Source organism: Pseudomonas sp. P42 (genome assembly GCF_017973755.1).
GTDB classification, from domain to species: domain Bacteria; phylum Pseudomonadota; class Gammaproteobacteria; order Pseudomonadales; family Pseudomonadaceae; genus Aquipseudomonas; species Aquipseudomonas iridis.
On sequence record NZ_JACOPU010000007.1, the window covers coordinates 288,358 to 403,700 of the forward strand.

Annotated in this window: 92 protein-coding genes, 3 tRNA genes, 1 other RNA gene and 3 pseudogenes (2 of these 99 only partly in view); 40 read left to right on the forward strand and 59 right to left on the reverse strand. The window is 58.5% G+C overall.

Annotated features, from left to right (window positions below; translation table 11 throughout):
* The 4 genes from garD to kdgD form a co-directional block, all read right to left on the reverse strand.
* Positions 1-581, reverse strand: partial view of a galactarate dehydratase gene (gene garD / locus H8B20_RS23445; protein ID WP_210624762.1) — the 5' portion only. Its footprint begins 973 nt before the window's first position; only the first 581 of its 1,554 coding nucleotides appear in the window; its start codon is at positions 579-581; its stop codon lies off the left edge, out of view.
* Positions 582-592: 11 nt separating this feature from the next.
* Positions 593-2,044, reverse strand: coding sequence for an MFS transporter (locus H8B20_RS23450; protein ID WP_210624824.1), 1,452 nt, complete (start codon positions 2,042-2,044; stop codon positions 593-595).
* A gap of 71 nt (positions 2,045-2,115) precedes the next feature.
* Entirely contained in the window at positions 2,116-3,561 is a 1,446-nt protein-coding gene (locus tag H8B20_RS23455; RefSeq protein WP_115147466.1) for an aldehyde dehydrogenase family protein, read from the reverse strand.
* Between the two features lie 60 nt (positions 3,562-3,621).
* On the reverse strand, positions 3,622-4,533 hold the full coding sequence (kdgD, locus tag H8B20_RS23460; RefSeq protein ID WP_042557640.1) for a 5-dehydro-4-deoxyglucarate dehydratase: 912 nt from the start codon (positions 4,531-4,533) through the stop codon (positions 3,622-3,624).
* Positions 4,534-4,802: 269 nt separating this feature from the next.
* Between kdgD and H8B20_RS23465 the strand changes: the two genes are divergently transcribed.
* On the forward strand, positions 4,803-5,177 hold the full coding sequence (locus H8B20_RS23465; RefSeq protein WP_210624763.1) for a hypothetical protein: 375 nt from the start codon (positions 4,803-4,805) through the stop codon (positions 5,175-5,177).
* A gap of 4 nt (positions 5,178-5,181) precedes the next feature.
* Here the strand turns inward: H8B20_RS23465 and H8B20_RS23470 are convergent, their stop codons facing one another.
* The 4 genes from H8B20_RS23470 to H8B20_RS23485 form a co-directional block, all read right to left on the reverse strand.
* Complete coding sequence (locus tag H8B20_RS23470; RefSeq protein WP_210624764.1) at positions 5,182-5,931, reverse strand: FadR/GntR family transcriptional regulator; 750 nt, start codon at positions 5,929-5,931, stop codon at positions 5,182-5,184.
* A 183-nt stretch (positions 5,932-6,114) separates the two neighbouring features.
* Positions 6,115-7,842: an ABC transporter ATP-binding protein/permease gene (locus H8B20_RS23475; protein WP_210624765.1), complete on the reverse strand. Its 1,728-nt coding sequence runs from the start codon at positions 7,840-7,842 to the stop codon at positions 6,115-6,117.
* Positions 7,843-7,938: 96 nt separating this feature from the next.
* Complete coding sequence (locus H8B20_RS23480) at positions 7,939-8,499, reverse strand: response regulator transcription factor (protein WP_042557635.1); 561 nt, start codon at positions 8,497-8,499, stop codon at positions 7,939-7,941.
* Positions 8,492-9,754, reverse strand: a complete 1,263-nt coding sequence (locus tag H8B20_RS23485; protein ID WP_042557634.1) for an ATP-binding protein — start codon at positions 9,752-9,754, stop codon at positions 8,492-8,494. The genes H8B20_RS23480 and H8B20_RS23485 overlap by 8 nt, the downstream gene beginning before the upstream one ends.
* Positions 9,755-10,068: 314 nt before the next feature.
* Between H8B20_RS23485 and H8B20_RS23490 the strand changes: the two genes are divergently transcribed.
* Complete coding sequence (locus H8B20_RS23490) at positions 10,069-10,785, forward strand: SIMPL domain-containing protein (protein WP_150604435.1); 717 nt, start codon at positions 10,069-10,071, stop codon at positions 10,783-10,785.
* A gap of 188 nt (positions 10,786-10,973) precedes the next feature.
* On the opposite strand, the gene H8B20_RS23495 is transcribed toward H8B20_RS23490, so the two are convergent.
* Entirely contained in the window at positions 10,974-11,336 is a 363-nt protein-coding gene (locus tag H8B20_RS23495) for a DUF6124 family protein (protein ID WP_210624766.1), read from the reverse strand.
* Positions 11,337-12,236: 900 nt separating this feature from the next.
* On the opposite strand from H8B20_RS23495, the gene H8B20_RS23500 reads away from it, so the two are divergent.
* From H8B20_RS23500 to H8B20_RS23540, 9 genes are all read left to right on the forward strand, one after another.
* Entirely contained in the window at positions 12,237-13,838 is a 1,602-nt protein-coding gene (locus H8B20_RS23500; RefSeq protein ID WP_210624767.1) for an ABC transporter substrate-binding protein, read from the forward strand.
* A 259-nt stretch (positions 13,839-14,097) separates the two neighbouring features.
* On the forward strand, positions 14,098-15,723 hold the full coding sequence (locus H8B20_RS23505) for an ABC transporter substrate-binding protein (protein WP_115147472.1): 1,626 nt from the start codon (positions 14,098-14,100) through the stop codon (positions 15,721-15,723).
* A 301-nt stretch (positions 15,724-16,024) separates the two neighbouring features.
* Positions 16,025-17,623 carry an ABC transporter substrate-binding protein gene (locus H8B20_RS23510; RefSeq protein ID WP_150595068.1) on the forward strand — a complete coding sequence of 533 codons (1,599 nt, stop codon included), beginning with the start codon at positions 16,025-16,027 and terminating at the stop codon, positions 17,621-17,623.
* A gap of 176 nt (positions 17,624-17,799) precedes the next feature.
* Positions 17,800-19,176 carry an OprD family porin gene (locus tag H8B20_RS23515; RefSeq protein WP_210624768.1) on the forward strand — a complete coding sequence of 459 codons (1,377 nt, stop codon included), beginning with the start codon at positions 17,800-17,802 and terminating at the stop codon, positions 19,174-19,176.
* A gap of 78 nt (positions 19,177-19,254) precedes the next feature.
* On the forward strand, positions 19,255-20,850 hold the full coding sequence (locus H8B20_RS23520; protein ID WP_210624769.1) for an ABC transporter substrate-binding protein: 1,596 nt from the start codon (positions 19,255-19,257) through the stop codon (positions 20,848-20,850).
* Positions 20,851-20,923: 73 nt separating this feature from the next.
* The gene (locus H8B20_RS23525) at positions 20,924-21,934 is read left to right on the forward strand and encodes an ABC transporter permease subunit (RefSeq protein ID WP_042557626.1); all 1,011 of its coding nucleotides are present in this window, start codon (positions 20,924-20,926) and stop codon (positions 21,932-21,934) included.
* Between the two features lie 10 nt (positions 21,935-21,944).
* Positions 21,945-22,868: an ABC transporter permease subunit gene (locus H8B20_RS23530; protein WP_210624770.1), complete on the forward strand. Its 924-nt coding sequence runs from the start codon at positions 21,945-21,947 to the stop codon at positions 22,866-22,868.
* Between the two features lie 10 nt (positions 22,869-22,878).
* On the forward strand, positions 22,879-23,847 hold the full coding sequence (locus tag H8B20_RS23535; RefSeq protein WP_042557624.1) for an ABC transporter ATP-binding protein: 969 nt from the start codon (positions 22,879-22,881) through the stop codon (positions 23,845-23,847).
* Positions 23,847-24,827, forward strand: a complete 981-nt coding sequence (locus tag H8B20_RS23540; protein WP_042557623.1) for a peptide ABC transporter ATP-binding protein — start codon at positions 23,847-23,849, stop codon at positions 24,825-24,827. The genes H8B20_RS23535 and H8B20_RS23540 overlap by 1 nt, the downstream gene beginning before the upstream one ends.
* A 214-nt stretch (positions 24,828-25,041) precedes the next feature.
* On the opposite strand, the gene H8B20_RS23545 is transcribed toward H8B20_RS23540, so the two are convergent.
* From H8B20_RS23545 to H8B20_RS23555, 3 genes are all read right to left on the reverse strand, one after another.
* Positions 25,042-25,302: a hypothetical protein gene (locus H8B20_RS23545; protein ID WP_150596507.1), complete on the reverse strand. Its 261-nt coding sequence runs from the start codon at positions 25,300-25,302 to the stop codon at positions 25,042-25,044.
* A gap of 179 nt (positions 25,303-25,481) precedes the next feature.
* A complete protein-coding gene (locus H8B20_RS23550; RefSeq protein ID WP_210624771.1) occupies positions 25,482-26,675 on the reverse strand; it encodes an MFS transporter in 1,194 nt (397 codons plus the stop codon).
* Positions 26,676-27,335: 660 nt separating this feature from the next.
* Positions 27,336-28,919, reverse strand: a complete 1,584-nt coding sequence (locus H8B20_RS23555) for a peptide chain release factor 3 (protein ID WP_042557621.1) — start codon at positions 28,917-28,919, stop codon at positions 27,336-27,338.
* Positions 28,920-29,276: 357 nt separating this feature from the next.
* Between H8B20_RS23555 and H8B20_RS23560 the strand changes: the two genes are divergently transcribed.
* The 5 genes from H8B20_RS23560 to H8B20_RS23580 all read left to right on the forward strand — a co-directional run bounded on the left by H8B20_RS23560 (position 29,277) and on the right by H8B20_RS23580 (position 34,506).
* Entirely contained in the window at positions 29,277-29,966 is a 690-nt protein-coding gene (locus tag H8B20_RS23560; protein WP_178120922.1) for an ABC transporter permease, read from the forward strand.
* Positions 29,967-29,987: 21 nt separating this feature from the next.
* Positions 29,988-30,881, forward strand: a complete 894-nt coding sequence (locus H8B20_RS23565) for a glycine betaine ABC transporter substrate-binding protein (RefSeq protein ID WP_210624772.1) — start codon at positions 29,988-29,990, stop codon at positions 30,879-30,881.
* Between the two features lie 13 nt (positions 30,882-30,894).
* A complete protein-coding gene (locus H8B20_RS23570) occupies positions 30,895-31,548 on the forward strand; it encodes an ABC transporter permease (protein WP_210624773.1) in 654 nt (217 codons plus the stop codon).
* Complete coding sequence (locus tag H8B20_RS23575) at positions 31,545-32,702, forward strand: osmoprotectant ABC transporter ATP-binding protein OsmV (protein ID WP_210624774.1); 1,158 nt, start codon at positions 31,545-31,547, stop codon at positions 32,700-32,702. Before H8B20_RS23570 ends, H8B20_RS23575 begins: the two co-directional genes overlap by 4 nt.
* Positions 32,703-33,342: 640 nt before the next feature.
* Positions 33,343-34,506 carry a type III PLP-dependent enzyme gene (locus H8B20_RS23580; RefSeq protein ID WP_042557616.1) on the forward strand — a complete coding sequence of 388 codons (1,164 nt, stop codon included), beginning with the start codon at positions 33,343-33,345 and terminating at the stop codon, positions 34,504-34,506.
* Positions 34,507-34,546: 40 nt separating this feature from the next.
* Here the strand turns inward: H8B20_RS23580 and H8B20_RS23585 are convergent, their stop codons facing one another.
* From H8B20_RS23585 to H8B20_RS23600, 4 genes are all read right to left on the reverse strand, one after another.
* Positions 34,547-35,425, reverse strand: coding sequence for a hypothetical protein (locus H8B20_RS23585; protein WP_210624775.1), 879 nt, complete (start codon positions 35,423-35,425; stop codon positions 34,547-34,549).
* 45 nt (positions 35,426-35,470) lie between these two features.
* Positions 35,471-37,687, reverse strand: coding sequence for an alpha-xenorhabdolysin family binary toxin subunit A (locus tag H8B20_RS23590; RefSeq protein WP_210624776.1), 2,217 nt, complete (start codon positions 37,685-37,687; stop codon positions 35,471-35,473).
* A 229-nt stretch (positions 37,688-37,916) separates the two neighbouring features.
* Positions 37,917-38,672 carry a tetratricopeptide repeat protein gene (locus H8B20_RS23595; RefSeq protein WP_210624777.1) on the reverse strand — a complete coding sequence of 252 codons (756 nt, stop codon included), beginning with the start codon at positions 38,670-38,672 and terminating at the stop codon, positions 37,917-37,919.
* Positions 38,669-39,349, reverse strand: coding sequence for a Fe2+-dependent dioxygenase (locus tag H8B20_RS23600; RefSeq protein ID WP_210624778.1), 681 nt, complete (start codon positions 39,347-39,349; stop codon positions 38,669-38,671). Before H8B20_RS23600 ends, H8B20_RS23595 begins: the two co-directional genes overlap by 4 nt.
* Positions 39,350-39,556: 207 nt before the next feature.
* Between H8B20_RS23600 and H8B20_RS23605 the strand changes: the two genes are divergently transcribed.
* Together H8B20_RS23605 and H8B20_RS23610 are read left to right on the forward strand one after the other, a co-directional pair.
* Positions 39,557-41,866: a TonB-dependent receptor gene (locus H8B20_RS23605; protein WP_210624779.1), complete on the forward strand. Its 2,310-nt coding sequence runs from the start codon at positions 39,557-39,559 to the stop codon at positions 41,864-41,866.
* A 128-nt stretch (positions 41,867-41,994) separates the two neighbouring features.
* The gene (locus H8B20_RS23610; RefSeq protein ID WP_210624825.1) at positions 41,995-44,523 is read left to right on the forward strand and encodes a PepSY domain-containing protein; all 2,529 of its coding nucleotides are present in this window, start codon (positions 41,995-41,997) and stop codon (positions 44,521-44,523) included.
* Between the two features lie 108 nt (positions 44,524-44,631).
* Here the strand turns inward: H8B20_RS23610 and H8B20_RS23615 are convergent, their stop codons facing one another.
* From H8B20_RS23615 to ptsP, 4 genes are all read right to left on the reverse strand, one after another.
* On the reverse strand, positions 44,632-46,173 hold the full coding sequence (locus H8B20_RS23615; protein WP_210624780.1) for an alkaline phosphatase D family protein: 1,542 nt from the start codon (positions 46,171-46,173) through the stop codon (positions 44,632-44,634).
* Positions 46,174-46,344: 171 nt separating this feature from the next.
* Positions 46,345-48,078, reverse strand: coding sequence for a PTS fructose-like transporter subunit IIB (locus H8B20_RS23620; protein ID WP_210624781.1), 1,734 nt, complete (start codon positions 48,076-48,078; stop codon positions 46,345-46,347).
* An 11-nt stretch (positions 48,079-48,089) separates the two neighbouring features.
* Positions 48,090-49,031, reverse strand: a complete 942-nt coding sequence (pfkB, locus tag H8B20_RS23625) for a 1-phosphofructokinase (protein ID WP_210624782.1) — start codon at positions 49,029-49,031, stop codon at positions 48,090-48,092.
* A complete protein-coding gene (ptsP, locus tag H8B20_RS23630; protein WP_210624783.1) occupies positions 49,031-51,892 on the reverse strand; it encodes a phosphoenolpyruvate--protein phosphotransferase in 2,862 nt (953 codons plus the stop codon). Before ptsP ends, pfkB begins: the two co-directional genes overlap by 1 nt.
* 307 nt (positions 51,893-52,199) lie before the next feature.
* On the opposite strand from ptsP, the gene cra reads away from it, so the two are divergent.
* Positions 52,200-53,195, forward strand: coding sequence for a catabolite repressor/activator (cra, locus tag H8B20_RS23635; protein ID WP_042557606.1), 996 nt, complete (start codon positions 52,200-52,202; stop codon positions 53,193-53,195).
* A 3-nt stretch (positions 53,196-53,198) separates the two neighbouring features.
* Positions 53,199-53,975, forward strand: a complete 777-nt coding sequence (locus tag H8B20_RS23640; protein WP_210624784.1) for a TatD family hydrolase — start codon at positions 53,199-53,201, stop codon at positions 53,973-53,975.
* 120 nt (positions 53,976-54,095) lie between these two features.
* On the opposite strand, the gene H8B20_RS23645 is transcribed toward H8B20_RS23640, so the two are convergent.
* The 4 genes from H8B20_RS23645 to H8B20_RS23660 all read right to left on the reverse strand — a co-directional run bounded on the left by H8B20_RS23645 (position 54,096) and on the right by H8B20_RS23660 (position 59,960).
* A complete protein-coding gene (locus tag H8B20_RS23645) occupies positions 54,096-56,126 on the reverse strand; it encodes a methyl-accepting chemotaxis protein (protein WP_210624785.1) in 2,031 nt (676 codons plus the stop codon).
* 186 nt (positions 56,127-56,312) lie between these two features.
* Entirely contained in the window at positions 56,313-57,152 is an 840-nt protein-coding gene (gene ampE, locus H8B20_RS23650) for a regulatory signaling modulator protein AmpE (RefSeq protein ID WP_210624786.1), read from the reverse strand.
* On the reverse strand, positions 57,149-57,709 hold the full coding sequence (ampD, locus tag H8B20_RS23655) for a 1,6-anhydro-N-acetylmuramyl-L-alanine amidase AmpD (RefSeq protein ID WP_042557602.1): 561 nt from the start codon (positions 57,707-57,709) through the stop codon (positions 57,149-57,151). The genes ampE and ampD overlap by 4 nt, the downstream gene beginning before the upstream one ends.
* Positions 57,710-57,773: 64 nt before the next feature.
* Positions 57,774-59,960, reverse strand: a complete 2,187-nt coding sequence (locus H8B20_RS23660; RefSeq protein ID WP_210624787.1) for a DUF1631 domain-containing protein — start codon at positions 59,958-59,960, stop codon at positions 57,774-57,776.
* Positions 59,961-60,353: 393 nt separating this feature from the next.
* Here H8B20_RS23660 and nadC point away from each other — a divergent pair, with 393 nt between their 5' ends.
* Positions 60,354-61,202 (forward strand): carboxylating nicotinate-nucleotide diphosphorylase, encoded by an 849-nt coding sequence (nadC, locus tag H8B20_RS23665; RefSeq protein WP_042557600.1) that lies wholly within the window; start codon positions 60,354-60,356, stop codon positions 61,200-61,202.
* Positions 61,203-61,291: 89 nt separating this feature from the next.
* On the opposite strand, the gene H8B20_RS23670 is transcribed toward nadC, so the two are convergent.
* Complete coding sequence (locus H8B20_RS23670) at positions 61,292-61,591, reverse strand: DUF6388 family protein (protein ID WP_042561953.1); 300 nt, start codon at positions 61,589-61,591, stop codon at positions 61,292-61,294.
* 274 nt (positions 61,592-61,865) lie between these two features.
* On the opposite strand from H8B20_RS23670, the gene H8B20_RS23675 reads away from it, so the two are divergent.
* Positions 61,866-62,360, forward strand: coding sequence for a hypothetical protein (locus H8B20_RS23675; protein ID WP_210624788.1), 495 nt, complete (start codon positions 61,866-61,868; stop codon positions 62,358-62,360).
* Between the two features lie 9 nt (positions 62,361-62,369).
* On the opposite strand, the gene H8B20_RS23680 is transcribed toward H8B20_RS23675, so the two are convergent.
* From H8B20_RS23680 to rlmE, 16 genes are all read right to left on the reverse strand, one after another.
* Positions 62,370-62,442: transfer RNA gene (locus H8B20_RS23680), tRNA-Thr, on the reverse strand.
* A gap of 157 nt (positions 62,443-62,599) precedes the next feature.
* Positions 62,600-64,705 (reverse strand): polyribonucleotide nucleotidyltransferase, encoded by a 2,106-nt coding sequence (gene pnp, locus H8B20_RS23685; protein ID WP_047299699.1) that lies wholly within the window; start codon positions 64,703-64,705, stop codon positions 62,600-62,602.
* A 193-nt stretch (positions 64,706-64,898) separates the two neighbouring features.
* Positions 64,899-65,168 carry a 30S ribosomal protein S15 gene (gene rpsO / locus H8B20_RS23690; protein ID WP_003177875.1) on the reverse strand — a complete coding sequence of 90 codons (270 nt, stop codon included), beginning with the start codon at positions 65,166-65,168 and terminating at the stop codon, positions 64,899-64,901.
* A gap of 142 nt (positions 65,169-65,310) precedes the next feature.
* Positions 65,311-66,228 carry a tRNA pseudouridine(55) synthase TruB gene (gene truB, locus H8B20_RS23695; protein WP_210624789.1) on the reverse strand — a complete coding sequence of 306 codons (918 nt, stop codon included), beginning with the start codon at positions 66,226-66,228 and terminating at the stop codon, positions 65,311-65,313.
* Between the two features lie 4 nt (positions 66,229-66,232).
* Entirely contained in the window at positions 66,233-66,634 is a 402-nt protein-coding gene (rbfA, locus tag H8B20_RS23700; RefSeq protein WP_042557596.1) for a 30S ribosome-binding factor RbfA, read from the reverse strand.
* A 159-nt stretch (positions 66,635-66,793) separates the two neighbouring features.
* Positions 66,794-69,325: a translation initiation factor IF-2 gene (infB, locus tag H8B20_RS23705; protein ID WP_042557595.1), complete on the reverse strand. Its 2,532-nt coding sequence runs from the start codon at positions 69,323-69,325 to the stop codon at positions 66,794-66,796.
* Between the two features lie 27 nt (positions 69,326-69,352).
* Positions 69,353-70,834, reverse strand: a complete 1,482-nt coding sequence (gene nusA / locus H8B20_RS23710) for a transcription termination factor NusA (protein ID WP_042557594.1) — start codon at positions 70,832-70,834, stop codon at positions 69,353-69,355.
* A 47-nt stretch (positions 70,835-70,881) separates the two neighbouring features.
* Complete coding sequence (gene rimP, locus H8B20_RS23715; RefSeq protein WP_042557593.1) at positions 70,882-71,340, reverse strand: ribosome maturation factor RimP; 459 nt, start codon at positions 71,338-71,340, stop codon at positions 70,882-70,884.
* A gap of 138 nt (positions 71,341-71,478) precedes the next feature.
* A tRNA-Met gene (locus tag H8B20_RS23720) sits at positions 71,479-71,555 on the reverse strand.
* A gap of 96 nt (positions 71,556-71,651) precedes the next feature.
* Positions 71,652-71,737 (reverse strand) — tRNA-Leu (locus H8B20_RS23725).
* Between the two features lie 21 nt (positions 71,738-71,758).
* Positions 71,759-72,145, reverse strand: a complete 387-nt coding sequence (gene secG, locus H8B20_RS23730) for a preprotein translocase subunit SecG (protein WP_042557592.1) — start codon at positions 72,143-72,145, stop codon at positions 71,759-71,761.
* Positions 72,146-72,149: 4 nt separating this feature from the next.
* Positions 72,150-72,905 (reverse strand): triose-phosphate isomerase, encoded by a 756-nt coding sequence (gene tpiA / locus H8B20_RS23735; protein WP_210624790.1) that lies wholly within the window; start codon positions 72,903-72,905, stop codon positions 72,150-72,152.
* A gap of 65 nt (positions 72,906-72,970) precedes the next feature.
* The gene (gene glmM / locus H8B20_RS23740; RefSeq protein ID WP_042557590.1) at positions 72,971-74,308 is read right to left on the reverse strand and encodes a phosphoglucosamine mutase; all 1,338 of its coding nucleotides are present in this window, start codon (positions 74,306-74,308) and stop codon (positions 72,971-72,973) included.
* Positions 74,309-74,324: 16 nt separating this feature from the next.
* Positions 74,325-75,176 (reverse strand): dihydropteroate synthase, encoded by an 852-nt coding sequence (gene folP, locus H8B20_RS23745; RefSeq protein ID WP_210624791.1) that lies wholly within the window; start codon positions 75,174-75,176, stop codon positions 74,325-74,327.
* A gap of 8 nt (positions 75,177-75,184) precedes the next feature.
* Entirely contained in the window at positions 75,185-77,092 is a 1,908-nt protein-coding gene (gene ftsH / locus H8B20_RS23750) for an ATP-dependent zinc metalloprotease FtsH (protein ID WP_042557588.1), read from the reverse strand.
* A 203-nt stretch (positions 77,093-77,295) separates the two neighbouring features.
* Positions 77,296-77,925: a 23S rRNA (uridine(2552)-2'-O)-methyltransferase RlmE gene (gene rlmE / locus H8B20_RS23755; protein WP_042557587.1), complete on the reverse strand. Its 630-nt coding sequence runs from the start codon at positions 77,923-77,925 to the stop codon at positions 77,296-77,298.
* 101 nt (positions 77,926-78,026) lie between these two features.
* Here rlmE and H8B20_RS23760 point away from each other — a divergent pair, with 101 nt between their 5' ends.
* Entirely contained in the window at positions 78,027-78,335 is a 309-nt protein-coding gene (locus H8B20_RS23760; RefSeq protein WP_042557586.1) for a YhbY family RNA-binding protein, read from the forward strand.
* Positions 78,336-78,344: 9 nt separating this feature from the next.
* Here the strand turns inward: H8B20_RS23760 and H8B20_RS23765 are convergent, their stop codons facing one another.
* From H8B20_RS23765 to grpE, 8 genes are all read right to left on the reverse strand, one after another.
* Positions 78,345-78,749: a hypothetical protein gene (locus H8B20_RS23765; protein ID WP_042561952.1), complete on the reverse strand. Its 405-nt coding sequence runs from the start codon at positions 78,747-78,749 to the stop codon at positions 78,345-78,347.
* Positions 78,750-78,777: 28 nt separating this feature from the next.
* Positions 78,778-79,254: a transcription elongation factor GreA gene (gene greA / locus H8B20_RS23770; RefSeq protein ID WP_042561951.1), complete on the reverse strand. Its 477-nt coding sequence runs from the start codon at positions 79,252-79,254 to the stop codon at positions 78,778-78,780.
* A 2-nt stretch (positions 79,255-79,256) separates the two neighbouring features.
* The gene (gene carB / locus H8B20_RS23775; RefSeq protein ID WP_042557585.1) at positions 79,257-82,478 is read right to left on the reverse strand and encodes a carbamoyl-phosphate synthase large subunit; all 3,222 of its coding nucleotides are present in this window, start codon (positions 82,476-82,478) and stop codon (positions 79,257-79,259) included.
* Between the two features lie 126 nt (positions 82,479-82,604).
* Positions 82,605-83,741: a glutamine-hydrolyzing carbamoyl-phosphate synthase small subunit gene (gene carA, locus H8B20_RS23780; protein ID WP_210624792.1), complete on the reverse strand. Its 1,137-nt coding sequence runs from the start codon at positions 83,739-83,741 to the stop codon at positions 82,605-82,607.
* 257 nt (positions 83,742-83,998) lie between these two features.
* On the reverse strand, positions 83,999-84,805 hold the full coding sequence (gene dapB, locus H8B20_RS23785; protein ID WP_210624793.1) for a 4-hydroxy-tetrahydrodipicolinate reductase: 807 nt from the start codon (positions 84,803-84,805) through the stop codon (positions 83,999-84,001).
* Between the two features lie 9 nt (positions 84,806-84,814).
* On the reverse strand, positions 84,815-85,939 hold the full coding sequence (dnaJ, locus tag H8B20_RS23790; RefSeq protein ID WP_210624794.1) for a molecular chaperone DnaJ: 1,125 nt from the start codon (positions 85,937-85,939) through the stop codon (positions 84,815-84,817).
* A 296-nt stretch (positions 85,940-86,235) separates the two neighbouring features.
* The gene (gene dnaK / locus H8B20_RS23795) at positions 86,236-88,152 is read right to left on the reverse strand and encodes a molecular chaperone DnaK (RefSeq protein ID WP_210624795.1); all 1,917 of its coding nucleotides are present in this window, start codon (positions 88,150-88,152) and stop codon (positions 86,236-86,238) included.
* A 102-nt stretch (positions 88,153-88,254) separates the two neighbouring features.
* Positions 88,255-88,821 carry a nucleotide exchange factor GrpE gene (grpE, locus tag H8B20_RS23800; RefSeq protein WP_042557580.1) on the reverse strand — a complete coding sequence of 189 codons (567 nt, stop codon included), beginning with the start codon at positions 88,819-88,821 and terminating at the stop codon, positions 88,255-88,257.
* A 241-nt stretch (positions 88,822-89,062) separates the two neighbouring features.
* On the opposite strand from grpE, the gene recN reads away from it, so the two are divergent.
* The gene (recN, locus tag H8B20_RS23805; protein ID WP_042557579.1) at positions 89,063-90,736 is read left to right on the forward strand and encodes a DNA repair protein RecN; all 1,674 of its coding nucleotides are present in this window, start codon (positions 89,063-89,065) and stop codon (positions 90,734-90,736) included.
* Positions 90,737-90,811: 75 nt separating this feature from the next.
* Here recN and fur read toward each other — a convergent pair whose 3' ends face one another.
* Positions 90,812-91,216: a ferric iron uptake transcriptional regulator gene (fur, locus tag H8B20_RS23810; RefSeq protein ID WP_016771770.1), complete on the reverse strand. Its 405-nt coding sequence runs from the start codon at positions 91,214-91,216 to the stop codon at positions 90,812-90,814.
* A 97-nt stretch (positions 91,217-91,313) separates the two neighbouring features.
* On the opposite strand from fur, the gene H8B20_RS23815 reads away from it, so the two are divergent.
* Complete coding sequence (locus H8B20_RS23815; protein WP_042557578.1) at positions 91,314-91,841, forward strand: outer membrane protein assembly factor BamE; 528 nt, start codon at positions 91,314-91,316, stop codon at positions 91,839-91,841.
* A 60-nt stretch (positions 91,842-91,901) separates the two neighbouring features.
* Here H8B20_RS23815 and H8B20_RS23820 read toward each other — a convergent pair whose 3' ends face one another.
* The 3 genes from H8B20_RS23820 to H8B20_RS23830 are packed head-to-tail and all read right to left on the reverse strand — an operon-like array spanning position 91,902 to position 94,054.
* Positions 91,902-92,216, reverse strand: coding sequence for an RnfH family protein (locus tag H8B20_RS23820; RefSeq protein ID WP_210624796.1), 315 nt, complete (start codon positions 92,214-92,216; stop codon positions 91,902-91,904).
* On the reverse strand, positions 92,209-92,643 hold the full coding sequence (locus H8B20_RS23825) for a type II toxin-antitoxin system RatA family toxin (RefSeq protein ID WP_016986510.1): 435 nt from the start codon (positions 92,641-92,643) through the stop codon (positions 92,209-92,211). The genes H8B20_RS23820 and H8B20_RS23825 overlap by 8 nt, the downstream gene beginning before the upstream one ends.
* A gap of 7 nt (positions 92,644-92,650) precedes the next feature.
* Positions 92,651-94,054, reverse strand: coding sequence for a sodium-dependent transporter (locus H8B20_RS23830; RefSeq protein ID WP_042557576.1), 1,404 nt, complete (start codon positions 94,052-94,054; stop codon positions 92,651-92,653).
* A 119-nt stretch (positions 94,055-94,173) separates the two neighbouring features.
* On the opposite strand from H8B20_RS23830, the gene smpB reads away from it, so the two are divergent.
* Positions 94,174-94,656: an SsrA-binding protein SmpB gene (gene smpB, locus H8B20_RS23835; protein WP_007900551.1), complete on the forward strand. Its 483-nt coding sequence runs from the start codon at positions 94,174-94,176 to the stop codon at positions 94,654-94,656.
* Between the two features lie 82 nt (positions 94,657-94,738).
* On the opposite strand, the gene H8B20_RS23840 is transcribed toward smpB, so the two are convergent.
* Positions 94,739-95,506: an FCD domain-containing protein gene (locus tag H8B20_RS23840; protein WP_042557575.1), complete on the reverse strand. Its 768-nt coding sequence runs from the start codon at positions 95,504-95,506 to the stop codon at positions 94,739-94,741.
* Positions 95,507-95,767: 261 nt separating this feature from the next.
* Here H8B20_RS23840 and H8B20_RS23845 point away from each other — a divergent pair, with 261 nt between their 5' ends.
* The 11 genes from H8B20_RS23845 to rimJ all read left to right on the forward strand — a co-directional run bounded on the left by H8B20_RS23845 (position 95,768) and on the right by rimJ (position 107,333).
* Positions 95,768-97,462 carry a lactate permease LctP family transporter gene (locus H8B20_RS23845; RefSeq protein ID WP_210624797.1) on the forward strand — a complete coding sequence of 565 codons (1,695 nt, stop codon included), beginning with the start codon at positions 95,768-95,770 and terminating at the stop codon, positions 97,460-97,462.
* A gap of 161 nt (positions 97,463-97,623) precedes the next feature.
* The gene (locus H8B20_RS23850; protein ID WP_210624798.1) at positions 97,624-98,448 is read left to right on the forward strand and encodes a (Fe-S)-binding protein; all 825 of its coding nucleotides are present in this window, start codon (positions 97,624-97,626) and stop codon (positions 98,446-98,448) included.
* Positions 98,445-99,899 (forward strand): LutB/LldF family L-lactate oxidation iron-sulfur protein, encoded by a 1,455-nt coding sequence (locus tag H8B20_RS23855; protein WP_210624799.1) that lies wholly within the window; start codon positions 98,445-98,447, stop codon positions 99,897-99,899. The genes H8B20_RS23850 and H8B20_RS23855 overlap by 4 nt, the downstream gene beginning before the upstream one ends.
* A complete protein-coding gene (locus H8B20_RS23860; RefSeq protein WP_210624800.1) occupies positions 99,899-100,570 on the forward strand; it encodes a LutC/YkgG family protein in 672 nt (223 codons plus the stop codon). Before H8B20_RS23855 ends, H8B20_RS23860 begins: the two co-directional genes overlap by 1 nt.
* Complete coding sequence (locus tag H8B20_RS23865; RefSeq protein WP_210624801.1) at positions 100,567-103,377, forward strand: FAD-binding and (Fe-S)-binding domain-containing protein; 2,811 nt, start codon at positions 100,567-100,569, stop codon at positions 103,375-103,377. The genes H8B20_RS23860 and H8B20_RS23865 overlap by 4 nt, the downstream gene beginning before the upstream one ends.
* 129 nt (positions 103,378-103,506) lie before the next feature.
* Positions 103,507-103,788 (forward strand): hypothetical protein, encoded by a 282-nt coding sequence (locus H8B20_RS23870; protein WP_047299691.1) that lies wholly within the window; start codon positions 103,507-103,509, stop codon positions 103,786-103,788.
* A gap of 197 nt (positions 103,789-103,985) precedes the next feature.
* A complete protein-coding gene (locus H8B20_RS23875) occupies positions 103,986-104,261 on the forward strand; it encodes a hypothetical protein (protein ID WP_210624802.1) in 276 nt (91 codons plus the stop codon).
* Between the two features lie 96 nt (positions 104,262-104,357).
* Positions 104,358-104,750, forward strand: a transfer-messenger RNA (tmRNA) gene (gene ssrA, locus H8B20_RS23880).
* A 134-nt stretch (positions 104,751-104,884) separates the two neighbouring features.
* On the forward strand, positions 104,885-105,811 hold the full coding sequence (locus H8B20_RS23885; protein WP_210624803.1) for a hypothetical protein: 927 nt from the start codon (positions 104,885-104,887) through the stop codon (positions 105,809-105,811).
* A gap of 256 nt (positions 105,812-106,067) precedes the next feature.
* Positions 106,068-106,439: a DUF6124 family protein gene (locus H8B20_RS23890; RefSeq protein ID WP_200611413.1), complete on the forward strand. Its 372-nt coding sequence runs from the start codon at positions 106,068-106,070 to the stop codon at positions 106,437-106,439.
* A 306-nt stretch (positions 106,440-106,745) separates the two neighbouring features.
* The gene (rimJ, locus tag H8B20_RS23895) at positions 106,746-107,333 is read left to right on the forward strand and encodes a ribosomal protein S5-alanine N-acetyltransferase (protein ID WP_210624804.1); all 588 of its coding nucleotides are present in this window, start codon (positions 106,746-106,748) and stop codon (positions 107,331-107,333) included.
* A 113-nt stretch (positions 107,334-107,446) separates the two neighbouring features.
* Here the strand turns inward: rimJ and H8B20_RS23900 are convergent, their stop codons facing one another.
* Together H8B20_RS23900 and pmrG are read right to left on the reverse strand one after the other, a co-directional pair.
* The gene (locus H8B20_RS23900; RefSeq protein ID WP_210624805.1) at positions 107,447-108,280 is read right to left on the reverse strand and encodes a phosphatase PAP2 family protein; all 834 of its coding nucleotides are present in this window, start codon (positions 108,278-108,280) and stop codon (positions 107,447-107,449) included.
* Positions 108,277-108,948 (reverse strand): lipopolysaccharide core heptose(II)-phosphate phosphatase PmrG, encoded by a 672-nt coding sequence (gene pmrG, locus H8B20_RS23905; protein ID WP_210624806.1) that lies wholly within the window; start codon positions 108,946-108,948, stop codon positions 108,277-108,279. Before pmrG ends, H8B20_RS23900 begins: the two co-directional genes overlap by 4 nt.
* A 285-nt stretch (positions 108,949-109,233) precedes the next feature.
* On the opposite strand from pmrG, the pseudogene H8B20_RS28405 reads away from it, so the two are divergent.
* The 3 pseudogenes from H8B20_RS28405 to H8B20_RS28415 form a co-directional block, all read left to right on the forward strand.
* Positions 109,234-109,998, forward strand: a pseudogene (locus H8B20_RS28405) (methyl-accepting chemotaxis protein); the annotation flags it as partial.
* A 105-nt stretch (positions 109,999-110,103) separates the two neighbouring features.
* Positions 110,104-110,262: pseudogene (locus H8B20_RS28410) on the forward strand (HAMP domain-containing protein); the annotation flags it as partial.
* A gap of 261 nt (positions 110,263-110,523) precedes the next feature.
* Positions 110,524-111,120, forward strand: a pseudogene (locus tag H8B20_RS28415) (methyl-accepting chemotaxis protein); the annotation flags it as partial.
* 259 nt (positions 111,121-111,379) lie between these two features.
* On the opposite strand, the gene H8B20_RS23915 reads toward H8B20_RS28415, so the two are convergent.
* The 3 genes from H8B20_RS23915 to H8B20_RS23925 form a co-directional block, all read right to left on the reverse strand.
* Positions 111,380-112,753: a DUF1329 domain-containing protein gene (locus H8B20_RS23915; protein ID WP_210624808.1), complete on the reverse strand. Its 1,374-nt coding sequence runs from the start codon at positions 112,751-112,753 to the stop codon at positions 111,380-111,382.
* Positions 112,754-112,902: 149 nt separating this feature from the next.
* A complete protein-coding gene (locus H8B20_RS23920) occupies positions 112,903-114,861 on the reverse strand; it encodes a DUF1302 domain-containing protein (RefSeq protein ID WP_210624809.1) in 1,959 nt (652 codons plus the stop codon).
* A gap of 49 nt (positions 114,862-114,910) precedes the next feature.
* Positions 114,911-115,343, reverse strand: partial view of a phospholipase C/P1 nuclease family protein gene (locus H8B20_RS23925; RefSeq protein WP_210624810.1) — the 3' end only. 857 nt of this gene lie beyond the right edge of the window; only the last 433 of its 1,290 coding nucleotides appear in the window; its start codon lies off the right edge, out of view; the stop codon is at positions 114,911-114,913.

The window sequence follows — 115,343 nt, forward strand, 5'->3', positions numbered from 1 at the left end:
TTGCGCACGGTGCGGATCGGGATGTAGGCGTCGGTGGCAGTGATCGCCACACCACAGCCGTAACTGTGGGTCAGCGCCACCACGTCATCGACGTGCGGATACTTCGGCAGCAGCTCGTCCTTGATGCGCTTTACCACGTGATTGAGCACGCCGGTCACGCACTGCACGGTGGTAGTAATCCCGAGAATGTTGCGCGTGCCGACGGTGCCGTCGGCATTGCGGTAACCCTCGAACGTGAAACCTTCCAGCGGCGCCTGCGCCTGCGGCACCTCGGTGGACAGCGGCAGGCTGTCGAGCGGTGGCGCGGTCGGCATGCGCAGTTGATCTTCCTTGACCCAACTGCCGCGCGGAATCGGCTGCAACGCGTAGCCAATGATCTGGCCATAGCGAATCACCTGGCCACCCTCGGCAATGTCCTCAAGGGTGACCTTGTGGCTCTGCGGCACGAAATCCACAGTCACCAGACCGTCCGGAAACTCGGTGCCGGCCGGTACGCCTTGGTCGTTGACCACAATCACTACGTTGTCCCGCTCGTGCAGGCGGATGTAGCGCGGCGAGTCGGAATGTTCAATCAACTGCATGACATCGCTCCTCAGGAATGCGCTTGAGACAATTTGCCGCTGGCTTCAGCACCGCCAGTGGTTGGCGGCTCTTTGAGCACCACACGTTTGATCGGGCCGACGATCACCAGATAGCTGAACACCGCCACCAGTGCGTTGGCACCCACGAACACCAGCGCCCATTTGAACGAACCGGTGGAGCTGATGATGTAGCCAATCACGATCGGCGTGGTGATCGAAGCGATGTTGCCGAAAGTGTTGAACAGGCCACCGCTCAGACCGGCGATCTGTTTTGGCGACGTGTCGGAAACCACTGCCCAACCCAGTGCGCCAACGCCTTTGCCGAAAAATGCCAGCGCCATGAAGCCCACGACCATCCACTCAACATCAACATAGTTGCAGGCGACGATGCTGCTGGAAACCAGCAGGCCAGCGATGATCGGTGCCTTGCGGGCGAAGGTCAGCGAGTGACCCTTGCGCAGCAGGTAATCGGAAATCACCCCGCCGAGTACACCACCGATAAAGCCGCAGATCGCCGGCAACGAAGCGATGAAACCCGCCTTGAGGATGGTCATGCCGCGTTCCTGCACGAGATAAACCGGGAACCAGGTCAGGAAGAAGTAGGTGATGCCGTTGATGCAGTACTGGCCCAAATACACGCCGAGCATCATGCGGTTGGTCAGCAACTGGCGGATGTAGTCCCATTTCGGGCCATCGGATTTTTTGCCGCGCTGGTCCATGTCGACCATGCCGCCGTTATCAGCGATGTGCTTGAACTCCGCATCGTTGATGCTCGGGTGTTCCCGCGGGCTGTGGATAACCTTCAGCCAGATCAGCGAGAAGACGATGCCGAGGATACCCATGACGATGAACACGTGTTCCCAGCCGAAGCTGTAGACGATCCAGCCCATCAGCGGTGCGAACAACACAGTGGCGAAATATTGCGCCGAGTTGAAGATCGCCGAAGCGGTGCCGCGTTCAGCGGTCGGGAACCAGGCCGCGACGATGCGTGCGTTGCCGGGGAAGGACGGCGCCTCGGCCAGGCCCACCAGAAAGCGCAGCATGAACAGCGCAACAATCGCCGTGGACATGCCGAACTCACCGACAAAGCCTTGCAGCACGGTGAACAGCGACCAGGTGAAAATGCTCAGGGCATAGACTTTTTTCGAGCCGAAGCGATCGAGCAGCCAGCCGCCGGGAATCTGCCCGGCCACGTAGGCCCAACCGAATGCGGAGAAGATATAGCCGAGGGTGACCGCGTCGATGCCGAGGTCTTTTTGCAGGCTGGAACCGGCGATCGCAATGGTCGCGCGGTCGGCATAGTTGATCGTGGTCACCAGAAACAGCATGAGCAGGATCAAATAGCGGACGTGGGTCGGCTTTTGAGTCGGTTGCATGTAGATGTACTCCCACTGATTATTTTTATGCGCGGGTGAATCTTCTTTGGTCTGGCTTTTGTGGGAGCTGCCTTGCCAGCGATGCAGGCGACGTGGTGTATCAGTCACTCCGCGATGATGCTATCGCTGGCAAGCCAGCTCCCACAGGTATTGCTGGATCAGGAGCCGATGTAGCTGGTTTTCACGACCGTGTAGAACTCCTGCGCATAGCGACCTTGCTCACGTGATCCATAGGACGAACCCTTACGGCCACCGAACGGAACGTGGTAATCCACGCCGGCAGTCGGCAGGTTGACCATCACCATCCCGGCCTGGGAATGACGTTTGAAGTGGTTGGCGTACTTCAGCGACGTGGTAGCGATACCGGCCGACAGGCCGAACTCGGTGTCGTTGGCCATGGCCAGCGCAGCCTCGTAATCGGCGACGCGGACGATGTTGGCCACCGGGCCGAAAATCTCTTCGCGGCTGATGCGCATCGATGCTTCGCTGTCGGCAAACAGCGTTGGCGCGAGGAAGTAACCCTCGGTGTCGCAGGTCACCAGACCGCCGCCGCTGACCAGACGCGCACCTTCGGACTGGCCGATGTCGATGTATTTCATGTCCTGTTCAAGCTGTGCCTGCGAAACCACCGGACCGATATCGGTGCCGGATTTCAGCGCGTGGCCGACCTTGATCGACTTCATGCGTTCGGCCATGGCTTCGACGAACTTGTCGTGAATCCCGGCGGTGACGATCAAACGACTCGACGCCGTGCAACGTTGGCCGGTGGAGTAGAACGCACTCTGCACCGACAACTCGACCGCTTGCTTGAGGTCGGCGTCGTCGAGAATGATCTGCGGGTTCTTGCCGCCCATTTCCAGCTGGACCTTGGCCTGGCGCGATACGCAGTTGACCGCGATCTGACGGCCAACACCGACAGAACCCGTGAAGCTGATGCCATCGACTTTCGGACTGTTGACCAATGCTTCGCCGACCACACGGCCGCTGCCCATCACCAGGTTGAACACGCCGGCCGGGAAGCCCGCGCGGGAGATGATTTCGGCCAGCGCCCAAGCGCAGCCCGGTACCAGATCGGCAGGTTTCAAAACCACGCAGTTGCCGTAGGCCAGGGCCGGAGCGATCTTCCACGATGGAATGGCGATCGGGAAATTCCACGGGGTGATCAGACCGACCACACCCAGTGCTTCGCGGGTGACTTCGACGTTGACGCCCGGGCGCACCGACGGCACGTAATCGCCGGACAGACGCAGGCATTCCCCCGCGAAGAACTTGAAGATGTTACCGGCGCGGGTCACTTCGCCGATGGCTTCGGGCAGGGTCTTGCCCTCCTCCCGGGCCAGCAACGTACCGAGTTCTTCGCGACGGGCGAGGATTTCCGAGCCGACCTTATCCAGCGAATCGTGACGAGCCTGAATACCCGAAGTCGACCAGGCCGGGAACGCTGCGCGCGCAGCGTCGATGGCAGCGTTGACCTGAGCCAGATCAGCCTTGGCGTAGTCGCCGATGGTGTCGCTCAGCTCGGACGGGTTGATGTTGGCCGAGTAATCGGAACCGGCGACCCATTCACCGTTGATGTAGTTGTCGTAGCGTTTTGAATCAGTCACTGAAATCGCTCCTCACGCAAAAGGCCGCTGATTGCTCAGCGGCCTTGGTTTTTTCGGGTGTTATTGCGCACCTTGCTTGTCGATCAGCGCGGCGAGCATTTCGTACTCTTCGCCAGTCAGATCGGTCAGCGGCGCCCGCACCGGGCCCGCGTCATAGCCGGCGATTTTTGCGCCTGCCTTGACGATGCTCACGGCATAACCGGCCTTGCGGTTACGGATGTCGAGGTATGGCAGGAAGAAGTCATCGATGATCTTGCCGACAGTGGCGTGATCTTCGCGGGCAATGGCGTGGTAGAAATCCATCGCGGTTTTCGGAATGAAGTTGAACACCGCCGAGGAGTAAACCGGCACGCCCAGCGCCTTGTAGGCGGCGGCGTAGACTTCGGCGGTCGGCAAGCCCCCCAGGTAGCTGAAGCGATCACCGAGGCGGCGACGAATCGACACCATCAACTCGATATCACCCAGGCCATCCTTGTAACCGATCAGGTTCGGGCAACGCTCGGCCAGACGCTCCAGCAGCGGCGCGGTGAGGCGGCAAACGTTACGGTTGTAAACCACCACGCCGATCTTCACCGATTTGCACACGGCTTCAACGTGAGCGGCGACACCGTCCTGGCTGGCTTCGGTCAGGTAATGCGGCAGCAGCAACAGACCTTTGGCGCCCAGACGCTCGGCTTCCTGTGCGTATTCGATGGCTTGACGAGTCGAACCGCCCACGCCCGCCAGAATCGGCACGCTGGTTTCGCAGGTGTCGACGGCAGTCTTGATGATTTCCGAGTATTCGCTGGCGGCCAGGGAGAAGAACTCACCGGTGCCACCGGCGGCGAACAGGGCCGAAGCGCCATACGGGGCCAGCCATTCCAGACGTTTGATATAGCCCGCGCGGTTGAAATCGCCCTGCGCGTTGAAATCGGTCACCGGGAAAGACAGCAGGCCGGCAGAGAGGATGGACTTCAGTTCTTGTGGATTCATTATTCGAACACCCTGGTAGCAACGTTTTTTGTGATTGGATCGTTCAGCTATTCGCCGAGGTTGTAGGTCATCGTACAACTTAAAAAATAACCGTCAACTGCATTTCATCGTTGTGAGGGCTTTTTTGTCGGACAAGATTGTTTTCGAAGACGCGCCGCAGCTTTGCAATAAATGGAAATAGACGGTTTAAAACGAGACAGGCGGGATTCTCGTACCGTGCAAACCCGCCGTGAATGGATCACGGCACACCTCGCATGGAGAGCGCCACGATGGATTTTGCCCCACCCGAACTCCCGCAATTTCTGCCTCATTCGCCTGAAACGGCAACCGTGAACCTGTCGGCATTAAGCGACGAACTGATCGTGCAAGTGCCCGATTCCAGCGATTTCGCGGCGAATTGGAGCGTCTACGCGATTCTGGGCGATGACCCCGAGGAGCCCGAATGGGCGAGCGAAGAAGTCAACACTGGCACCTGGGAAGACGCCGAGGACGAGATGGAAAAACTGACGGGTATCGAACTGCACATTCCGAAAGAGGTACTACTGTCGTACCTGCATTCGGAAGTCGAACTGCGCTACAAATTTCAGGACGAGTCCAGCTTGGAGCCCTATTCAGAGCCGTTGCTGCTACGGATCGAAGCGTGAGCGACTAACCCCGCTGCGCTTGCGCCTCTTCATGGGCCTGGCGCAGTCTTTCGCGGCTGTTGGTCAGGTGCAGACGCATGGCCGCACGCGCTGCATCGGAATCCTGGCGGGCAATGGCTTCGTAGATTTCTTCGTGCTCACGACTCAAGCGACTCATGTAATGCTGCTGATCATCATGGGCCAGACGCGCGGAATTCAGCCGCGTGCGCGGAATGATACTGGTGCCCAGGTGGGTCATGATGTCGGTGAAATAGCGGTTGCCTGTGGACAGGGCGATTTCCAGATGGAAAGCGAAGTCCGAGGCGACGGCGTCACTGGCGTGGGAAACGCTGTCGTTCAGCGCATCGAGCGCAGCGCGCATCGTCGCCAATTGCTCGGGGCTGCGACGTTGCGCGGCAAGCCCGGCGGATTCCACCTCAAGGCTGATGCGTAATTCAAGAATGGCCAACACGTCACGCAGGGTGACGACGGTGGCCGGATCGATCCGGAAACCACTCGGGCTCGGTGTGTCGAGCACAAAAGTGCCGATGCCATGGCGGGTTTCTACCTGGCCTGCGGCCTGCAACCGGGAAATCGCCTCGCGCACCACGGTGCGGCTGACGCCATGGGCTTCCATGATCGCCGACTCGGTAGGCAATTTATCGCCACGCTTGAGCAGGCCGTCACGGATTTGCTCGCTGAGCACCGTCACCAATTCCTGAGCCAGGCTGCGGCGCTTGCGTGGGAAGCGCGGGGTGTCGATCAGGTTTTCCATGGTTGCATGTTGTCTCGAAAGTTCGGCTTGTGGGCATCATAGCTCAACCGGGTTGTACGATCACCGGCCGGATCACATCGGCCCTGCAGGAGCTGCCGCAGGCTGCGATCTTTTGACTTTGATTTTATAAACAAGATCAAAAGATCGCAGCCTGCGGCAACTCCTACAGGGGATTTGTGTGGATCAGGCGGTCACTGTTTGCTCAACCAAGTGGCCGCTGTCGATTCGCACATGCCGTGGGTGGAACCGCTTGAGGCTGCTGCGGTGACCGACACTGACAATGCTCAAACCCGGCAACTGATCGATCAGTGCCTGGTACAGCGTGGCTTCGTCTTCCTCGTCCATCGCCGAAGTCGCTTCATCCATGTACAGCCAGTGCGGTGCATAAAGCATCGCGCGGGCGAAGGCCAGGCGTTGCTGTTCACCGGGCGAAAGCATCCGCTGCCAGTGGTTGGCTTCATCCAGACGGGCGACCAGATGCGGCAAGCGGCAGGTTTCCAGCACTTGCGCGTAACGTTCTGCTGAATAGGTGTCACCCGCCTGTGGATAACTCAAGGCCTCGCGCAGGGTGCCGATCGGCAGGTACGGTTTTTGTGGCAGGAACAGATAACGCGCCGCCGGCAGCCGAATGCTGCCGTGCCCCGCTGGCCACAAGTGCCCCATCGCCCGCAACAACGTCGACTTGCCGCTGCCGGAACGGCCGCTGAGCATCACGCGATCACCCGGTTCGACGGTCATGTCGGCGTTGGTCAGCAAGTGACGACCGTCGGCCAGATCGAGCCCCAGGTTGTGGACTTTCAATTCACTGCCCTGATTCTGCACATCAATAGCTGGCGCACGTTGTTCATTGTCGGTCATGGCTTGACGGAAACTCAGCAGACGATCACAGGTGGCGCGCCAGGAAGCGAGGCTCTGGTACGCACTGATGAACCAGCTGAAGCTCTCCTGAACGTTGCCGAATGCCGAGCTGATCTGCATCAGCTCACCGAGTTCGATCTTGCCGGCGAGATACCGCGGCGAGGCCACGATGAACGGGAAGATGATGGCCGCCTGGCTGTAACCGGCGGTGAAGAAGGTCAGGCGCTTGGACACTTTCATGATGTCCCAGAAGTTGTGCCAGACATTCCCGAAGCGAGCGCTCAACCGACGATTTTCGTTCGGTTCGCCGTTGTACAACGCAATGCTTTCGGCGTTCTCGCGAATCCGCACCATGGAAAAGCGCAGGTCGGCTTCAAAGCGTTGTTGTTGGTTGTTCAGGCCGATCAAACGACGACCGATCAAATGCGTCAACCAGCTACCGACCACGGCGTAAACCAGCACGCACCAGAACATATAGCCGGGAATGGTGATGCCAAAGACTTCGATGCTGCCCGACACGCCCCACAGAATGATCGAGAACGACACCAGGCTGACAATATTGCGCAGCAGCCCGATACCCAGTTCAAGGGTGTTGGAGGTGAAGTTATTGAGGTCTTCGGAAATTCGCTGGTCCGGGTTATCGGTATAACCGCCCTGCTCCAGCTGGTAGTAGTTCTTGTCGGCGAGCCAACGCGAGAAATGCTTTTCAGTGAGCCAGGCCCGCCAGCGAATCGTCAGCATCTGGGTCAAGTAAAGCCGGTACACCGCTCCGACAATCGCGACCGCCGCTATCGCACAGAAATACAGAATCAGCTGCCAGAACGCCGCCTCGTCCTTCTTTTGCAACGCGTTGTAAAAGTCCTTGTACCAGGTGTTAAACCACACCGAGATGCCCACGCTGAGCAGCGAGAGCACTATCACCGCAATCAGCAGCGTCCAGGCCTGGACCTTCTCTTCACTGCGCCAATAAGGCGTGATGATCGCCCAAACTTTGCGAAAAAACTGCCCGTGCACAGCATCGTTGACCGCGGAGTATTCAGCGTTCTGATTCATGGATAAGGCTCAATATAGATAAGAACAGACACGCACCGATCATAGATGATCGGCGCGTTTTATCGCGAGGGCTGGCGATGGTCGTTCAGCGCTGGTTCAGCGACGAACCGGGCGCTTCTGCAGTTTGCGCTGCAGGGTGCGGCGGTGCATGCCTAATGCGCGGGCAGTGGCGGAAATGTTGCCTTCGTGCTCGGTGAGCACGCGCTGGATGTGTTCCCACTGCAGGCGGTCGACCGACATCGGGTTTTCCGGCACCAGGCTGTCGAGGTCGGCGTGCTCGGAGAGCAGCGCGGCCAGGACATCGTCGGCATCGGCCGGTTTGCACAGGTAGTTGCAGGCGCCGCGCTTGATCGCCTCGACAGCGGTGGCAATGCTCGAATAACCGGTAAGGATCACCACGCGCATTTCCGGGTCCAGTTCCAGCAGCTTGGGCAACAGCACCAGACCGGAATCGCCGTCCATTTTCAGGTCGAGCGCGGCGTAGTCAGGGATATCGGCCTGCGCGATGGTAATACCTTCTTCGGCAGAACCTGCAGTGCTGACGCGAAAGCCGCGGCGGGCCATGGCACGGGCCATCACTCGGGTGAAGGTCGCGTCATCGTCGACCAGCAGCAAATGCGGCAGTTCTTCGCCTTCGACTTGGATTTCGTCACTCATGTTGGTCTCCTCGGGCGCCGTGGGGCAGGCGCAGCTCGGTGAGCGTGCCGCCTTCCTCATGACTATAGAGTTTCACTGAGCCGCCGGCGCGTGTCACGCTGGCCTTGCTCAAAAACAGGCCCAGGCCGAAACCTTTGCCCTTCGTGGTAAAAAATGGTTTGCCGATCTGCTCGGCGATGGCCAATGGCACACCGGCGCCGTGATCGCGAATGCTGATGGTCAGGTTTTCCGTGTCCCAGTCCAGCGTCACTTTGAGGTTTTCCGGGCAGGCATCGGCGGCGTTGTTGAGCAGATTCAACAGGGCCTGGGTCAGATCCGGCGGCGGCGCCATGCGCGGCACTGTGCCCTGACCGAGACAGTGGAAGCGATAACTGGCTTCCGGACGCATCAGGTGCCAGCGGTTCAGCGCTTCGTCGAGCCAGACGGTGACGTCCTGCATCTCCACCGCCAGACGACGGTTCGCTTCGGCGGCGCGCACCAGTTGCTGCAAGGTCTCCTTGCACAACTTGACCTGATCCTGCAGCACTTTCAGGTCGTCCTGCAGCAGCGGATCGGGATGATCCTGCTGCATCTCCTTGAGCAACACGCTCATGGTCGCCAGCGGCGTGCCCAGTTCATGGGCGGCACCGGCAGCTTGCGTGGCGACGGCGAGCAATTGCTGATCGCGCAGGCCTTCTTCGCGGCGAATCGCACGCAGCTCTTCCTGACGACGCAACTCTTCAGCCATGCGCGCAGCGAAGAAAGTGATCACCGCCGCCGCGAGGGCGAAGCTGAGCCACATGCCGTAGATCTGCAGGTTTTCGCGGGCGACAGGCAGGGTTTCCAGCGGATAGAACCGCGTCAGCATCACGGTGTACAAGGCCAGCGCGATGCCGGACAGGATCACCGAATAGCGCCATGGCAGCGTCACCGCAGCAATGGTCAGCGGCACCAGATAATAGGAAACGAACGGGTTCGTGGAACCGCCGGAGAAATACAGCAGCGCGCTGTGGATAACCAGATCACAGGCAAGTTGCAGGGCGTATTCCAGCTCGGTCACCGGCCATGAAGTACGCAAGCGCACCGCGGTGAACGCGCACAGCAATATCGAGCAGCCGAGGGTCATCGCCAGTTGCACCCACGGCAACGGCAACAGCTCCAGCCAATAGGCCAGACCTACGGAACCGGCCTGCGCGGCGAGCACCAGCGTGCGGATGAAAGTCAGCCGCCAGAGGTTCTGGCGAGTGGCGGAAGTCAATTGTACGGGGGCGAGCATGAGCTCTCCTGATGAGCGCTCCAGGCGGATCGCACGGAGTATAACCAAGCCGCGGCCTCCAGAGGCGAAAGTGCGGCAAACGACCACATGGCGAAAACATTTTCGGCGGCTATAAGGCCGCCTTCGCGAGCAGGCTCGCTCCCACAGGGGAACGCATGTCAAAGGTGGGAGCGAGCCTGCTCGCGAAGGGCTGCGCAGCAGCCCCATGGCATCTGTATAGAAGTTGTAACTGGGCGAACCGGATCATAAAAGCTAGAGTCTGATGGTTTCACGCAGGCCCGAACCAACACCTGCGCCCTCATCAAGGAGCTTTCATGCATACATTTCGCCGCAGCGCCGCCCTCCTCGCCCTGACCGTCGGCAGCGTCGCCAGCCTTCCAGCCCTGGCCGCCGATGAGTTGCACTACAACCAGATTTCCCTGCGCGCCGAAGTCAGCCAGGAAGTTGCCCGCGACCTGATGATCGTGACCCTCTACACCGAAGAGCAAAACACCGACCCGGCCAAACTCGCCGCCGACGTCAGCACCACCATGAACAAGGCGCTGGCCCAGGCCAAGCAAGTCAAAGACATCACCCTGCGCCAGGGCAGCCGCAACAGCTACCCGATCTACGACACCAAGGGCCAGAAAATTACCGGCTGGCGTGAACGCGCCGAACTGCGCCTGGAAAGCGCCGACTTCGCCGCCCTGTCCAAACTCACCGGCGAACTGCTGGGCGACCTGAAAATGGGGGGCATGGACTTCGCCATCGCCAACCCGACCCGCAAGTCCAGCGAAGACGCGCTGCTCAAAGAGGCCGTCACCGCCTTCAAGGCCCGTGCGCAACTGGCCACCGACGCCCTCGGCGGCAAAGGCTACAAAATCGTCAACCTGAACCTCAACGCCAACGGTTACCCACAACCTTACATGCGCGCGCCGATGATGATGAAAGCGGCCGGCATGGATTCGGCACCGGTGACGCCTGAGGTTGAAGCAGGTACTAGCCAGGTGAGCATGACCGCTGATGGCTCGATTGAAGTGCTGATGCAGTGATGTGATGTGGGCTGAATGAAAAACCGGCGATCAGACAATGATCGCCGGTTTCTTTGTGCCTGAATTTTGTGGTGAATGCTCCGCCGCCATCGCTGGCAAGCCAGCTCCCACAAGGTCATGCGTCGATTTCAAAATCAGCACAAAAACCTGTGGGAGCTGGCTTGCCAGCGATGAACGATAACGCGGTCTCAAGCCTGCGGATCAACCCGATCCAGCGCCCGGCTCACCGCCAGTTCGGCCAGCATGATGATCTGCTGAATACCGAGCACCGTATTGCGCTGCGTGCCACCCAACTCGTTGGCAAAGTTGCTGGCTGCGGCGCTGGCAGAGGCCAGTGATTCACAGGCATGGGCGAGCAGGCTTTCGGTATCGACGTTGGGACAGACCATGAACATCGTGCTGGGTTGGCGCGGTTTTCTGGTTTCGGGGATGAGATAGAAATCGAGGGCGCGTTTGATGGCTTCGCGGTTTCGGGCGAGGTCATCGGCGCGGAGAGCTTCTTCGAGTGGGGTTGGTTTTTCTTCGGGTGGATCGGGTACAGGCTTAGTCATGCGTTTCACCTATGAAATTGAGCCATCTCCTGCCGTTTCTCACACGGCGAAGAGGTGGCAGCTTTGTGCGGGGTGAGAAAACCGGTCATAGGCACCCGGCCAGACATAAGTCTGCCCGCACAGAGCCGCCATAACGCATTTGCATGCAGCGGATTGGCTGGCGGCAATTATGCGGGCATGAACACTGAATGACTATGAATTGCCGGGTTCTCACACCCGATCGCTGAACCTTCAGCGACAACCCAAGCCTAGAGAGCGCACGTCCGACGGACAACCTGAAAACCTTGTGGGAAGGTTCTGGTGATTTCACACACATCTAAACACAGCAAAGTAATCGGGTGACTGCGTGGGCCGCCATCGCTGGCAATCCAGCTCCCACAGAAAGCAAAAGCCAGATCAAAAGATCGCAGCCTGCGGCAGCTCCTACAGAGGAGACAAGTACACCCCGCACGCGGCGCATGCCGCCCCACTCAACACAATGAGCGTTAGCTCGAGTAAAGCTCTTGATCTTGATCTCAGAGCCCGTCGGCAGGCTGAGCGGAGGGATTGATCCGGGGTGGGAGCGCAGCGACCGTTTGGCGAAGCCAAACACAGCGAGAGGAGGTGCAGCGAAGCAAACCGGAGACGCTGCGCCCGGATCGATCCCGGAGCGAAGGAACCCGAGCCACGGCGAGGGCCGAACGTCAGGGCAAAGCCTTTTTGGTTACTTTTTCGGCGTCTGGAAAAAGTGACCCGCCGTAAGGGCGGAACCAAAAGCAGCCATAACCGCAGCAACGGATATACACACAACCCGCCAGATATACCGAGATAGACACTCCCCCAAGAAAAACGATATTTCCGAAACCCCACAATTCCCCGCTAATCTCAACCCAAAACCACCTCCATACCCCCGGGGACTCCATGCCAAGATCCACCCTCAAACCGCTCTTGATCTCCCTGGCCCTGGCCACAACCGCCCCCCTGGCAAACGCAGCCACAACATTGGTCTACTGCTCCGAAGCCAGCCCCGCAGGCTTCGACCCCAGCCAATACACCAGCGGCACCGACTTCGACGCCTCCGCCGAAACCGTCTTCAATCGCCTCACCCAATTCCAGCGCGGCGGCACCGACATCGAACCGGGCCTGGCAACAAAATGGGACGTCTCCAACGACGGACTCCAATACACCTTCCACCTGCGCCGAGGCGTGAAGTTCCACACCACGCAATACTTCACCCCAACCCGCGACTTCAACGCCGACGACGTCCTGTTCACCTTCCAGCGTCTGCTCGACCCGCAAAACGCTTTCCGCAAGGCCTACCCCGCCGAATCCCCCTACTTCACCGACATGGGCCTGAACACCACGATCAAATCGGTCGAAAAACTCGACGAGCAAACCGTGCGCTTCAACCTCAACAACGTCGACGCCGCGTTCGTGCAAAACCTCGCCATGAGTTTCGCCTCGGTGCAATCGGCCGAATACGCAGCGCAATTGTTGAAGGAAGGCAAAGCCGCCGACCTCAACCAGAAACCGATCGGCACCGGCCCGTTCGTGTTCAAGCGCTATCAAAAGGATTCACAGATTCGCTACATCGCCAACAAGGCCTACTGGAAACCCGAGGACGTGAAGATCGACAACCTGATCTTCTCGATCACCCCCGACGCCGCCGTGCGCCTGCAAAAACTCAAGGCCGGCGAATGCCAGGTCAGCGGCTACCCACGCCCGGCCGACATTGAAGTGATGGAAAAAGACCCGAACCTGCGCGTGCTGAAACAGGCCGGTTTCAACCTCGGTTTCCTCGCCTATAACACCACCCACCCGCCGCTGGACCAGCTCAAGGTGCGCCAGGCCCTGGACATGGCCATCGATAAACCGGCGATCATCAAAGCCGTTTATCAAAGCGCCGGCCAGTTGGCCCAGAACGCCTTGCCACCCGCGCAATGGTCATTCGACCCGACCATAAAAGACGCGCCGCACGACCCGGTGAAAGCCAGGGCGCTACTGAAAGAAGCAGGGGTTGCACCGGGTACAACCATCAACCTCTGGGCAATGACCGTGCAGCGCGCCTCGAACCCGAATGCGCGAATGTCGGCGCAGATGATTCAGCAGGATTGGGACAAGATCGGCATCAAGGCCAACATCGTCAGCTATGAGTGGGGCGAATACATCAAACGCGCCAAAAATGGCGAACATGACGCGATGATTTATGGCTGGACCGGTGACAACGGCGACCCTGACAACTGGCTCGGCGTGCTGTACAGCTGCGCGGCAGTCAAGGGCAGCAACTACGCCAAATGGTGCGACCCGGCCTACGACAAACTGGTACAGCAGGCCAAGGTGTCCACCGACAAAACACAACGGGTACAACTGTATCAACAGGCGCAACTGATCCTTAAACAGCAGGTGCCGATTACCCCGATTGCCAACTCCACGGTGTTCCAGCCGCTGCGCAAGGAAGTCACCGACTTCCGTATCAGCCCGTTCGGTCTAACCCCTTTCTATGGCGTGGGTATAAATAAGTAACACCAAGCCCCAAGGCGGCGCGCACAACGTGACCAGCGCACCGTTTTGGGGCTTGATTTGCACCTTAAAAACCACCCGCAAACGGTCAAATGCGTCAGAAGTTACACAGATGCGACATTAAGGTACGTTCGTGCCACCGTTTGAGGCCGCCGACCGCTCTGGATCTTGCATTGGGTATGGCGCCTGCATAAGTATCCGCAGGCACGACTCACGAGGTCGTACCTCAAATCAAAAAATGACAACAAATCATGAGGCCAACATGCTTAAACACGCGGTCATTCCGTTTTTAGTCGGCGCAGGCTTGTTAGCCTCCGCACCTTTCGCATCCGCTGCGACTAACCTGGTGTTCTGCTCCGAAGGGAGCCCGGCCGGTTTTGATCCAGGCCAGTACACCACCGGAACAGACTTCGACGCCTCTGCCGAAACCATGTTCAACCGCCTGACTCAGTTCGAGCGCGGCGGCACCGCCGTGATTCCTGGTCTGGCGACCAAGTGGGACATTTCCGATGATGGCCTGACTTACACCTTCCACCTGCGTGAAGGCGTCAAGTTCCACACCACCCCGTACTTCAAGCCGACCCGTGAGTTCAACGCCGACGACGTGCTGTTCACCTTTAATCGCATGATTAACAAGGATGACCCGTTCCGTAAGGCGTACCCGACCGAATTCCCGTACTTCACCGACATGGGGATGGACACCAACATCACCAAGATCGATAAAGTCGACGACCACACCGTCAAGTTCACCCTCAAGGAAGTTGATGCCGCGTTCATCCAGAACATGGCCATGAGCTTCGCCTCGGTGCAGTCCGCCGAGTACGCAGCCCAGCTGCTAAAGGATGGCAAGCCTGCCGACATCAACCAGAAACCGGTCGGCACCGGCCCGTTCGTGTTCAAGAGCTACCAGAAAGACTCCAACATCCGCTTCACCGGGAACAAGGACTACTGGAAGCCTGATGACGTGAAGATCGACAACCTGATCTTCGCCATCACCACCGACCCGTCGGTACGTATTCAGAAGCTGAAAAAGAACGAGTGCCAGGTCACCCTGTTCCCACGTCCAGCCGACCTGAAAGCGCTGAAAGAAGACAAGTCGCTGAAGATGCCTGACCAGGCCGGTTTCAACCTGGGCTACATCGCTTACAACGTGATGGACAAGGTCAAAGGCAGCGACGAGAAAAACCCTCTGGCTGACCTGCGCGTTCGTCAGGCCCTGGACATGGCCGTCAACAAGCCGCAGATCATCGATTCGGTTTATCAGGGCGCGGGCCAACTGGCCGTCAACGCCATGCCGCCGACCCAGTGGTCTTACGACACCACCATCAAGGACGCCAAGTACGATCCTGAGAAAGCCAAGCAGCTGCTCAAGGAAGCCGGCGTCAAGGAAGGTACCGAAATCGTCCTGTGGGCGATGCCGGTTCAGCGTCCTTACAACCCGAACGCAAAGCTGATGGCTGAAATGCTCCAGTCCGACTGGGCCAAGATCGGCTTGAAAGTGAAGATCACCAGCTACGAATGGGGCGAGTACATCAAGCGTTCCAAAGGTGGTGAGAACCAGGCCATGATCATTGGCTGGAGCGGTGACAATGGTGATCCGGACAACTGGCTGAACGTGTTGTTTGGTTGCGACTCGCTTAGCGGCAACAACTTCTCCAAGTGGTGCGACAAGAAATTTGATGGCCTCGTCAAAGAAGCCAAGCGCACTACAGACCAGGGCAAGCGCACCGAACTGTACAAACAGGCGCAACACGTCCTCAAAGATGCAGTCCCAATGACACCTATCGCTCACTCGACGGTGTATCAACCCATGCGCGCCAACGTGCAGGACTTCAAGATCAGCCCATTCGGCTTGAACTCCTTCTACGGCGTCAGCGTCAGCAAGTAAAAAAAGCAGCGGCGACGATTTCAGCGTCGCCGCTGCTTTTTCTGCCGATTAGTTAGGAATTTGCCTACATCTGTTTCCACCCTGCTTTACCAGGGAGATACAGAATGTGTTGCCATTTCCTACGAGTCTTTAGGACTCAACGCATTTACTGCCAGATCCACGGTCCCTACCGTCGGGTTCTGACCAGTGCCTGTGTGGGCTAACGGTTTTGCTGTTCGTACTGGTTTGAGCTTGATGCAGCCACAACGTCCCTGGACGGGACCGCGGCGCATCGAAACAACACTAATAAAGAGGGAGCGTCATGCGCCATACCTTGGTTTTTTCCGCACTGCTGGGCGCCGGCCTGTTGGCCGCCACGTCCGCCAGCCACGCCGCCAGCGATAGTCTGGTGTTTTGCTCCGAAGGCAGCCCGGCAGGTTTTGATACTGCGCAATACACGACGGCCACCGATAACGACGCTGCAGAGCCGCTGTACAACCGCTTGGTCGAGTTCGAAAAAGGCGCGACCAATGTCGTACCGGGCCTTGCTACCCAGTGGGATATTTCCGAGGACGGTCTCAAGTACACCTTTCACCTGCGTGAAGGCGTGAAATTTCATACAACGCCTTACTTCAAGCCAACCCGCGATTTCAATGCCGACGATGTGCTGTTTACGTTTAATCGCATGCTTGATGCACAGCAGCCATTCCGTAAGGCTTATCCGACCGAGTTCCCGTATTTCAACGGGATGAGCCTGAACAAGAACATTGCCAAGGTCGAGAAGACCGGGCCGCTGACCGTGGAGTTCACGCTCAACAGCGTCGACGCCGCGTTCATCCAGAACATCGCCATGAGTTTCGCCGCCATCCTGTCCGCCGAATACGCCGACAAGCTGATGGCCGAAGGCAAGCCGAGCGACATCAACCAGAAGCCGATCGGCACCGGGCCGTTCGTGTTCAAGAGCTATCAGAAAGATTCGAACATCCGCTACACCGGCAACCCGCAGTACTGGGACCCGAGCCGGGTAAAACTGAAAAACCTGATCTTCGCGATCAACACCGACGCCTCGGTGCGCGTGCAAAAACTCAAGGCCGGCGAATGCCAGATCACCCTGCATCCGCGCCCGGCCGATGTTGAAGCGCTTAAGGCCGACCCGAAGCTGCAACTGATCTCCAAGCCAGGTTTCAACCTCGGCTACATCGCCTATAACGTGCGCCACAAACCGTTCGACCAGCTCGAAGTGCGTCAGGCGCTGGACATGGCGGTGAATAAACAAGGGATTCTCAACGCTGTTTATCAAGGCGCCGGCCAACTGGCCGTCAACGCCATGCCACCGACGCAATGGTCCTACGACGACACCATCAAGGACGCCGCCTTCAACCCGGAAAAAGCCAAAGAACTGCTCAAGGCTGCGGGCGTGAAGGAAGGCACCGAGATCACGCTGTGGGCAATGCCGGTTCAACGTCCGTACAACCCGAACGCCAAGCTGATGGCCGAAATGCTTCAGGCCGACTGGGCCAAGATCGGTCTGAAAGTGAAAATCGTCAGCTATGAATGGGGCGAGTACATCAAGCGCACCAAGAATGGTGAGCATGACATCAGCCTGATCGGCTGGACCGGCGACAACGGTGACCCGGACAACTGGCTCGGCACGCTGTACAGCTGCGACGCCATTGGCGGCAACAACTACTCCATGTGGTGCGATCCGGCTTACGACAAGCTGATCAAGGAAGCCAAGGTCGTCACCGATCGCGACCAGCGCACCGTGCTCTATAAACAGGCTCAGCAGTTGCTTAAACAGCAAGTGCCGATCACGCCTGTCGCCCACTCGACGGTCAACCAGCCGTTAAGCACACGGGTTGAAGGGTTCAAGGTGAGCCCTTTCGGCCGCAACGTGTTCTCGGGTGTCAGTATCGATTAACCCAACCGATTAGCCGCAACGCTGAGGGGGACTGTCTACCCCCCTCACGCAAGCGCTTTGCCTAAATTCGCCAATAGGGCCTTTTGCAAACGTTTGCGATGTGTGAACGAGTTCTAAACCAATAACCGGCCAACCCAAAAAAGCCGGCATAAAAAGAAAGTAAAGGAGCTTCACCCATGAAACTGAGCAGCACCGCGATACTGGCCCTGGCCATCAGCAGCATCACCGCCGGAGCCCATGCTGAAAGCGTTAGTCAGGACTTCATCCCGACGCAACTGGCCAGCACCAGCGCCCAATCCGAAGCCAAAGGCTTCATCGATGGCCAAAGCCTGTCGGGTTCGACCCGTAACTGGTACGCCAACGAAGAGAAAAAGCGCGGCGGCACCTTCAACTACGAGCGTCATGGCGATACCCTGACCGGCTCGCGCCGGATCAACTGGGTTCAGGGCACCATCCTGAACTACACCTCGGGCTTCACCCAAGGCACCGTGGGTTTCAGCACCGAAGTGGCGGCATACAACGCCATCGCACTGGATCGCAGCCGTGAGGACATCAAGGGCGGTTCCAACCGTACCCTCGCCCACTCCAACGGCGACGCTGTAGATCAGTGGAGCAAACTCGGCCTGGCCAACGTCAAGGCGCGTATCTCCAACACCACCCTGACCGCCGGCCGCATGAACTTCAGCAGCCCGATCGTCGACGTCATCGGCAACCGTCCGCTGCCTTCGAGCTTTGAAGGTGTGGCGATCCACAGTGAAGAATTCGACAACCTGTCGTTCGACCTCGCCACGTTCGACCGCGTGTCGCCACGTACCGAGCAGAGCCTGTCGAAATTCCGTACCGAATACAGCAACACCGGTGTTGAAACCGACCACGTCAACACTGCCGGCGTGAACTATCAGCCGCTCAAGAGCCTGAAAACCAGCCTCTACGCAACCCAGGCTGAAGACTTCTGGAACCAGTACTACTTCGGCGCCACTCACGAACTGGGCGACAGCTCGGTACTGAGCCTGACCACCGGCCTGAACTACTACAAGACCGTCGACGAAGGCAAAAGGTTGATGGGCGAGATCGACAACGACACCTACTCGCTGTCGTTCGGTCTGACTCACCAGGCGCACAGCCTGACGTTCTCGTATCAGGAAGTGAACGGTAACGAGTACTTCGACTACCTGCACGAAACCAACGGCATCTACCTGGCCAACTCCCTGCTGTCGGACTTCAACGGACCGAACGAGAAGTCCTTCCAGATCGCCTACGGCATCAACATGGCCGAGTACGGCATTCCTGGCCTGAAGTTCAACGCCTATAGCGCTCGCGGCTGGGGCATCGACGGTACTCACTACGTCGGTACCGCTTACGACGTGCGCAACATGGACGGCGAACACCACTACGAATACGGCGTCGGCTCCTCGTACGCCGTGCAAAGCGGCCCGCTCAAGGCCACCACTATTCGCGCGACCTACACCACCCACCGCGCCAGTGAAAACCAGGCTGACGGCAGCATCAACGAGTTCCGTCTCGTGACCACGATTCCATTCAACATCCTGTAAAAAACGCCAACCGACGGCTGACTCATGATGAGTCGGCCGCTCGGTTTTTTGTCTTCAACCGATTGCAGAGGGTTATCGATGAGAATGCTTCCCCTACGTGCGGCCGTCGCTGCCGCGTTGTTGAGCGCCGCCATCGGCGTCTCGGCCAAACCCTTGGTGGTCTGCACCGAAGCCAGTCCGGAAGGCTTCGACATGGTCCAGTACACAACTGCAGTCACTGCCGATGCGGTGGCCGAAACGATCTTCAACCGTCTGGTCGACTTCAAGCCTGGCACCACCGAACTGGTACCGGCACTGGCCGACTCCTGGGAAATCAGCGATGACGGTCTGACGTACACGTTCCACCTGCGCAAAGGCGTCAAGTTCCACACCACCGAATACTTCAAGCCGACCCGTGACATGAATGCCGACGATGTGCTTTGGAGCTTCCAGCGTCAGCTGGACCCGAATCACCCTTGGCACAAACTGTCGAGCGTGGGCTTCCCGTACTTTGAAAGCATGGGCTTCAAGGAACTGCTCAAGAACGTGGAAAAGGTCGACGACTACACCGTCAAGTTCACCCTGACCCGCCGCGAAGCACCTTTCCTGGCCGACGTGGCCATGCCGTTCACCGCGATCTACTCCGCCGAGTACGCCGATCAGTTGCTCAAGGCCAACAAGACCGGCGACCTCAACAACAAGCCTGTCGGCACCGGCCCGTTCATCTTCCAGCGCTACGCCAAGGATGCGCAGGTTCGCTTCAAGGCCAACCCGGAATACTTCCGTGGCAAGCCGCCCGCCGACGCGTTGATCCTGGCAATCGCCACCGACAACAACGTGCGCCTGCAAAAGCTCAAGGCCAACGAGTGCCAGATCGCGCTGTATCCCAAACCGGATGACATCCCGAGCATCAAGAAAGACAGCAACCTGAAGGTTGATGAACTGAACGCGATGACCGTTTCGTACATCGCCATGAACACCCAGCACAAATACATGAGCGACGTGCGCGTGCGTAAGGCGATCGACATCGCCTTCGACAAAACCGCTTACGTCAATGCGCTGTTCGGCAAGGGCAACGCGACCGTCGCGGTCAACCCGTACCCGGACACCCTGCTCGGCTACAACACCGAGCTGAAAAACCCGCCACGTGACCTCGACAAGGCGCGCGCCCTGCTCAAGGAAGCCGGGGTTCCGGAAGGCACCGTGTTTACCCTGTTTACCCGCAACGGCGGCGGCCCGACCAACCCGAACCCGATGCTTGGCGCGCAGATGATGCAGGCTGACCTGGCGAAAGTCGGGATCAAGGTCGACATCCGCGTCATGGAATGGGGCGAAATGCTTAAACGCGCCAAGGCCGGCGAGCACGACATGGTCTCGGCCGGCTGGGCGGGCGACAACGGCGACCCGGATAACTTCCTGACGCCTATGCTCAGTTGCGAAGCCGCCAAGAACGGCGAAAACTACGCGCGCTGGTGCAACGAGAAATTCCAGGCACTGATCGACGAAGCACGGGCTAAAGTAGATCCGGCCGAACGCGCGAAGCTCTACGAACAGGCACAAGTGCTGTTTAATCAGGATCAACCGTGGATCAGCATGGCCCACACGCGGATGTTTACTGCAATGCGCAACAACGTAGAGGGCTATCACATCAGCCCCCTGACAACTAATAACTTCGCCACCACCCAGGTGAAGTAGATAAGAAACTCCCGGCCTCCCTGATCCCAGGGAAGCCGGGCACGCCTAACCGGCTGATGAGGTACCACACAAGATGTTTAGTTTTATTGCCCGCCGACTGGGGTTGTTGATCCCCACGTTTTTCGGCATCACCCTGCTGACTTTCGCGTTGATTCGCATGATTCCTGGCGACCCCGTGGAAGTGATGATGGGCGAACGTCGGGTCGACCCCGAAATGCACGCTCAGGCAATGGAACGCCTAGGTCTGAACAAACCGTTGTATGCCCAGTACCTGGACTACATCGGCAAACTGGCCCAAGGCGATCTCGGCGAATCCCTGCGTACTCGTGAGAGCGTATGGACCGAGTTCACCTCTCTCTTCCCGGCGACCCTGGAACTGTCCATGGCCGCCCTGCTGTTCGCCGGCATTCTGGGCCTTCTGGCCGGGGTGATCGCGGCACTCAAGCGAGGATCATTATTCGACCATGGGGTGATGGGCATCTCCCTCGCGGGTTATTCGATGCCGATCTTCTGGTGGGGCCTGATCCTGATCATGTTCTTCTCGGTGAGCCTGGGCTGGACGCCGGTATCCGGGCGGATCGACCTGCTCTACGACATCGAGCCACGTACCGGTTTCATGCTGATCGATACGCTGCTGGCCGATGACATGGGCGCATTCCTCGATGCCCTGCATCACCTGATACTGCCGGCCATCGTGCTCGGCACCATCCCGTTGGCCGTTATCGCGCGGATGACCCGTTCGTCGATGCTCGAAGTGTTGCGCGAAGACTACATCCGTACCGCCAAGGCCAAAGGCCTGTCGCCATCGCGCGTAGTGTTCGTCCACGGTCTGCGTAACGCGCTGATCCCGGTGCTGACGGTTGTTGGTCTGCAAGTCGGTACTTTGCTGGCCGGTGCGGTCCTGACCGAAACCATTTTCTCCTGGCCCGGCATCGGCAAATGGCTGATCGAAGCCATCGGCGCCCGGGACTATCCGGTCGTGCAAAACGGCATCCTGTTAATCGCCTGCCTGGTGATTCTGGTCAACTTCGTGGTGGACATCCTCTACGGCTTTGCCAACCCACGCATCCGTCATCAGCGCTGAGATCATGACCATGACCACTCCAGCTTCAACTCAAAATCAAGCGGTAACAGTCGATCAAAGCCTGCTGTATCCGTCCCCGTACAAAGAATTCTGGCAAGCGTTTTCCAAGAACAAAGGTGCCGTTGCCGGCCTGATGTTCATGTTGCTGGTGATTTTCTGCGCGCTGTTCGCCCCTTGGGTGGCGCCGCACAACCCGAGCGAGCAATACCGTGACTTCCTGCTGACGCCACCGGCGTGGCTTGAAGGCGGGCAGATGCAGTTTTTGCTCGGCACCGATGAACTGGGCCGTGACCTGCTGTCACGTCTGATCCAGGGTTCGCGCCTGTCGCTGCTGATCGGCTTGTCGTCGGTCGTGATGTCGCTGATCCCGGGGATTCTGCTCGGTCTGTTCGCTGGTTTCTTCCCGAAGATGATTGGCCCGACCATCATGCGTCTGATGGACATCATGCTGGCCCTGCCGTCCTTGCTGCTGGCTGTGGCGATTGTCGCCATCCTCGGCCCTGGCCTGATCAACACCGTGATCGCCATTGCTGTGGTGTCCCTGCCGTCGTATGTGCGTCTGACCCGCGCAGCGGTGATGGGCGAACTGAACCGCGACTACGTGACCGCCGCGCGCCTGGCCGGTGCCGGTCTGCCACGCCTGATGTTCATCACCGTGCTGCCCAACTGCATGGCGCCGCTGATCGTTCAGGCAACCTTGAGTTTCTCTTCGGCGATTCTCGATGCCGCGGCCCTGGGCTTCCTCGGCCTTGGCGTACAACCGCCAACCCCTGAGTGGGGCACCATGCTGGCCTCGGCCCGCGATTACATCGAACGCGCCTGGTGGGTGGTGAGCCTGCCTGGTTTGACCATTTTGCTCAGCGTGCTGGCAATCAACCTGATGGGCGACGGTCTGCGCGATGCGCTGGACCCGAAACTCAAGAATGCCGCCTGAGGAGATTCAAATGTCACTGTTGGAAATCAAGAATCTCAACGTTCGCTTCGGCGACAAGAACGCTGTGCCGGTGGTCGATGGCCTCGACATCAGCGTCGACAAGGGCGAAGTGCTGGCCATCGTGGGCGAGTCCGGCTCGGGCAAATCAGTGACCATGATGGCGCTGATGGGCCTGATCGAGCACCCGGGGATCGTCACCGCCGATGCGCTGAATTTCGATGGCAAGAACATGCTCAAGCTGAGCAACCGTCAACGTCGGCAGATCGTCGGTAAAGACCTGGCGATGGTCTTTCAGGACCCGATGACTGCGCTCAACCCGAGCTACACCGTCGGTTTCCAGATCGAAGAAGTGCTGCGCCTGCACCTGAAAATGTCCAGCAAGCAAGCACGCAAACGCGCCATCGAACTGCTGGAAAAAGTTGAAATCCCGGGCGCGGCCAGCCGTATGGACGCCTACCCGCATCAACTGTCCGGCGGTATGAGCCAGCGCGTCGCAATCGCCATGGCAATTGCCGGCGAGCCGAAACTGCTGATCGCGGATGAGCCGACCACTGCACTCGACGTGACGATTCAGGCGCAGATCATGGATCTGCTGCTGGCGTTGCAGAAAGAGCAGAACATGGGCCTGGTGCTCATCACTCACGACCTCGCCGTCGTCGCTGAAACCGCCCAACGTGTATGCGTGATGTACGCCGGCCAGGCTGTTGAAGTCGGTCAGGTACCACAGCTGTTCGACATTCCGGCGCACCCGTACAGCGAAGCGCTGCTCAAGGCGATTCCGGAACACAGCCAGGGGGCTGACCGTCTGGCGACACTACCGGGCATCGTTCCCGGCCGTTACGACCGTCCGCAAGGTTGCCTGTTGTCGCCGCGCTGCCCGTACGTGCAGGAAAGCTGCCGCGCGCAGCGTCCGACCCTTGATCCGAAAAGCCACAGCCTCGCCCGCTGCTTCTACCCGCTGAACCAGGAGGTGGCGTAATGGCCGTCGTACTTACCGCCCGCGACCTGACCCGTCACTACGAAGTGTCCCGAGGCTTGTTCAAGGGCCACGCGACCGTGCGCGCGCTTAACGGCGTGTCATTCGAACTGGAAGCCGGCAAGACTCTCGCGGTTGTAGGCGAGTCGGGTTGCGGCAAATCCACTTTGGCGCGCGCCCTGACCCTGATTGAGGAGCCGTCGTCCGGCTCGTTGAAAATCGCCGGCCAGGAAGTTGCCGGCGCCGACAAGGCCCAGCGCAAGCAACTGCGCAAAGACGTGCAGATGGTGTTCCAGAGCCCGTACGCCTCGCTGAACCCACGGCAGAAAGTCGGTGATCAACTGGCCGAACCGCTGTTGATCAACACCAACCTGTCCGCCGCCGAACGTCGCGAGAAAGTCCAGGCGATGATGAAGCAGGTCGGCTTGCGTCCCGAGCATTACCAGCGTTATCCGCACATGTTCTCCGGGGGTCAGCGCCAGCGTATTGCGTTGGCTCGGGCGATGATGCTGCAACCGAAAGTGCTGGTGGCGGACGAACCGACCTCGGCGCTCGACGTGTCGATTCAGGCGCAGGTGTTGAACCTGTTCATGGACCTGCAGCAGGAGTTCAACACCGCTTACGTGTTCATCTCGCACAACCTTGCGGTGGTGCAACACGTGGCCGATGACGTGATGGTGATGTACCTCGGTCGCCCGGTGGAAATGGGCCCGAAGAACGACATCTACGAACGCCCTCTTCACCCGTACACCCAAGCGCTGCTGTCGGCGACCCCGACCATTCACCCGGACCCGAACAAGCCGAAAATCAAGATCGTCGGCGAACTGCCCAACCCGCTGAACCCGCCACCAGGCTGCGCTTTCCACAAGCGCTGCCCGTACGCAACCGAGCGCTGCAGCACGGAAGAGCCGGCATTGCGCTTGCTCGACAATCGGCAGGTGGCTTGCCACTACGCCGAGCAGTTCCTCGACGGTGCGGCGTAAGCAGATCCGGGGAAAAGGCAAAAACCTGGGGGAACGGGCCTGCCCGCGATGACAGCGTGTCAGTCACCTGATTTGTCGACTGACACACCGTAATCGCGGGCAAGCCCGCTCCCACAGGGGATGATGTTGAATTCAGCGATGGCGTAACAAGCAAACCCCATCTACCTCGACGACTCATCAGTCGAGGCAGACGGGGTTTTTCTTTGCCTGCAATCTACGTCTGGCTGTCGCCTTCATCCGGATCATCAGAGTCCGGCTCGTCTGTCATCGAGTCATCGTCATCAGCAGTTCCACCCTGCCCCTGATCACCCGGCTCGGACTCGGACTTGGCGAGCATCAGCCCGCTATGCCCCACCTGCCCGTTAAAGGCCTGGGAATCATGATCCTCGCACTCGGCCCAAGCCGTCGCAGTGCCGAGGGACAGCAGGACCATCACTTTCAACAGCAATAAAACACGCAGCAACCTGTTTTTCATGATCGATTCCATCCTGTGCAGCTGAAACACAATGCCGATCCGGCGCTGAATGAAATCTAGTTCCGATCAGCCGGGTTCACCAGATAGGACGTTATCGAAGCCATAGAAATGCCGTCGCCCGGCAGAATGCTTTCGAATAATCCCTAGTACCGATTCTGCTAAGCAGCATGTGCAGCCATTTAGAGGGTGGACGTACGGGTTGCCCGCCACGCCAACGGGATTGCCGCCAGCGCGAGTACGGCACTGACCACCCAGACACTGTGCCCGCCGAATTGGCCGTAGATCTGCCCACCCAGCACTGGCGACAACAGTGCACTGGCGCTCCAGCACATGAAGAACAAACCGAAGTACTGCCCGCTTTTGCCACCCTGTGCGTGTTGCATGACCAGCACATTCAACGGCGGCATGAACAGCGTCTCGCCCAGTGTCCAGATCAGCGTCGACAAACAGACATAAGCCAGCCCGAACCCCAGCGGCAACATGCCCAACCCGATGGCCAGCAACACGCAACCGGCGACCAATTGTGCACGCACGCCCCAGCGCTCGCCCCAATGGCTCAGCGGAACTTGCAAGGTCACCACCAGAACCGCGTTCAAGGCGAACTGCCAGCCGATGGCCTCGGTGCTCAAGCGGTAGTAATCGGTGAGATAATTGCCAAGCATGCTGTAGACCGTGTCGAAGGCCATGCCGAGCAGAATGGCCGCAGCCAACAGCCATAGAAATGGCCGGTCGCGATGGGGGACGCCCGGTGTTTCAGCGCTGTCGGCTGAGTGCTCCGGTGCGAGCACCGAACGGCGCCATGTCGTGCGGACAAACCACAGCAGGGCCAGCAACGTCATCGCCGCGCTGACAAAGAACACCCAGCGAAAATCAGTCTGCGCCAGCACCCCGCCAGCAATACCGGCGGCGGCCATACCGAGGTTGCGCGCGACCCGGCTCAAAGCCTGCGCGCGTGAGCGTTGCGCGGTTTCGCAATACTCCATGATCAGCCGCTGATGCAGCGTGCGGATCGCCCCATCGAGTACGCCACTGAACAGCAACAACGCCGCGAGCCACGGCACATCGGTGACCAGCCCCAACAACAGCAGAGTCCATGCCGACAGGAAAAACAGCGCCGCCGTAAGCCGCGCAGTGGGAATGCGGTCGCTGAGCAACCCGCCGACCATCGAACCGATCAACAGTCCCGCGCCGTAACCGGACAGCAACCAGCCAACGGTCTCAATCGCCAGCCCCAGTTCCTGACGCAGATACAGCGCCATGAACAACTTGACCATGCTGCTCAAGCGATTGATGAACAGCAGCGCCGCGAGCACCCAGGCCATGACGCCGAAATAGCCATCGAGTCGTAACAGGTGAGTCAGTCGACTCGTCATTCCATTGACCTCTCAAAACGACTTGCCGGGAGCTGGAACACTAACGTTCAACAGGCGGGTTGTCGCGTTCAAGTACATTGATCCGACAAAAACGGAGTCGCCCTACCGCCTCCCTGTAGGAGCTGCAGCAGGCTGCGATCTTTTGACTTTGCTGCCTTCGGCAGCTTAATTGTTGAGTGCACTCAGCTAGAAAATGGTCGGTTGTAAGACCGCCATCGCTGGCAAGCCGTCTCCCACAGAAAGGCAAAATCAAGATCAAAAGATCGCAGCCTTCGGCAGCTACAGGATGAGCGTTAGCTCGGCTGCAGCTTTTGATCTTGCCGTTCCGGCCCCTTCGGCTGAGTGGAGGGGTTGATCCGGGAGGAGGCGCGTAGCGCCGTTTGGCGGAGCCAAACACATCGAGAGGAGGTGCAGCGAAGCAAACCGGAGGCGATGCCCCCGGATCAATCCCGGAGCGAAGGAACCCCGAGCTCCAGCGAGCGGGCCGAACGCCGGGGCCCAGCCTTTTGGTTACTTTTTGGCGTCTGAAAAAGTGACTCGCCGTAAGGGCGAAACCTTAAGCCGCCATCACCGAAAAAACGGATATACACACAAAACCAAACAAATAAAAAAGCCCCCAAGGCATACACCTCAGGGGCTTTGGACAAAAAAGCTCAGCGCTTAGTGATGCTCACGCGTCGCACGGAATTTCACGTCCGGCCAGCGCTCTTCCATCAGGGCCAGGTTGACCCGGGTCGGGGCGAGGTAGGTCAGGTGACCGCCGCCGTCGACTGCAAGGTTTTCCACTGCCTTGTTGGAGAATTCCTCGAGCTTCTTCTTGTCGCTGCATTCGATCCAGCGCGCGGAGTACACGGTGATTGGCTCGTAGGAGCACTCAACCTTATATTCCTCTTTCAGACGGCTGGCGACCACATCGAACTGCAGCACACCCACGGCGCCGAGGATGATGTCGTTGCTGCGCTCCGGGAAGAACACCTGGGTGGCGCCTTCTTCGGCCAGTTGTTGCAGGCCCTGGCGCAGTTGCTTGGATTTCAGCGGATCGCGCAGACGCACGCGGCGGAACAGTTCCGGGGCGAAGTGCGGGATGCCGGTGAAGCTCAGGGCTTCGCCTTCGCTGAAGGTGTCGCCGATCTGGATGGTGCCGTGGTTGTGCAGACCGATGATATCGCCGGCAAACGCTTCTTCCAGTTGCTCACGCTCGGAGGAGAAGAACGTCAGGGCGTCGCCGATGCGCACGTCCTTGCCAGTGCGCACGTGGCGCATCTTCATGCCTTTCTCGTACTTGCCGGAGCAAATGCGCATGAAGGCGATGCGGTCGCGATGCTTCGGGTCCATGTTCGCCTGGATCTTGAAGATGAAGCCCGAGAACTTCTCTTCAACCGGCTCCACGGTGCGCTCGTTGGCGACACGGGCCAGCGGACGCGGTGCCCAATCGACGACGGCGTCAAGCACGTGATCAACACCGAAATTGCCCAGCGCGGTACCGAAGAACACCGGGGTCAGTTGACCGTCGAGGAACTCCTGCTGGTTGAATTCGTGGCAGGCGCCCTGCACCAGTTCCAGCTGATCGACGAAGCGATCGTACTCGTCGCCCAGATGCGCGCGCGCCTCGTCGGAGTCGAGCTTTTCGATGATTCTGGTTTCGGTGCGTTCGTGACCGTGGCCGGCGGTGTAGACAATGATGTAGTCGTCGGCCAGGTGATACACGCCTTTGAAGTCGCGGTAGCAACCGATCGGCCAGGTGATCGGCGCAGCCTTGATCTTCAGGACGGCTTCGATCTCGTCGAGCAGTTCGATCGGGTCGCGGATGTCACGGTCGAGTTTGTTGATGAAGCTGACGATCGGCGTGTCACGCAGACGGCAGACGTCCATCAGCGCAATCGTACGCGGCTCGACACCTTTACCGCCGTCGAGGACCATCAATGCCGAGTCCACCGCCGTCAGGGTGCGATAGGTATCTTCGGAGAAGTCTTCGTGGCCCGGGGTATCGAGCAGGTTGACCATGTGGTCGCGATACGGGAACTGCATGACCGACGTGGTAATGGAAATACCCCGTTGTTTCTCCATCTCCATCCAGTCGGATGTCGCATGGCGGTCGGATTTACGGGATTTCACCGTGCCCGCAATCGCAATCGCCTTGCCCATCAACAGGAGCTTTTCGGTGATCGTCGTCTTACCGGCATCGGGGTGGGAAATAATGGCGAAAGTGCGGCGTTTCGCGACTTCGGCGGCCTGGTTGGTCATGGGAAATCGCCTGGCGGTGATTCAAAAAAGGGCCGCGATTATAGCCCAAGTCAATGCAATAACCGAACCGTTGAGCACATTAAGGGTGGCCAAATGCTGCCTTAGGTGGGAACCTTTTAAAGCACGGAGACGTCCATCCCCTGTTACAAATTTTCGTCAGGGGCTGAAAAATCAGCAAGTTAGCCTGACGAGGCTGCGCTCATGGCTCGCTTTCAGACCGCTTTTTGCCGGTGCTGAGGGAGCTGCTTTTCGCGAACGTTTACTCCCGGCAGCCAGGCATGGCATGCCGCACGGGACGGCGTTCGCCGACTATAAAAAAGGAGTCCGCCTGTGGCTATCCGCTATGGCAAAGGGCTGATGGGAGGTGCGGTGGTGATCGCGCTCCTGGCCCTGCTGGTCCACTGGATCGGCATCAACACGATCGAACACTACCGCGACGATTTGTTGTTTTACCTGCAAGCTCATCTGATTCTTGTCCTCGCTTCGATGCTGGCCGCCCTTGTCGTGGGCATCCCAGCCGGCATCTTTCTCAGTCGCCCGACCATGGTTGGCCGCGCTGAACGCTTCATGCAAATCTTCAATATCGGCAACACCGTGCCACCGCTGGCCGTACTCGCGATCGCCCTGGGGATTCTGGGCATCGGCAGTGGCCCGGCGATCTTCGCTCTGTTCCTCGCTTCTTTGCTGCCGATTGTGCGCAACACCTATGAAGGCCTGAAAAACGTCCAGGGTTCGCTCAAGGAGGCGGCCGTCGGCATCGGCATGACTCCGCGTCAGGTGCTGTGGCGCGTTGAACTGCCCAACGCCGTGCCGATCATTGTCGGTGGTGTGCGCGTGGCTCTGGCGATCAATGTCGGGACGGCGCCGCTGGCGTTCCTGATCGGTGCCAACAGCCTCGGCAGCCTGATTTTCCCTGGCATCGCCCTGAACAATCAGCCGCAACTGCTGCTCGGCGCCGCGTGCACCGCGCTGCTGGCCCTGCTGCTCGATGGCGTGGTCACCCTCGCCAGCCGTCTCTGGCTGGAACGCGGTTTGCGCCCGTCTTAAGGCCTCGGCAAAGGAATTCACATGAAACGACTTAGCTTTATCTTAGGCTGCGTCCTGCTGTTCGCAGGAATCGCACAAGCCGCCGACAAACCGGTTATCCGCCTCGGCGCCCGCGTGTTCACCGAGCAGACCTTGCTCGCCGAAATCACCGCGCAATACCTGCGCAGCAAAGGCTACGACGCGCAGATCACTGGCGGTCTGGGCAGCAACCTGGCCCGCAGCGCCCACGAAAGTGGCCAGTTGGACATGCTCTGGGAATACACCGGCGTGTCGCTGGTGGCCTACAACCATGTCACCGAAAAACTCGACAGCGCTCAGTCTTACGCCCGGGTGAAAGAACTCGACGCGAAAAAAGGTCTGATCTGGCTGACCCCGTCCAAGTTCAGCAACACCTACGCCCTCGCGCTGCCGAAAAAAGTCGCCGAGCAATATCCGCAGATCAACAACATCAGTCAGTTGAACGAGGTGTTGCAGGCTGAAGCCAAGACCAATCACCTGGTGGCACTGGACACCGAGTTCGCTAACCGATCGGACGGCCTGCTCGGCATGGTCAAGCTCTACGACATGAACCTGAGCCGCAAAAACATTCGCCAGATGGATGCGGGCCTGGTCTATACGGCGCTGCGCAACGGCCAAGTGTTTGCCGGTCTGGTCTACACCACGGATGGTCGCTTGAATGCCTTCGGCCTGAAGCTGCTGGAAGACGACAAGCACTACTTCCCCGACTACACCGCCGCACCGGTGGTGCGTCAGGCAACGCTGGACGCCAACCCGAAACTGGCCGAGCAGCTCAAGCCACTGGCCGAACTGTTCGATGACGAAACCATGCGCCAGCTCAACGCGCGGGTCGATGTCGATCACGAAATCCCATCTGCTGTTGCCGCCGATTTTCTGCGCCAACATCCGTTGAATTGAGGGAGGAAAAGTCATGGAATTTTTGAACGCCTTTTCCCATCTCGACTGGCAACAGGTGATGCACCTGACCTGGCAGCACATCACGCTGGTTGGCATCGCTGTCACGCTGGCGATCTTCGTCGGGGTGCCCCTGGGCATTCTGATGACGCGCTTCCCGAGCCTCGCCGGCCCGTTGCAAGCCAGCGCCACCGTGCTGCTGACCGTGCCGTCGATTGCGCTGTTCGGCCTGCTGCTGCCGTTCTACTCAAAGTTCGGCCAAGGCCTCGGCCCAATGCCGGCGATCACCGCGGTGTTCCTTTATTCACTGCTGCCGATCATGCGTAACACCTACCTGGCGTTGACCGGCGTTGAGCCGGGTATCCGTGAAGCCGCACGCGGCATCGGCATGACCTTCGGCCAGCGCCTGCGCATGGTCGAGTTGCCGATTGCAGTGCCGGTGATCCTCGCCGGTGTGCGCACCGCCGTGGTGATGAACATCGGCGTGATGACCATCGCCGCGACCATCGGCGCTGGCGGCCTCGGCGTGTTGATCCTCGCCTCCATCAGCCGCAGTGACATGTCGATGCTTATCGTCGGCGCGCTGCTGGTCAGTCTTCTGGCGATCTTCGCCGACCTGTTTTTGCAATGGCTGCAACGCTCGTTGACTCCAAAAGGATTACTCAAATGATCGAACTTCAAAACCTCAGCAAGACCTTCCAAAGCAACGGCAAAGATTTCAAACCCGTGGATTCGGTGAGCCTGACCGTCAATGAAGGCGAAATCTGTGTGTTCCTCGGGCCATCGGGTTGCGGCAAAAGCACCACGCTGAAGATGATCAACCGTCTGATCAAACCGACCTCGGGCAAGATCCTGATCAACGGCGAAGACACCACCGATCTGGACGAAGTGACCCTGCGTCGCAACATCGGCTACGTGATCCAGCAGATCGGTCTGTTCCCGAACATGACCATCGAGGAGAACATCGTCGTGGTGCCGAAACTGCTCGGCTGGGACAAGCAGCGATGCCACGACCGCGCCCGCGAACTGATGAGCATGATCAAGCTTGAGCCCAAGCAGTATCTGCATCGTTACCCGCGCGAGTTGTCCGGTGGCCAGCAACAGCGTATCGGCGTGATCCGCGCATTGGCGGCAGATGCGCCGCTGTTGCTGATGGACGAACCGTTCGGTGCGGTCGACCCGATCAACCGCGAGATGATCCAGAACGAATTCTTCGAGATGCAGCGCGCGCTGAACAAGACCGTGATCATGGTCAGCCACGACATCGACGAAGCGATCAAGCTGGGTGACAAGATCGCGATCTTCCGCGCTGGCAAGCTGCTGCAGATCGATCACCCGGACACGCTGCTGGCGCATCCGGCGGACGAATTTGTCAGCAACTTTGTCGGTCAGGACAGCACGCTCAAACGTCTGTTGCTGGTGAAGGCTGAAGACGCGGCGGACAACGCGCCGTCGGTGAGCCCGGAAACCCCGGTGGCCGATGCGCTGGAATTGATGGACGAGCATGACCGTCGTTATGTCGTCGTCACCTGTGCCGAGAACAAGGCGCTGGGTTATGTGCGTCGTCGCGATCTGCACCGCCAGACCGGCACCTGTGCGCAATATCTTCGCGAATTCAACGCCACGGCGGCGTACGACGAGCATTTGCGCATCCTGCTGTCGCGCATGTACGAGTTCAACCGCTCGTGGCTGCCGGTGATGGATGCCGATCGGGTGTTCCTGGGCGAGGTAACGCAGGAGTCGATTGCCGAGTACCTGAGCTCCGGTAAATCTCGCGGCGGCAAGACCAGCATCGTCTCGCCGGCTGAGGCGGTAGTCGCGTAAAACACGAAACCTGAGGGAGCGAGCCTGCTCGCGAATGCGCAATATCAGTCAACCATGATGCTGGCTGTGAATATGCCTTCGCGAGCAGGCTCGCTCCCACAGGATCTGCGTGATTTTTTCCTCATTCGCCAACTGGAAAAGAATCTCAACACACGCCACTCGGAGAACACACCGACAAGCGCTTCGCAAACAACCTAAATCCCCTTCATACGCACCTCTCGCCGCCAACGTCGCCGATGTTGCGCCCATCACACTTACCCGCGACTTCGCTGACAAAAGCAGCGAACGTGCAGGTATTTTTAACACTGCAAAGTTCGCGGGGAACATCTGCCCGTCATCTCGGTCGGCTACAAAGAGTGATATCCGCGTCGCACGTCAGAAGCGTGCAAAAACGCGACATTTTTAGTTGATCTCAGGCCCCTCACGCCCTAAAGTTCGCGCCGAACGTCCATGCTGGAAACGATCCATCCGGCTCAAGTACTGACGACGAGACAGCAAGGCCAAGGGAAAAAAGCTGCATTTCCCATGGCCTTTTTGCTTTCGGCGACATGCCTTGGGAAGTAGGCGAACCAAAGTGGGGATACGGAGGACGTTCATTTTTACCCATGTTTATTATTGTTTGCCCTTAGGAGTTCCCAGCATGTCGATCAACGTCGAAGATTATTTCGAGCGCGCCACTTTTGACAAAATGAAGGCGTTTGCCGACAAGCAAGAAACCCCGTTCGTGGTCATCGACACCGCGATGATCAGCCAGGCCTACGATGACCTGCGCGCCGGTTTCGAATTCGCCAAGGTCTATTACGCAGTCAAGGCCAACCCGGCCGTCGAGATCATCGACCTGCTCAAGAACAAAGGCTCAAGCTTCGACATCGCCTCGATCTACGAGCTCGACAAAGTGATGGATCGCGGCGTCAGCCCGGACCGTATCAGCTACGGCAACACCATCAAGAAATCCAAGGACATTCGCTACTTCTACGAGAAAGGCGTGCGTCTGTTCTCCACCGACTCCGAAGCCGACCTGCGCAACATCGCCAAAGCGGCGCCGGGCTCGAAAGTCTACGTGCGTATCCTGACCGAAGGTTCGACTACGGCTGACTGGCCTTTGTCGCGCAAATTCGGCTGCCAGACCGACATGGCCATGGACCTGCTGATCCTCGCCCGCGACCTTGGCCTGGTGCCTTACGGCATCTCGTTCCACGTTGGCTCGCAGCAGCGCGATATCAGCGTGTGGGACGCGGCAATCGCCAAGGTCAAAGTGATCTTCGAGCGCCTGAAAGAAGAAGACGGCATTGAACTGAAGCTGATCAACATGGGCGGCGGCTTCCCGGCCAACTACATCACCCGCACCAACAGCCTGGAAACCTACGCCGAGGAAATCATCCGCTTCCTCAAAGAGGATTTCGGTGATGACCTGCCGGAAATCATTCTGGAGCCGGGCCGTTCGCTGATCGCCAACGCCGGCATCCTGGTCAGCGAAGTGGTATTGGTTGCACGCAAATCCCGCACTGCTGTAGAGCGCTGGGTGTACACCGATGTGGGCAAGTTCTCCGGCCTGATCGAAACCATGGACGAAGCGATCAAGTTCCCGATCTGGACCGAGAAGAAAGGCGAGATGGAAGAAGTCGTCATTGCCGGCCCGACCTGCGACAGCGCCGACATCATGTACGAGAACTACAAGTACGGCCTGCCGCTGAACCTGGCGATCGGTGACCGGATGTACTGGCTGTCGACCGGCGCGTACACCACTAGCTACAGCGCCGTTGAATTCAATGGCTTCCCGCCGCTGAAGTCGTATTACCTTTAACTGACGCGTTAAATGAAAAGGCCCATGCATGGGCCTTTTTTTATTTGCGCAGCCAATTCTCAAGTTGGTCAACCATGGCCATGAACGCGTCAGCCAGCTCCTGGGTCGCGGCTAATTTGAAATTCAACTCGCCCAGTTTCGAGACGCTTTCAGCACTTAATAACTCGTTGATCGCCGTGTCCATGTGCGATCCCGTTGCCTCAAGAAACAGACTGACTCGCGAACTCACGGACGCCAGTCCGTTGAACAAAATGCCAATATCAGTTTTGTATTCTGCGGCCCGGATCACTGCATCCGCGGAAGAATAAGTGATATCCCAAAACGGCATGGTGCGGGCTTCACGGAACAACTCCTGGACAACCGTTGGCTGGGCATGGCACTGGCAGGAGCGATGATCCATTGCCTTGGTAAACACCGACCTGAGCCCGAACGATTCGTCATGCACCTCGGCGATGGTGTCTTTCAGTTGTTGAATCATCGCCCTGAGTTGATAAAACCGCAGTGCCAATTCGTGAACCAGATCGGGGACATCATTAGGCGGAAACAGCCTCCAGGTCGGCGATCGGGACAAACTGTACCCCTTGAAATCCACCTTGCTGAGGGGCTCACTCCTTGATGTACGACGGGTCATTTCCCGGGTCTCTTGCGCAAACGTTGTGAGATCCGCGACGTAAGCACTGCACAGGATCCGGGCTTCTTTTGTGCGCTCCCAGAGGTCTTGCAAATAGCGCTCATTGAAACGGGCATTGTTCAGGCGCGAGTCACTGGCCAACACCGCGGGTGCATGACCGCTGGCTTTTCGACGGGCAAATACCACGGGGATGTTGTTGAAGGTCGTGTGAAGAGAACCGAGAAATCTTGTATAGCGATCCAGCACGTGCCGCTGCGCGGCAGAGAGGTCATAGGAAAGTATGTTCATGACTATTCAAGTAGCGATGGGCGCGCAGCCCACCGCCCCCACTCCTTATTGTTGAACAGACTTCAGGTACCTCACGACTTCGGTGATCCGGGCAATCGCGGCATCGGCACGCTCCTCGACAGGTTGTGACTTGTCCTGCCTGAAGTCTCGGCGGAACGAGTCAAAACCGTTAACCAGATTCGAAAACTCGTTCACATAGCCCCAACGACCCTCGTCCATTTGATCCAGAGCGTTGACCAATTGAATTTTCCCGTCTGTCCGGGCGATGTCGCTTTTGTACTTCTTCAACTGCACCCGCAAGTCAGCGGCTTTATCCCTGAGCTTGTTGTAAGCATCCAGCATGTTCAGAAACGAAATCGCTTCACCAATACCGGAGATGATTTTTTTCAGGGTGTCGATCGCCAGCAATGCAATTTGAACCTGCGGCGGTGCCAAACCCAGGGCTTTGAGATTATCCAGCGTTAATTGCGCTTCCTGGCCGATCTTTTCCACACCGGCTTTGGCGATCAGGTCGATCCCTTCGGATGCCGATTTCATCTGTTTTTCCAGATCGGTCAATTTCTCGTCGGATTTGACCTTCAGTGCTTCCGTTACATCCCGATCCTGTTGCAGTGTTGCAATCCATTGCTGCGAAGTGGCCCGGTCATACGCAGTACTCAGGCTGCTGCGAATGACCTTGAGGTCTTCATAACGCTCAGAGATCTTGTTGGAAGTACTCTTGAGTTCGTTTTCCATGTCTTCACGAACTTCTTCCACATCCTCGGGATAGGCAAGTTCGGCCTGATATCCTTTCAGCTTGTCCCGCGCACGCTCCAGATGAATGATGTCTGTCCGGGCCTGGTTACGCATATCAAATGTTGCTCTCTGAACAGCAATCGACAAATCATTCATGTTGCGGACAATGCCAGGCATATAGTTAAACTGTTCAAAAAGCATTTGCGCAGTGGTATTGCTTTTCTGCATGGCGGTCAAGTGAGCACGCAAAGCTGCCACATTGACTTGCGGATAAGTTTGATTAGTTGGCAGCGAAAACATGATTCTCTTGCTCCTGAATGACTGAAATTTGTTTCCATACTCTTTATCCGCTGCTGCAAACACGTCGAGCAGTTGATCAGCACTGGATTTTATCTGCTCCCACGGATCGATAATGGTGAGAATCTGATTCTTGAACCTGCGCAACGACGTGGCCTCATGCAGAGAATCGACCTCTTTGATGGAGGCCGTGATGTAAGTGCTCAATGCATTCCATACCAACATCAGATTTTGAGTTGCAATTTCAGCTTCGATCGCTACATAGTCGAGGTTTTGCAAGTCATCCCGTATCTTGTTCAAAGAAGCCAACGTTTGACTCTTGCTGGCCATTTTCTGATTGGCAGCCTGTTGTTCGGCTTTGAGATTGTTGCGCTTCTTGCGGATCTCTTCTGCCTTTACGCCCTGATAGATACCGAGAATCAATCCTGCGATGTTAAAGGTCGCAGCAGCCGTGATGGCCTCCTGTACCAGTTGATCATATTGTTTATTGAGTTCATCAATCTCCTTCGAGCGCTGATCGATCTCCCCTTGCAGTACCTGAATGTCCGCCTGATAGGTATTCCTCGAAACAAACTCCAGACGCAGTTTGATCTCGGGCAAGACTTTCTCGCGCATGTCCTTGCCAAAGCTGTCCAGTTGCTCCCGGACCCGTTCAGCTTTCTGATGGCATTGCCTGACTTTGCCCAGCATGTCATTAAGGTAGGCTTTTATCTCCGGAACATCGCCCTCCTGCAACGCGAGATCAGGAAGATTGGGGATCTTTCGCTTGAGCTCCAGATACTGTTCAGGGGTACTTATATTGTGTTCTTCCAGGTATCTGGACACTTTGAGATCTTCATATATCTCGACTATTCCGCTGCCTGTACGGATGATACTGCCGGCAAAAATCTTCAGATCGGTCCCCGTGAGCATGATTTTTTCACGCAACGGCGACCATCGTTTGGCGTGATCATAAGTAGTGCTGAATGTACGCAGAAAGTCTGCTGGCTTGAGGCCGAGGCCGCCGCTATCACCCGCGCCGTAGTTCAAGTACGCAATAACATCCTGCAAGCGCACGGGCAAAGACAACCCAAGAACTTCATATTTTCTCAAACTGATAATCTGCTCTTTGGTTAGCTGAATACCGGTATCACGATTGTATTCATCACCCTCACCAAGCGAGGCCCTGACAAACACGGCAGGTGCTTTCGTGGCGTTTTCGACAATCTTGTTATCTATCCTGAATCCCATAAGAGACTCCTTGTCTGCTTTGGATATTTATTAAAGTCAATTGCGATTCGACCTTGTCGAGTTTTAGGTCAACTCGATCACGGACATCGCAAAACAACCTTAGGACAACAAGATAAAAACCAACAAGCGCTTAAATATTAGCAATCACGACAACATAATTACTTACTCAGTCATTAATGCCTGGCAAACCACTCACACCACTTAAAAAACTAACGATGAAAACAAATCATTACGACGCCATCAACTGCGACAAGCGCAGCTTATAAGCGTCGGCCATTGCGCGAATGCGTAAGTGCGGTGCATTCATCAGCGATTCGCCTGCAACCCGCAGAAAGTTCGCATTGCCCCCCGCCAGCGCCTTGCGCAGCCAGACAAGGGCATCATCGATCTGGCCGTCGTCGGCGAGCATCGCCGCGTGACTGAACTGCCCACGAAAATCACCGCCCTCGGCCGCACGGCGATACCAATCACGCGCGGCCAGTGAATCCTGCGGACAATGGCGTCCCTCCTCCAGGTAACGACCTAACAGATTCATTGATTTGGCGTGGCCCAACGCCGCAGCACGACGATACAAGATCAGGGCGTGCGCCTGGTTTTCGGCGATGCCGCGACCGGTGGCGAGCAGGTTAGCGAGGTTGTACATCGCCCAGTCCAGCCCGGACTCGGCGGCGATTCGATAATGCTGCACCGCAACCGCAGCATCCGCCTCACAGCCCCAGCCATGTTCGTTGCAACGGCCGAGCATGTTGCGCGCCATCAGATGCCCTTGCCCGGCAGCAATGCCGAACCAGCGCAGTGCCAAGGGTTGATCCTGCGCGATACCCTGACCATCGAGCAGGATCTGCCCAAGCAACGCCTGCGCTTCGACAACTCCCTCGCCCGCCGCCAATAGAATCGCCTGCGCCGCACGACCCGGGCTCTCTTCAAGCATGGCGCTGAGCTGTTCGCCGTCGAGGACTTCCTGACGGCGCAGATGAAAACTCATACCTCGACCCAGCGCCGCAACAAGTTGTGATAAGCGCCGGTGAGGCGAATCAGCGAAGGGTGATCGGGCAGATCTTGCGTGAGTTGCTGAATCGCCCCGTCCATCTCGAACAGCAACGCACGCTGGCTGTCTTCGCGCACCAGACTTTGCGTCCAGAAGAATGAGGCGTAACGCGCGCCGCGAGTGACTGCGTTGACTTTATGCAGGCTGGTGCCGGGATACAGCACCATGTCGCCGGCGGGCAATTTCACCCTTTGAGTGCCGAAGGTGTCATGGATTTCCAGTTCGCCGCCGTCGTAATCCTCAGGTTCGCTGAAGAACAGCGTGGCCGACAGATCGGTACGCACCCGCTCGATGCTGCCCTTGGGCTGGCGCACGGCATTGTCGATGTGGAAATCGAAACTGCCACCGGCCTTGTAACAGTTCACTAACGGAGGAAACACTTTGTGCGGCAGCGCAGCAGACATGAACAGCGGATTCTTCCACAGCCGCTCGAGCATCGCCGCGCCGATTTCCTTGGCTAGCGGATGGCCTTCGGGCAGTTGCAGATTGTGCTTGGCCTTGGCCGATTGGTAGCCAGCGGTGATCTTGCCGTCAGCCCAATCTGCCTGTTCCAGCGCCTCACGAATGCGCTGCACTTCGTCCTTTTCAAACAGACCGGGGATGTGCAGCAGCATGGCAATGTCACCTGATGGCAAAGAGGCGGCAATGGTATTGATTCTTATTGTCTGTGTAAAACCCACGGGACGAATGAACAGGTAAAAACCGTAAGGCCAAATTGTAAAGAATGTAAATTCAGTGCGAATAACAATATTTCGCAATTGATACGAATACCCGTTTACCCTATATTCCGCCGCCTCAAATCCTTGGGGAGGGGAATAAAAATGGCACGTCAACCCGCACAATTACCGGTCAGTTCACCACGTCTGCTCGCTTCTGCAATTGGCGTGGCAATCACCGCCGGTTCCGCCGGCCACATGGTGTTTGCCGCCGAAAAGACTGACAGCAAAGCCTCCGGCAATGCCATCGCCCTGGACGCCACTGCCATCACTGGCGAAGCGCAGGACTCGACGTCCTACCAGGTCGAGAAAGCCTCCTCGCCCAAGTACACCGCGCCGCTGATCGACACGCCGCGCTCGGTCACCGTTATTCCGCAGCAAGTCCTGAAGGACACCGGCGCCCTGAACATGCAGGACGCCCTGCGCACCGTGCCGGGCATTACCTTCGGCGCCGGTGAGGGTGGCAACCCGCAGGGCGACCGTCCGTTCATCCGTGGCTTCGACGCCCAGGGCGACACCTACCTCGACGGCGTGCGCGACACGGGCTCGCAGAGCCGCGAAATCTTCGCCGTAGAGAACATCGAAGTCAGCAAGGGCCCGAACTCCGCCATCGGCGGTCGCGGCGCGGCGGGCGGCAGCATCAACCTGGTGAGCAAGAAGGCTCACTTGGGTAACTCATTCGACGGTGGTTTCACCTGGGGCTCCGACCAGACTCAGCGTTACACCCTCGACGGCAACTACCAGTTCAGCGACACCGCCGCTGGCCGTCTGAACCTGATGAGCCACGAAAGCAACGTCGCCGGTCGCGACAAAGTCGATTACGACCGTTGGGGCATCGCGCCTTCCCTAGCCTTCGGTCTGGGCACCGACACCCGCGTCAACCTTGATTACTACCATCTGGAAAGCAACGACACGCCGGACTCGGGTATCCCGTACAGCTTTTCGAGCCCGCGCACCAAGTCCAATCCGGACAAGCCGTATGCCGGTGGCGACGACAGCAACTTCTACGGTCTGGATCGCGATTTCCGCAAGGGCCGCACCGACACCGCGACGTTCGACATCGAGCATGACCTGAGCGACTCGCTGACCATCAAGAACACCCTGCGTCACGGCACCAGCATGCAGGATTACATCCTCACCCAGCCAGACGATAGCAAAGGCAACGTCAACAACGGCAGCTTGTGGCGTCGGGCGAATACGCGGGTCAGCAACACCGAGACCACCACCAACCAGACTGACCTGTTCGGCAATTTCTACGTCGCCGGCTTCAAGAACAGCTTCTCCACCGGTGTCGAATACACCCGTGAGCAAAGCCAGAAGTCTTCGTACAACGTCAACACCGACACTACGCCGCGCACCACCAATGTGCCGGCCAGCAGCAACTGCACGCCGGCGATGATTGGCGCGTCCAGCGGCTACAACTGCACCTCGCTGTCGAACCCGAATCCGAACGATCCGTGGAATGGTGCGATTTCGCGCAACTACGCCGGCACCGACACCAAGGCCAACACCTACGCGCTGTATGCGTTCAACACCCTGGAGTTGTCCGAGCAGTGGCTGGTGAACATGGGGCTGCGGTACGACCACTTCGACACTGAATACAAAACCTACACCGCCGCCGGCGCTACCACCGCCAAGGGCGATGACGTCAGCGAGTTCGTTACCGGCCAGTTCGGCGTGGTCTACAAGCCTGCGGAAAACGGCAGCATTTATGCGTCCTACGCGACTTCGGCCACCCCACCGGGTAACACCCTCGGTGAAGGCATGGACGGCAACCCATTGGGCGGCACCAAGGATCGCGCCGGCAATCTGCTGAGCAGCGACATGGAGCCGGAAACCACCAAGAACTACGAAATCGGTACCAAGTGGGACCTGCTCAATGATCGCCTGTCGCTGACCGCTGACATCTTCCGCACCGAGAAAGAAAACGCGCGTGTACAAGTCGACACCACCTCGTACGAGAACGCCGGCAAAACCCGCGTGCAAGGTGTCGAGCTGTCGGCCAGCGGCAAGCTCACCGACAAGTGGCAGGTGTTCGCCGGTTACGCCTTCATGGACAGCGAACAGGTTGACGGCGGCCCGCTGAACCGCGCCACCGACGGTAACCAACTGCCTAACACGCCGAAGAACAGCGCCAGCCTGTGGACCACTTACCAGGTCACGCCGAAGCTGACGATCGGTGGCGGCGCGTTCTATGTCGACGACGTGTTCGGCAACGTGGCCAATACCACCATGGTTGATTCGTACGTGCGTTACGACGCGATGGCGGCTTACAAGCTGACCAAGAACGTCGACCTGCAACTCAACGTGCAGAACCTGACCGATGAAACCTATTACGACAAAGCCTTCGCCACCCACTTCGCCAGCCAGGCAGCGGGGCGTACGGCACTGTTGAGCACCAACTTCCACTTCTAAAACCTGTAGGAACAGCGAGCCCCGTTCATTCAATTGAACGGGGCTTTTGTGCGTAATCAAGAAGCTTCTCGACAACCCACGGCATAATGCGCGCCGTGAAGACAATTTCCGAACGGACGGCGAGTGAAGTGTTGAAGAAAACCCTGTTCCAGTTGCACTGGTTTTTTGGCATCACCGCAGGCCTGGTGCTGGCCTTGATGGGCATCACCGGCGCGGCCTATTCGTTTCAGGACGAAATCCTGCGGGCGCTGAACCCCTCGGTATTGCAGGTGGAAAAACAGGTCGCCGGCGTGCTGCCGCCCGTTGAACTGGTAGAGCGCATCGAAGCCACTTCGGGCAAGAAAGTCTCGATGCTGTCGGTGGAGACCGAAAGCGGCCACGCGGCAAAAGTATTCTTCACCCCGCCCAAGGGTGAACGTCGCGGCGAGATGCGCTACTTCGATCCGTACACCGGCGACTTCATGGGCGATGCCACCGGCCAGGACTTCTTCGGTCTGATGCTGCAACTGCACCGTTTCCTCGCTATCGGTGACACCGGGCGCAACATTACAGGCGCCTGCACCCTGATCCTGGTGTTTTTCTGCCTTTCGGGCCTGTACCTGCGCTGGCCTCGGCAGTGGAACAGCTGGCGCGTCTGGTTGACCCTGGACTGGAAGAAAAAGGGTCGCACCTTTAATTGGGACCTGCATTCGGTGGCAGGTACGTGGTGCCTGTTGGTGTATCTGCTGCTGGCGCTGACCGGGTTGTCGTGGTCATACGAGTGGTACAACAAAGGCCTGACCAGACTGCTTTCCGACGCTCCGCAAAACGAACGCGTACGCGGCGGTCGCGGCCCGGCCCCACATGGCCCGGCGCCAACCGCCGACTACGCCGCGATGTGGAGCAGCATCTACAGCGCCGCCGGTCCAGGCCTGTCTGCCTACAACATCCGCATGCCGCCCGTGGCCGGTCAACCGGCGACGGTGTTCTACCTGCTCGACAGCTCGCCCCATGATCGCGCGCTGAACCAGATCACCCTCGATCCGGCCACCGGCATTGTCAAACGTGTCGACCGCTATGCCGACAAGAGCTTGAAGGCGCAATTGCTGACCAGCATTTACGCGCTGCACGTGGGCAGTTATTTCGGCCTCGTCGGACGGATCATTATTACCGTCGCGGCGGTGTGCATGCCGTTGTTTTTCATCACCGGATGGCTGCTGTACCTCGATCGTCGTCGCAAGAAAAAGCAGATCAAGGAGGCGCGCAAAGGCTTCGAACCGCCGGCCGGCGATACCCCGGCGTGGCTGATCGGCTTCGCCAGCCAGAGCGGTTTCGCCGAGCAACTGGCGTGGCAGACCGCAGGCCAATTGCAGGCCGCCGGGCTGCCGGTGAAAGTGCAGCCGCTGGCGAATGTCAGCGAAAAGGATCTGCGTGAGTCGAGCAATGCGCTGTTTGTCGTCAGCACGTTCGGCGACGGCCAGGCACCGGACCGCGCCCGTGGTTTCGAGCGCAAGGTTCTGGCCAAAGCATCGACACTCGACAACTTGAGCTACGCCGTCCTCGGGCTTGGCGACCGTGAGTATCAGCACTTCTGCGGTTTCGCCCGACGCCTGCATCAGTGGCTGGCCGAGCACGGCGGCAAGCCCCTGTTTGCCCCGGTAGAAGTCGACAGCGGCGACCCATACGCCCTGCATCATTGGCAAACCCAACTGGGCTTGCTCACCGGGCAAGCACCGGTCGACACCTGGCAGGCACCGAGCTACGAAAACTGGACGCTGTTGCGCCGTGAACTGATGAACCCTGGCAGCAGCGGTTCGCCGGTTTATCTGCTGGGCCTGAGCGCACCGAACACCAGCAGCTGGCTGGCCGGGGATCTGGTCGAAGTGCTGCCACGCAACTGCCCGTGGGCCATCGAACACTTCCTCGACGGCCTCGGCATTCGTGGCGAGACGATTGTGAAAATCAACGGCCTCGAAGAACCTCTGGAAGTGGCACTGGCCTCGCGCCAACTGCCCGAGCACCGCGCGCATCTGGTCGGCCTGCACGCGCAGGCAGTGGTCGATGCCATGGTGCCGCTGGCCATGCGCGAATACTCGATCGCCTCGATTGCCGCAGACGGTGTGCTGGAGTTGATCGTGCGTCAGGAACAGCACGCCGACGGCACGCTGGGCATCGCTTCAGGCTGGTTGACCGAGCATGCGCCGGTAGGCGGCAGCATCAGCTTGCGGGTACGCCGTAACAGTGGTTTCCACTTGCCGAATGAACCGGTGCCAATGATTCTGATCGGTAACGGCACAGGGCTGGCCGGTCTGCGCAGCCTGCTCAAGGCGCGCATTGCTGATGCTCAGCAACGTCAGTGGTTGCTGTTCGGCGAGCGTCACCGTGAGCACGATTACCTGTGCCGGGCGGAGCTGGAAGAGTGGTTGATCAATGGCGATCTGGCACGACTGGATCTGGCGTTTTCGCGTGATCAGGCAGAGAAGGTTTATGTGCAGGATCGCTTGCGGGAATCGGCTGAGGAGTTGAAGAAATGGCTGGCGGAGGGTGCTGTTATCTACATCTGCGGCAGCCTGCAAGGGATGGCATCAGGCGTTGATCAAGTGCTCAACGAAGTGCTTGGGGCTGCTGAGGTTGAACGCCTGATTGAGCAGGGTCGTTATCGCCGGGATGTTTACTGACACCCCCACTCCCCTGTAGGAGCTGCCGCAGGCTGCGATCTTTTGACCTTGTCTTTTTTTTAAACCAAGATCAAAGATCGCAGCCTGCGGCAGCTCCTACAGGGGGTTTCAGACTGGCTGCAGTTTTTTCTCGAACACACTGCCCCCATTCAAATCCCGCAACACCACGCTCATCTCCCCACTCTGCCCCTCAATATTCACCTCGCCAAAAAACTGAAATCCGGCAAACGGTGACATGTTCTGCGCCGTCGGTGCCTTCTCGAAAACCACCTCAGGCCCAAAGGTCTTATCCAGCGGATTAGGCCCGAAACTTCCGGCATTCAACGGCCCCGCGACAAACTCCCAGAACGGCTCGAAATCCTGAAACGCCGCGCGATCCGGGTGATAGTGATGCGCCGCGCAGTAGTGCACATCTGCCGTGAGGAAGACGAAATTGCGCACCTGCTGCGCCCGCAGAAAACCGAGCAATTCAGCGATCTCCAGTTCACGTCCCTGTGCCGGTCCCGGGTCGCCGTTGGCCACGGCCTCCCAGCGCGCAACACCCGGACTCACCTCGCCGTCAGGCACGCCCAGGCCAATCGGCATGTCTGCCGCGATGACCTTCCACTGCGCTTTCGAGGCCTTCAACCCGCGCTTGAGCCAATCCAGTTGCTCACGCCCCAGGAACGGTTTTGCTGCGCCGAGGTTGTCGTCGTTGGCCTCGCGATAACTGCGCATGTCGAGTACGAAAACATCCAGCATCGGCCCGTACTTGAGCTTGCGATAAATTCGCCCGCCCGCGTCAGCCGCCTGCAAGCGCATCGGCGAATATTCCAGCCAAGCCTTGCGCGCGCGGCCGACCAGGGTGTGGATGTCTTTTTCCTGATAGCGCTCGTCGAGCTGCTTGCCGGGCGACCAGTTGTTGACCACTTCATGGTCATCCCACTGCCAGATCTGCGGCACCTCGGCGTTGAAGCGGCGAATGTTTTCGTCCATCAGGTTGTAGCGATAATTACCGCGATAGTCGTCGAGGGTCTGGGCGACTTTGCTCTTGGCTTCGGTGGTGATGTTGCGCCACACCCGGCCGTTTTCAGTGGTCAGTTGCGCCGGTACCGGGCCGTCGGCGTAGATGGTGTCGCCGCTGTGGATGAAGAAGTCCGGCAAACGCAGACGCATGGCTTCGTAGATGCGCATGCCGCCGATGTCCGGATTGATGCCGAAGCCCTGGCCGACGGTGTCGCCGCTCCAGACGAAACGAATATCACGCCGCGCCGAGGGTGCGCTGCGCAAGTGGCCGAGCCACGGTTCGCTGGCGACGCCGCTGCGGGCGTCCTTGAAATACACGCGATAGAAAATCGCCTGATCGGCGGGTAATCCGGTGAGTTCGACGCGGGCGGTGAAGTCGCTGCGGGCATCCGCCAGCGCCGAGACGATACGCCGTGGATTGCGAAACTGGCTGCGGGTGTCCCATTCGACCACCATCCGGGCCGGGCGGTCGCTGCGGCTCCAGATCATCGCGCGGTCGCCTTGCAGGTCGCCGGACTGCACGCCATCGGTGAGTTGTGGCCGATCCTTGACCGATGCGATCACCGCCGGTGCCAGCCCCGGCATCAGCAGTCCGGCGCCAACGACTTGCATGACACGCCGGCGACCCACATTGAAATCGCTCATGCTGTTCTCCCTGAAAAAAGGAAAACTTAAGCACGCCTATATGAACTCGCCATGACACCACTAACCATTGTGGGAGCGAGCCTGCTCGCGAAAGCGGTGTGCCAGTCAACATACATGTCGCTGGCAGATTGCATTCGCGAGCAGGCTCGCTCCCACAGTTTTAGTGCGGTGTCAGGCCTTGGCGGGCTCCATTGCCAACTCCACCGCTTCCGGGCGTTTGACCGTCGCATACACAACGGCAGTCAACAAACTCCCCGCAACAATCGCCAGCAGATACAGCAACGCGTGGTTGATCGCATTCGGAATCGCCAACACAAACAACCCACCGTGCGGCGCCATCAGCTTGCAGCCGAAGTACATCGACAGCGCGCCGGTCAATGCACCGCCGGCAATGCTCGCAGGGATCACCCGCAGCGGGTCTTTCGCGGCAAACGGAATCGCCCCTTCGGAAATAAAGCACAGCCCCAGCACGAACGCCGCTTTACCGGCCTCGCGTTCGGTCTGAGCGAATTTGCGTCGGGCAATAAACGTCGCAATACCCAGACCAATCGGCGGCACCATCCCCGCCGCCATGGTCGCGGCCATCGGGGCATAACTCTGCGACGCCAACAGCCCCACCGAGAACGCGTAAGCCGCTTTGTTGATCGGCCCGCCGAGGTCGACGCACATCATGCCGCCGAGCAATACACCGAGCAGAATCGCGTTGGTGGTGCCCATGCTGTCGAGGAAATGCGTGAGCGCCGCCAGCATGTCCGCCACCGGTTTGCCGACCACGTAAATCATCACCAGCCCGGTGAACAGGCTGGCGAACAACGGGATGATCAGAATCGGCTTCAGTGCTTCAAGGCTTTGCGGCAACGCGACATAACGACTGATCGCCTTCGCCGCGTAACCGGCAATGAATCCGGCGACGATCCCGCCGATAAACCCGGCGCCCAGGGTGCTCGCCAGTAAACCGCCGATCATCCCCGGCGCCAGGCCCGGACGGTCGGCAATCGAATAGGCGATGTACCCGGCCAGCAGCGGCACCATCAACTTGAACGCGGTTTCACCGCCGATCTGCATCAGCGCTGCCGCCAGCGTGCCTTCTTCCTTGAACGCGGTGATGCCGAACACGAATGACAACGCGATCATCAAACCGCCCGCCACCACCATCGGCAGCATGAACGACACACCGGTCAGCAGATGTTTATAGACCCCGGTTTTCTCGGATTTTGCCGGTGCCTTGCCGTCACCGGCAGCGCTTTCCTGCACGCCTTCCGCCAGCGCTTTTTTCAGCGTGTCTTCCGATTTTTTGAGGGCAACTCCGGTGCCGCAGCGGTAGATTTTCTTGCCGGCGAAACGCTCGGTGGCGACTTCGATATCCGCCGCCAGCAGTACCACATCTGCCTCGGCAATTGCCGTGGCGCTCAACGGTGTTTTCGCGCCGACCGAGCCTTGGGTTTCGACCTGCAAGTCATAGCCCAGACGCTTGGCCGTTTGCTGCAACGCTTCGGCCGCCATGAAGGTGTGGGCAACGCCGGTCGGGCACGCGGTGATGGCGACGATGCGCGGTGCACGGGCCGCAACAGCCGCGGGAACAGCTTCGGCAGCCACATGGATTTGCGCCTCTTCGGCGCCACGTCGCAGTACCGCTTCGACATCCTGCAGGGCTTGCGCAGGTGCAATCTGGAAGACCCGTTTGCCGACAAAACGTGTCATGTCGACGTTGCCGGTAGCGACCAGCAACACCCACTCCGCCGCCGCGATGGTGGCTGCCGACAATTCACGTTCGGGGTGCGCAGCGTCGACCACTTCGACGCTGGTGCTCCAGCCCTGACGCTGGGCCGCTGCATCGAGCAAACGGGCGCACAGCACACTGGTGACCATGCCGTTCGGGCAGGCCGTAACAATGGCTAACTTCATGACAAACCCTCTTATTGTTCTGTCAGGGGGCGCACGCGCACGCCCTGTTCGAGCTGCGCCAGTTGCGCGGCGTCGTTGATGCCGAAACCGATCTGCGTGACCGCCAGCGCAGCAATCGCCGTGGCCGTGCGCAGGGTTTGTTCAGGCGTGTCGGCACTGAGCAAACCGTGAAGCATGCCCGCCAGCAGCGAGTCACCGGCACCGACCGTGCTGGCGACGCTGACCTTGGGCGGCGAGGCATGCAGCGCCGAGCCGACGCTGAACCAGTTCACTCCGTCGGCGCCGTGGGAGATCACCACATGGTCGATGCCCTGAGCATGCAGATGCGCCGCCGCTTGGACCTCGGCCGCGCGGGAAACCACTTCGCAACCGAGTGCATCGGCCAGCTCCTCGGTGTTCGGCTTGATCAGCCACGGCCTGGCCTGCAACGCAGCGCGCAACGCTTCGCCGCTGGTGTCGAGGGCGACTTTCAGACCGAGTTGATTCAGCCGTTCGATCAGTTCACGCAACCACTGCGCAGTCACACCACGCGGCAGACTGCCAGCGACCACCACCGCATCGTGCCCCGGTGCAATCTGCACCAGACGATCGAGCAACGCCTGTTGCGCCGCCGCATCAACTATCGGCCCCGGGCCGTTGATGTCGGTGATGCGCCCGTCGCGCTCAGCGATTTTGATGTTGCTGCGCGTCTCGCCCGGTACGCGAATGAATGCGTCAACAAAACCGCGTTTGGCGAACAGCGTTTCGAATGCTTGCAGGTTGTCTTCACCCAGAAAGCCGCTGACGGTCAGTTGATGGCCGAGGTCGGCCAGCACTTGGGCAACGTTCACGCCTTTGCCAGCAGCATGGGTGTGCATTTCGTCGCTGCGGTTGACCTGACCGGCCGTCAGCACCGACAGCTCGACCGTGAGGTCCAGCGCCGGGTTGAGGGTCAGGGTGAGAATCTTGGCCATTACAGGGCCTCCACTAATGCGCGCACTTCGTTGGCGCTGCCCACGCTGAGGGCTTGTTGGGCAACGGTTTGCGCCTGGGTCAGGCTAAGTTCGCGGATGCGCGCCTTGACCTCGGCAACGCTGCGCCCGGACACACTCAGTTCATCCACACCGAGGCCGACCAGCACCGGCACCGCCAGCGGATCGGCCGCCAATTCGCCGCACACGCCAACCCATTTGCCATGGGCATGAGCCGCACGCACGGTGATGTCGATCAGTTGCAGCACCGCCGGGTGCAAGCCGTCCGCCTGTGCCGACAGCGTCGGGTGACCGCGGTCGATGGCCAGGGTGTATTGCGTCAGGTCGTTGGTGCCGACGCTGAAGAAGTCGACTTCTTTGGCCAATACCGGTGCGAGCAATGCAGCGGATGGCACTTCGATCATGATCCCCAGTTGCAGATCAGCCACCGGGATTTCCAGGCGCAAGCGCTCGGTCATGTCGCGGGCCTGACGCCATTCGTCGACGCTACCCACCATCGGGAACATGATCCGCAGCGGCCGGTTATCCGCGGCCCGCAACAAGGCGCGCAATTGCGCTTCCATGATCTGCGGACGCTGCAACGTCAGGCGAATCCCGCGTACACCGAGGAACGGGTTTTCTTCCTTGGCGATCGGCCAGTAAGGCAGCGGCTTGTCGCCGCCAACATCCAGCGTGCGCACCACCAGCGGCCGCCCGGCGAGGCCATCGAGGACGCGGCGATATTCGGCTTCCTGCGTGGCTTCGTCCGGCGCTTGCGGGTGCGCCATGAAAATCAGTTCGGTGCGCAGCAAACCAATGCCTTCGGCGCCCTGCTCCACCGCGCTGATCACGCCAGCGCTTTCGCCAATGTTGGCGAACACTTCCACGGCGTGACCATCGGTGGTGTGCGCCGGTTGATGGCGTTGTTCGGCAGCGGCTTTAAGGCGTTGCTCGCGGGTGTCGCGTTCTTCGACGGCGCGTTGCAACGTTGCCGCATCGGCGTCGACATGCAGACGACCGCGTTGTCCGTCGAGCAGCAACGGCGTGCCCGGCGCCAGCAACAGCACTGCCGCGCCAGCGCCGACCAGCGCCGGAATGCCGAGGGCACGGGCGACGATTGCGCTGTGTGCGGTCGCGCCGCCGCGCGCGGTGAGAATCCCTGCCACGCGCGCCGGATCAAGCCGCGCGACGTCGGAGGGGCCAACCTCGTCCATCACCAGAATGTACGGCTGCTCAGGCTCGCTTGGCGTCTGCACGCCGCACAGCTGCGCCAGTACGCGACGACCGATGTCACGCAAATCCGCCGCACGTTCGGCGAGCAAGGCGTCCTGCAACGATTCCTGTTGTTTGGCGGCCGCTTCGATCACCGCCATCCACGCCGCTTCGGCGCTTTCACCTTGCTTGAGGCGCGTGTCGACTTCGTCGGTGAGTTCCGGGTCGTCGAGCATTTCCTGGTGGGTGATGAAAATCTCGCGGATCGCTTTGGCTTTGCTGCGTTCGATCAAACCTTGAATGTCGTTGCGCACGTCGCTGAGCGCTTGCTTGAGACGCTCGCGCTCGACGGCGGCGGATTCGCCACGCAACGGGTATTCGATGGTTTGCTGCACTTGAATATGCGCCGGGCCGATGGCGATACCCGGTGCGGCGGGGATCGCGTGCAACTGAGTGCCGGACGCCGGGGCGATCAGCACTTCGGCGATGTCGGCGAATACTTCACGCTGCTGGCTCACGGCGGGCAGCGGCTCGACTTCTTCACCGAGGCCTTCCTCGATGGCGGCGAGCAGCGCAGGCAAGGCATCGGCGGCGATGCTCGGTTCGGCGATCAGTTCCAGCACCTGACCGCGACGGGCGCCGAGGCTGAGCAGTTTGCTGAGGCTTTTAACCGACACGGCGCTGTCGTCACCGTCGACGATGCGCACGCGAATCTCACCGTCAAAACTCTTCGCCAGTTGCGCGAGGATCTTCGCCGGCCGCGCGTGCAAACCGTGGGCATTGGCCAGCGCGATACGGGCGCTCGGCCAGTCGACCGGCAACTCACCGCCGAGCACTTCAAGGACTTTACGGCTGCTGGTGGCCCGCCCCAATTCATGGCCGCGACCTTCGATGAGCAACGCACACAGGCGTTCCAACAGAGCCTGATGCGCCTCGCCGAGACTGGCCAGACAGAACAGACCGCTCAGTGGCTGACCGAGGTAACGCATCGGTTTATCCGGGGTGACAAACGCCAGGCCCGGACGCTTCACGGTTTGCTCGCTGTGCAGCCACCACAGGCCATCGCCCAATGGCAGCGCTTCGACTTGCTGCAATACCGCGGCGAAACCGTTGCTCACGCAATCTGCCTGGCGCAGCAGACGCGCACCACGCCAGACCAGTTCTTCAAAATCGTCAGCGGAAACGCCGAGGCCGATCATTTGCGCGTCGAGCGCCAGTTCCTGCGGTGCGCCTTGCAGCAGTTTGAGCAGCGCTTCAGGCGAACTGGCGCGACGCAGGGCCTGGCCCAGATCGGTCTCGCCGAGTGCACGGGTGAGCAGTTGCAGCAGGCGCAAGTGTTCGTCGGATTTGGCGGCAATGCCGATGGCCAGATAAACGATCTGGCCATCGCCCCAATCGACACCCTCGGGGAACTGCATCAGCCGCACGCCGGTGGTAAACACCAGCTCGCGGGTTTCAGGAGTGCCGTGGGGAATGGCAATACCTTGACCGAGAAAGGTCGAGCCCTGGGCCTCACGCGCCTGCAATCCTGCGAGGTATCCGTCAGCGACCAGACCATCGGCCACCAGATGACTGGCCAGCAATTGCAGAGCAGCGGGTTTATCCACAGCCGATTGGCCCATGGATATCTGCTCTATAGTGAGCTCGAGCATGCAATCTCCTTTTTGGCGATTTATGGCGCCAGGTATTGTTTTGAATTGTTTGCAGCTTAGGCGCTGTCGGCCATCCTTTTCAGGGGCAATTTTGGCGGTTTTACGGCAGAACCGGCCAAAGGCGTCTAAAACGTAGAAAATACGCTTGCTGAAACGTTTAATCTAGATTGATCGGCACGTTACTCGATAATGTCCCATCCTTGAAGTCCAACTTGTCGGATGCGCGTAGGCAATAAGTCGTCTGCCCTTATCGGGTAGGATTGGCGAAAATCTCGCGGCATGCTCGAAATAACAAGGAAATCCCGAGTTGAAACTCAGTGATATCGCGCGGTTGGCCGGAGTGTCCGTGACCACCGCGAGCTACGTCATCAACGGCAAGGCCGAACAGCAACGCATTAGCACCGCGACCGTCGAGCGAGTACGTGCGGTGGTCGATCTGCACGGCTTTACGCCCAACCCACAAGCCGCGGGACTGCGCAGCCGGCATACCCGCACTTTGGGTTTTATCCTGCCGGATCTGGAAAACCCCAGCTACGCGCGGATCGCCAAGCTGCTGGAGCAAGGTGCGCGGGCGCGCGGCTATCAGTTGCTGATCGCCAGCTCCGACGATGCGCCGGACAGCGAGCGCAAACTGCTGCAACTGTTTCGCGCGCGGCGTTGTGATGCGCTGATTGTTGCCAGTTGCCTGCCACCCGGTGATGACAGCTATCTTCAGTTGCAGGCCAAGGGGCTGCCGATCATCGCCATCGACCGGGTCATGGAGCCGGAGCATTTCTGCTCGGTGATCAGCGACGACCGCGAGGCCAGTCTGCACCTGACCCAGAGCCTGCTCGATCCGCAGCTTAAACAGATCGTGCTGCTCGGCGCCCGCCCGGAACTGAGCATCAGCCAGGAACGTGCCGCCGGTTTCAGACAGGCCCTCGTCGATTTCAAAGGCGAAGTGCTGGTCGAGCACGCCGAGTCCTTCAGTCGTGACTGTGGCAAGCAATTGATGGAAGAACTCCTGCAACGTCTGGGGCATTTGCCGGACGCGCTGGTAACCACGTCCTACGTGTTGTTGCAGGGGGTGTTCGACGCGCTGCATGACTTCCCGCTCAAGTCACGGCCGCTGCGCCTCGGCACGTTTGGTGACACGCAACTGCTCGACTTCCTGCCGCTGCCGGTCAACGCCATGGCCCAGCAGCATCAACTGATCGCCGACAAGGCGCTGGAACTGGCATTGGCCGCTGTCGAGCAGTCGCAATACCAGCCTGGCGTGCAAGCGATTGCGCGGACCTTCAAGCAGCGTATTCACCGGGACTGATCCGTGGAGCTGATCGACAGCCACACCCACCTGGACTTCCCCGACTTCGACGCCGATCGCTCGGCGCTGCTGGCCGAAAGCCGTGCCCTTGGGGTGCGGCGGATGGTGGTGCTGGGCGTCTATGAAGGGAACTGGCAGCGGGTGTGGGATCTGGTGCAGAGCGATTCGGATCTGTACGCGGCGTTCGGTTTGCATCCGGTGTATCTCGATCAGCATCGCCCCGAGGATTTACAGACCCTCGGCGATTGGCTGACGCGATTGCGCGACCATCGGCAGTTGTGTGCAGTCGGCGAGATTGGCCTGGATTACTTCATCGAAACGCTGGACCGCGAGCGGCAGCAGGCGTTGTTCGACGCGCAGCTACAACTGGCGGCGGATTTCGATTTGCCGGCGCTGATCCATGTGCGGCGCAGTCACGCGGCGGTAATTGCCACGCTCAAGCGTTTTCGTTTGAAGCGGGCCGGGATCATCCACGCGTTCGCCGGCAGCCGTGAGGAAGCACGGGAATACATCAAACTCGGTTTCAAACTCGGCCTCGGTGGCGCCCCGACCTGGCCACAGGCGTTGCGCATGCATCGGGTCCTGGCGGATTTGCCACTGGATTCGATTGTGCTGGAAACCGATTCACCGGACATGGCGCCTGCAATGTTTCCCGGCGTGCGCAACAGCCCGGCGCACTTGCCGGCGATTTGCTCAGCGCTCGCCGACCTGATGAATATCTCCCCTCAACAACTTGCCGCGGCCAGCACCGCCAATAGCTGCGCCGTGTTCGGCTGGTAGCTGGAAACACTTTCCCTTGTGAGAGCGAGCCTGCTCGCGAAGTCGGTGTGTCAGACGACAACAATCCCGCCGACAGATTGCATTCGCGAGCAGGCTCGCTCCCACAGGTATTCGAGCATCTCAAACGCGAAAAGCGCTGATCAGCTGTTTGAGCTCCACGACCTGGGCGGACAGTGCGCGGCTGGCGTCTTCAGTCTGGTGCGCACCTTGCGCCGTGCGCTCACCTGCCCGGTTGATCTCGACAATGTTCTGGTCAATGTCATGGGCCACCGCCGTCTGCTGCTCCACCGCAGCGGCGATTTGCTGGTTCTGATCGACGATCATTCCGACGGCGCCAAGGATGTTTTCCAGCGCCTGCTGAACCTTTTCCGACTGCCCGACCGTGCCGCTGGCCATTTGATGGCTGACACCCATCGCCTTGACCGCCGCACCCACGCCGCCGTGCAGTTTGGCGATCATCTGTTCAATTTCTTCGGTCGATTGCTGGGTGCGTTTGGCCAGCGTGCGCACTTCGTCCGCCACCACCGCAAAACCGCGTCCCTGCTCACCCGCACGCGCCGCTTCAATCGCCGCGTTGAGCGCCAGCAGGTTGGTCTGCTCGGCAATACTCTTGATCACTTCCAGAACGCGGCTGATCGCCTGGCTGTCACTGGCCAATTGGTTGATCACCAGCACTGACTGATCGATCTCGCTGGCCAACGCAGCAATGCTGCCCTGCTGCGACTCGACCAGACCACGACCGCTGATGGTTTCGTCATTCACGCTGTGGGCGCTGCTCACCGCCGCTGCGGCGCTGCGCGCCACCTCAAGGGATGTCGCCGACATCTGGTTCATCGCCGTGGCCACTTGTTCGATCTGCGAGCGTTGCCCGGCAACGGCCAGATTGCTTTGCGCCGACACACTTTCCACTTGCCCGGCCTGGCGTTCAACTTCGCCAACGGTTTGCCCGACCCGTTCAATCAAGTCGTGAATCTTCTTTACCGTGCCGTTGAACACTTCGCCCAACTCGCCTAATTCATCGCGGCTGCTGGCCTTGAAGTTGACGGTCATGTCGCCAGCCGCGACCTTGTCCATCATCGCGCCGAGGCGTTTGAGTGTGGTGCGGGTCGACGCGTAAAAGCCGCCATACAGATAGAAAATCAGCACAAACACCACTGACAGCGCCACAGCCTGCAAGACCATGTGAGTGCGGTTTTGCGTCAGGCGCTGCTGTAATTGCGTGTCGAGGAATTTCAGGGTGGCTTCGTTGAGCTGGTAGGTCTTGTCGATGAGCGCAGTAGTCTGGTCGTAAAACGCCTGCCACGGTGCATCGAGCGTGTCGGCCATCACCACTTGTTCTTCGAACAGTTCGCTCGCCTGCTTCAACGAGGTCTTACTAATGTCAGCCGAAGCGCTGAGCGTTTCGTGCGCGGCTTTGCTAGAGCCGAGGGCGTCCTGCAGTTTCAAGGCGTATTCGGCCTGGAGCTTTTCGATCTGCACCAGCAACTCGTCAAAACGGGTGCTCGACGAACTGTTGAGGAAACCCTGCCCCAGTGAATACGATCCCATGGCCCGGCCTTCACCGAGGGTTTGGGTCACAGTGGGCGTGATCAGGGTGACGAGTTCGCTGAGTTGACGGATGTCGCCCTGATTGTCGCGGCTCAGACCGGCCTGACTGGTGATGATCTGGCTGAAAATCTGCGCACTGGCCAACAATTTGCCGATCAACGCACTTTTGCTTTGCAGGGAGTTTTCCGCTTGCTGGGCCTTGAACGCCGCAATCATTTCATCGCGCTTGCCGTCGAACACCTTGATCTGTTCGGGGTCATCGGTCATTGCCGCCAAGCCTTCCAGGCGTGCCAGTACGGCTTGTTCGAGAGTGGTGATTTGCGATTCGACATTGCCAGCCTTGCCGGACTGGCCGAGGGTGACGTTGATCTGCACCAGATTGTTCAGGGTTTCCAGATCGCGGCGCAGGCTCAGGCTGCTGCCGAGCAGATCAAGGCTTTGCAGCTCGACCCGGGTGCCTTGGAATTCACGATAGGAATCGCGCACCAGATAGAAATTGGTCACCAGCATCGGCACCAGAAACAGCACGCTGATCAGGCTGAACTTCATGCCGAAGCTCAGACGATTCATCAGCGAGACGGCGGGATAGAGCAAGCTCTTCACTGGAAGTCTCCCTTGGTTTTTCTTGTTTTTATTGGCAGGCGCGCGGGTACAGCAGATAGCCACTATCGGGCGCCATCTCTGTATAGCTCAAATCGAAGGGAGGTTTTGTAACTTAAGGTTAACAGCGAAAAGATCGCAGCCTTCCCAGGAGGCCTAAGGCTACGATCTTTAGCTCTGGATTGAGAGTCAGTGAATCAATACCGTCCACAAGGCGAACCCGGCATACCACAACACCGCCGCCCGCAGCAGCAATTCCCACAGGCAATCGAGGGTGTTGACGCCTTCCGGGCCGACCGTCGGCGGCGGAATCTCCCCCGCCGCCAACCCGACCTTGTTGATCAGTTGCGCAGTGCTGATGTTCCAGTTCAGCAACTCATGCAGCATCACCCGGCTGACCGCAACGAAGTTGCCGACCAAGGCAAAACTCGCCGCCAACAGACGCACCGGCACCCAGTCAAAGGCATGGCGCAGTTGCGCGGCACGTTCGACCAGCGCCGGGTTCTGACCGTGCTCCTGGGCCAGCGCCAACAAGCGATAGGCCAATGCCGCCACCGGACCGAGCAGGAAATACCAGAAGATCACGGCGAAGAAGCTTTGATAGGCCTGCCACAACAAATGCTCCTGCACCCGATCGAGCAATTGCTCGCCGCTGTCGGCACAGATATTCAGATCGCGCTTGGCCACATGCGCCGCGGCTTGCAGATCCTCGCGCCGCCAGGCATCGCGAAACGGCCCGAGACCGCCGAGCAGGTCGCCGCGCCCCAGGCTATAAATCACCACCAGCAAATGCACCGGCAGGGCCAGCAAGCCGTACGCCACCGGCTCCAGCACCACCAGCAACAGGGCCAGCAACGCCACCGGCAGCAGCACCAGAATCGTCAGTACCAGCCATGGCTGTTTGGCCAGTCGCTCGCTGGTTTCGAGTTTGTTCAGTTCGCGAATCCATCCGCCATCGCGTTGAACCCGATGGCGCAGGGCCGAGAATTTCTCGATCCAGAGCGCCAGCAGTAACACCAGAAAACTCATTGTCCTTCCTCTTGTGCCAGGGCCGCGCGGTAACGCGCCCAGTCGAATGCCGGGCCAGGATCGGTCTTGCGCCCGGGTGCAATGTCGCTGTGCCCGCAAATGCGGGCGCCGGTGATAGCCGGAAATGCCGTCTGCAACTGACGGGTCAGCGCCGTCAACGCCTGATACTGCGCATCGGTGAACGGCAGATCATCGGTGCCTTCGAGCTCAATGCCCACGGAAAAATCATTACAGGTTTCGCGCCCTTCAAAAATCGACACGCCGGCATGCCACGCCCGCTCAAGACAGGAGACAAACTGGGTGACCTTGCCGTCACGTTCAATCAGAAAATGCGCCGAGACCCGTAAGTCGGCAATCCCTGCAAAGTAGGGATGTTCGGTGACATCCAGACGATTCTGGAAAAATTCCTGCACCTTGCCGGTGGCGAACTGCGCAGGCGGCAGGCTGATGTTGTGGATAACCAACAAGGAGATTTCGCCCGCAGGGCGCTCATTGAAGTTGGGCGATGGGCAAGTCTGCACCCCGTGACACCACCCGCTAGCGGGATCCAACTGCATACCGATTCCTTCAACGCCGACTGTGTTGGCGCCCAGTATGCCGTGATCGGCCCCCGGCGCGCGATCACTTGGCGCGATTGAGTCGCCGCAGATTGCCCAACACCGACTCCAGCGCCCGATCGAACAACAAGGTGTCGTCCAACGCACGCACCGCACCACGCTGGAACTCAAGAGCCAGGCCGATGCGACTGCGCTCCAGCACTTTCATGCCGGTACGGTCGACAAACACGTACTTGCCCGTCGCTTCTATGATTGCCGCGAGCTTGCAGCGCAGGGTGTTTTCATCGTCTTCCTGAAACGCAACCCAACTGCCCAGGTGCAATTGAGCCACCTGCTGCAGGCCTACGTCGTGATGGGACAGACGTGCCGAGGCTAGCGTCGTTTCACCCTCTTGCGCCATTGGCAAGACGATCTGCTGCGACACCTCGATCATCGCCGGCGCTTCGGCCTGAGCAGATCCACCGGTACGCTCGAGCACGCGCACATGCAGCGTTTCCAGCTCAGAGAAAAATTCGCTGGTGGCAAACGGATCGAATGCGCAGCGGGTCAGGCCATCGCGCAGCGACTTGAGCAACCCCGGCACCAGCGCCAGCAGATGCATGCCAGCCTCAGCATCGTCGTGGCGCTGAACACTCCAGATGAGTTGCTCCATGGTCTGCACATCAGCTTGCCATTCGGCGGACTGGTCGCCATGTTTGAGGCAGGTCAGCAGCAATACCTTGCTCCAGGCGTCCTGCACGAAGGTCACCACCGACGGCGGCAAGACTTTGCCCAACAGTGCCAGATTCAACGCATGCTCGACGCGTCGCCGCGCCAGCTCGGTTTTCGCCCGCCCCTCTTCCGCATCGCGCAGACGTTGCTCGAGGAGTTCGCTGCGCCGACGCTGATCACTGGTGAAAGCGAGGAAGTCAGCCAACAGTTCGGAGAATATCGCCGGATCATCGACAAAATCGGTCAGCAGGCGCTGCACCACTTGTTCGATGCGCAGATACAGACTGTCGCGCGCCTCGCTGTCGCAATCCCCCCAGCCCATGGCCGCATCGGCGATTTCATTGAGCAGACGCCGCGCCGGGTGGCTGCTGCGACTGAAGAAACTCTTGTCGAGTACCGCGACCTTGAGCATCGGAATCTGCAATCGGGCGATCAAGGCCTTGAGCGAGTCGGGCAGATTGCGGTCTTCGAGGATGCAGTCGAAGACCATGGCGATCAGGTTGATCACATCCTCATCAGCGCCTCCGACGATCCGCGATTTGCCAGTTCTGACGCTGACCCGCGTCAGCAGTTGTTCGAGCTGGTTACGCAGGTCGAAATCGTCCTGCGCCGCCAGCGCCGGTACATATTGCTGCAAATGCGAGAGCAGGCGCAGCAGGTCGCGCGTGCTGATCGGCTGGGCAGAGGCGCCTGATTCGAGGCTCGGCGCAACACTGCCGCGCACGTTCAACAGCAACTCCTGCAACGCAGCGAAAACTTCCTGGACACTCTCGTCCGCCGCTACGGGCTCGGCGCTTTCTTCGCGACTGATACTGGCCGCCGCACGATCAATCGCGCGTCGCGCCGGGGCCGGTTTCAGCTCGGGCAACACGCCGGTGGCGCTGAGCAACTGATTGGCTTCGGCATATAACTGTTCGGTATCGGCCAGTACATAGCGCTCGAACAGCTTGAGCAGGATCAGCTTGACCTTGATCTCAACGCCCAGATTACGGCCGGCCTGCAAAAAGAACTCACAGAGCAACGCCGGGCCGAGGGGGTTGTGTTGATCGGCAAAGGAATTATCCAGCAATGCGTTGAGGCGCGCGGTCAGTTGCCCCAAGGCGAAGCCATCACGCTTGAGCACGCGGCCGACCATGGTCTCCACGGCGACGGTGCGTTCCATGTCGTCGGTGCGAGGCGCGCAGTCTTCGAACAGCAACGGGTGCGGCAGCGTGTTGTGCGCGGGCTGGTATTGAGTGAGGCCGACAAAGGCTTCGAAGAACTGCTCGAGAAAGCCGCGCTCGATGTTTTTGCGTTTGAGGCGCAAGTCGCGCATCGCTTCAAAAAAGATGTTCTGCTCAACGTCGTTGCGTGCCCGGTCAGCCATTTCGAACAGGGTGTCGTCGGCATTGTCGAACAGCTCCTGCAACCCGTGGCGCAGTTGCTGGGCAGCCTTGTCGCGAACCTGAAGCAGAATCACAGGCAGGCGGGCGAGCGGCGAGTGATTCGCCTGATCGGCAGACGCCTTGTACAAAGGCACCACTTTCCCGTCGTTGTGCATCCAAGCCTCCTGAAACGGTGGTTCTTTCGGTGAGTCAGGACACCGCCCCTGTGAGAGCGAGCTTGCTCGCGAAGGCGATCCGTCGGTGACATCGCGGGCGAGTAATACCCCACATTCGCGAGCAAGCTCGCTCCCACAGGGTTCAACCCTTCAGCAAAAAAAGACGTCAACCCTATGACGTCAAATACAAGGCGGATTATCTTGCAAAAGATGTCCCCAGCGCCATAGGCGTCAGGGTTTCCCCTATGCCCGCCCAGTCACCCTCAACTGACCACGCCCCACTGGGGTTTACTCAAAGAAATCGACCAGCTGCGGCCAGGCACGCAAGTTCTTGCCTTGGGTTGGCTCGCGCCATGCCCCTATAATCGAATCACTTTGTTTGTGGAGCCCGTTATGCCGAATCTACGTCTCGCCGATTTGACCGCCGAAATCGAAGCCAACGTGCGCCGTGCGTTGCTCGAAGACATCGGCAGCGGCGACATCACCGCGCAACTGATCCCGGCCGAACGCCTGGCCAAAGCCACCATCATCACCCGCGACGACGCCGTTATCTGCGGCACGGCATGGGTCGATGCGGTGTTTCGCCAGCTCGATCCACGGGTGGCGGTGCATTGGCAGGTAATCGATGGCGAGCGGGTCAAACCCAATCAGCCACTGTTTCATCTGGAGGGCCCGGCCCGTTCGCTATTGACCGGTGAACGCAGCGCCTTGAACTTCCTGCAATTGCTTTCCGGTGTGGCGACTCGCGCGCAATATTTGGCAGACTTCGTGGGCGAGACTCAGGTCAAGCTGCTCGACACCCGCAAGACCCTGCCAGGCCTGCGTCTGGCGCAGAAATACGCCGTGACCTGTGGTGGTTGCCACAACCACCGCATCGGCCTGTACGACGCGTTTCTGATCAAGGAAAACCACATCGCTGCCAGCGGTGGGATCGCACAAGCCATTGCCGCCGCGCACAAGATTGCCCCGGGCAAACCTGTGGAAATTGAAGTGGAAAGTCTGCAAGAGCTGAAGGAAGCGCTGGAGGCCGGTGCCGACATCATCATGCTCGACGAACTGAGCCTGGACGACATGCGCGAAGCCGTGCGCCTGAACGGCGGCAAGGCAAAACTGGAGGCCAGCGGCGGCATCAACGAAAACACGCTGCTGCCGATCGCCGAAACCGGGGTGGATTACATCTCGATTGGCGCGATGACCAAGGATGTGAAGGCGGTGGACCTGTCGATGCGTCTCAGCCTTTAAACAGTAGCGGCAACTCCAGAGGTGCAAGCTGCAAGCCAAAGCTGTTGCGCTTTGACTTGTCGCTTGCGGCTTGGAGCTGGTAGTTCTCGTCAAACGACGAGATTGTTCATCTCGCAATACTCTTCCCACTCGACGCCAAGCACTTCAGCCGCCTCCTTGTGCAGAACAAGGCGCTGGGCCTCGAACTCCTCCGGCGTGCTTGTGTACTTGAGCGTCAGCTCCCACGGCTGCAAGCCCTGGGATTCAGCTTCGTCTTCGAACGCCCACTGGATCTGATCTTTCTGATCATCGGCACTCAAGTCCTTGATCTCCTCCTTCAGATCGGGCACGTCCAGAATGTACTTTTCCAGCGCTTGTTCGTGGCGTTGCTCTTGAGTTAATTCGGTCATGTCGTTCTCGCTGATCATAGGAATGGAAGATGGATCTGGATCATCAAGGATCTCTCTGACGCGGATTGTCCGGCCTTCGGAACCATTCGGGATCATCTGAAAACTGCAGGGCGATGCTCATGCAGGCACCGAATATAGGACGTTTGCATGAGGAATTACACGGCTCTTTACATCTCTCTCACAAAAAGCTGACCTGCGGAACATAAATGCCGATTCCAAGTCATAGCGATGTGCCACTTCGGCACTCATCCGCTGTTCACAAGGAAAACCAGTGATGCGCAGCTTTTTGAAAGTTTCTTCTGTTGTGTCCACGACTGCTCTGATCGCCGCTCTGGCGTTGCCGGCAAGCGCAATGGCTGTTGAGTTGAGCAACAGCAGCCCGTCCTATGGCGACAAGGTTCCTCTGATTCACAACGATTACGGCAAAGACGTCGTCATCCGAAGTGACATCAGCATCGATGAATTGAAAAAGATGCGTGACACCGTCAGCGATCAATCGCGCCAGATCGAAGAACTCAAGCGCAGCAGCGGCTCCAGTTCCAGCTCCAGCGGCAAGGAACTCGACGAGTTGAAGAACAAGGTCAAAGAACAGGATCGTGAATTGGATACTCTCGGCCGCCAGGTTGAAGAGCTCAAGCGCAACAGTGGCTCAAGCTCCAATTCGAGCAGCGGTGAGATTTCAAACCTGAAGCAGAAGATCAACGATCAGGACCGAGCGATGGACCAGCTCAAACGTACCGTCGAGGATCTGAGCCGCAAGGTGAAATAAAGGGGATCGTGCCCGAGACAGGAATCGAACCTGCGACCTTCGCGTTACGAGTGCGCTGCTCTACCGGCTGAGCTACACGGGCGGTGGAGTAAACCTAGCACCGGTTTTCACAAACGCAAAGTTCGCAGCGCCTGCATGGCTCACCGCAGGCTGCGATGTTTTATGGTTTTCCACAGACAAAAAAATGCCCCGCCGTTTTCACGGCGGGGCATTTTTATTGCGCTAAAACTTGGGGGTGATTAAACGCCCGAAGCCTTGGCCGCTGCCACATCTTTGATGGACAGCTTGATACGGCCGCGGTTGTCCACGTCCAGTACCAGCACTTCCACTTCCTGGCCTTCTTTCAGGATGTCAGTCACTTTCTCAACGCGAGCGTCGCTCAGCATCGAGATGTGAACCAGACCGTCCTTGCCCGGGAGGATGTTGACGAATGCGCCGAAGTCGACGATGCGCTCAACCTTGCCGACGTAGATCTTGCCGATCTCGGCTTCAGCGGTGATGCCCAGAACGCGCTGACGTGCAGCTTCAGCAGCTTCCTTGGTTTCGCCGAAGATCTTGATCGAACCGTCGTCTTCGATGTCGATCGAAGCCTTGGTTTCTTCGCAGATCGCACGGATGGTCGCGCCACCTTTACCGATAACATCACGGATCTTGTCAGTGTCGATTTTCATCGCGATCATGGTCGGAGCATTTTCCGACAGCTCGTTACGCGACTGGCCAATGATCTGGTTCATCTGGCCGAGGATGTTCAGGCGCGCTTCCAGGGCTTGGCCCAGAGCGATTTCCATGATCTCTTCGGTGATGCCCTTGATCTTGATGTCCATCTGCAGCGCGGTCACACCTTTGGCAGTACCCGCTACTTTGAAGTCCATGTCGCCCAGGTGGTCTTCGTCACCGAGGATATCGGTAAGAATGGCGAACTTCTCGCCTTCTTTAACCAGACCCATGGCGATACCGGCAACCGGCGCCTTCATCGGCACACCAGCGTCCATCAATGCCAGGGAAGCACCGCAAACGGAAGCCATCGAGCTCGAACCGTTCGATTCGGTGATTTCCGAGACAACACGGATGGTGTACGGGAACACGTCAGCGGCAGGCAGCATGGCGGCAATCGAACGACGGGCCAGACGGCCGTGACCGATTTCGCGACGACCAGCACCACCCATGCGACCACACTCGCCCACCGAGAACGGAGGGAAGTTGTAGTGCAGCATGAACGGGTCTTTTTTCTCGCCTTCCAGGGTGTCCAGCAGTTGTGCGTCACGGGCAGTACCCAGAGTCGCGACTACCAGAGCCTGGGTTTCACCACGGGTGAACAAAGCCGAACCGTGAGTCTTCGGCAGAACGCCGACTTCGATGTTCAGCGGACGTACGGTTTTGGTGTCGCGACCGTCGATACGTGGCTTGCCGTTTACGATGTTTTCGCGAACGGTGCGGTATTCGATTTCGCCGAAAGCAGCTTTGACGTCGCTGGACGAAGGCTGGCCTTCTTCACCGGACAGCTTGGCCACAACCTGATCCTTCAACTCGCCCAGGCGAGCATAACGGTCGGCCTTGACTGTGATGGTGTAGGCGTCGGAGATCGCAGCGCCGAACTCGGAGCGGATAGCGCCCAGCAGTTCAGTCGCTTCGGCTTGTGGAGCCCAGGCCCAGGTAGGCTTGGCAGCTTCAGCAGCCAGTTCTTTAACAGCGTTGATCACAACCTGGAACTCGTCGTGAGCAAACAGTACAGCGCCCAGCATCTGGTCTTCGGTCAGCTCTTTGGCTTCCGATTCAACCATCAACACGGCTTCCGAAGTACCGGCAACGACCATGTCCAGGCTCGATGCTTTCTGTTGCTCGTAAGTCGGGTTCAGCAGGTAGCCGGTGCTTTCGTGGAAAGCAACGCGAGCGGCGCCGATCGGACCGTCGAACGGGATGCCCGAGATGGCCAGGGCAGCCGAAGTACCGATCATCGCAGCGACGTCCGGATCGGTCTTTTTGCTGGTGGAAACGACGGTGCAGACAACCTGCACTTCGTTCATGAAACCTTCTGGGAACAGCGGACGGATCGGACGGTCGATCAGTCGGGAAGTCAGGGTTTCTTTCTCGGAAGGACGGCCTTCGCGCTTGAAGAAACCGCCAGGGATCTTACCGGCAGCGTAAGTCTTTTCCTGGTAGTGAACGGAAAGAGGAAAGAAGCCTTTGCTTGGGTCTGCGTGCTTGGCGCCAACAACGGTCACCAGTACGGTCACGTCGTCATCAACAGTAACCAGCACTGCGCCGGAGGCTTGACGGGCAATACGGCCTGTCTCGAGGGTAACGGTCGACTGACCGAACTGGAATTTTTTGATTACCGGGTTCACGGTGTCCTACCTTCTTTGTGGCTCTTGGGGAACTGGTTTCTTGCGAAATTCTTGGGCAATGCCGGGAATCGGCCCGACGCCTGTCCAGGGTAAAACGTGTATCCAGATAAAACTTGAGGCTGGGAGCCTGCCCGAAGCCCGCGGAAAACCGCGGACGTCTGACAAACAACCAACCTCAGAGCGCAATCGCTTATTAGCGACGCAGACCCAGGCGACCGATCAGAGTCTGATAACGACCCAGATCCTTGCCTTTCAGGTAGTCCAGCAGCTTGCGACGCTGGTTTACCATGCGGATCAGACCACGACGGGAGTGGTGATCTTTACCGTTGGCCTTGAAGTGACCCTGCAGCTTGTTGATGTTGTGGGTCAGCAGTGCAACTTGCACTTCTGGCGAACCAGTGTCACCAACAGCTTGCTGGTAGTCAGCAACGATTTGAGCTTTTTCTTGAACGTCGAGAGCCATGAGGCAATCCTTTTATCAGGAAACTGTTTCAGGGAAACAGCTTCAACAGGCCAGGGACAAATCCCTGTATCTATAAATGAGTCGTGACCGTGCCTGTTAACAGCCACACTCGCCAGCCTGCTGTTACACAGGCTGGTTTCGGTCATTCTGACCGAATCAAACGACGTGGCGCGATGCGCCCGTCTTCGCTCACTTCACCGATGCCGATGAAGCGACCATTGTGATCCTGTACCCGAACCATGCCGAACTTCGGAGCATCCGGGGCACGTACCGGCTGGCCGTTGAGCCAGTAGAACGAGCTCGCTTCCGAAAAGTGCAGCAGCGGCCAATCCAGCAAGCCGCTGTCCGATGGCATCAGGAAGCGGTCAACCGCTTCGTTGCCGCCTTCGGCATGTACCGCTTCAAGCTCTTCGAGGGTAACGGTCTGCGCCAGGGTGAAAGGCCCGGCCTGGGTACGGCGCAATTCTGCGACGTACGCACCACAACCGAGCTGCTCACCAATATCCTCCACCAAGGTGCGAATATAGGTGCCCTTGCTGCAATCCACCGCAAGCCGCGCAGTATCGCCTTCGAAGGCCAGTAATTCCAAGCGCGCAATAGTAACAGAACGCGGTTCACGCTCCACTACTTCGCCTGCACGTGCCAGCTTGTACAGCGGCTGACCATCACGCTTGAGCGCTGAGTACATCGGTGGTATCTGACTGATTTGGCCGCGAAAATTCGGCAACGCAGCCTCGACATCGGCGCGACCAACGGTCACCGGGCGCTCCTGCAAAACCTCACCTTCGGCATCCGCCGTGGTGGTGGTCTTGCCCAACTGCGCCAGGGTTTCATAACCCTTGTCGGAATCGAGCAGGTACTGCGAGAACTTGGTGGCCTCACCGAAGCACAGCGGCAGTACGCCGGTGGCCAGTGGGTCGAGACTGCCAGTATGCCCGGCTTTCTCGGCGTTGAGCAGCCAGCGAACCTTCTGCAGCGCAGCGTTTGAGGTGAACCCCAGCGGCTTGTCGAGCAGGATGATACCGCTGACGTTACGACGGATACGTTTGACCTGAGCCACCGAGTTACTCCTTGGTGTCTTCAGGTGCTGGAACGACAACGTGCTGATTGTCTTCAGCAACAGCGCGCTCGATCAGCGCCGACAGGTGCGCACCACGGACAACGGATTCGTCGTAGTGGAAGTGCAATTGCGGCACGCTGCGCAGCTTCATTTCGCGGGCCAGTTGCATACGCAGGAAACCTGCGGCGGCATTCAGTACCTTGATGCTTTGCGCGATGTCTTCTGCGTTGTCCTGCCCCATCACGGTGATGAAAATCTTGGCGTGACCGACGTCACGGCTGACTTCCACTGCGGTAATAGTCACCAGGCCGACGCGCGGATCTTTGACTTCACGACGGATCAGCTGGGCCAGCTCACGCTGCATCTGATCGCCGATACGTTGGGTACGGCTGTATTCTTTTGCCATGATTTGTTACCTGTTACTGCCCCACGGTGAAACCCGCAAGGTCTGAAAGCGGCAAACGCCCGGCCTGACAAAAGCCAGACCGGGCGTTGCGTTTAGAGTCCTGACGCCGTGCCGCGCATTTTCATGCGACGGCCCGACGTGGCCCTTGAAGTGCGCGAGTTAGAGGCTGCGAGCAACCTGAACCTTCTCGAAGACTTCGATCTTGTCGCCGACTTTGACGTCGTTGTAGCTCTTCACGCCGATACCGCATTCCATGCCGGCACGTACTTCGGAAGCGTCATCCTTGAAGCGGCGCAGGGATTCCAGCTCGCCTTCGAAGATAACGATGTCTTCACGCAGTACACGGATCGGACGGTTACGGTGCACAACACCTTCGATCACCATGCAGCCTGCGATCGCGCCAAACTTCGGCGAACGGAACACGTCACGCACTTCGGCGACACCCAGAATGTTCTCGCGAACATCGCTGCCGAGCATACCGGTCAGGGCTTTCTTGACGTCTTCGATGATGTCGTAGATCACGTTGTAGTAACGCATATCCAGACCTTCCTGCTCGACGATCTTCCGTGCGCCAGCATCGGCACGCACGTTGAAGCCGAACAGTACAGCGCTCGAAGCCAGTGCCAGGTTGGCATCGGACTCGGTGATACCACCGACACCGCCGCCGACTACGCGCACTTGCACTTCGTCGTTACCCAGGCCATTCAGAGCGCCCTGCAGAGCTTCCAACGAACCACGGACGTCAGATTTGAGGACGATGTTGAGCGTCTTCTTCTCTGCCTGCCCCATGTTTTCGAAGATGTTTTCCAGCTTGCCGGCGTGAGCGCGAGCCAGTTTGACTTCGCGGAACTTGCCTTGACGGAACAGAGCCACTTCACGGGCTTTCTTCTCGTCGGCAACCACACTCATCTCGTCGCCAGCGTCCGGGGTACCGTCCAGGCCGAGAATCTCGACAGGGATGGAAGGACCGGCTTCCTTGATTGGCTTGCCGTTCTCGTCGAGCATGGCACGCACGCGGCCATAGTTCGAACCGACCAGAACCATGTCGCCTTGGCGCAGGGTACCGTCTTGCACCAGAACGGTTGCAACCGGGCCACGACCTTTGTCGAGACGCGATTCAACCACAACACCACGACCTGGAGCCGACGGAGTTGCTTTCAGTTCGAGCACTTCAGCTTGCAGCAGAACGGCTTCAAGCAAGTCGTCCACGCCAGTACCGAGTTTCGCCGAAACCGATACGAACGGCGTTTCACCGCCCCACTCTTCCGACGTCACGCCGTGAACCGACAGTTCACTGCGGATGCGATCGAGATCAGCGCCCGGCTTGTCGATCTTGTTCACTGCAACAACCAGTGGAACGCCAGCGGCTACCGCGTGCTGAACAGCTTCAATGGTCTGCGGCATCACGCCGTCGTCCGCTGCAACTACCAGGATCACGATGTCGGTCGCCTTGGCACCACGGGCACGCATTGCGGTAAACGCGGCGTGACCAGGGGTGTCGAGGAAGGTAACCATGCCGCGTTCGGTTTCAACGTGGTACGCACCGATGTGCTGGGTGATACCGCCGGCTTCGCCAGCAGCTACCTTGGCACGACGGATGTAGTCGAGCAGCGACGTCTTACCGTGGTCAACGTGGCCCATTACGGTCACAACTGGCGCACGGGAGAACGACTCACCTTCAAACTTCAGGGACTCGGCCAGGGAATCTTCCAGGGCGGTGTCGCTGACCAGGGTCACTTTGTGGCCCAGTTCTTCGGCTACCAGTTGAGCAGTTTCCTGATCAAGCACCTGGTTGATGGTCGCTGGAGTGCCCAGTTTGAACATGAACTTGATGATTTCAGCGGCCTTGACCGACATCTGATTGGCGAGATCGCCAACAGTGATGGTCTCGCCGATCTGCACATCACGCACGACAGGGCCGGTTGGGCTCTGGAAACCGTGAGCGTTGCGCTTCTTCAGCTTGGCCTTGCCGCGACCACCACGACGGAAGCCATCGCTTTCTTCGTCGGTAGTACGTGGCGCAACACGTGGTGCTGGCGCTTTCTCTTTGACCGATGCGCGATGCGGAGCGTTTTTGCGCTCGCCATCACCACCGCCACTGCGACGATTGTTGTCGTCGGCACGTGGTTTGTCCGGACGGCGCTGTTCGTTCTGCTTGTTACGAACGTCAGCAGACGGCGCTGGAGCAGCGGCAACCACCGGCGCGCTTTCACGTACCGGCTCAGCAACTGCAGCAGGAGCTGCAACGGCGGCGCTAGTAGCGGTTTGCGCAGAGCCAGGATTGCGGCGTGCTTCTTCTTCGGCGCGCTGCTTGGCTTCTTGCTCAGTCTTCTGGCGGGCAGCATTTTCTACTGCGCGACGCTCATCCAGTTCACGCTTGCGCTCGGCTTCGATTTCTTCCGGGCTGCGCTGTACGAAAACTTTCTTTTTGCGAACTTCAACGCTGATGCTCTTGCTACCAGCCACACGCAGGGTGCTGGTGGTTTTACGCTGCAGCGTGATCTTGCGTGGTTCTTCCACTTTCGCCTTGTGGCTGCTTTTCAAGTGAGTCAGCAAAGATTGCTTCTCACTGTCAGTCACATTTTCTTCGGCGGCGGTGTGCGGCAGACCTGCCTCACGCATCTGCTGCAACAGGCGCTCTACCGGTGTTTTGACCTCATCGGCCAGTTGTTTCACCGTGACTTGCGTCATGCACTTCTCTCCTCAGGCCGCGCCTAATTACTCGAACCAATGGGCTCGGGCGGCCATGATCAACTTGCCGGCACGATCATCGTCAATGCCGTCGATGTCGAGCAGGTCGTCAATAGACTGCTCGGCCAGGTCTTCGCGGGTAATTACGCCGCGCACCGCCAGTTCCATCGCCAAATCCTTGTCCATACCCTCAAGCGAGAGCAGGTCTTCGGCCGGATGGGCGTCTGCCAGCTTTTCCTCAGTAGCGATGGCTTTGGTCAACAAACGATCCTTGGCACGAGCGCGAAGCTCGTTGACGGTATCTTCGTCAAAGCCGTCGATGTTGAGCATTTCTTCCAACGGTACGTAGGCAATCTCTTCCAGGCTGGTGAAGCCTTCATCTACCAGCACCTGCGCCAGGTCTTCGTCGACTTCCAGCTCGTCGATGAAGTTGCGCAGGATGTCGCCGGTTTCTGCTTGCTGCTTAGCCTGGATGTCCGATTCGGTCATCACGTTCAGGGTCCAGCCAGTCAACTGGCTTGCCAGACGCACGTTCTGACCACCACGACCGATGGCCTGAGCCAGATTGTCTGCGCCAACGGCGATGTCCATTGCATGGGCATCTTCGTCAACGATAATTGCCGCAACCTCGGCCGGGGACATGGCGTTGATCACGAACTGAGCCGGGTTGTCGTCCCACAGGACGATATCAACACGCTCACCGCCCAACTCACCCGACACTGCCTGGACGCGCGAACCGCGCATACCGATGCAAGCGCCTTGCGGGTCGATGCGTTTGTCCTTGGAGCGGACGGCGATCTTGGCACGCGAACCCGGGTCACGGGACGCAGCCATTACTTCGATCAGACCTTCAGCAATTTCCGGCACTTCGATGCGGAACAGCTCGATCAGCATTTCCGGCGCGGTACGCGACAGGATCAGCTGCGGGCCGCGGTTCTCGGTGCGGATTTCCTTGAGCAGCGCACGCAGACGCACGCCGACACGGAAGGTTTCGCGAGAAATGATGTCTTCACGAGCCAGCAACGCCTCGGCGTTGTTGCCCAGATCAACGATCACGTTGTCGCGGGTCACTTTCTTCACGGTGCCGGAGATGATTTCTCCAAGGCGTTCGCGATAGGCGTCGACCACTTGAGCGCGCTCGGCTTCACGCACTTTCTGCACAATGACTTGCTTGGCAGTCTGTGCAGCAATGCGGCCGAACTCGATGGAATCGATTTTTTCTTCAACGACGTCGCCAACGTTGGCACCAGGATGCGTTTCGGCAACCTTGCTCGGCCAGGTTTCGATAGCCGGATCGTCAAGATCATTCTCTTCGACGACCGTCCAGCGACGGAAAGTTTCGTATGCCCCGGTGTGGCGGTTAATTTCCACACGCAGGTCAACTTCGTCTTCAAAACGCTTTTTGGTAGCAGTGGCCAGAGCCAGCTCCAGCGCTTCAAAAATTACGCTTGCCGGTACGCCCTTTTCATTGGATACCGACTCAACAACCAGCAGTACTTCTTTGCTCATCGTACGCCTCGCCTTTCGCAAGCCATTGGATCCGCGGGATCCGCGTCTCAGTCAAAACTGGGAATAATGTTGGCCTTGTCGATCATATCGATCGGCAACAGAAACTCATGGTCATCTACCTGCACCACGACATCCTGTTCTTCTACACCGCGCAGAAGGCCCTGAAAGTTGCGTCGACCTTCAAAAGGCGAGCGCAGCTTGATCTTCACTTGTGCACCGACAAACTGGGCGAACTGCTCGATAGTGAACAGTGGGCGCTCCATGCCAGGCGAGGAAACTTCGAGGGTGTATTCAACGGTGATTGGATCTTCAACATCCAGGACACCGCTGATCTGACGGCTGACAATGGCGCAATCGTCCACCAGCACACCGCCCTCTTTATCGATATAAACGCGCAACATCGAGTGACGACCTTGAGCCGAAAACTCAATACCCCAGCATTCATAGCCTAGGGCCACGACCACCGGGGCCAGCAAGGCCTGCAACTCTTCTAGCTTGCTCGACACCTGAACCCCCTAGTGCATGTATGTGCATGCTATGCAGAATAAAAAAATGGGCGAAACGCCCATCCTTGAAACGCCGTCGAACAGCGGCGTTGAAAGTGTCCAGCTAACAAAAAGCCCCTTAAAAGGGGCTCTTTAAACTGGTTGCGGGGGCCGGATTTGAACCGACGACCTTCGGGTTATGAGCCCGACGAGCTACCAGACTGCTCCACCCCGCGACAAAGCTGGGGCGGAAGTATACGACTGATCCCTTATAGGGTCAATCTACCTTCCACCTGCAAGAAAGCCCGCAACAGCGGGCTATCCTGACTAATTGGTACCGAGAAGGGGACTCGAACCCCTACACCCTATGGGCACAACCACCTCAAGGTTGCGTGTCTACCAATTCCACCACCTCGGCAAAACTACATTGAAACCCTTCTTACTTTTGCTCTTGAGCTGGAGGTACGTCAGTCGCTGGAGAAGCCGACTTTTGCTCTTGAAGCACCGGGACATCATCAGAAGCCGGTTGTTGTTGCTTAGGTACTTCCAACACTGCTGGATCTGGCAAACCTGCTTGAGTCAGCTGATGAGCTTTCTCTTTAGCAAAGTAACCTAACCCCAAGCTGGTTATGAAGAAACCGGCGGCAAGTATAGCAGTAAACTTACTAAGAAAGGTAGAGGAACCTTGGCTTCCGAAGACAGTATTTGAAGCACCTGCTCCGAAAGACGCGCCAGCGTCCGCACCCTTACCCTGCTGCAGCAAAACCAGAGCAACTACGCCCAATGCACCCAGCAGATGAAAAACGACTACGACTGTTTCCAGCATTTTTTCAGTTTCCCGCGGCGCGACAGATCGCACCGAACTCATCTGCATTCAGGGAAGCTCCACCAATGAGCCCCCCATCGATATCCGGCATGCCGAACAGTTCGACCGCATTGGCCGCCTTCACGCTGCCGCCGTATAGAAGCCGCACACCTCGTGTGACTTCAGAATTCTCTGCCGCCAACTGCTCACGAATGGCTTTATGCACATCCTGAGCCTGCTGCGGCGTTGCGGTCAGCCCGGTACCAATGGCCCAGACCGGCTCGTAAGCTATTACCGCCTTGGCAAAAGCACCTACACCCAGCTCCTCAATAATGCTGCCCAGCTGACGCCCGACAACCTCAAGAGTTTTACCCGCTTCGCGCTGCTCAAGGGTTTCCCCTATACACAACACCGGAATCAAGCCACATGCCTGTGCCGCTGCGAACTTGCGATTCAGCATTCCGTCTCGCTCGCCCATTATCTGACGGCGTTCGGAGTGCCCGACAAGCACCAGGGAACAACCTGCATCCACCAACTGACTCGGTGCAATCTCACCGGTCAACGCACCTTGCATGGATTCCACCGCAGAATTCTGCGCGCCGACCGAAATCGACTTGCCTTTCAAGCCATCAATCACTTGATTGATATGCAAACAAGGCGGGAATACTGCGACATCAACACCGCTTGGCAAGGCCAGATGACGAAGGCCATTGATCAGCTCAGCGACGCTGGCGCGGGTACCGTGCATCTTCCAGTTACCAGCTACCATAGGGCGACGCATGCTGTACCTCGTCGGTCAAAGTGGGCGCAGATGTTACCCAACACAATCATGGCTTGCAAGCCGTATCAGGCAGAAACTTCAGTTACCAGTTTCGCCAGTTCTTCGGCATAGCCGCGAACAAGGGTTTCGTCCTCGCCTTCAACCATCACGCGCACCAGAGGCTCTGTGCCGGACTTGCGCAGGAGCACACGTCCACGCCCCGCCATTGCCTGGGTTACGCGCGCACTGGCTTCTTTGACTGCCGGATGCTCCAGCGGGCTTTCGCCACCGCCGAAACGCACATTGATCAGCACCTGAGGACACTTGCGCAACGCTTGGCGAGCTAGCGCCAGGCCTTCGTTACGCGTTTTGAGCGCCATCAGCACTTGCAGAGCCGCAATGATCGCGTCGCCCGTCGTGGTGTGATTGAAGCAAACGACATGTCCAGAGTTTTCACCACCGACCAGCCAATTACGCTCCAGCAATTCAGCGATCACATAGCGATCGCCGACATTGGCACGAATGAATGGAATCGAAAGATCGGCGAGCGCCAATTCCAGTCCAAGGTTACTCATCAGGGTGCCGACTACGCCGCCCTGCAGCTTTCCACGCTCATGCAAATCACGCGCAATGATGAACAGCAACTCGTCGCCATCGACGATGGCGCCGGTGTGATCGACCATCAATACTCGATCGCCATCACCATCAAAGGCGATGCCCAGGTCAGCGTGCTCTGACAATACTGCCGCCTGCAGCTGACCCATATGGGTCGAACCGCAGTTGTCATTGATATTCAGGCCATTGGGTTGGGCCGATAGAACGACAACGTCTGCACCAAGCTCACGGAAAACGCTTGGAGCAACCTTATAGGTGGCGCCGTGGGCGCAGTCGATGACAATTTTCAGCCCGGAAAAAGTGGTACCAGTAGGCACACTGCTCTTGCAGAATTCAATGTAACGGCCTGACGCATCGTTGATCCGCGACACCTTGCCGATCTTGCTCGACTCGACCACAGTCATCGGGGTGTCGAGCAGCTCTTCGATCATCAACTCCAGCTCGTCCGGAAGCTTGGTGCCTTTTCCGGAGAAGAATTTGATGCCGTTATCATCATGCGGGTTGTGCGAAGCACTGATCACAATACCGGCCTCAGCCTGGAACGTGCGCGCCAGGTAAGCGATGGCGGGCGTCGGCATTGGACCGAGCAACATGACATCGGCACCTGCCGATGTCAGACCAGCCTCGAGCGCCGACTCGAACATGTAGCCGGAAATTCGAGTGTCTTTGCCGACCAGCACCTTGCAGGTGCCCATCTTGCGGAACGCCATGCCGGCAGCCCAGCCAAGCTTGAGCATGAAGTCAGGAGTAATCGGATATTCACCGACTCGACCACGAATGCCGTCAGTACCAAAATATTTCTTGCTCATAAGTGCTCCATCATTCTTATTCGGCTGATTCGACGGCCGCGATCATTCGCACGACATCTATCGTTTGCGCCACATCATGGACACGCAATATACGCGCACCCTTGAACGACGCCAGTGCAGCCAGAGCCAGACCACCATACAAACGTTCGCCCACAGGACGATTCAATGCATGCCCGATCATGCTCTTGCGCGAAACACCCACCAGCAAGGGGCGGCCCAGCGCATGCAGGGCTTCCATATGCTTGAACAAGCTTAGATTGTGCTGCAGGGTTTTGGCGAAGCCAAAGCCGGGATCAAGGATGATTCGATCAGCCGGAATACCTGCCAATGCACATCGCGCCATGCGCTCGGCGAGAAACTCGCTCACTTCCCGAGTGACATCATCGTATTGAGGATTATCCTGCATATCACCCGGCTCTCCGAGCATATGCATCAGGCAGACCGGCAAACCGGTTGCCGCTGCCGCATCCAGTGCCCCATCACGCCGTAGCGATCGCACATCATTGATCAACCCTGCTCCCAGCCGCGCGGTTTCGCGCATCACGGCAGGTGTCGACGTATCGACCGAGATGATCACGTCGAGTTCGCGATTGATCAGCTCGACAATAGGCGCCACGCGCTCGAGCTCTTCCAGCGGTGACACCGCGCGCGCGCCAGGGCGAGTGGATTCGCCGCCAACATCAATTAACGTCGCGCCAGCCGCAACCATGGCTTCGGCGTGACGCAAGGCCTCGTCGAGCTGGTTATATCGGCCGCCATCGGAAAAGGAATCGGGAGTGACATTGAGAATGCCCATGACATGCGTCTGGGCCAAATCAAGAACCCGGTTGCCGCAAGGCAACCGGGTCAGGGACTGAACAGAAGTCATTTCAAACCTTAAACGTCAGCAGCCGGGCCGCCGATCGGTGTTTCCGGACGCTCATCCTGGACAACTGGAGGCGGCGGTGTACCGGTACCACCCGACCAATCGCGAGGCTCGCGAGGCGTACGGCCAGCCATGATGTCGTCGATCTGTTCCGCGTCGATTGTCTCGTACTTCATCAAAGCATCAGCCATCGCATCGAGCTTGTCACGGTTGTCCGTGAGGATCTGCTTGGCCGTGCCGTAGCACTGATCAATGATGCTGCGTACTTCGGAGTCGATCAGCTTGGCGGTATCACCAGAGAAGCTGGCAGCCTGGCCACCACCGCCGCGACCGAGGAACACTTCTCCCTCTTCTTCGGCATACATCAGCGGACCAAGTTTTTCCGACAGGCCCCACTTGGTCACCATGTTTCGCGCAATCTGACTTGCACGCATGATGTCGTTGGAAGCACCAGTGGTGACACCGTCGAAGCCAAGGGTCATTTCTTCAGCGATACGGCCGCCGTACAGCGAGCAGATCTGACTGATCAACGCACGCTTGGACAGGCTATAGCGATCTTCTTCCGGCAGGAACATCGTCACACCCAGTGCACGACCGCGCGGAATGATCGAAACTTTGTAGACCGGATCATGCTCAGGCACGACGCGACCAACAATGGCGTGGCCAGCTTCGTGATAAGCGGTGTTCTGCTTTTCTTTTTCGGACATGACCATCGATTTGCGCTCAGCGCCCATCATGATCTTGTCTTTGGCCAGCTCGAATTCCTTCATCTCTACGATGCGCTTGCCGCTGCGAGCAGCGAAAAGCGAAGCTTCGTTTACCAGGTTGGCCAGATCGGCACCGGAGAAGCCCGGGGTACCACGCGCGATAACACCTGGAGCGACGTCGTCACCCATTGGCACTTTACGCATGTGAACCTTGAGAATCTGTTCGCGACCACGGATATCCGGCAGACCGACCACAACCTGACGGTCGAAACGGCCCGGACGCAGCAGCGCAGGGTCGAGTACGTCAGGACGGTTGGTTGCAGCGATCACGATGATGCCGTCATTCATTTCAAAGCCGTCCATCTCAACCAGCAACTGGTTGAGAGTCTGCTCACGCTCATCGTGACCACCGCCCATGCCGGCGCCACGGTGGCGACCGACGGCGTCGATTTCATCAATGAAGATGATGCAAGGAGCGTGCTTCTTGGCTTGCTCGAACATGTCACGGACGCGGCTCGCACCGACACCAACGAACATCTCGACAAAGTCGGAACCGGAAATGGTGAAGAACGGCACCTTGGCCTCGCCGGCAATTGCCTTGGCCAGCAGGGTTTTACCGGTACCCGGAGGACCGACCATCAGTACACCGCGAGGAATTCGACCGCCCAGACGCTGGAACTTGCCCGGGTCACGGAGGAACTCAACCAATTCGCCAACTTCTTCCTTGGCTTCATCGCAACCGGCAACGTCAGCCAAAGTGGTTTTCACCTGATCTTCGGACAGCAGGCGCGCCTTGCTCTTGCCAAAGCTCATCGGTCCGCCCTTGCCACCGGCACCGCCCTGCATCTGGCGCATGAAGAACATGAACACCGCGATGATCACCAGGATCGGGAAGCTGGCCACCAGAAGCTGGGTCCAGATGCTTTGCTGCTCAGGCTGCTTGCCTTCAACCACAACGTGGTTGTCGACCAGATCGCCGATCAGGCCATTGTCCTGAATAGCCGGACGAATGGTCTTGAAGCTGTCGCCATCGCTGCGTTTGCCGGTAATCACATAGCCATCAACGGCTACGCGCTCGACCTTGCCATCCTTGACCTGCTGGATGAAGTCGGAATAGTTGAGGGTCTGCGGCTCGTTAGGGCTGGAGAAGTTGTTCATCACCGTCACCAAGACAGCCGCGATGATCAACCACAGGATCAGATTCTTTGCCATATCGTTCAATTAACTACCCTCTGAAGCAAGCTCCGCTACTGGCGCGCGCTTCGCATGATATTCACCGGCCTAACTTACTACATTACCTACAACTCTGGCAGGCGCCGTCTGTAACCCTTTGTGAAACACTTTCTACACAATATTCGTTAATGCGTCCGGAGCGAAATGCGAAAAACCTATCGCCCTGGTCGAATTACGTCACTTTACTCGCTGCGGCCGCGATACCCCCAAGCCAGCATGTATTGCTCTCTGGAGCTACCCCGTGACGAGTCCGGCTTGATCATCTGGATCTTGTCGAACTTCTTGCGAGCGTCCTTCAGGTAAACATCGAAACCTTCACCCTGAAAGATCTTGATAACAAAATTACCACCCGGCTTGAGTATCCGCTCCGCCAAATCAAGAGCCAACTCGCAAAGGAACATGGCTTTGGGCATATCCACTTCAGGCGTACCACTCATATTGGGGGCCATATCGGAAATCACAAGGTCCACCTGCGAATTACCCACGGCTTCAAGGATGCGCGCGAGCACTGCATCCTCGGTGAAGTCCCCCTGAATGAAAGTCACGTCAGGAATACTGTCCATCTCCAGGATGTCCGAGGCGATCAGACGCCCCTGACCACCGATCAGTCGGCTAGTGACCTGAGACCAGCCACCAGGCGCCGCACCCAGGTCGACAACACTCATGCCAGGACGGATCAGCTTGTATTTCTCCTGGACCTCCAGAAGTTTGTAACTCGCACGCGAACGGTAGCCATCCTTCTGTGCCTGCTTCACATAGGGATCATTGACATGTCTTTTCAGCCAACCAAGGCTTGTCTTGGAACGCGCCATTGGGCACCTCGATGATAAGGGTCGTGATTAGTTGGGCGGATCCACGAACCCTCGGGTAAAATGGCCGCCATTTTACAGAATCCAGACGAAAGGGTCAGATTATGCCGCTCACTCCAGAGCAGAAGAAACAGTACAAATCCATTGGCCACCATCTGAAACCAGTTCTGACTGTGGCTGACAACGGTTTGACTGAAGGTGTGTTAGCCGAACTTGAACGCGCTTTGGCGGATCACGAGCTGATCAAAATCAAGCTCAACATCCTCGATCGCGAGTCGCGCCTGGCGTCCATTGCAGAACTGTGCAAGGTCGGCAAGGCGGATCTGGTTCAGGTCATCGGCAAGATGGCACTGCTTTACCGCAAGAACTTCAGCGTCAACAAGCAGCTGTCGAACGTTCATCGCTTCAAGTGATGACAAGGGTCAAGGGTGTGCTTCGCGCACCCTGCCACTCCATCCCGGTACCGGTTGCATCACCAGCACCAGCCCGGAAAACCCCAGCACCAGATAACTGAACACCTGCCAGCGCTGCGCATCCGGCCAGCCAACACGCACTGCGACATACATCGCACACGCGTACAACGCCATCAACAGCACCTGCCCGCGAAAATCCCGCCATAGACTGGCAAGACCCTCGGCCTGTAAAAGCACCAAAGCCTGAAATATCACGCATGCAGCGGAAAAACCCACCACCAGCACTTCAAATGCACTGGCAACTTCGTCGATCAACAGCGGCGCCAGACCAATCTTGACCAACGCCGGCTGCAAACCGAAATGAATCAGCCAGAGACCGCCAACCCACAACATCTGGGTCAGCTGCCAAAGCATGGCGCCCGCATGCAGCGGGCGCCCGGTTTCAAATGTGACGGACTTCGACAATCTCGTACTCGATAACGCCGCCTGGCGTTTTCACGGCGACCGTATCGCCCTCTTCCTTGCCGATCAAGGCGCGGGCCAGAGGCGAACCGACCGAAATCTTGCCGAGTTTGAAGTCAGCCTCATCCTCACCCACGATGTGGTAAGTGACGCTTTCATCCGTCTCGACATTGGCGATTTCGACGGTGGTACCGAAGATCACTTTGCCGGTATGAGGAATGGTCGTGACATCAATGATGACCTGATTCTGAATCCGGCCTTCGATGTCACGAATCCGCGCCTCGACCATGCCCTGCTGTTCGCGGGCGGCATGGTATTCCGCGTTCTCTTTCAGGTCACCCAACTCGCGAGCCGTCCCGATGTCCTGGCTGAGCTTCGGACGGACGACCTTGGTCAGGTGAGTGTGTTCTTCTTCCAGGGCTTTCGCGCCCTGAACTGTCATTGGGTACTTGGTTATGCTCATGCCTTCAATCCTGCGTGTAGATCCTGCAAGCGACGCACGGTCTTTTCCGGACCGAATTTCAGCGCTTCACAGATAGCTTCGCCAGCAGCAATGGTGGTGGTGCAGTAAATCTTGTGCTGCAAGGCATTACGACGAATGGAGTAGGAATCGGCGATCGACTGGCGACCTTCGGTGGTGTTGATGATCAGCGTGACTTCGTCATTCTTGATCATGTCGACCACGTGCGGACGACCCTCGGTCACCTTGTTCACACGACGCACTTTCAGGCCTGCGGCTTCGATCAGCTTGGCAGTACCGGCAGTGGCAACCACTTCGAAGCCCAAGTTGATCAGATCACGGGCCACGCCTGCAACCAGTGGTTTGTCATCGTCACGCACACTGATGAATGCAGTGCCACCGGTTGGCAGCACTTCGCTCGCGCCCATCTGGGCTTTGGCGAATGCTTCACCGAAGGTGTCGCCGACGCCCATCACTTCACCGGTCGACTTCATTTCAGGGCCGAGGATCGGGTCAACGCCAGGGAATTTGGCGAATGGGAACACCGCTTCCTTCACGCTGTAGAAGTTCGGGATGATTTCTTTGGTGAAGCCGATTTCTTTCAGGGTTTTACCCGCCATCACGCGAGCCGCGATCATGGCCAGGGAAACGCCGATGCACTTGGATACGAACGGCACGGTACGGGAAGCGCGCGGGTTGACTTCGATGACGTAGATGTCTTCGCCTTGCAGCGCCAATTGCACGTTCATCAGGCCGACAACGCCCAGCTCCAGGGCCATTTTCTTGACCTGTTCACGCATTTCGTCCTGGATGTGCGCCGGCAGCGAGTACGGCGGCAGCGAGCAAGCGGAGTCACCGGAGTGAACGCCAGCCTGTTCGATGTGCTGCATGATCGCGCCGATGACCACGTCTTTGCCGTCGCAGACCGCATCCACGTCCATCTCGATGGCGCAGTTGAGGAAGTGGTCGAGCAGCACCGGGCTGTCGTTGGACACTTTCACTGCATCACGCAGATAGCGCTTGAGCTCTTCTTCTTCGTAGACGATTTCCATCGCACGGCCGCCCAACACGTAGGACGGGCGAACCACCAGCGGATAACCGATCTTGGCCGCAGCGCGAATGGCTTCGTCTTCGCTGCGCACGGTAGCATTTGGCGGCTGACGCAGGTTCAGGCGCTCAACCATTTGCTGGAAGCGCTCACGGTCTTCGGCACGGTCGATGGCGTCAGGGCTGGTGCCGATGATCGGCACGCCAGCGGCTTCCAGGGCGCGAGCCAGTTTCAGCGGGGTCTGGCCGCCGTACTGGACGATGACGCCTTTCGGCTTCTCGACGCGGCAGATTTCCAACACGTCTTCCAGGGTTACCGATTCGAAGTACAGACGGTCGGAAGTGTCGTAGTCAGTGGAAACGGTTTCCGGGTTGCAGTTGACCATGATGGTCTCGTACCCGTCTTCGCGCAGAGCGAGGGCGGCGTGTACGCAGCAGTAGTCGAACTCGATGCCCTGACCGATACGGTTTGGACCACCACCGAGGATGATGATCTTGTCGCGACCCGACGGCGCTGCTTCGCATTCTTCCTCGTAGGTCGAATACATATAGGCGGTATCAGTGGCGAACTCGGCAGCGCAAGTGTCAACGCGCTTGTAGACCGGGAACACTTCCAGCTTGTGACGATGAGTCCGCAGGTTCTTCTCGGTAACACCCAGCAGCTTGGCCAGACGCTGATCGGAGAAGCCTTTGCGCTTGAGCTTGAACATCAGGTCGCGGTCGATCGAGGACAGACCGAGGGTCTTGACCTTCTCTTCTTCCTTGATCAGATCTTCGATCTGCACCAGGAACCACGGGTCGATCATGTTCATGCCGAAGATGTCTTCGACCGACAGGCCGGCGCGGAACGCGTCAGCCACGTACCAGATGCGCTCGGCTCCTGGCACGGTCAGTTCGCGCTTGAGGATGCTCATGCTTTCCGGGTTGCTCAGGTCGAGCTTCTCGTCCAGGCCGCAAACGCCCACTTCCAGACCACGCAGAGCTTTCTGCAGGGATTCCTGGAAAGTCCGGCCGATGGCCATAACCTCACCCACCGACTTCATTTGCGTGGTCAGGCGTGCGTCGGCTTTCGGGAATTTCTCGAAGGCGAAGCGTGGCAGCTTGGTGACGACGTAGTCGATCGACGGCTCAAAGGACGCCGGGGTCTTGCCGCCGGTGATGTCGTTCGACAGTTCGTCGAGGGTGTAGCCCACAGCCAGTTTGGCGGCGACTTTGGCGATCGGGAAACCGGTGGCTTTCGAGGCCAGAGCCGAGGAACGCGATACACGCGGGTTCATCTCGATCACGACCATACGGCCAGTGTTCGGGCAGATACCGAACTGCACGTTGGAACCGCCAGTCTCGACGCCGATCTCGCGCAGTACCGCCAGAGAGGCGTTACGCAGGATCTGGTATTCCTTGTCGGTCAGGGTCTGAGCCGGGGCAACAGTGATCGAGTCACCGGTGTGCACGCCCATCGGGTCGAAGTTTTCGATCGAGCAGACGATGATGCAGTTGTCCTTTTTGTCGCGGACAACTTCCATTTCATATTCTTTCCAGCCGATCAGCGACTCGTCGATCAGCAGCTCTTTGGTCGGCGACAGGTCCAGACCACGGGCGCAGATTTCTTCGAACTCTTCACGGTTGTAAGCAATACCGCCGCCGGTGCCACCCATGGTGAACGACGGACGGATGATGCACGGGAAGCCCAGGGTTTCGAGAACCGCGTTGGCTTCTTCCATGCTGTGGGCGATACCGGAGCGCGGGCAAGCCAGGCCGATGGATTTCATCGCCTTGTCGAAACGCGAACGGTCTTCAGCCTTGTCGATGGTGTCGGCGTTGGCGCCGATCATTTCCACACCGAACTTCTCCAGAACGCCTTCGCGCTCCAGGTCGAGGGCGCAGTTCAGAGCGGTCTGGCCGCCCATGGTCGGCAGCAGTGCGTCTGGACGCTCTTTCTCGATGATCTTGGCAACGGTCTGCCATTTGATCGGTTCGATGTAGGTCGCGTCGGCCATCGACGGGTCGGTCATGATGGTGGCAGGGTTGGAGTTCACCAGGATGACGCGGTAACCCTCTTCGCGCAGGGCTTTGCAAGCCTGGGCACCGGAGTAGTCGAATTCGCAGGCCTGGCCGATAACGATCGGGCCAGCGCCGAGAATCAGGATGCTTTTAATGTCTGTACGTTTTGGCATGGGTTTGTCACTCAAATCCGCAGGTCAGTCGGCAAGCCGTCTTGATCGATTTCTGAAGCCTCGAAGGGGCCGCCGGTAGCGGGGCCACCCTCGAGGGGCTTCTCTCTACAGTCTCAAGGCGAACGCTTAGCGTCGCTTGGCCATCTCGTTGATGAAGCGGTCGAACAGTGGCGCCACATCGTTCGGGCCCGGGCTCGCTTCAGGGTGACCCTGGAAGCTGAACGCGCTCTTGTCGGTGCGCTCGATACCTTGCAGGGTGCCGTCGAACAGCGATTTGTGGATCGCGCGAACGTTGGCTGGCAGGGTTTCTTCGTCTACCGCAAAACCGTGGTTCTGGCTGGTGATCATCACGACGCCAGTGTCCAGATCCTGTACCGGGTGGTTGGCACCGTGGTGGCCGTGGCCCATTTTCAGGGTCTTGGCGCCGGAGGCCAAAGCCAGCAGCTGGTGACCGAGGCAGATGCCGAATACCGGGATTTCGGTTTCCAGCACTTCCTTGATCGCCTCGATGGCGTAGTCGCATGGCTCCGGGTCACCAGGGCCGTTGGACAGGAACACGCCATCCGGTTTCAGCGCCAGTACGTCGGCAGCAGGCGTTTGCGCCGGCACGACGGTGACGCGGCAGCCGCGCTCGACCAGCATGCGCAGGATGTTGACCTTGACGCCGTAGTCGTAGGCAACCACGTGGTATGGCAGCTCGGAGGCTTCGATGGTCGCGTGGCTGTCGGTTTTCAGATCCCAGACTGTCGAGCGCCATTCGTATTGCTTCTTGGTGCTGACGACTTTCGCCAGATCCATGCCCTTCAGACCCGGGAAGCCTTGCGCTGCGGCAATGGCGGCTTCTTCGGAGATGTTGTCGCCAGCCATGATGCAGCCGTTCTGGGCGCCTTTTTCCCGCAGGATGCGGGTCAGGCGACGGGTGTCGATACCGGCGATTGCCACAACATTGTTGGCTTTCAGGTAATCGTCCAGGGACATCGTGTTACGCCAGTTGCTCGCCACGAGCGGCAGGTCGCGGATGACCAGACCGGCAGACCAGACGCGATCCGACTCGGCATCTTCCGGCGTGGTGCCGGTGTTGCCAATGTGCGGGTAGGTCAGGGTAACGATCTGTTGGGCGTAGGAAGGATCGGTAAGGATTTCCTGATAGCCGGTCATTGCGGTGTTGAACACCACCTCACCAACGGTTTGACCGTCGGCACCAATGGCTTCGCCGCGAAAAATGCTGCCATCAGCAAGGGCAAGTATGGCTGGCTTAGTCAAGAAGACCTCCCGTAAATAACGCATGAAAGGGCGATCGCAGGTTGTAAAAAAGCGGAATGACGTATGGACACGTCACCCCGCTTGTTCACTGAATTATTCTGCGCGCTTTTAGTGGACACACTAAAGCTGTAGCTTACAGAAAAAGGCTTTTTTGGTCTACCGCCAATGAGCCCGAAAGGGCAGAGAATGCGACAGGGCGTCGCTTGGCGGATAAAACCGGGCTCAAACAGGTGGTTTGAACCCGGTTTCTGTAGCACTTAATGCAGGTCGAGCACGTCTTGCATGTCGTAAAGACCCGGCGTGCGACCATCCAGCCACAACGCAGCGCGTACCGCTCCCTTGGCGAACGTCATCCGACTGGAAGCCTTGTGCGTGATCTCGAGCCGCTCACCTTCACAGGCGAACAGCACCGTGTGATCACCGACCACATCCCCACCGCGCACCGTGGCAAAACCAATGGTTTCACGCTCGCGTACACCGGTGTGACCTTCACGCCCATAGACCGCAACCTTCTGCAGATCACGATCCAGCGCGCTGGCAATCACTTCGCCCATGCGCAACGCCGTACCTGACGGCGCATCGATCTTGTGCCGGTGATGCGCTTCGATGATTTCGATATCCGCATCATCACCCAGCACACGCGCAGCCATATCAAGCAGCTTCAGCGACAGATTGACCCCAACACTGAAGTTGGCAGCGAACACGATGGGAATATCCTTGCCCGCCTCGGCCAACAGATGTTTCTGCGCGGCATCCAGCCCGGTCGTGCCGATGACCATGGCCTTGCCTGCCTTACGACAGAAGGCCAGGTTTTTCAGCATGACTTCAGGCAGCGTGAAATCGATCAGCACATCGAACTCATCGGCTACTGATTCGACATGACCAGACAACGGCACGCCGATTCGCCCCAGCGATGCCAACTCACCAGCATCGACGCCGATCAGCGTGCTGCCAGGGCGAACGATCGCAGCAGTCAGCCCGGTCAGCGGCGCGCGCTGCTGCACGGCCTCGACCAGAATCTTACCCATGCGCCCGGCGGCGCCCATCACTGCAATACGTCGCATGCCGACTCCTTACAAATCGCCGAAGAAGCGCTTTACACCGTCGAACCAACCGGTGGTTTTCGGCGAATGACTGTTGTCATCGGCCAACGAGCTGCGGAACTCTTCCAGCAATTCACGCTGACGACGGTTCAGATTGACCGGGGTCTCGACGGCCACACGACACATCAGGTCGCCCGCACCACCGCCACGCACTGGCGCCACGCCTTTACCGCGGACGCGAAATTGTTTGCCGGTCTGCGTGCCTTCGGGGATTTTCAGTTTGACGCGACCGTCGAGGGTCGGAATCTCCAGCTCACCACCCAACGCTGCATCGACAAAGCTGATCGGTACTTCGCAGAACAGATGCTTGCCGTCACGCTGGAAGATGTCGTGTTCGCGGACATTGATGACCACGTACAGGTCGCCAGTCGGGCCACCCTGAGTCCCCGCCTCGCCTTCACCAGACAGACGGATGCGGTCGCCAGTATCAACGCCGGCCGGTACTTTGACCGACAGGGTTTTGTACTCTTCGACACGACCGTCGCCATGGCAGGAATCGCACGGATCGGAAATGATCTTGCCTTGGCCATGGCAGCGCGGACAGGTCTGCTGAACCGAAAAGAAACCCTGCTGCATGCGCACCTGACCGATGCCGCCGCACGTCGGGCATGTCGAAGGCGACGAGCCTTTCTTGGCGCCCGAACCATCGCACGGCTTGCAATTGACCAGTGTCGGCACGCGGATATTCACCGAGGTGCCGCGCACCGCTTCTTCCAGATTCAGCTCCAGGGTGTAGCGCAAATCGCTGCCACGCTGGGCGCCGCCACGAGAACCGCCGCGACCACCGCCGAAGAAATCACTGAAGACATCGCCAAAGATGTCAGAGAAGTTCTGACCGCCGAAACCGGCACCGCCGCCACCCATGCTCGGATCAATCCCAGCATGACCGTATTGGTCGTACGCCGCGCGTTTGCTCGAATCGGACAGCACTTCGTAGGCCTCGTTGGCCTCTTTGAACAGTTCTTCCGATGCTTTGTCATCGGGATTACGGTCCGGGTGATGCTTCATCGCCAGACGACGATAGGCCTTTTTCAGGTCCGCATCGGTTGAGCCACGCTCAACACCCAACACTTCGTAATAATCACGCTTTGCCATAAGTTCTTCGCACTCTTGAGGACGTTCGGCAAACCCCTCCTGAGGTGGCCAAACTCGTTGAGCCCCAATACAGGCCCGGACCCAACTCACGTCAATTCAACGATCCTGGTCTTTGATTCATGCGGTACTTTCGGCGCGAAAAGCAGGAGCATTCCCGGCCATACCACCAACACGCGAACCTTGTCGCATGCTGTAAAAATTCGCGTATTCCAGATACGCCAACGCGGGAGCAAGCTCCCGCGCGGCGACATCCTACCAGTCACCGCCTGAAGGCAGTCAACCGGCCGACCAACAACTTACTTGTGGTCTTTAACTTCTTCGAACTCAGCATCGACAACATCGTCGGCTTTTTCAGCTTTACCGTCCTGCGGTGCTGCGCCTTCAGCAGGCTGAGCCTGTTCGGCATACATCTTCTGAGCAACCGGAGCAGATACTTTCGACAGCTCTTCGACTTTCGCTTCGATGGCAGCCTTGTCGTCGCCTTTCACAGCGGCTTCCAGAGCAACCACGGCAGCTTCGATCGCGGTCTTCTCTTCGGCGGTAACTTTGTCACCCGCGTCAGCGATCATTTTGCGAGTCGAGTGAACCAGTGCATCACCCTGGTTACGGGCGCCAGCCAGCTCTTCGAACTTGCGGTCTTCCTCGGCATTCGCCTCGGCGTCACGCACCATGCGCTCGATTTCTTCGTCGGACAGGCCGGAGTTGGCCTTGATCACGATCGACTGAGTCTTGCCGGTCGCCTTGTCTTTCGCGCCAACGTGCAGGATGCCGTTTGCGTCGATGTCGAAGGTTACTTCGATCTGCGGCACGCCACGTGGTGCAGGTGGAATGTCGGCCAGGTCGAACTTGCCCAAGGACTTGTTCTGCGTGGCTTGCTTACGCTCGCCTTGCAGGACGTGGATGGTCACGGCGCCCTGGTTGTCGTCGGCAGTCGAGAACACTTGCGATTTCTTGGTAGGAATCGTGGTGTTTTTCTCGATCAGCGCGGTCATCACGCCACCCATGGTTTCAATACCCAGGGTCAGCGGGCTGACGTCGAGCAGCAGAACGTCTTTCACGTCACCAGCCAGAACGGCGCCCTGGATGGCAGCACCCATGGCAACAGCTTCGTCCGGGTTAACGTCTTTACGCGCTTCTTTACCGAAGAAATCGGTAACCAGCTTCTGTACCAGCGGCATACGGGTCTGACCACCGACCAGAATCACGTCGTTGATCGCGCCAACGTCCAGACCTGCGTCTTTCATTGCGATGCGGCAAGGTTCGATGGTGCGCTGAACCAGGTCTTCAACCAGTGCTTCGAGCTTGGAACGCGAAATTTTCACGTTCAAGTGCTTAGGACCGGTGGCATCTGCAGTGATGTACGGCAGGTTGACGTCGGTCGACTGAGCGGACGACAACTCGATCTTGGCTTTCTCAGCGGCTTCTTTCAGGCGCTGCATGGCCAGCGGGTCACCTTTAAGGTTCATGCCGCTTTCTTTCTTGAATTCGTCAACGAGGTAGTCGATCAGACGAATGTCGAAGTCTTCACCGCCCAGGAACGTGTCACCGTTGGTGGCCAACACTTCGAACTGGTGCTCGCCGTCAACTTCAGCGATCTCGATTACGGAGACGTCGAAAGTACCACCACCCAGGTCGTAAACGATCACGGTGTGATCGCCCTTGGCCTTGTCCATACCGTAAGCCAGAGCAGCTGCGGTTGGTTCGTTGATGATACGTTTAACGTCCAGACCCGCGATGCGGCCGGCGTCTTTGGTTGCCTGACGCTGGCTGTCGTTGAAGTAGGCCGGAACAGTGATCACTGCTTCGGTGACTTCTTCGCCGAGATAATCTTCGGCGGTCTTTTTCATCTTTTTCAGGATTTCAGCCGAGATTTGTGGCGGTGCCATTTTCTGGCCGTTCACCTCAACCCAAGCGTCGCCGTTGTCAGCCTTGGCGATCTTGTAAGGAACCATCTGGATGTCTTTCTGCACAACTTCTTCGTCGAAACGACGACCGATCAGACGCTTTACTGCGTACAGAGTGTTGTGCGGATTGGTGACTGCCTGACGCTTGGCAGACTGACCAACCAGAATTTCGCCATCGTTGGCGTAAGCGATGATCGACGGCGTGGTACGCGCGCCTTCAGCGTTTTCAATAACTTTTGCTTTGCCGTTTTCCAGCACGGAGACGCAGGAGTTGGTAGTCCCCAGGTCGATACCGATAATTTTGCCCATGTTAACTCTCCCGAAACTTTGGATTTGGATGCCGCAGCAGTGGTGGCTGACTGCGGTAGCACTTAAACGCTTGACTTCTAAATGGGGGCCTTGCGGCTAATTTCAAGCCTGCTCATCAATAGAAGGCGAAACTGGCGCCGGCGCCTTGCTGACCACGACCATGGCCGGGCGCAGCAGGCGACCGTTGAGCTGATAGCCCTTCTGGAACACCTTCAGGACACTGTTCGGCTCGACGTCTGCGCTTTCCTGCATGGCCATTGCCTGATGCTGAACGGCGTTGAACGGTTCGCCATGCGGATCGATCGCTTCAAGCTGATAACGCTTGAGGGTGTCGTGGAACATTTTCAGGGTCAGCTCGATACCTTCGCGCATCGGACGGATGCTTTCGTCGTCCGGGTTCGACAACTCGAGGCCGCGCTCCAGGCTGTCGACGATCGGCAGCAGGTCGCTGGCGAATTTTTCCAGCGCAAACTTGTGCGCCTTCTCCACGTCCTGCTCGGCACGACGACGGACGTTCTGCAGATCGGCAGCAACACGCAGAGACTGATCCTGCGCGGCGGCCAATTGCTCTTCGAGCACTTGTACACGGGTCGCCAGGTCGTCACCCGAACCCTCGGGCGCCTGATTGGCTTCTGGGTTTTGCTTATCTACTGTCTGTTCGTCAGCCATAGAATTCTCCTTTCAATATCGTCCGCGAGTTCGACTCGCGCTTCTGCCCCGATATATGGGGCCGCAAAATCAGTCTTCAAGGGGCTCAAGCATTAACCCTACAAAAAAGTGCTGCTTTTTTTCATTCCTCGATGAGCTAAGCATTTGCATTGCTCAAGCGAAACGACCTAAGTGAGGGCATTGTCAGCCCCGAACAAAACACTGTATAAATAACCAGACCTAAAGCCTGGGAGCGGCCTTTATGCTGGTGCACCTGTCCGTACATAACTACGCCATCGTTGAACATCTCGATCTTGAACTTGATCGCGGGATGAGCGTGATCACAGGGGAAACCGGCGCCGGCAAGTCGATCATGCTTGACGCCCTGGGCCTGACCCTTGGCGATCGTGCCGACAGCGGCGTAGTCCGCCCGGGCGCCGACAAGGCCGATATCCTGGCAACCTTCGACCTGGCCGATATCCCCGAAGCCAGCGCCTGGCTGGCCGAGCGCGATCTGGACATCGACGGGCCGTGCATCCTGCGCCGCGTCATCACTTCGGAAGGACGCTCTCGTGGCTATATCAACGGTACGCCCTGCCCGCTTGGCGATTTAAAGTCCCTTGGCGAATTGCTGATCGATATCCACAGCCAGCACGAACACCAGTCTCTTCTGAAAACCGATACCCATCGTCGCCTGCTGGACGAATACGCAGGGGCGACCGACCTCGCCCGCCAGGTACAACTGGCGGCGCAGCGCTGGCGTCAGACTCGCCAGGAGCTGGAGCGTCTCTCCAACTCCGGCGACGAACAGCGCGCTCGTCATCAACTGCTCAGCTACCAACTCGAAGAACTCGAAAACCTCGGGCTTGGCGATAACGAACTCGAACAGCTGGAGCAGGAACACAAGAACCTGACCAATGCTGAAACCCTGCTCGGCATTTGCCGACAAGTGGTCGAACAATGCAGCGAAAGTGATTCCGGGAATGTGTTGAATGCGTTGACAGCCAGCCTTAATCGCCTGTCGAGCGTGAACAACTCCGTTGGCGCCCTCGGCGAGGCCAGCAGTTTGTTGACCAGCGCGCAGATTCAGGTCGAAGAGGCTGTCGGTGAACTTAATCGCTTCCTCGATAACTTCGATGCCGACCCGGCACGCCTGCAATATCTGGAAGAGCGCCTCGACGCCATTTACACGCTGGCGCGCAAGCATCGGATCCAGCCGACCGAAGTCAGTGAAATGCAGCAAAAACTGCTGGATGAAATCGAAACGCTCAATGCCAATGACGAATCCATTGAGCGATTGGGCGAAGAGTTGGCCTCCTATGCCCGCCACTACCAGGAAAAGGCACGGGAGCTGAGCGATTTGCGCCATCAGGCCGCTGACAACCTGGCCAGTGCGGTGGAACAGGAGATTCAACGGCTGGGCATGCCGGGCGGTCGATTCACCATCGAACTGCGCGCCAACAGCAGCGACGAACTCTTGCCTAACGGCCTCGAACAAGTCGAATTGCTGGTGAGCGCCAACCCAGGCCAACCGCTGAAGGCGCTGGCGAAAGTAGCATCTGGCGGTGAACTATCAAGAATCAGCCTGGCAATCCAGGTGATCACCGCACAGACCTCTCGCGTTCCAACCCTGGTGTTCGACGAAGTCGACGTGGGCATTGGCGGCCCGACGGCTGAAATTGTCGGCCAGTTACTGCGCCGACTCGGTGAGCGCGGTCAGGTATTGACCGTCACGCACTTGCCGCAAGTGGCAGCTCAGGGGCATCAGCATCTGTTCGTACACAAAGTACGCGGGGAAGAGGCAACACACACCGCCGTCTCCAAGCTGAGCAAGAACGACCGTATAGAAGAAGTCGCAAGGATGCTGGGCGGTATCGATCTGACCAAAGAGTCTTTGGCACACGCGAAGAAGATGGTCGTCACCGCGAAAGTTTAACAATGGCAAAAAGCACGAAGGCGACCCTTGGGTCGCCTTCGCTCGTTTCGCGAACCTGAAATTCGCGCGACATGCTTACTTTTTCTTGCGTACGTACAGCACCAGATTGTGATCAACCATCTCAAAGCCATGCTTCTCGACGATCGACTTCTGAAGCTTTTCGATTTCTTCGTCGAAGAACTCGATCACTTCACCGGACTCCACGTTGACCATATGGTCGTGGTGGCCACCGTCGGCCAATTCAAACACAGCGTGGCCGCCGTCGAAGTTGTGACGGACCACCAGGCCAGCGGCTTCGAACTGGGTCAGAACACGGTAAACCGTGGCCAGACCGACGTCCTCGCCCGCTTCCATCAACGCCTTGTAGACGTCCTCGGCACTCATGTGACGCTGCTCTGTAGAGTCGAGCATTTGCAGGATCTTGACCCGTGGCAGGGTCACTTTGAGGCCAGCTTTGCGTAGTTCGCTATTTTCAACCATGGTCAGCTTTCTCGCGATGCTGCTTCGCAGCTTCTCTTAATACGGGTATGATCGGCGTTTACGTTGTCCCAGCCAAGATAGTGGAAGTCGCCCACCGATGCAAAACACCAAGCTCTTGCTAACCAGTTTCACCTTTGTGGGACTGCTCGCACTCGCCGGTTGTTCATTCCCCGGGGTTTACAAAATCGACATCCAGCAGGGCAATGTCGTCACGCAGGACATGATAGACCAGTTACGCCCGGGAATGACCCGGCCGCAAGTACGGTTTATCATGGGCAACCCTCTGCTTGCCGACACGTTCCATGCCGATCGCTGGGATTATCTGTATAGCCTGCAACCTGGTGGCGGTGAACGTCAGCAGGAACGCATGAGTGTTATTTTCAACTCAAACGACCAGCTCGTCAGCCTGTCCGGTGACTTTATGCCGGGCGTGAGCCGTGACGAAGCCATTCTCGGCAAGGACAGTGGCACCAACGTGACCGCTCCTGCTGAAAACGCCGAGAAGCCAACACCGGAAAAACCGGTGAAACCAGGTTCCTTGCTGGATCAGATCCAGAAGGACGTCGATGGTGTAGAAACCGTTCCGGTTCCGACGCCAGAGCCGCTGGACACCTCGCCGCAATAATTTGCGACGCAATAAAAAACCCGGAAATTCCGGGTTTTTTATTGCCTGCCGTTTGGCTTCTTACTGATTTCGAGCTTTCGCCTCAGCTGCCTTGGCAGCACGCAAACGCCGCACCTCTTTCGGATCGGCGAGCAACGGCCGATAAATTTCGATGCGATCCCCCGCCTGAATCAGGCGAACCTCTGGATCAACGATTACTTTGCCGAAGATCCCTACCGGGCATTCGGCCAGATCAAGCTCAGGGAATTCATCGCCAATCCCGGACTTGAACAAGGCATCACGCACAGTCGCCCCTTCGGGGACACTGACCGCGCGCAAGACCTGACGATCAACGGCCGCATACACGACCTCTATCTCGATCACCGACTCAACCATGCATCTGTTTGGCACGCTGACAGAATGCATCCACCAGCGTGTTCGCAGCCTGATTGAACAGCGGCCCCAGCGTGGCTCGCACCAACGGCCCGGCATAGTCGAACGACAGGTCCAGGCTGATCTTGCAGGCCTTCTCGTTCAGTACCTTGAATACCCAGACGCCGTGCAACTGATTGAACGGGCCTTCTTCAAGGTTCATCTCGATGGATTGCCCCGGCACCAGCGTATTGCGCGTCACGAAATGCTGACTGAGGCCACCCTTGGCCACGCCGACACTTGCACGCATATGCTCAGGCGAGCTCTCCAACACCTCGGCAGACGAGCACCACGGCAGAAATTCCGGATAACGCGCCACGTCATTGACCAGGTCGTAGAGAAATTGCGCCGGGTAAGGCAGCAGCGCCGATCGTTGAATATGTGTCGTCATGTAAGCGTTACTTCCAGAGCTGAGCGGCAAACACTACAAGAATGCCGATGGGCGCCACATAGCGCATCAAGAACAGGGACAGGGCGAACAGCGCCGGATTGCGGATCGACAACTCGTCGCGCACTGCTTCACGGCCCATCACCCAGCCTGCAAACAACACGAAACACAAACCACCGAGTGGCAACATGATCCGCGAGGTGAAGAAATCGATCACGCCGAAGAAGTCCAGACCGCTTGCCGCACCCCATTGATAGAGGTGGAACATCCCGCCTTCGTTCACGAAAAACTTGGCTTCCTTCCAGATATTGAAGGAAAACACCGTGCCCAGACCGACGAACCAGCAGGTAAAAGCCAACCAGAATGTCACCCAGGCGCGGCTGATTTTCGTGCGTTCAACCAGGTACGCGACCATCGGCTCCAGCAGGGAAATCGCCGAACTCCAGGCGGCAACCGCCACCAGCACGAAGAACACTACCCCCATCAACTGGCCGAACGCTACGTTACCAAAGGCAAATGGCAGACTGACGAACATCAGGCCAGGGCCTTCGCTCGGGTTCAGGCCCGCGGCAAACACGATAGGGAACAAGGCCAGACCGGCCACCAGCGATACAAACGTATCGAGCAGCGCCACACCGACGACCGTGCCAGATAGCGACGAATTCTTCGGCATGTAAGCGCCGTAGATCATGATCGATCCGACGCCCACGCTCAGCGAAAAGAATGCGTGGCCCATCGCCGGGAGTAATCCGTCGAGGACTTTTTCCGGGTGGAAGTCGAACATGAAATGCACGCCTTCCATGAAATGCCCGGTGGTCATGCTGTAGCCGAGCAGCACCAGAATCATCACAAACAGCAACGGCATCATGATTCGCAAGCTGCGTTCAAGCCCGGCGACCACGCCTTTGGCGATCACCAGCGCTGAAAGCAGCATAAAAATCGTGTGCCAAAGTGTCAGGCGCCATGGATCAGCGATCACATTACCGAAGTAGGCACCGACCTGAGCGGCCGTGGCACCTTGAAAGTCGCCACGCCCCATATCGATGATGTAATCCAGCGACCAGCCGCCGACCACACTGTAGAAAGACAGGATCAACAACGCCGTGATCATCCCGGCGAACGCGCCCCACGACCACTTGCCCGAATGCCCGGCTTCTACCGCCAGCACCTTCAAAGCGTTGGCCGGACTCTGCCGCGCACGCCGCCCGATCAGGGTTTCAGCCAACATGACCGGGATCCCGATCAACGCGATACATGCCAGAAACATCAGCACAAAGGCACCGCCGCCGTAGACCCCGACCATGTACGGGAACTTCCAGATACTACCCAGTCCCACGGCCGAACCGGTCGCGGCGAGTATGAATACCCAGCGGCTAGCCCAACTGCCGTGGACAGAAACCTTGTCTGTCGACATCGTTTATCACGCCCAAGCGTTAGAAAAAGAGGCCGCATTGTCCGGGATTCACTCAACCTGCTCAAGCACGCAGCATCACCGTAGCCGACAGCCGTTTATCTCCATATAATGCCGCCCCTATGGCTAAACAGAAGAAACACCCAACAGGGACCATCGCGCAGAACAAAAAGGCGCGACACGATTACTTCATCGAGCATAAGTTCGAGGCTGGTCTGGTCCTGGCCGGCTGGGAAGTAAAAAGTCTGCGGGCAAGCAAGCTGCAACTGGTCGACAGTTACGTGCTGCTCAAGGATGGCGAAGCATGGCTGCTCGGCAGTCATATCACGCCTCTGATGACCGCCAGCACCCACGTCATCGCTGACCCGACGCGCACGCGCAAGTTGCTGCTTAACCGCCGAGAGCTGGAAAAGCTCGCCGCGGCAGTGCAGCAAAAGGGTTACGCCTGCGTATGCCTGTCCTGGTATTGGAGCAAGCACATGGTCAAGTGCGAGATTGCTCTGGGCAAGGGCAAGAAGGAATACGACAAGCGTGACACCGAGCGCGAACGCGACGCCGGTCGTGAGTTGCAGCGTGCTGTGCGTAACAAGGGCAAGGAAGACTAGTCTTCCCCCCAAAAAGCAAAGATCGTCCGATCGCGGCCGCCGCAGGCTCGGGCCGTGACCGGACGATCTTTTGCTTTAAAAATCACATCCCCTTGCGCCGCTCCGCCCGAGCCATGCGCTGAACTTCCTGCCGCACCTCTTCCAGCACTTCCTGCACATACAAGATGTGTCGACTGGAAACTTCCCGCGCCTGCTCCGCACGCCCCTCAATAATCGCCAGATACAATTCCCGATGCTGGGTGATCAGCATGTCGCGGGTTTCCGTGCGTTGTTTGTACATGCCGCCGATGTTGGTCACGACGTTACGCTTGAGCAAATCAAACAACCCGCGAATCGTGTGCAACAACACCGCGTTATGACTGGCCTCGGCAATCGCCAGATGAAACTTCGCATCCGCCGCGCCCTCTTCCACCCGACTCACTTCGTCATGACGCGAATAGCAGTCCTGTAACTCTTCGAACGCCGCAGTCAGTCGCTCGCGATCCACATCGGTCGCGCGCAATGCAGCGTAATAGGCACACGATGCCTCCAGGGTATGCCGAAATTCCAGCAAATCGCGCTGCGCCTCAGGATTGCTTTCGAGCAGTTGCAGCAGTGGATCGCTGAACGTCGAACCCAGCGATTCCACCACGTAGTTGCCACCGCCCTGCTTGCTGACCAGCAATCCCTTGGCCGCCAGTTTCTGAATCGCTTCGCGCAACGATGGACGTGAAACCCCGAACTGCTCAGCCAGTGCGCGCTCAGCCGGCAGCCGTTCACCGGACTTCAGCGTACCTTCAAGGATCATCCCCTCGAGCCGCTCGACAATATCGTCAGACAAACGGCGCTGACGTATCTGATCAAACCCCATAACTCACTTCTCCACGAGCCCGACCGCTCGCCGGGCTCTCTATTCTGGCCTATCGGCGCCATCACGACACCTACCAGACGACACCGCCCGAACCGAATCAGATGACGTCTGCACCGCTCATTAGACAAAAGTTTCAGGGCGACAAATTGACACACCCGCATCAAGGCTTTTACCCTAGCCAACAGCGATTGTAAATTGGTCTTACCAATTAACCAAGGACGCTGACAGTGCCTGACCAACAACAATTAGGGGCCACCCCATATGCAAACCTGGCAACAGATCTACAGCCCGCTCGGCAGTCTTGGCGTTTCCGCTCTCGCGGCCGTCATTCCCATCGTTTTCTTCTTCCTCGCGTTGGCGGTGTTCCGCCTCAAAGGTCATGTGGCCGGCAGCATCACGCTTGCCTTGTCCATCGCTGTGGCTATTTTCGCCTTCCAGATGCCGGTCGACATGGCGTTTGCCGCTGCCGGGTATGGCTTCGCCTATGGTTTGTGGCCGATAGCCTGGATCATTGTCGCGGCGGTGTTCCTGTACAAGCTGACAGTCAAAAGTGGTCAGTTCGAAGTTATTCGCAGCTCCGTACTGTCGATTACTGATGACCAGCGCCTGCAGGTGCTGCTGATCGGTTTCTGCTTCGGTGCATTCCTGGAAGGTGCCGCCGGTTTCGGTGCGCCGGTCGCGATTACCGCGGCACTCCTTGTAGGCCTGGGCTTCAACCCGCTGTACGCCGCAGGCCTGTGCCTGATCGCCAACACCGCGCCGGTTGCGTTTGGCGCTCTGGGGATTCCGATCATCGTGGCCGGCCAAGTCACCGGTATCGACGCCTTCAAAATCGGCGCCATGACCGGTCGCCAGCTACCGCTGCTGTCGCTATTCGTGCCGTTCTGGCTAGTGTTCATGATGGACGGCATGCGCGGCGTGCGTGAAACCTGGCCGGCCGCGCTGGTGGCGGGCCTGAGCTTTGCCATCACTCAGTACTTCACTTCGAACTTCATCGGCCCGGAACTGCCGGACATCACCTCGGCCCTGGCGAGCCTGATCTCCCTGACACTGTTCCTGAAAATCTGGCAGCCAAAACGTACCGCTGGCGCGCAAATCGCCGGCGCGACTTCCAGCACCGCCATCATCGGCAGCGTCGGCGGTTTCGGCCAGAAGCGCGCCACCGCGGTTTCGCCTTACAGCCTCTGGGAAATTTTCATCGCCTGGTCGCCGTTCCTGATCCTCACCGTGCTGGTGACGATCTGGACGCTCAAGCCTTTCAAAGCAATGTTCGCTGCCGGCGGCTCGATGTACGCGTGGGTGTTCAACTTCGCGATTCCGCACCTTGATCAATTGGTGATCAAGACTGCACCGATCGTGGCCGCGCCAACCGCCATTCCAGCCGTGTTCAAACTTGATCCGATTTCCGCGACCGGCACGGCGATTTTCTTCTCCGCACTGATCTCGATGCTGGTGCTGAAGATCAATTTCAAAACTGGTCTGACCACTTTGAAAGAGACCTTCTACGAACTGCGCTGGCCTATTCTGTCGATTGGCATGGTGTTGGCGTTCGCGTTCGTCACTAACTATTCCGGCATGTCCTCGACCATGGCTCTGGTGCTGGCGGGTACTGGCGCAGCGTTCCCGTTCTTCTCACCGTTCCTGGGCTGGCTGGGCGTATTCCTCACCGGTTCCGACACCTCGTCCAACGCCCTCTTCAGTTCGCTGCAAGCCACCACCGCGCACCAGATCGGCGTCAACGACACCCTGCTGGTCGCGGCAAACACCAGCGGTGGCGTCACCGGCAAGATGATCTCGCCACAATCGATCGCCGTGGCCTGCGCTGCGACCGGTCTGGTCGGCAAGGAATCGGATCTGTTCCGCTTCACCCTCAAGCACAGCCTATTCTTTGCAACGATCGTCGGTCTGATCACGCTGGCTCAGGCCTACTGGCTCACCGGCATGCTGGTGCACTAAACCTAAAAGAAGATTGCAAACGACATTGAAATAACCGACGCCGGTTCGTGATTCCGGCGTCAGCAATTCACAACCCGGTCTGTAAGGCTGCTGAAAGCAACACTCTTTATATTCAGCAGCCTCAGCGGACGGATAACCGGGACAACCCGGAGACACGCCTGATGAGCGAGCTTTTTTACAACGCCGTGCCGAACGCGACCCGCGTGGCACCGCCACTGCCCGAACCTCGGCAATACCCCAGCGAGAAACCGTCGCGGGTCTATCTGTTCGGGACGTGCGTGGTTGATCTGTTCTACCCCGAAGCCGGGATGGACGCGATCCATTTGCTGAAGCGCGAAGGGATTCGGGTCGAGTACCCGCAAGGGCAAAGTTGCTGCGGACAACCGGCCTACACCTCCGGTTACACCGAGCAAGCGCGGACGGTGGCGCGCTCGCAACTGGCACTGTTCGCCGGGGATTATCCGGTGGTGGTGCCATCGGGCTCCTGCGCTGGCATGTTGCGCGAGCACTACGCCGACTTGTTCAAGGATGAGCCAGAAACCTTGAAACAGGTTCAGGCCCTCGCGGCACGAACCTACGAATTGGCAGAGTTTCTGCTGTTCGTCTGCAAAGTGCAGCTCAAGGACAGCGGCGAGCCGGTAAAAGTCGCGCTGCACACGTCGTGCTCTGCGCGTCGCGAGATGAACACCCACCTGCACGGCCGCGAGTTGTTGGCGCAGTTGAGCAATGTGGAACGGGTCAACCACGACCACGAAAGCGAATGCTGTGGCTTCGGCGGGACATTCAGCGTCCGAATGCCAGACATTTCCGGCGCGATGGTGGCTGACAAGACCCGGGCGTTGAAGGAATCCGGCGCACACAGGATTTTGAGTGCCGATTGCGGCTGCTTGATGAACATCAACGGCTCGCTGGAGAAACAACAGGAAGCGTTGCGCGGCCAACATCTGGCCAGTTTCCTGTGGCAACGAACCGGAGGTGCGCAATGAGCACTTCCGCGATTATTCCTACGGTCGCCGTAGAAGAAGATTTCCGCACCCGGGCGCACAACGCTTTGGGTGACCCGCAGTTACGGAACAATTTCCGCACTGCCATGGATTCACTGATGACCAAGCGGGCAGCGGCTTTTGGCGATGCCCACGAAAGAGAACATTTGCGCGCACTGGGCAACTCGATCAGAGCCCGCGCGCTCTCCAAGTTGCCCGACCTGCTCGAGCAACTGGAACAGAACCTGACCCGCAACGGTGTGACAGTGCACTGGGCGGAAACGGTGGACGAGGCCAATGGTATCGTCTTATCGATCATCCGTGCTCACGAGGCGCGGCAAGTGATCAAGGGCAAATCGATGGTCAGCGAAGAGATGGAGATGAACCATTTCCTCGAGGCTCAAGACATTGAATGTCTGGAGTCCGACATGGGGGAATACATCGTCCAGCTCGACCACGAGAAGCCTTCACACATTATTATGCCGGCGATCCACAAGAATGCCGGTCAGGTCGCGTCCTTGTTCCACGACAAACTTGGCGTGGAATACACCAAGGACGTTGACCAACTCATTCAGATCGGTCGCAGAGTCCTGCGGCAGAAATTCTTCGAAGCGGACATCGGCGTTTCCGGCGTCAACTTCGCCGTGGCCGAAACCGGCACCCTGCTGCTGGTGGAAAACGAAGGCAACGGCCGGATGACTACTACCGTGCCGCCGGTGCACATCGCCGTCACCGGCATCGAAAAAGTCGTCGAAAATCTGCGCGACGTGGTGCCGCTGCTATCGCTGCTGACCCGCTCGGCGCTGGGCATTCCGATCACCACTTACGTCAACATGATCTCCGGCCCGCGCAAGGAGCATGAACTCGACGGCCCGCAAGAAGTGCACCTGGTGCTTCTCGACAACGGTCGCAGCCAGGCCTTTGCCGACAGCGAATTGCGCCAGACCCTGAACTGCATTCGCTGCGGCGCCTGTATGAATCATTGCCCGGTCTACACGCGAATCGGCGGCCACGCCTATGGGGAGGTTTACCCCGGCCCTATAGGAAAAATCATCACCCCACACTTGGTCGGCCTGGCCAAGGTGCCGGATCATCCGAGTGCGTCTTCGCTGTGCGGTGCCTGCGGTGAAGTGTGTCCGGTAAAAATTCCTATCCCCGCGCTGCTACGTCGCCTACGCGAAGAAAACGTCAAAGCCCCGGACAGTCCTCATCAAGTGATGCGCGGTCAGGGCAGCAAGTATTCGCGCAAGGAACGCTTTATCTGGAACGCCTGGGCCAAGCTCAATAGCTCGCCAACGCTGTATCGGCTATTCGGCTTTTTCGCCACGCGCTTGCGCGCCCTCACGCCCAACAATGTTGGCCCATGGACGCAGAATCACAGCGCCCCCAAACCCGCCGCCCGCTCACTGCACGACATGGCCCGCGAGCACTTGGCCAAACAGGGAGACCGCTGATGAGCGCCAAGCAAAATATCCTCGGCAAACTGCGCAAAAGTCTGATCGGCGCCACGCCGATTGCCGACGATTTCGACGTAGAACTGGTAACTCAGCCGTACACCTACAGCGCCGAACAGCGCATTCCGCAATTGCGCAAATTGATGGAAGCGGTCCATACCGAGATCCATCTGACGTGCGATGAGGAATGGCCTGCACTGCTCGCACAATTGCTGCACGACCGTCAGTTGCCGAGTCTGTTGATCGCACCGACGACACCTCACGGGGCAAAAATCACTCAACACTGGGCGAACAATCCTGATCTGCCGGCGCTGAAATCCTACGTCCGGCCGATGGAAGAATGGAAAGCCGAACTGTTCAACGATACCCCGGCCAGTCTCACCGGCACCCTGGGGGCCATTGCCGCCACGGGCAGCCTGATTCTCTGGCCAACCCGCGAAGAACCGCGCCTGATGAGTCTGGTGCCGCCCGTACATTTCGCCCTGCTCAAGGCCAGCGAAATCCGCGACAACTTCTACCAGGTGCAACATGAACTCCAATGGGCCCAAGGCATGCCGACCAACGCGTTGCTGGTGTCCGGCCCGTCGAAAACCGCTGACATCGAGCAAGTGCTGGCCTACGGCGCCCACGGCCCGAAAGACCTCGTCGTGCTGATCCTGGAGGACCAATGACGCTTCCGGCGAATTTCCTGCGTGATGCGCAACAACTGATTCCGGCGGATCGCCGCTTCGACGATCCGCTGTCGACATTGGCCTTCGGCACCGACGCCAGTTTTTATCGACTGATTCCGCAACTGGTGATCCGCGTTGAATCCGAAGATGAAGTGGTGAAGCTGCTGCAATTGGCACAGCGCGATCATGTGCCGGTGACCTTTCGCGCGGCCGGCACCAGTCTCTCCGGTCAGGCGATCAGCGATTCGGTGCTGATCGTGCTTGGGGATAACTGGAACGCTCGCGAAATACGTGGCCAAGGCACACAAATCCGTCTGCAGCCGGGGGTGATCGGCGCGCAGGCCAACGCGTGGCTGGCGCCATTCGGACGCAAGATCGGCCCGGACCCGGCCTCGATCAACGCCTGCAAAATCGGCGGCATCGTCGCCAACAACGCCAGCGGCATGTGCTGTGGCACCGCACAAAACACTTATCACACGCTGGCAGGCATTCGCTTGGTCCTGGCCGACGGCACGCGACTTGATACTGAAGACGCCGCCAGCATCGCGGCGTTTCGTGCAAGCCATGGTGATCTGCTTGATCGCTTGGCGACGTTGAGCCGCGAGACCCGCTCCAATGCCGAACTGGCTGCCAGAATCCGCCACAAATATCGTCTGAAAAATACCACCGGCCTGTCGCTCAACGCCCTGGTGGATTTCGACGAGCCTGTGGATATCTTGAGCCACTTGCTGGTCGGCTCCGAAGGCACACTCGGTTTTATCAGCGCGGTGACTTACGACACCGTCATCGACCATCCGCACAAGGCTTCAGCGCTGATCGTATTCCCGGATGTGGAAACCTGCTGCAACGCAGTCACCGTGCTGAAAAGCCAGCCTGTGTCAGCGGTAGAACTGCTGGATCGACGCAGCCTGCGCTCGGTGCAGGACAAACCGGGCATGCCCGCTTTCGTACAGCTGCTGTCGAACAATGCCTGCGCCCTGCTGATCGAATCCCGCGCCGCCTCTTCCACGTTGCTGCAGGAACAACTGGCGCAGATCATGGCGTCGATCAGCAGTTTCCCGGTAGAAAAGCAGGTCGACTTCAGCGAAGACCCCGTTGAAAACGCACGCCTCTGGGCGATCCGCAAGGACACCTTCCCCGCCGTCGGCGCCGTGCGTAAAACCGGCACCACGGTGATCATCGAGGACGTGACCTTCCCCGTTGAACAACTGGCGATCGGCGTAAACCGCTTGATCGAACTGTTCGAAAAACATTCCTACGACGAGGCGATCCTTTTCGGACATGCGCTGGAAGGCAATCTTCACTTCGTCTTCACCCAAGGCTTCAACAACCCGGAAGAAGTCGCACGCTATCAAGCGTTCATGGACGACGTCGCGCAACTGGTGGCGGTGGAGTTCGGCGGCTCCCTCAAGGCCGAACACGGCACCGGGCGCAACATGGCGCCGTTTGTTGAGCTGGAATGGGGCAGCGACGCCTACCAACTGATGTGGCAGCTCAAACGTCTGCTCGACCCTAACGGTATTCTCAACCCGGACGTGGTGCTCAGCGAAGATCCGCAGATCCACCTCAAGCACTTGAAACCGCTGCCGGCGGCTGACGAAATTATCGATAAGTGCATCGAGTGCGGCTTCTGCGAACCGGTCTGCCCGTCGAAAGGCCTGACCCTGAGCCCGCGCCAGCGCATCGTGATCTGGCGCGACATTCAGGCGAAAAAACGCGCAGGGATCGACACCACTGAACTGGAAAAAGCCTACGAGTACCAAGGCATCGAAACCTGCGCCGCAACGGGTCTCTGCGCACAACGCTGTCCTGTAGGCATCAATACCGGCGAGCTGGTGAAAAAGCTTCGCGGCCGACACGCAACGCACAAGAAAACCGCTGACTGGATCGAAGGAAATTTCGCCAAGACGCTGCAAGGCGCGCGCTTCACGCTGCATGTGGCGAATGGAGCGCGGATGTTGCTGGGGGCGCCGCGTCTGGCGAAGTTATCGGCAACGCTGACCCGCTTGTCCAAGGGCCAAGTGCCGTTGTGGACGAACGCGATGCCACAACCGGAAAGAGCCATTCGCTTCAGTCCGAATGTGTCGGACGAACGCCCTCGAGTGGTTTATCTGGCTGCGTGCGTCTCGCGGGTCATGGGGCCGGCGGCGGGTGACAAAGAGCAGATGTCGCTATACGACAAAACCCGTGGACTGCTGGAAAAGGCCGGTTACCAAGTGGTCTTCCCCGACAATCAGGACAACCTTTGCTGCGGCCAACCATTCGCCTCCAAAGGCTATGCCGAACAGGCCGAGCATAAGCGTCAGGAGCTGATCAGCGCGCTGCTCCACGCCAGTCGCGGCGGGCTCGATCCGATTTATTGCGACACCAGTCCGTGCACGCTGCGGTTGGTGCAGGACGTGGGAGATGTTCGCCTGGATCTGTACGACCCGGTGCGTTTCATTCGTACGCATCTGCTCGATCGGCTGGATTTCACGCCACAGGAAGCACCGATCGCCGTCCATGTGACGTGCAGCACTCAGCATTTGGGCGAGAGCCAGGCGTTGATTGATCTGGCGCGCAAGTGCAGTAGGAACGTGGTGATTCCGGAAGGCATTCATTGCTGCGGTTTCGCGGGGGACAAGGGCTTTACCACGCCGGAACTGAACAGCCACTCGCTGCGCACGCTCAAGGACGCGGTGCAGCATTGCAGTGAGGGGATTTCCACGAGCCGGACGTGCGAAATCGGACTGACGCAACATGGCGGGATCGACTATCACGGCCTGGTTTATCTGGTGGATCGGGTCACCCGGGCGAAGGCCTGCTGAAGAAAATCAGAACCCTTGAGCGGGACGGTAGTCCACAGAACAGGCCTCGAACAGTCGGGGCCTGTCCTTCTTTCGTTGACCCTACTCACGGCCAGCGAAGTCCGGATTCCTCAGTGCAAGGAGATTCCCATGAAGCGTTCTGTACTGTTCGGTCTATTCGTTACTGCCTCGATGATGGCGTCCACTTCGTTCGCCGATAGCAAACCGTCCAGCTTGTGCGATGCGAATTTGCAGACAATCGACAACTCCAAGGCCCAATACCAGACGTCACCGGATCTGAATGCGCGCGTCTCGGCGAGTGTCAGCAAAGCACAGGCTCTCAAGGCCCAAGGCAAAACAGACGAGTGCCTTGTTGAAACCCAGCAAACCCTTCTGGAAATCCAGAAGTCTACGGGTGACACCAAGAAATGATCACGGACCGACTGGGTCGGCCTCATCGACATGTTTTGGTGAACCAACCTTTTCATACCATGTGTAAAAAAAAACCGAATTCCTGAGCGCAGCTATAGTCGATTGATCAAGCCCCAAGCAAACGAGGCTTGTAGCGACCTCGGAATAGCCGCCAGACCGCCCGGCAGCACCGAGACCAACCGTTCTAGGAGATACCTATGAAGCATTCTGCAATTGCTGGATTGTTCATCGCCGGTGCCCTGCTAACGTCGCCGGTATTTGCGGCAGACAAAGACCTTTGTGCCGGGAATCTTCAAATTATCAAGGACTTCGAGACCAGCCAGCCGGCTCTTTCGGAAAATGCCGACGACAACATCAAAGCCGCCCGGGAGAAAGCCGAAATGGCTCAAAAAGCCGGGAATGACAAGGAATGCGTTGCGATCACTTCCAACGTAGTCACCAAAATACAAACTCGTAATCCTGAAAATAAATGACGTACCAGAAGGCCAACCTTCGGGTTGGCCTTGTCCGCCGATTGGCGTACACTGCGCAGGCTTGTTGCTCACCAAGATGTACAGAGCAATGAGTTCGGGGCCGTTTAGGATTCGACGCCGGTTGCGAAACTTTAGGTGCATGCCGAGTTGGTAACAGAACTCGTTAATCCACTGTTGCAACTTCTTATAGTTGCCAATGACGAAACCTACGGGGAATACGCTCTCGCTGCGTAAGCAGCCTTAGCCTTCCCTTCTGGTACCTTCGGGTCCAGCAATCATCAGGGGATGTCTGTAAACCCAAAATGATTGTCATATAGAACAGAATCGCCGTGCAGTACGTTGTGGACGAAGCGGCTAAAACTTACACAACTCGCCCAAAGCACCCTGCCCTTCGGGTCGCTGAGGGTTAACTTAATAGAAACGGCTACGCATGTAGTACCGACAGCGGAGTACTGGCGGACGGGGGTTCAAATCCCCCCGGCTCCACCAACTCAACGACAAAGCCCGCCCAGTGCGGGCTTTGTCGCATCTGGAGATCGGGATTTGATCGCCAGCTCGATTGGACGGGCGTGCCACCCCGGCTCTATGCTTCGGGATACCTAGGCAATAACCCAAGGAATCTCATGAACATCTGGCTCGGCGCCGCACTGGCGGCCCTACTTTCACTGTCTGCCCACGCCGCGACTACCGACATCTCGCCAAGAATCCAGCAGGTCACCTACAAAAGCGGCTATGGCAGTGTGCAGTTCAAGCAGTCGATCAAGGGCTATAAAACGGCTGAGTACAAACTCAACGCCAAGGCTGGGCAGATACTGACCGTGGACTTCAAGCCCACCAACACGTCTGCCTACTTCAACATCACCGCCAAAAACTCCGATTACGCCCTGTTCAACGGCTCAATGATGGGCAATCACTTTCTCGGCTCGCTGCCCGCCGATGGCGAGTACACGGTGCAGGTCTATCTGATGCGCAATGCTGCCCGGCGCAATGAAGTGGCCGATTACGCGATTTCACTGAGCCTCGCCAACGGCGACGCTGTGGATAACAACGCGGCATTCGACCAGAACCTGGAACTGCAGGACATCCACTTTCATGTAAAAGCGGATCAGGTCGATGGCAAATCCATCGTGCGTATCGAACCCAAGGGCCTGGAAATCGATAACACGGTGCAAACCCGTCCGCTCAACGGCAACATCGTCCGCGCCGAGATTGGCGACCTGAATAACGACGGCTCACCTGAGATCTACATTTTCACCCGTACGCCTGGACGCAGTATGCCGGGCGAACTGATCGCCTATTCCGCCAACAACAAAAAATCCCTGAGCGAAATCTATCTGCCGCCCATCAGCGAAAACCCGAAAATCGCCGATGGATATCAGGGTGAAGATTCATTTGCCGTAGTGGAGAACGCGCTGGTGCAGCGCTTCCCGGTTTACAACAGCGCCGACGCGGGTGCGGGCCGGACGGGGAAGATGCGGCAGGTTCAGTACAAGTTGGTGGCGGGTGAGGCAGGGTGGATTTTGCGTGAGGACAAGGTGACGGAGTATTGAGCCAGACGCTCTTTCCAGTCGACAAGAAAGAGCTCGCCGCAACGAGCGTTTCTAAACCCACAGCCCCCCGGCAGTTATCCATTCATTGGTCTCACTTCCTACATTTCACGTCCTAGGAAACTTCCCTCAACACGCGTCGACTTTCATGAACTGGTGCACCAATTTCCACGGCGCTACCCTCCACGCTTCGCTGCCATCCAGCGGGCGGTTTGCCAGGCCGCAGCCGCCGAGATCGTTCACTCCACGGAGCTACGTCATGAAAAAAATCACCCGACTTACGCTTGTCGGTCCGGTCCCGGCCGACGCGCAAACGCCCAGCCAGAAAACCCACGCCAGCGTCACAGGCTCAAACCAAAGAAAACCCCGCCGTACCGTGCCGCTCAAGCAAATGTTCAGCGTGCGCGAAGATGTCGACACGATGACCCTGCTCACGCATGCCAGTGATCTTCTCGAATCCCTCGCGCTCATCAGCGCAAACTTTGCCGATGAGTGCGACGGCTCCCAGCGCCATATTGCGGTGGCCATCAAGCAATTGAGCGCATTGGCCGAGATTGTGGTTTGCCGGGCACGAGATCAAGTTGTGCAGCAGGGATCGCCCGCTTCACCGCCACCTGAAGTGCGCCATTGATCGCTGAAGTAGGCGCAGACCGACCGCTGATCAGACCGGGTCAGGGCAGCTCATCGAGATGAATTTTTCTTCACTGCTGCGACTTAGCCAACGTTGTAAAGTCCGCTCGCTCATTCAAGAAACTACGGTTCGCCCGCGGCTCTCCCGCGGGCTTTTTTTTGCCTGTTGTCTGGCTGCCTTCAGTAAACCGACTCACCTCAGATACCCCCGCAACTTCCCGTGCAGGAGCAGGCAATTCACAACCCGTTTGTATTTTCGGGCGCCCCGGGCAATTCTGTCCTTTGACACCCCTGCCCGGAGCGACCGATGCCGTTGTTGACCCTGCCCTGCCAACGCCTGACGCTCGCCATCCTGGCCCCGGATCAGGCCGAACTGGAAAGCGATTTCTATCAACGCAACCAGCGCCACCTCGCGCCGTGGTCGCCTATTCGTACGACCGACTATTTTTCCACTGCACAGATTCGCCGCCGTCTCGAGATCCAGGCCAGCGCCTTCGAAGCCGGGTTGGCGATGCATTTCGCGCTGCTGAGCGCGGACGGCCAGCAGATGATCGGCGCCTGCAATTTCAGCGGCATCATTCGCGGGGCGTTTCAGGCGTGTTATCTGGGGTACCACATCGACGCAACTCAGCAAGGCCAGGGCCTGATGCAAGAAGCGCTGGAGACCGGTATCGGTTACATGTTCGAGACCCAGAACCTGCACCGAATCATGGCCAATTACATCCCCGGCAACGAGCGCAGTGCGCGTTTGTTGGAGCGACTGGGCTTCGAGCAGGAAGGCTACGCCAAGGCGTATCTGAACATTGCCGGACGTTGGCAGGATCATGTGCTGACTGCGCTGGTCAATCCGGGCTTCGAAGCACCGGATCAGCGCTGGTCACGGCGGCTGGGGTGAGATTCACAATTTGTTCAGCATTGGCGGCTTATGGTCGGGCGGCGCGCTGATTCGTCAGCGACTGAATCAGTGTGGCGAGGGAGCAAGCTCCCTCGCCATCGCTTATCCGTTGGTCAATTGAACGGCATTTCCAGACCTGACGGGGTTTGGGCGGGCAGACATTGTTCATGTTTCTGCAACACAGGTCTCTCCAACCGCGCCCGCCCATAAAACGCCAGCGCCGTCAGCAAACACGCGAACCAGACAAAGATTGCGGCCCAGAACGTGTGGGACATGTAGTGCCAGCCCTGCAGAACTCGCGTCGTGCCGTAGATGAAACCAAGCAACAACGAGCCCCACAACAGCGCGCTGGAAAAGCGCCATTGATACCGGCGCCCCACAAAGTACAGCGCCTGCATAGTGAAGCCGCCAGAGGCGTGCCCGCCCGGCCAGCAGCGGCCGCTACCGGCTTCATGGAACAGCTGAAAATTGCTGTACCACTCGATGTGGGCCATTTTGCCGCCGTACAACGTCGTCTCGATCGGGCAGTAAACGCTGGTGTGGGATTTGAGGAAATGGATTACGCCCGTGCAGACCGCAAACGCGACCACCACAAACAGAAAATCCCTACGGTGATCAGCGGCAAATCGCAACACGGGAGCGACTTTGCTGCGTTCCAGAAAGGCGCCAAGTCGCTGATGCTTCTGCGGATTGACCAGCGGCCAGACCACCGACAGCATGGCGCCGATCAGGGCAATTTCGGCGGTCCAGTTGGGGATGATCCGCGCCCATTTGTGGGTGATTTTTTCGAACAAGTGAATCTTGTCGAGCGGAAAGGTCTGGGTCAGCGGATCGAACAGAAGGTTGCTGAAGGCGATGTCGATGCGGGTCATGTCGAACAGTAAAAACACCAGCGCCGCGCAGGCCAGCGGGATGCCGAAGTTATAAGCGTAAAAACGAGCGTTCATCGGTTGGTCACCGTGCGCCAGTCGGAGGCTTCGATAAACCCGAGCATCTGTGGAGCCGCCGGGTTGGCAGCGGAAACGAACAACGAAGCGCCGTAACCGAGGGCGGAGCCCGCTACTTTCAGATCTTTTTCCAGTTGTTCCATGCATTCGCTGTGCGTCACCAGAATAAGGTTGCGACCGGCGATCTTGTGGGCAAGCGCATCGCGCAACATGCGACCCTTGCAGTTGATCAGCCAGTCGTCGCCAGTGGCGGCATGGTTGAACATGTAACCGGCGGTCTGCACGGTACGCATGGTCGGGCTGTTGTAGATATCGGCGTTAGTCAGGCCCAACTGCTCGAACTGCGCACCGACGCTAACAGCTGCAGTGCGCGAGCGGTCGGTGATGCCATCACGGCCACTCAGACACGGCGCTCTGGAGTGATCGCAGCGCTCGACGTGGCGCACCAGCACGATCATGTCGCCCTCTGCCCATCCCCGCGCCAACGCCTGCGCGCCGGCGATGTTGCCGTGGGCAAGATCCGGCACCGCAGCCGGTGCGAGCAGCCACAGGGTCAACGGAATCACCAGCACCGATGCCGCCAACACCACCCAGGTGTTCCGAAAACGGGCCAGACCACTCAGATCAAACGAGCGATTGACGCCAAACAGATTCAGTCTCAACTCCACAAAAGCCGCCTCGCTAGCATGCATCACTTGTCATTCGATGCGACAAAGCTACCGACGCCCGCGTGGGCAGCCAGTGAAACCCATGTGAAAAAAGTCTTGGGATAGCTTGTTACAAATTCTGTCAGACAAAAAACCTTTCAGCTCTCGCGTTTGCTGCCGATACAGACCTGCTAACACCCTTGCTGGCTCAAAAAACAACAATCTTCCAGCTTACCGACGATCAAGAAACACAAGTTTCTGGAGGATATTGTGATGAATAGCTGGTTCGGCAACATCAGCGTGAACATGAAACTGGGCCTGGGCTTCGGCCTTGTCCTGGCACTGACCTGCGTTTTGGCCCTGACCGGCTGGACCAGCCTGGGCGGCCTGATTGACCGCAGTAACTGGATGAGCGACATCACCCAGCTCAACTCCAGCCTGACCAAACTGCGAGTGGTGCGCCTGCAATACATGCTGACCAACGGCGACGAAACCGCCGCGCAGAATGTACAGACCACCCTCGACGGCTTCGCCGCGCAACAGCAAAAGCTCATCAGCAGCTTCAAGAGCCCGGAAAACGTCAAACTGCTCAAGGAGCAGGCGGCGACCATCGCCGAATACCAGACGTCCCTGAACAAAATGCGTAACGCTTATCGCACCGGCAACACCGCGCGCGACACCATGAGCGTCAACGCCGCGAGCGCGTACAACCTGATCGAGTCGATCGGTAAGCGCGTTCAGCAAATGGACATGAGCGAGCAGCGTTTCGAGCAGTTCCAGGCAATCAGTGCGGCCAAGGAAGCGTTCATCCTCGCCCGTTACGAAGTGCGCGGCTACACCGCCACCACCAACGCCGAAACCGAGCAGAAAGCCATCGGCCAAATCGACGTGGCGATCGCCAGCCTCAAACCTCTGAACGTGCATTTCGCCGATACTCAGCAAGATGCCCTGCGTCAGCTGGAAACAGCGTTGACCAATTATCGCAGCGCGTTGATGGCCTATAAAAACGCCAACAGCGAAGCCGTGCAGGCACGCAAGGAAATGACCGATCAGGGCGCCACCATCGTGACCCTGAGCGAGCAGCTGTATCAGATTCAGCTTGATCGTCGCGACACCGAAAGCGCTCAGGCGCGTACCTTCCAGTTGATCAGCACCCTGCTGGCCCTGCTGGTTGGCGTGATTGCCGCGGTCATCATCACCCGTCAGATCACCCGCCCACTGCGAGAAACCCTGGCCGTGGTCGAGCGCATCGCAAGCGGCGATCTGACCCAGAACGTCACCGTCACCCGCCGCGACGAACTCGGTGTGCTGCAACAAGGCATCGCGCGCATGGGCGTCACCCTGCGCGACTTGATCAGCGGCATCCGCGACGGCGTGACCCAGATCGCCAGTGCTGCCGAAGAGTTGTCGGCCGTTACCGAGCAGACCAGTGCCGGTGTAAACAGCCAGAAGATCGAAACCGATCAAGTCGCCACCGCCATGCACGAAATGACTGCCACCGTGCAGGAAGTCGCGCGCAACGCCGAAGAGGCTTCGCAAGCAGCCGCTGCAGCTGACGGCGAAGCACGTGAAGGCGACAAGGTCGTGAACGAGGCCATCACACAGATTGAGCGTCTGGCCAGCGAAGTGGCGCGTTCCACTGAAGCCATGAGCGTGCTGCAACAGGAAAGCGACAAGATTGGCAGCGTCATGGACGTGATCAAAGCCGTCGCCGAACAGACCAACCTGCTGGCGCTCAACGCCGCGATTGAAGCGGCACGTGCCGGTGAAGCCGGTCGTGGTTTCGCCGTGGTCGCCGACGAAGTCCGTGGCCTGGCCCAGCGCACGCAGAAATCCACCGAAGAAATCGAAGGCCTGGTCGCCGGTTTGCAGAACGGCACCCAGCAGGTCTCGACAGTGATGAACAACAGCCGCGCCCTGACCGACAGCAGCGTCGCCCTGACCCGCAAGGCCGGTGCATCGCTGGAAAACATCACCCGCACGGTGTCGAACATCCAGTCGATGAACCAGCAGATCGCCGCCGCTGCCGAACAGCAAAGCGCCGTGGCCGAAGAGATCAGCCGCAGCATCATCAACGTTCGCGACGTGTCTGAGCAGACCGCCGCGGCGAGTGATGAAACCGCCAAGTCCAGCGTTGAACTGGCACGGTTGGGTGGTCAGCTGCAGCAGATGGTGAGCCACTTCCGCGTTTGATCCTGATTTCGCGCTGATGCCAAAAACCAATCGCGGGCAAGCCCGCTCCCACAGGGTTCTGAGTCGTTCACAGATGTTGTGTTCGACTCAGAACGTGTGGGAGCGGGCTTGCCCGCGATTGCGTTAGAACAGACACCTCAGAATTTCCCCGCCTTATGTAGGAGCTGCCGAAGGCTGCGATCTTTTGATCCTGGTTTTAAAAACAAGATCAAAAGATCGCAGCCTTCGGCAGCTCCTACAGGGGATGTTGTGTGGCGCTTTATCGGGTGCCGCGTTGGCGCAATGCCGACGGCATGAAGTACGCGTCCTCAGGCGCAGGTTGGGCGAAGTCCACGGTTTCCGATTCTTCGTTGTCGAGGTTCTGCACGTAGTAACGGCGTGCCTGCAAGTCGTGGAAAACGTCGAGCGCGCTCCAGGTGGTGGGCAGGTCGTAGAAGTTTTTCAGGTAGGCCATCGACACGCGCCACAACTCCCCTCGCCCGTCGTATTGATCGACCAGCGCAGCCCCCCAACTGTCCTCATCCAGAAACAGCACGCGCTTGGAATAGATGTGCCGCGAACCGGGTTTGAGGTTGCCTTCCACCACCCACACGCGGTGCAGCTCATAGCGGGTGAATTGCGGGTTGAGGTGGCCCGGGGTAAGCAGTTGCGCGTACTTCACGTCGGGGCTGGCGACTTTGTAGTTGTTGTAGGGGATGTAGATTTCCTGCTTGCCCTTGAGCTTCCAGTCGTAGCGATCCGGCGAACCGTTGAACAGGTCGGTGTCGTCGGCAGTGCGCAGGCCATCGGATGAGGCGATCGGCGTGTCGTACGCAAGGTTCGGCGCGCGGCGCACGCGACGTTGGCCGGCGTCGTAGATCCAGGCCTGGCGCGCATCCTTGAGCTGGTCGAGGGTTTCGTGCACCAGTGCTGCACCGCCCGCCAGCCGTGCCGGACTTTTCACAAATGCCACGTAGTAGAAGAGGATGTTTTTCAGGTCGGCGAACTGTCCACCGGGACGGTAATAGTTGAACAGCGCTTCCTGCTGCGAGGTCACCAGCGCGAAGCTGCCGTTGCGCTGGACCGGCGCCTCGGAGGCACGGCGTACGACGTAGATGCCGCGATAACGGGTGATGTGATTCCACAGCACTTCGACGCCATCCTTGGGCACCGGGAACGGCACGCCGCCATAGGCATCGGAGAACCCGCTGCCACCTTCGAGCAGCTTGGCCGAGGTCGCATTTTTCAGGGTGTTGTCGTACAGCCATTGCGGCGCCGAACCTGATCGACGCGAAGGATAGACCGGCATCTGGAAGGTGTCGGGGTAGCTGTTGAAAAGCGCAATCTGGCCCGGGCTGAGATGGGATTTGTACTGATCGAGATTGGCTTTGGTTATGGTGAACAACGGTTTGTCCGCTGCAAACGGATCGGGGTGATGCTGGCCCGGTTTGTAGCCTGCCGGGGCCTGGGTGATGCCGCCGGTCCAGGCCGGGATAGTGCCCGCTGCGTTGCCGGCGCGCTCGGCGCCGAGTGGAGTCAGGGTGGTTTTCAGTTGTTCGGCTTGCTGGGGGGTGATGGCGGCCAGTGCAGTGCCGGCGGCCAAACTTAGCCACAACGCGAGTGATGTTTTTGTCAGCCTTGAAGTGTGAAACATGATCTTCTCCAGAATGCAGAAAGCTGTGGGAGCTGGCTTGCCAGCGATAGCGGTGGGTCAGCCACCATTGATGTCGAATGTGCTGCCGTCATCGCGGGCAAGCCCGCTCCCACAGGGAAAATGAGTGCCCCAGAAACTGCGTCTGAAACTCAAAGGAAATACTTGAGGTTGAACCCGACGTTGTCGCGATCGCGAATGCCGTTGTTCTGCCCGCCGCCGTAGAACTCGGTGTACTGCAACTCGGCCTCGAGCTTGTTCTGGTAGTTGGCCTTGATCCCCAGCGTGTAGGCCTTGCGACCTTCGATGGTGTTGCCGGCCTGATAGCTGTTGCCCTTGAAGTCGTCCTTGTAGACGACGTACGGCGAGACGTTGACCCCGGCGTAGACGTCGTTCCACGTGCCGTTGAGCATCGCCGTGTAGCTGTAGGAATCGCGGTTGACCTGATCGTCACGCTCACCGCCGGACACATAGGAATAGTTACCGGTGCCGGCGTAATAACGATTGCTGCCGTCGAAAGCGGTGTATTGCAGGTTGCTGCCGCGCAAATGCTCGGAGGCCAGTTCGAAGATGCCGAACAACGAGTCGAACGACCCGGTCGGACCGAAGTTGTAGATGGTGCCAAGCGAGGTATTGAACGCTTCAACGCGCTCGGCGTTGTTGATCTGGCTGTCGAGGGTGACCATTTGCCCGCCGACATTGATCGACTGGCCCGTTACCGCCGCAGCCGCACCGTTGGCCAGATCGCCGATCAGGTCGTTGGTGGCCGCAACGCCGATGGGCAGGTTCGGCCGATAGGCCACTTCACCGAACACCGAGGCCTCGCTCAACGTGGTGTTGAAGCTGAAACCGTACATGCGGATGTCTTCGGCATAGCGCCGATGCGCCTGGATGTTGCCCATCACATCCGCCGTGGCCAGACCATCGGCGAGTGCCCCGGCCTGACTGCCGGCGACACCGGCCAACAGGTTGGTCAGGGCGTTCATGTCGATGCCGTTGTACCCACCCAGATCCGCCGCAATGGTCGGCTCCTTGGCGTGGTAATTAACCAGGTACAGGCCAAACTCAGTGCTGTTGAGCTGTTCGGCGATGTAGCGAAAGGCAAAACCAAACTGGCCGTCGTTGCGCGCGTTGTAGTCCTTGCCGACGGACGCCACTTTGAGCGTATTGCCGTATGCCGGGGTCACGCCGTTGGCGTACAGCCCGGTGGATTGCAGGACCGGGCCGAGCAAAGGGTTGTTGCCCAATGCGCTGTACAGACCGATGACATTGCCGAATCCTGGCACGGGTGTGTCGAGAGCGGTGCCGCTGAAATCGTTGTAGCCGGTGTTGCCACCGTCGGCGAACAGATCGGTTTGCGAGTAGAACGTGCCGACCGGATCGATGCGGGTTTCCTTCCAGTTGGTCTGGTAGAAACTCTCCAGGGTCAGGCTGTCAGTCAGGCCGATGTTGAAGCTCAGCGCCTCCACCGGCACCAGCACTTCCTTGACCTCGGCGCCGGGCAAACGGTACTTGGCCGCGTCCACCGGATTGGTGGTGTTGATGCCGCCGCGATAGAAAATCCCCTCGCCCCAGTTGAACACCTGACGGCCGACGCGCGCCGTCACCGGCATCTGCGCGACGTCCCAACTGCCGTGGACGTAAGCGTCGAGCATCTCGATCCGGGTGCCGGCGATGTCGCGGGTCTGGCTGGTGAAGCGGTCGTCCTGCGGGTAGCTCTGGCTCGGTTGTGACGGATTGTTGTTGCGGTAGTAATCGTTGCGTTTATCCATCAGTTGGGTGTCGTAGAACGCGGTGCCGCGCACGAACAGGCCGTAGTTCTGATAGTTGGCCTCAAGCTCCGAGGTGATTTTGTACACCTCGGAAACCAGCCCGGTGTCGAAGTTGCGATTGCCGTCGTTGGTATTGACGTCATCGTTGGTTTTGTCGCGCCCCTGCACCCGCCACAAGCGACCATAAGACAAGGTCGTGTCAAACGAACCGGTGACCTGTTTATCCAGCACACTGAACTCGGCGGCCTGCACCCCGTCGATCGCGCAGAGTTGCAGCAGCCCTGCCAGGCCGACACCGGGTAGCACCGCACCAGACAGGCGCAATCGAGTGTTGATCATCTCTTCCTCCTTCCCTGTTTTTTTATTGTTTTTGGTCCTGCCGCGATGGCTAGGGCGCTAGTCCCGCACTGACATAAATCCGGCTGTGCGCGCCGAAATGGCCGAGCAGTCTGAACAGCTGTTGATTGAGTGCCGGATGATCGAAATCTTCCCGGCGCAACTGATTGCCGCTGCTGAAATCATTGGTGACCGGCGCCGTCTCCAGCCACTGACCGATGGCTTCATCGAACGCGGCGGAGTCATCAACAGACTCGGCGCTGACCACCTCGCGCAGGTAGTCCACGGAGTACGGTGGATACTGTTTGTCCTGGGAAAAATCGGTGTAAGCGTCGAGCATCGGATGCGCTTGCCCGGCGCGCAGCAAGCGTCGCAGCCAGGTCGTCTGGTATTTCTCGACCTCCATATGCCGCGTCGCAACACGCTCGATTGACGCCTGTTTGTCGCCCGCAAAACCGGCCAGCGCCTTACCTTCCAGCAGCAGA

Bases quoted from the DNA above. Each gene is read 5' to 3' on its own strand.
- kdgD (WP_042557640.1), bottom strand. From the start codon at position 4,533: ATGAATCCACAAGAACTGAAGTCCATCCTCTCTGCCGGCCTGCTGTCT.
- H8B20_RS23465 (WP_210624763.1), top strand. From the start codon at position 4,803: ATGGATTTTGCCCCACCCGAACTCCCGCAATTTCTGCCTCATTCGCCT.
- H8B20_RS23470 (WP_210624764.1), bottom strand. From the start codon at position 5,931: ATGGAAAACCTGATCGACACCCCGCGCTTCCCACGCAAGCGCCGCAGC.
- H8B20_RS23475 (WP_210624765.1), bottom strand. From the start codon at position 7,842: ATGAATCAGAACGCTGAATACTCCGCGGTCAACGATGCTGTGCACGGG.
- H8B20_RS23480 (WP_042557635.1), bottom strand. From the start codon at position 8,499: ATGAGTGACGAAATCCAAGTCGAAGGCGAAGAACTGCCGCATTTGCTG.
- H8B20_RS23485 (WP_042557634.1), bottom strand. From the start codon at position 9,754: ATGCTCGCCCCCGTACAATTGACTTCCGCCACTCGCCAGAACCTCTGG.
- H8B20_RS23490 (WP_150604435.1), top strand. From the start codon at position 10,069: ATGCATACATTTCGCCGCAGCGCCGCCCTCCTCGCCCTGACCGTCGGC.
- H8B20_RS23495 (WP_210624766.1), bottom strand. From the start codon at position 11,336: ATGACTAAGCCTGTACCCGATCCACCCGAAGAAAAACCAACCCCACTC.
- H8B20_RS23500 (WP_210624767.1), top strand. From the start codon at position 12,237: ATGCCAAGATCCACCCTCAAACCGCTCTTGATCTCCCTGGCCCTGGCC.
- H8B20_RS23505 (WP_115147472.1), top strand. From the start codon at position 14,098: ATGCTTAAACACGCGGTCATTCCGTTTTTAGTCGGCGCAGGCTTGTTA.
- H8B20_RS23510 (WP_150595068.1), top strand. From the start codon at position 16,025: ATGCGCCATACCTTGGTTTTTTCCGCACTGCTGGGCGCCGGCCTGTTG.
- H8B20_RS23515 (WP_210624768.1), top strand. From the start codon at position 17,800: ATGAAACTGAGCAGCACCGCGATACTGGCCCTGGCCATCAGCAGCATC.
- H8B20_RS23520 (WP_210624769.1), top strand. From the start codon at position 19,255: ATGAGAATGCTTCCCCTACGTGCGGCCGTCGCTGCCGCGTTGTTGAGC.
- H8B20_RS23525 (WP_042557626.1), top strand. From the start codon at position 20,924: ATGTTTAGTTTTATTGCCCGCCGACTGGGGTTGTTGATCCCCACGTTT.
- H8B20_RS23530 (WP_210624770.1), top strand. From the start codon at position 21,945: ATGACCACTCCAGCTTCAACTCAAAATCAAGCGGTAACAGTCGATCAA.
- H8B20_RS23535 (WP_042557624.1), top strand. From the start codon at position 22,879: ATGTCACTGTTGGAAATCAAGAATCTCAACGTTCGCTTCGGCGACAAG.
- H8B20_RS23540 (WP_042557623.1), top strand. From the start codon at position 23,847: ATGGCCGTCGTACTTACCGCCCGCGACCTGACCCGTCACTACGAAGTG.
- H8B20_RS23545 (WP_150596507.1), bottom strand. From the start codon at position 25,302: ATGAAAAACAGGTTGCTGCGTGTTTTATTGCTGTTGAAAGTGATGGTC.
- H8B20_RS23550 (WP_210624771.1), bottom strand. From the start codon at position 26,675: ATGACGAGTCGACTGACTCACCTGTTACGACTCGATGGCTATTTCGGC.
- H8B20_RS23555 (WP_042557621.1), bottom strand. From the start codon at position 28,919: ATGACCAACCAGGCCGCCGAAGTCGCGAAACGCCGCACTTTCGCCATT.
- H8B20_RS23560 (WP_178120922.1), top strand. From the start codon at position 29,277: ATGGGAGGTGCGGTGGTGATCGCGCTCCTGGCCCTGCTGGTCCACTGG.
- H8B20_RS23565 (WP_210624772.1), top strand. From the start codon at position 29,988: ATGAAACGACTTAGCTTTATCTTAGGCTGCGTCCTGCTGTTCGCAGGA.
- H8B20_RS23570 (WP_210624773.1), top strand. From the start codon at position 30,895: ATGGAATTTTTGAACGCCTTTTCCCATCTCGACTGGCAACAGGTGATG.
- H8B20_RS23575 (WP_210624774.1), top strand. From the start codon at position 31,545: ATGATCGAACTTCAAAACCTCAGCAAGACCTTCCAAAGCAACGGCAAA.
- H8B20_RS23580 (WP_042557616.1), top strand. From the start codon at position 33,343: ATGTCGATCAACGTCGAAGATTATTTCGAGCGCGCCACTTTTGACAAA.
- H8B20_RS23585 (WP_210624775.1), bottom strand. From the start codon at position 35,425: ATGAACATACTTTCCTATGACCTCTCTGCCGCGCAGCGGCACGTGCTG.
- H8B20_RS23590 (WP_210624776.1), bottom strand. From the start codon at position 37,687: ATGGGATTCAGGATAGATAACAAGATTGTCGAAAACGCCACGAAAGCA.
- H8B20_RS23595 (WP_210624777.1), bottom strand. From the start codon at position 38,672: ATGAGTTTTCATCTGCGCCGTCAGGAAGTCCTCGACGGCGAACAGCTC.
- H8B20_RS23600 (WP_210624778.1), bottom strand. From the start codon at position 39,349: ATGCTGCTGCACATCCCCGGTCTGTTTGAAAAGGACGAAGTGCAGCGC.
- H8B20_RS23605 (WP_210624779.1), top strand. From the start codon at position 39,557: ATGGCACGTCAACCCGCACAATTACCGGTCAGTTCACCACGTCTGCTC.
- H8B20_RS23615 (WP_210624780.1), bottom strand. From the start codon at position 46,173: ATGAGCGATTTCAATGTGGGTCGCCGGCGTGTCATGCAAGTCGTTGGC.
- H8B20_RS23620 (WP_210624781.1), bottom strand. From the start codon at position 48,078: ATGAAGTTAGCCATTGTTACGGCCTGCCCGAACGGCATGGTCACCAGT.
- pfkB (WP_210624782.1), bottom strand. From the start codon at position 49,031: ATGGCCAAGATTCTCACCCTGACCCTCAACCCGGCGCTGGACCTCACG.
- ptsP (WP_210624783.1), bottom strand. From the start codon at position 51,892: ATGCTCGAGCTCACTATAGAGCAGATATCCATGGGCCAATCGGCTGTG.
- ampE (WP_210624786.1), bottom strand. From the start codon at position 57,152: ATGAGTTTTCTGGTGTTACTGCTGGCGCTCTGGATCGAGAAATTCTCG.
- ampD (WP_042557602.1), bottom strand. From the start codon at position 57,709: ATGCAGTTGGATCCCGCTAGCGGGTGGTGTCACGGGGTGCAGACTTGC.
- H8B20_RS23660 (WP_210624787.1), bottom strand. From the start codon at position 59,960: ATGCACAACGACGGGAAAGTGGTGCCTTTGTACAAGGCGTCTGCCGAT.
- nadC (WP_042557600.1), top strand. From the start codon at position 60,354: ATGCCGAATCTACGTCTCGCCGATTTGACCGCCGAAATCGAAGCCAAC.
- H8B20_RS23670 (WP_042561953.1), bottom strand. From the start codon at position 61,591: ATGACCGAATTAACTCAAGAGCAACGCCACGAACAAGCGCTGGAAAAG.
- H8B20_RS23675 (WP_210624788.1), top strand. From the start codon at position 61,866: ATGCGCAGCTTTTTGAAAGTTTCTTCTGTTGTGTCCACGACTGCTCTG.
- rpsO (WP_003177875.1), bottom strand. From the start codon at position 65,168: ATGGCTCTCGACGTTCAAGAAAAAGCTCAAATCGTTGCTGACTACCAG.
- rbfA (WP_042557596.1), bottom strand. From the start codon at position 66,634: ATGGCAAAAGAATACAGCCGTACCCAACGTATCGGCGATCAGATGCAG.
- infB (WP_042557595.1), bottom strand. From the start codon at position 69,325: ATGACGCAAGTCACGGTGAAACAACTGGCCGATGAGGTCAAAACACCG.
- nusA (WP_042557594.1), bottom strand. From the start codon at position 70,834: ATGAGCAAAGAAGTACTGCTGGTTGTTGAGTCGGTATCCAATGAAAAG.
- secG (WP_042557592.1), bottom strand. From the start codon at position 72,145: ATGCTGGAAACAGTCGTAGTCGTTTTTCATCTGCTGGGTGCATTGGGC.
- tpiA (WP_210624790.1), bottom strand. From the start codon at position 72,905: ATGCGTCGCCCTATGGTAGCTGGTAACTGGAAGATGCACGGTACCCGC.
- glmM (WP_042557590.1), bottom strand. From the start codon at position 74,308: ATGAGCAAGAAATATTTTGGTACTGACGGCATTCGTGGTCGAGTCGGT.
- folP (WP_210624791.1), bottom strand. From the start codon at position 75,176: ATGACTTCTGTTCAGTCCCTGACCCGGTTGCCTTGCGGCAACCGGGTT.
- ftsH (WP_042557588.1), bottom strand. From the start codon at position 77,092: ATGGCAAAGAATCTGATCCTGTGGTTGATCATCGCGGCTGTCTTGGTG.
- rlmE (WP_042557587.1), bottom strand. From the start codon at position 77,925: ATGGCGCGTTCCAAGACAAGCCTTGGTTGGCTGAAAAGACATGTCAAT.
- H8B20_RS23760 (WP_042557586.1), top strand. From the start codon at position 78,027: ATGCCGCTCACTCCAGAGCAGAAGAAACAGTACAAATCCATTGGCCAC.
- H8B20_RS23765 (WP_042561952.1), bottom strand. From the start codon at position 78,749: ATGCTTTGGCAGCTGACCCAGATGTTGTGGGTTGGCGGTCTCTGGCTG.
- carB (WP_042557585.1), bottom strand. From the start codon at position 82,478: ATGCCAAAACGTACAGACATTAAAAGCATCCTGATTCTCGGCGCTGGC.
- dapB (WP_210624793.1), bottom strand. From the start codon at position 84,805: ATGCGACGTATTGCAGTGATGGGCGCCGCCGGGCGCATGGGTAAGATT.
- dnaJ (WP_210624794.1), bottom strand. From the start codon at position 85,939: ATGGCAAAGCGTGATTATTACGAAGTGTTGGGTGTTGAGCGTGGCTCA.
- dnaK (WP_210624795.1), bottom strand. From the start codon at position 88,152: ATGGGCAAAATTATCGGTATCGACCTGGGGACTACCAACTCCTGCGTC.
- grpE (WP_042557580.1), bottom strand. From the start codon at position 88,821: ATGGCTGACGAACAGACAGTAGATAAGCAAAACCCAGAAGCCAATCAG.
- recN (WP_042557579.1), top strand. From the start codon at position 89,063: ATGCTGGTGCACCTGTCCGTACATAACTACGCCATCGTTGAACATCTC.
- fur (WP_016771770.1), bottom strand. From the start codon at position 91,216: ATGGTTGAAAATAGCGAACTACGCAAAGCTGGCCTCAAAGTGACCCTG.
- H8B20_RS23815 (WP_042557578.1), top strand. From the start codon at position 91,314: ATGCAAAACACCAAGCTCTTGCTAACCAGTTTCACCTTTGTGGGACTG.
- H8B20_RS23820 (WP_210624796.1), bottom strand. From the start codon at position 92,216: ATGGTTGAGTCGGTGATCGAGATAGAGGTCGTGTATGCGGCCGTTGAT.
- H8B20_RS23825 (WP_016986510.1), bottom strand. From the start codon at position 92,643: ATGACGACACATATTCAACGATCGGCGCTGCTGCCTTACCCGGCGCAA.
- H8B20_RS23830 (WP_042557576.1), bottom strand. From the start codon at position 94,054: ATGTCGACAGACAAGGTTTCTGTCCACGGCAGTTGGGCTAGCCGCTGG.
- smpB (WP_007900551.1), top strand. From the start codon at position 94,174: ATGGCTAAACAGAAGAAACACCCAACAGGGACCATCGCGCAGAACAAA.
- H8B20_RS23840 (WP_042557575.1), bottom strand. From the start codon at position 95,506: ATGGGGTTTGATCAGATACGTCAGCGCCGTTTGTCTGACGATATTGTC.
- H8B20_RS23845 (WP_210624797.1), top strand. From the start codon at position 95,768: ATGCAAACCTGGCAACAGATCTACAGCCCGCTCGGCAGTCTTGGCGTT.
- H8B20_RS23850 (WP_210624798.1), top strand. From the start codon at position 97,624: ATGAGCGAGCTTTTTTACAACGCCGTGCCGAACGCGACCCGCGTGGCA.
- H8B20_RS23855 (WP_210624799.1), top strand. From the start codon at position 98,445: ATGAGCACTTCCGCGATTATTCCTACGGTCGCCGTAGAAGAAGATTTC.
- H8B20_RS23860 (WP_210624800.1), top strand. From the start codon at position 99,899: ATGAGCGCCAAGCAAAATATCCTCGGCAAACTGCGCAAAAGTCTGATC.
- H8B20_RS23865 (WP_210624801.1), top strand. From the start codon at position 100,567: ATGACGCTTCCGGCGAATTTCCTGCGTGATGCGCAACAACTGATTCCG.
- H8B20_RS23870 (WP_047299691.1), top strand. From the start codon at position 103,507: ATGAAGCGTTCTGTACTGTTCGGTCTATTCGTTACTGCCTCGATGATG.
- H8B20_RS23875 (WP_210624802.1), top strand. From the start codon at position 103,986: ATGAAGCATTCTGCAATTGCTGGATTGTTCATCGCCGGTGCCCTGCTA.
- H8B20_RS23885 (WP_210624803.1), top strand. From the start codon at position 104,885: ATGAACATCTGGCTCGGCGCCGCACTGGCGGCCCTACTTTCACTGTCT.
- H8B20_RS23890 (WP_200611413.1), top strand. From the start codon at position 106,068: ATGAAAAAAATCACCCGACTTACGCTTGTCGGTCCGGTCCCGGCCGAC.
- rimJ (WP_210624804.1), top strand. From the start codon at position 106,746: ATGCCGTTGTTGACCCTGCCCTGCCAACGCCTGACGCTCGCCATCCTG.
- H8B20_RS23900 (WP_210624805.1), bottom strand. From the start codon at position 108,280: ATGAACGCTCGTTTTTACGCTTATAACTTCGGCATCCCGCTGGCCTGC.
- H8B20_RS23915 (WP_210624808.1), bottom strand. From the start codon at position 112,753: ATGTTTCACACTTCAAGGCTGACAAAAACATCACTCGCGTTGTGGCTA.
- H8B20_RS23920 (WP_210624809.1), bottom strand. From the start codon at position 114,861: ATGATCAACACTCGATTGCGCCTGTCTGGTGCGGTGCTACCCGGTGTC.